98 protein-coding genes and 1 pseudogene (2 of these 99 cut by a window edge) are annotated in these 115,343 nt (G+C 71.3%); 56 read left to right on the top strand and 43 right to left on the bottom strand.

The window, feature by feature from the left end; translation table 11 throughout:
• A protein-coding gene (locus F4558_RS16325; protein WP_053653444.1) for a phytoene desaturase family protein crosses the window boundary here: on the top strand, positions 1-1,207 show its 3' portion. 401 nt of this gene lie to the left of the window's left edge; only the last 1,207 of its 1,608 coding nucleotides appear in the window; its start codon lies off the left edge, out of view; it ends in the stop codon at positions 1,205-1,207.
• A 125-nt stretch (positions 1,208-1,332) separates the two neighbouring features.
• Here the strand turns inward: F4558_RS16325 and F4558_RS16320 are convergent, their stop codons facing one another.
• Complete coding sequence (locus tag F4558_RS16320) at positions 1,333-2,100, bottom strand: polyprenol monophosphomannose synthase (protein ID WP_053653488.1); 768 nt, start codon at positions 2,098-2,100, stop codon at positions 1,333-1,335.
• 142 nt (positions 2,101-2,242) lie between these two features.
• The gene (locus F4558_RS16315) at positions 2,243-2,692 is read right to left on the bottom strand and encodes an SRPBCC family protein (protein ID WP_053653445.1); all 450 of its coding nucleotides are present in this window, start codon (positions 2,690-2,692) and stop codon (positions 2,243-2,245) included.
• 156 nt (positions 2,693-2,848) lie between these two features.
• Here F4558_RS16315 and F4558_RS16310 point away from each other — a divergent pair, with 156 nt between their 5' ends.
• From F4558_RS16310 to F4558_RS16275, 8 genes are read left to right on the top strand one after another with little or no spacing between them, the layout of a single operon-like run.
• Positions 2,849-4,543 carry an HAD-IIIA family hydrolase gene (locus F4558_RS16310; RefSeq protein ID WP_167944997.1) on the top strand — a complete coding sequence of 565 codons (1,695 nt, stop codon included), beginning with the start codon at positions 2,849-2,851 and terminating at the stop codon, positions 4,541-4,543.
• Positions 4,540-5,514, top strand: coding sequence for a glycosyltransferase family protein (locus F4558_RS16305; RefSeq protein ID WP_167944995.1), 975 nt, complete (start codon positions 4,540-4,542; stop codon positions 5,512-5,514). The genes F4558_RS16310 and F4558_RS16305 overlap by 4 nt, the downstream gene beginning before the upstream one ends.
• Positions 5,499-6,716 carry a glycosyltransferase gene (locus F4558_RS16300; protein WP_053653448.1) on the top strand — a complete coding sequence of 406 codons (1,218 nt, stop codon included), beginning with the start codon at positions 5,499-5,501 and terminating at the stop codon, positions 6,714-6,716. Before F4558_RS16305 ends, F4558_RS16300 begins: the two co-directional genes overlap by 16 nt.
• Positions 6,713-7,423: a D-sedoheptulose-7-phosphate isomerase gene (locus F4558_RS16295; protein WP_167947521.1), complete on the top strand. Its 711-nt coding sequence runs from the start codon at positions 6,713-6,715 to the stop codon at positions 7,421-7,423. Before F4558_RS16300 ends, F4558_RS16295 begins: the two co-directional genes overlap by 4 nt.
• 16 nt (positions 7,424-7,439) lie before the next feature.
• Positions 7,440-8,948 carry a PfkB family carbohydrate kinase gene (locus tag F4558_RS16290; RefSeq protein WP_167944993.1) on the top strand — a complete coding sequence of 503 codons (1,509 nt, stop codon included), beginning with the start codon at positions 7,440-7,442 and terminating at the stop codon, positions 8,946-8,948.
• Positions 8,945-9,646: an SDR family oxidoreductase gene (locus F4558_RS16285; protein WP_167944991.1), complete on the top strand. Its 702-nt coding sequence runs from the start codon at positions 8,945-8,947 to the stop codon at positions 9,644-9,646. Before F4558_RS16290 ends, F4558_RS16285 begins: the two co-directional genes overlap by 4 nt.
• Positions 9,643-10,596: a glycosyltransferase family 9 protein gene (locus F4558_RS16280; protein ID WP_053653451.1), complete on the top strand. Its 954-nt coding sequence runs from the start codon at positions 9,643-9,645 to the stop codon at positions 10,594-10,596. Before F4558_RS16285 ends, F4558_RS16280 begins: the two co-directional genes overlap by 4 nt.
• Positions 10,580-11,563 carry a DNA topoisomerase IB gene (locus tag F4558_RS16275; RefSeq protein ID WP_053653452.1) on the top strand — a complete coding sequence of 328 codons (984 nt, stop codon included), beginning with the start codon at positions 10,580-10,582 and terminating at the stop codon, positions 11,561-11,563. The genes F4558_RS16280 and F4558_RS16275 overlap by 17 nt, the downstream gene beginning before the upstream one ends.
• 164 nt (positions 11,564-11,727) lie before the next feature.
• On the opposite strand, the gene F4558_RS16270 is transcribed toward F4558_RS16275, so the two are convergent.
• The 5 genes from F4558_RS16270 to F4558_RS31960 form a co-directional block, all read right to left on the bottom strand.
• Complete coding sequence (locus F4558_RS16270) at positions 11,728-12,798, bottom strand: AraC-like ligand-binding domain-containing protein (RefSeq protein ID WP_053653453.1); 1,071 nt, start codon at positions 12,796-12,798, stop codon at positions 11,728-11,730.
• A 97-nt stretch (positions 12,799-12,895) separates the two neighbouring features.
• A complete protein-coding gene (locus tag F4558_RS16265; RefSeq protein ID WP_053653454.1) occupies positions 12,896-13,399 on the bottom strand; it encodes a hypothetical protein in 504 nt (167 codons plus the stop codon).
• A gap of 54 nt (positions 13,400-13,453) precedes the next feature.
• Positions 13,454-15,085, bottom strand: a complete 1,632-nt coding sequence (locus F4558_RS16260) for a RecQ family ATP-dependent DNA helicase (protein ID WP_053653490.1) — start codon at positions 15,083-15,085, stop codon at positions 13,454-13,456.
• A gap of 73 nt (positions 15,086-15,158) precedes the next feature.
• Positions 15,159-16,109: a TIGR03557 family F420-dependent LLM class oxidoreductase gene (locus tag F4558_RS16255; protein ID WP_167944989.1), complete on the bottom strand. Its 951-nt coding sequence runs from the start codon at positions 16,107-16,109 to the stop codon at positions 15,159-15,161.
• A gap of 86 nt (positions 16,110-16,195) precedes the next feature.
• Positions 16,196-16,321 carry a hypothetical protein gene (locus tag F4558_RS31960; protein ID WP_255353024.1) on the bottom strand — a complete coding sequence of 42 codons (126 nt, stop codon included), beginning with the start codon at positions 16,319-16,321 and terminating at the stop codon, positions 16,196-16,198.
• A 217-nt stretch (positions 16,322-16,538) separates the two neighbouring features.
• Between F4558_RS31960 and F4558_RS16250 the strand changes: the two genes are divergently transcribed.
• The gene (locus tag F4558_RS16250; protein WP_053653456.1) at positions 16,539-18,032 is read left to right on the top strand and encodes a glycoside hydrolase family 3 protein; all 1,494 of its coding nucleotides are present in this window, start codon (positions 16,539-16,541) and stop codon (positions 18,030-18,032) included.
• 49 nt (positions 18,033-18,081) lie between these two features.
• On the opposite strand, the gene F4558_RS16245 is transcribed toward F4558_RS16250, so the two are convergent.
• Together F4558_RS16245 and F4558_RS16240 are read right to left on the bottom strand one after the other, a co-directional pair.
• Positions 18,082-18,369, bottom strand: coding sequence for a GNAT family N-acetyltransferase (locus tag F4558_RS16245; protein ID WP_053653457.1), 288 nt, complete (start codon positions 18,367-18,369; stop codon positions 18,082-18,084).
• Positions 18,366-19,595, bottom strand: a complete 1,230-nt coding sequence (locus F4558_RS16240; protein ID WP_167944987.1) for a cysteine desulfurase-like protein — start codon at positions 19,593-19,595, stop codon at positions 18,366-18,368. The genes F4558_RS16245 and F4558_RS16240 overlap by 4 nt, the downstream gene beginning before the upstream one ends.
• Before the next feature lie 95 nt (positions 19,596-19,690).
• Between F4558_RS16240 and F4558_RS16235 the strand changes: the two genes are divergently transcribed.
• The 7 genes from F4558_RS16235 to F4558_RS16205 all read left to right on the top strand — a co-directional run bounded on the left by F4558_RS16235 (position 19,691) and on the right by F4558_RS16205 (position 24,047).
• Entirely contained in the window at positions 19,691-20,056 is a 366-nt protein-coding gene (locus F4558_RS16235; RefSeq protein ID WP_053653491.1) for a hypothetical protein, read from the top strand.
• 60 nt (positions 20,057-20,116) lie between these two features.
• Positions 20,117-20,938: a DUF1206 domain-containing protein gene (locus F4558_RS16230; protein WP_053653459.1), complete on the top strand. Its 822-nt coding sequence runs from the start codon at positions 20,117-20,119 to the stop codon at positions 20,936-20,938.
• Between the two features lie 82 nt (positions 20,939-21,020).
• Positions 21,021-22,208, top strand: coding sequence for a mechanosensitive ion channel family protein (locus F4558_RS16225; protein ID WP_167944985.1), 1,188 nt, complete (start codon positions 21,021-21,023; stop codon positions 22,206-22,208).
• Positions 22,209-22,458: 250 nt separating this feature from the next.
• A complete protein-coding gene (locus F4558_RS16220) occupies positions 22,459-22,914 on the top strand; it encodes a phage holin family protein (RefSeq protein ID WP_053653461.1) in 456 nt (151 codons plus the stop codon).
• On the top strand, positions 22,911-23,285 hold the full coding sequence (locus tag F4558_RS16215) for a DUF3618 domain-containing protein (protein WP_053653462.1): 375 nt from the start codon (positions 22,911-22,913) through the stop codon (positions 23,283-23,285). Before F4558_RS16220 ends, F4558_RS16215 begins: the two co-directional genes overlap by 4 nt.
• Complete coding sequence (locus F4558_RS16210; protein ID WP_053653463.1) at positions 23,282-23,554, top strand: DUF4235 domain-containing protein; 273 nt, start codon at positions 23,282-23,284, stop codon at positions 23,552-23,554. Before F4558_RS16215 ends, F4558_RS16210 begins: the two co-directional genes overlap by 4 nt.
• A 289-nt stretch (positions 23,555-23,843) precedes the next feature.
• Positions 23,844-24,047 carry a cold-shock protein gene (locus F4558_RS16205; RefSeq protein ID WP_011905669.1) on the top strand — a complete coding sequence of 68 codons (204 nt, stop codon included), beginning with the start codon at positions 23,844-23,846 and terminating at the stop codon, positions 24,045-24,047.
• 152 nt (positions 24,048-24,199) lie between these two features.
• Here F4558_RS16205 and F4558_RS16200 read toward each other — a convergent pair whose 3' ends face one another.
• Together F4558_RS16200 and F4558_RS16195 are read right to left on the bottom strand one after the other, a co-directional pair.
• Positions 24,200-24,391, bottom strand: a complete 192-nt coding sequence (locus tag F4558_RS16200; protein ID WP_053653464.1) for a hypothetical protein — start codon at positions 24,389-24,391, stop codon at positions 24,200-24,202.
• Positions 24,392-24,485: 94 nt separating this feature from the next.
• Positions 24,486-25,469: an aldo/keto reductase gene (locus F4558_RS16195; RefSeq protein WP_053653465.1), complete on the bottom strand. Its 984-nt coding sequence runs from the start codon at positions 25,467-25,469 to the stop codon at positions 24,486-24,488.
• Positions 25,470-25,553: 84 nt separating this feature from the next.
• Between F4558_RS16195 and F4558_RS16190 the strand changes: the two genes are divergently transcribed.
• Positions 25,554-26,348 carry a trans-aconitate 2-methyltransferase gene (locus F4558_RS16190; protein ID WP_053653466.1) on the top strand — a complete coding sequence of 265 codons (795 nt, stop codon included), beginning with the start codon at positions 25,554-25,556 and terminating at the stop codon, positions 26,346-26,348.
• Entirely contained in the window at positions 26,345-27,367 is a 1,023-nt protein-coding gene (locus F4558_RS16185; protein WP_053653467.1) for an adenosine deaminase, read from the top strand. The genes F4558_RS16190 and F4558_RS16185 overlap by 4 nt, the downstream gene beginning before the upstream one ends.
• A gap of 266 nt (positions 27,368-27,633) precedes the next feature.
• Here the strand turns inward: F4558_RS16185 and F4558_RS16180 are convergent, their stop codons facing one another.
• Both F4558_RS16180 and F4558_RS16175 read right to left on the bottom strand, forming a co-directional pair.
• Positions 27,634-29,037 (bottom strand): HAMP domain-containing sensor histidine kinase, encoded by a 1,404-nt coding sequence (locus F4558_RS16180; protein ID WP_197281465.1) that lies wholly within the window; start codon positions 29,035-29,037, stop codon positions 27,634-27,636.
• Positions 29,038-29,066: 29 nt separating this feature from the next.
• Complete coding sequence (locus F4558_RS16175; RefSeq protein WP_053653468.1) at positions 29,067-29,756, bottom strand: response regulator transcription factor; 690 nt, start codon at positions 29,754-29,756, stop codon at positions 29,067-29,069.
• 73 nt (positions 29,757-29,829) lie between these two features.
• On the opposite strand from F4558_RS16175, the gene F4558_RS16170 reads away from it, so the two are divergent.
• Positions 29,830-30,750: an ADP-ribosylglycohydrolase family protein gene (locus tag F4558_RS16170; protein WP_053653469.1), complete on the top strand. Its 921-nt coding sequence runs from the start codon at positions 29,830-29,832 to the stop codon at positions 30,748-30,750.
• 168 nt (positions 30,751-30,918) lie between these two features.
• Here the strand turns inward: F4558_RS16170 and F4558_RS16165 are convergent, their stop codons facing one another.
• Positions 30,919-31,926 carry a DUF1775 domain-containing protein gene (locus F4558_RS16165; protein WP_053653470.1) on the bottom strand — a complete coding sequence of 336 codons (1,008 nt, stop codon included), beginning with the start codon at positions 31,924-31,926 and terminating at the stop codon, positions 30,919-30,921.
• A 187-nt stretch (positions 31,927-32,113) separates the two neighbouring features.
• Here F4558_RS16165 and thrS point away from each other — a divergent pair, with 187 nt between their 5' ends.
• Positions 32,114-34,123 carry a threonine--tRNA ligase gene (gene thrS / locus F4558_RS16160; protein WP_167944983.1) on the top strand — a complete coding sequence of 670 codons (2,010 nt, stop codon included), beginning with the start codon at positions 32,114-32,116 and terminating at the stop codon, positions 34,121-34,123.
• Between the two features lie 31 nt (positions 34,124-34,154).
• On the opposite strand, the gene F4558_RS16155 is transcribed toward thrS, so the two are convergent.
• Positions 34,155-34,883 carry a D-Ala-D-Ala carboxypeptidase family metallohydrolase gene (locus F4558_RS16155; RefSeq protein ID WP_167944981.1) on the bottom strand — a complete coding sequence of 243 codons (729 nt, stop codon included), beginning with the start codon at positions 34,881-34,883 and terminating at the stop codon, positions 34,155-34,157.
• Between the two features lie 178 nt (positions 34,884-35,061).
• On the opposite strand from F4558_RS16155, the gene F4558_RS16150 reads away from it, so the two are divergent.
• Positions 35,062-35,574, top strand: a complete 513-nt coding sequence (locus tag F4558_RS16150; protein ID WP_197281466.1) for an HIT family protein — start codon at positions 35,062-35,064, stop codon at positions 35,572-35,574.
• Between the two features lie 61 nt (positions 35,575-35,635).
• Here the strand turns inward: F4558_RS16150 and F4558_RS16145 are convergent, their stop codons facing one another.
• Positions 35,636-36,118: a hypothetical protein gene (locus tag F4558_RS16145; RefSeq protein WP_245241336.1), complete on the bottom strand. Its 483-nt coding sequence runs from the start codon at positions 36,116-36,118 to the stop codon at positions 35,636-35,638.
• Between the two features lie 98 nt (positions 36,119-36,216).
• Here F4558_RS16145 and F4558_RS16140 point away from each other — a divergent pair, with 98 nt between their 5' ends.
• The gene (locus F4558_RS16140; protein WP_167944977.1) at positions 36,217-37,275 is read left to right on the top strand and encodes an aldo/keto reductase; all 1,059 of its coding nucleotides are present in this window, start codon (positions 36,217-36,219) and stop codon (positions 37,273-37,275) included.
• 639 nt (positions 37,276-37,914) lie between these two features.
• Here F4558_RS16140 and F4558_RS16135 read toward each other — a convergent pair.
• Entirely contained in the window at positions 37,915-40,071 is a 2,157-nt protein-coding gene (locus F4558_RS16135) for an elongation factor G-like protein EF-G2 (RefSeq protein WP_167944975.1), read from the bottom strand.
• A 249-nt stretch (positions 40,072-40,320) separates the two neighbouring features.
• Between F4558_RS16135 and pgsA the strand changes: the two genes are divergently transcribed.
• From pgsA to F4558_RS16095, 8 genes are all read left to right on the top strand, one after another.
• Positions 40,321-40,950, top strand: coding sequence for a phosphatidylinositol phosphate synthase (gene pgsA / locus F4558_RS16130; RefSeq protein ID WP_053657537.1), 630 nt, complete (start codon positions 40,321-40,323; stop codon positions 40,948-40,950).
• Between the two features lie 64 nt (positions 40,951-41,014).
• Complete coding sequence (locus F4558_RS16125) at positions 41,015-41,944, top strand: phosphatidylinositol mannoside acyltransferase (RefSeq protein WP_167944973.1); 930 nt, start codon at positions 41,015-41,017, stop codon at positions 41,942-41,944.
• Positions 41,945-42,018: 74 nt separating this feature from the next.
• Positions 42,019-43,179 (top strand): glycosyltransferase family 4 protein, encoded by a 1,161-nt coding sequence (locus F4558_RS16120; RefSeq protein ID WP_167944971.1) that lies wholly within the window; start codon positions 42,019-42,021, stop codon positions 43,177-43,179.
• Between the two features lie 81 nt (positions 43,180-43,260).
• Positions 43,261-43,764 (top strand): hypothetical protein, encoded by a 504-nt coding sequence (locus F4558_RS16115; RefSeq protein ID WP_167944969.1) that lies wholly within the window; start codon positions 43,261-43,263, stop codon positions 43,762-43,764.
• A 143-nt stretch (positions 43,765-43,907) separates the two neighbouring features.
• On the top strand, positions 43,908-44,825 hold the full coding sequence (gene pdxS, locus F4558_RS16110; RefSeq protein WP_167944967.1) for a pyridoxal 5'-phosphate synthase lyase subunit PdxS: 918 nt from the start codon (positions 43,908-43,910) through the stop codon (positions 44,823-44,825).
• Between the two features lie 83 nt (positions 44,826-44,908).
• Positions 44,909-45,517: a pyridoxal 5'-phosphate synthase glutaminase subunit PdxT gene (gene pdxT / locus F4558_RS16105; RefSeq protein ID WP_053657546.1), complete on the top strand. Its 609-nt coding sequence runs from the start codon at positions 44,909-44,911 to the stop codon at positions 45,515-45,517.
• A gap of 254 nt (positions 45,518-45,771) precedes the next feature.
• Complete coding sequence (locus tag F4558_RS16100) at positions 45,772-46,521, top strand: YebC/PmpR family DNA-binding transcriptional regulator (protein ID WP_167944965.1); 750 nt, start codon at positions 45,772-45,774, stop codon at positions 46,519-46,521.
• Between the two features lie 31 nt (positions 46,522-46,552).
• Positions 46,553-48,481, top strand: a complete 1,929-nt coding sequence (locus tag F4558_RS16095) for a TOMM precursor leader peptide-binding protein (RefSeq protein WP_167944963.1) — start codon at positions 46,553-46,555, stop codon at positions 48,479-48,481.
• An 86-nt stretch (positions 48,482-48,567) separates the two neighbouring features.
• Here F4558_RS16095 and F4558_RS16090 read toward each other — a convergent pair whose 3' ends face one another.
• From F4558_RS16090 to F4558_RS16040, 11 genes are all read right to left on the bottom strand, one after another.
• On the bottom strand, positions 48,568-50,424 hold the full coding sequence (locus F4558_RS16090; protein ID WP_053657552.1) for a TOMM precursor leader peptide-binding protein: 1,857 nt from the start codon (positions 50,422-50,424) through the stop codon (positions 48,568-48,570).
• Positions 50,421-52,286 (bottom strand): hypothetical protein, encoded by a 1,866-nt coding sequence (locus F4558_RS16085; protein WP_053657555.1) that lies wholly within the window; start codon positions 52,284-52,286, stop codon positions 50,421-50,423. Before F4558_RS16085 ends, F4558_RS16090 begins: the two co-directional genes overlap by 4 nt.
• A complete protein-coding gene (locus tag F4558_RS16080) occupies positions 52,283-53,191 on the bottom strand; it encodes a TauD/TfdA family dioxygenase (RefSeq protein ID WP_167944962.1) in 909 nt (302 codons plus the stop codon). Before F4558_RS16080 ends, F4558_RS16085 begins: the two co-directional genes overlap by 4 nt.
• Positions 53,181-54,755 (bottom strand): nitroreductase family protein, encoded by a 1,575-nt coding sequence (locus tag F4558_RS16075; RefSeq protein WP_167944960.1) that lies wholly within the window; start codon positions 54,753-54,755, stop codon positions 53,181-53,183. Before F4558_RS16075 ends, F4558_RS16080 begins: the two co-directional genes overlap by 11 nt.
• Position 54,756: 1 nt before the next feature.
• On the bottom strand, positions 54,757-55,554 hold the full coding sequence (locus F4558_RS16070; protein WP_053657561.1) for an ABC transporter permease: 798 nt from the start codon (positions 55,552-55,554) through the stop codon (positions 54,757-54,759).
• A 1-nt stretch (position 55,555) separates the two neighbouring features.
• Entirely contained in the window at positions 55,556-56,347 is a 792-nt protein-coding gene (locus tag F4558_RS16065; protein ID WP_053657563.1) for an ABC transporter permease, read from the bottom strand.
• A complete protein-coding gene (locus F4558_RS16060) occupies positions 56,344-57,363 on the bottom strand; it encodes an ABC transporter ATP-binding protein (protein ID WP_053657565.1) in 1,020 nt (339 codons plus the stop codon). The genes F4558_RS16065 and F4558_RS16060 overlap by 4 nt, the downstream gene beginning before the upstream one ends.
• The gene (locus F4558_RS16055) at positions 57,360-58,790 is read right to left on the bottom strand and encodes a glycosyltransferase family 2 protein (RefSeq protein WP_167944959.1); all 1,431 of its coding nucleotides are present in this window, start codon (positions 58,788-58,790) and stop codon (positions 57,360-57,362) included. Before F4558_RS16055 ends, F4558_RS16060 begins: the two co-directional genes overlap by 4 nt.
• Before the next feature lie 101 nt (positions 58,791-58,891).
• On the bottom strand, positions 58,892-59,104 hold the full coding sequence (locus tag F4558_RS16050; RefSeq protein WP_053657569.1) for a hypothetical protein: 213 nt from the start codon (positions 59,102-59,104) through the stop codon (positions 58,892-58,894).
• Positions 59,105-59,415: 311 nt separating this feature from the next.
• Positions 59,416-60,000: a sigma-70 family RNA polymerase sigma factor gene (locus F4558_RS16045; RefSeq protein ID WP_082377566.1), complete on the bottom strand. Its 585-nt coding sequence runs from the start codon at positions 59,998-60,000 to the stop codon at positions 59,416-59,418.
• Positions 59,997-62,738, bottom strand: a complete 2,742-nt coding sequence (locus F4558_RS16040; RefSeq protein WP_209273313.1) for an ATP-binding protein — start codon at positions 62,736-62,738, stop codon at positions 59,997-59,999. Before F4558_RS16040 ends, F4558_RS16045 begins: the two co-directional genes overlap by 4 nt.
• Positions 62,739-62,937: 199 nt before the next feature.
• Here F4558_RS16040 and F4558_RS16035 point away from each other — a divergent pair, with 199 nt between their 5' ends.
• Positions 62,938-63,231, top strand: a complete 294-nt coding sequence (locus tag F4558_RS16035) for a hypothetical protein (RefSeq protein ID WP_167944955.1) — start codon at positions 62,938-62,940, stop codon at positions 63,229-63,231.
• Between the two features lie 427 nt (positions 63,232-63,658).
• On the opposite strand, the gene F4558_RS16030 is transcribed toward F4558_RS16035, so the two are convergent.
• The 7 genes and pseudogenes from F4558_RS16030 to F4558_RS16000 all read right to left on the bottom strand — a co-directional run bounded on the left by F4558_RS16030 (position 63,659) and on the right by F4558_RS16000 (position 70,282).
• Positions 63,659-64,720: an ABC transporter permease gene (locus F4558_RS16030; RefSeq protein ID WP_167944954.1), complete on the bottom strand. Its 1,062-nt coding sequence runs from the start codon at positions 64,718-64,720 to the stop codon at positions 63,659-63,661.
• The gene (locus tag F4558_RS16025; protein WP_167944952.1) at positions 64,717-65,610 is read right to left on the bottom strand and encodes an ABC transporter ATP-binding protein; all 894 of its coding nucleotides are present in this window, start codon (positions 65,608-65,610) and stop codon (positions 64,717-64,719) included. The genes F4558_RS16030 and F4558_RS16025 overlap by 4 nt, the downstream gene beginning before the upstream one ends.
• Positions 65,611-65,691: 81 nt before the next feature.
• Positions 65,692-66,414, bottom strand: a complete 723-nt coding sequence (locus tag F4558_RS16020; protein WP_376767525.1) for a response regulator — start codon at positions 66,412-66,414, stop codon at positions 65,692-65,694.
• A 227-nt stretch (positions 66,415-66,641) separates the two neighbouring features.
• A pseudogene (locus F4558_RS16015) lies at positions 66,642-67,895 on the bottom strand (sensor histidine kinase); the annotation flags it as partial.
• Positions 67,896-68,071: 176 nt separating this feature from the next.
• A complete protein-coding gene (locus F4558_RS16010) occupies positions 68,072-69,019 on the bottom strand; it encodes a permease prefix domain 1-containing protein (RefSeq protein WP_167944950.1) in 948 nt (315 codons plus the stop codon).
• A complete protein-coding gene (locus F4558_RS16005; RefSeq protein ID WP_053657579.1) occupies positions 69,016-69,357 on the bottom strand; it encodes a PadR family transcriptional regulator in 342 nt (113 codons plus the stop codon). The genes F4558_RS16010 and F4558_RS16005 overlap by 4 nt, the downstream gene beginning before the upstream one ends.
• Positions 69,358-69,661: 304 nt before the next feature.
• On the bottom strand, positions 69,662-70,282 hold the full coding sequence (locus F4558_RS16000) for an L-threonylcarbamoyladenylate synthase (protein WP_053657581.1): 621 nt from the start codon (positions 70,280-70,282) through the stop codon (positions 69,662-69,664).
• Between the two features lie 132 nt (positions 70,283-70,414).
• On the opposite strand from F4558_RS16000, the gene dnaE reads away from it, so the two are divergent.
• From dnaE to F4558_RS15980, 4 genes are all read left to right on the top strand, one after another.
• Positions 70,415-73,945: a DNA polymerase III subunit alpha gene (dnaE, locus tag F4558_RS15995; RefSeq protein ID WP_167944948.1), complete on the top strand. Its 3,531-nt coding sequence runs from the start codon at positions 70,415-70,417 to the stop codon at positions 73,943-73,945.
• 215 nt (positions 73,946-74,160) lie between these two features.
• The gene (locus tag F4558_RS15990; protein ID WP_167944946.1) at positions 74,161-76,209 is read left to right on the top strand and encodes an AfsR/SARP family transcriptional regulator; all 2,049 of its coding nucleotides are present in this window, start codon (positions 74,161-74,163) and stop codon (positions 76,207-76,209) included.
• Positions 76,210-76,518: 309 nt separating this feature from the next.
• Positions 76,519-78,126, top strand: coding sequence for an FG-GAP repeat domain-containing protein (locus F4558_RS15985; protein ID WP_167944944.1), 1,608 nt, complete (start codon positions 76,519-76,521; stop codon positions 78,124-78,126).
• Positions 78,127-78,532: 406 nt separating this feature from the next.
• Positions 78,533-80,053: a VCBS repeat domain-containing M23 family metallopeptidase gene (locus F4558_RS15980; protein WP_167944942.1), complete on the top strand. Its 1,521-nt coding sequence runs from the start codon at positions 78,533-78,535 to the stop codon at positions 80,051-80,053.
• A 140-nt stretch (positions 80,054-80,193) separates the two neighbouring features.
• Here F4558_RS15980 and abc-f read toward each other — a convergent pair whose 3' ends face one another.
• Positions 80,194-81,831, bottom strand: a complete 1,638-nt coding sequence (abc-f, locus tag F4558_RS15975; RefSeq protein ID WP_167944941.1) for a ribosomal protection-like ABC-F family protein — start codon at positions 81,829-81,831, stop codon at positions 80,194-80,196.
• A 474-nt stretch (positions 81,832-82,305) separates the two neighbouring features.
• On the opposite strand from abc-f, the gene F4558_RS15970 reads away from it, so the two are divergent.
• Positions 82,306-83,397: an IS630 family transposase gene (locus F4558_RS15970; protein WP_312877276.1), complete on the top strand. Its 1,092-nt coding sequence runs from the start codon at positions 82,306-82,308 to the stop codon at positions 83,395-83,397.
• Between the two features lie 7 nt (positions 83,398-83,404).
• On the opposite strand, the gene F4558_RS15965 is transcribed toward F4558_RS15970, so the two are convergent.
• Both F4558_RS15965 and F4558_RS15960 read right to left on the bottom strand, forming a co-directional pair.
• Positions 83,405-84,097, bottom strand: a complete 693-nt coding sequence (locus F4558_RS15965) for a response regulator (protein WP_053657718.1) — start codon at positions 84,095-84,097, stop codon at positions 83,405-83,407.
• Positions 84,094-85,680, bottom strand: a complete 1,587-nt coding sequence (locus tag F4558_RS15960; protein ID WP_167944939.1) for an ATP-binding protein — start codon at positions 85,678-85,680, stop codon at positions 84,094-84,096. Before F4558_RS15960 ends, F4558_RS15965 begins: the two co-directional genes overlap by 4 nt.
• A gap of 81 nt (positions 85,681-85,761) precedes the next feature.
• Here F4558_RS15960 and F4558_RS15955 point away from each other — a divergent pair, with 81 nt between their 5' ends.
• The 5 genes from F4558_RS15955 to F4558_RS15935 all read left to right on the top strand — a co-directional run bounded on the left by F4558_RS15955 (position 85,762) and on the right by F4558_RS15935 (position 93,800).
• Positions 85,762-87,153: a cation:dicarboxylate symporter family transporter gene (locus F4558_RS15955; RefSeq protein WP_053657716.1), complete on the top strand. Its 1,392-nt coding sequence runs from the start codon at positions 85,762-85,764 to the stop codon at positions 87,151-87,153.
• A gap of 188 nt (positions 87,154-87,341) precedes the next feature.
• The gene (locus F4558_RS15950; protein ID WP_157552718.1) at positions 87,342-87,737 is read left to right on the top strand and encodes a hypothetical protein; all 396 of its coding nucleotides are present in this window, start codon (positions 87,342-87,344) and stop codon (positions 87,735-87,737) included.
• A 430-nt stretch (positions 87,738-88,167) separates the two neighbouring features.
• Complete coding sequence (locus F4558_RS15945; RefSeq protein ID WP_209273312.1) at positions 88,168-90,396, top strand: protein kinase domain-containing protein; 2,229 nt, start codon at positions 88,168-88,170, stop codon at positions 90,394-90,396.
• A gap of 135 nt (positions 90,397-90,531) precedes the next feature.
• Positions 90,532-92,694 carry an FUSC family protein gene (locus tag F4558_RS32195; protein ID WP_167944937.1) on the top strand — a complete coding sequence of 721 codons (2,163 nt, stop codon included), beginning with the start codon at positions 90,532-90,534 and terminating at the stop codon, positions 92,692-92,694.
• 68 nt (positions 92,695-92,762) lie between these two features.
• Positions 92,763-93,800 carry an aminotransferase class V-fold PLP-dependent enzyme gene (locus F4558_RS15935; RefSeq protein ID WP_167944935.1) on the top strand — a complete coding sequence of 346 codons (1,038 nt, stop codon included), beginning with the start codon at positions 92,763-92,765 and terminating at the stop codon, positions 93,798-93,800.
• Between the two features lie 6 nt (positions 93,801-93,806).
• Here F4558_RS15935 and F4558_RS15930 read toward each other — a convergent pair whose 3' ends face one another.
• On the bottom strand, positions 93,807-94,979 hold the full coding sequence (locus tag F4558_RS15930; RefSeq protein ID WP_053657708.1) for an acyl-CoA dehydrogenase family protein: 1,173 nt from the start codon (positions 94,977-94,979) through the stop codon (positions 93,807-93,809).
• A gap of 99 nt (positions 94,980-95,078) precedes the next feature.
• Here F4558_RS15930 and F4558_RS15925 point away from each other — a divergent pair, with 99 nt between their 5' ends.
• Genes F4558_RS15925 through F4558_RS15915 form a run of 3 tightly spaced genes read left to right on the top strand, consistent with a single transcriptional unit; the run spans position 95,079 to position 98,393 of the window.
• Positions 95,079-95,744 (top strand): TetR/AcrR family transcriptional regulator, encoded by a 666-nt coding sequence (locus F4558_RS15925; RefSeq protein ID WP_167944934.1) that lies wholly within the window; start codon positions 95,079-95,081, stop codon positions 95,742-95,744.
• Between the two features lie 55 nt (positions 95,745-95,799).
• Entirely contained in the window at positions 95,800-97,254 is a 1,455-nt protein-coding gene (locus F4558_RS15920) for an aldehyde dehydrogenase family protein (protein WP_167944932.1), read from the top strand.
• Positions 97,251-98,393 carry an alcohol dehydrogenase catalytic domain-containing protein gene (locus tag F4558_RS15915; protein WP_167944931.1) on the top strand — a complete coding sequence of 381 codons (1,143 nt, stop codon included), beginning with the start codon at positions 97,251-97,253 and terminating at the stop codon, positions 98,391-98,393. The genes F4558_RS15920 and F4558_RS15915 overlap by 4 nt, the downstream gene beginning before the upstream one ends.
• A gap of 15 nt (positions 98,394-98,408) precedes the next feature.
• Here the strand turns inward: F4558_RS15915 and F4558_RS15910 are convergent, their stop codons facing one another.
• Complete coding sequence (locus F4558_RS15910) at positions 98,409-99,266, bottom strand: SPFH domain-containing protein (RefSeq protein ID WP_053657700.1); 858 nt, start codon at positions 99,264-99,266, stop codon at positions 98,409-98,411.
• A 150-nt stretch (positions 99,267-99,416) separates the two neighbouring features.
• On the opposite strand from F4558_RS15910, the gene F4558_RS15905 reads away from it, so the two are divergent.
• The 3 genes from F4558_RS15905 to F4558_RS15895 all read left to right on the top strand — a co-directional run bounded on the left by F4558_RS15905 (position 99,417) and on the right by F4558_RS15895 (position 102,662).
• The gene (locus F4558_RS15905) at positions 99,417-100,079 is read left to right on the top strand and encodes a transcriptional regulator (RefSeq protein WP_167944929.1); all 663 of its coding nucleotides are present in this window, start codon (positions 99,417-99,419) and stop codon (positions 100,077-100,079) included.
• A 394-nt stretch (positions 100,080-100,473) separates the two neighbouring features.
• Entirely contained in the window at positions 100,474-102,042 is a 1,569-nt protein-coding gene (locus F4558_RS15900) for an MFS transporter (RefSeq protein WP_053657697.1), read from the top strand.
• Positions 102,043-102,053: 11 nt separating this feature from the next.
• Positions 102,054-102,662 carry a TetR/AcrR family transcriptional regulator gene (locus F4558_RS15895; protein ID WP_053657695.1) on the top strand — a complete coding sequence of 203 codons (609 nt, stop codon included), beginning with the start codon at positions 102,054-102,056 and terminating at the stop codon, positions 102,660-102,662.
• Here F4558_RS15895 and F4558_RS15890 read toward each other — a convergent pair whose 3' ends face one another.
• Together F4558_RS15890 and F4558_RS15885 are read right to left on the bottom strand one after the other, a co-directional pair.
• Positions 102,663-104,579 (bottom strand): helix-turn-helix domain-containing protein, encoded by a 1,917-nt coding sequence (locus F4558_RS15890; protein WP_053657720.1) that lies wholly within the window; start codon positions 104,577-104,579, stop codon positions 102,663-102,665.
• 14 nt (positions 104,580-104,593) lie between these two features.
• Positions 104,594-105,376, bottom strand: a complete 783-nt coding sequence (locus tag F4558_RS15885; RefSeq protein WP_053657693.1) for a 3-hydroxybutyrate dehydrogenase — start codon at positions 105,374-105,376, stop codon at positions 104,594-104,596.
• A 418-nt stretch (positions 105,377-105,794) separates the two neighbouring features.
• On the opposite strand from F4558_RS15885, the gene ruvC reads away from it, so the two are divergent.
• The 8 genes from ruvC (at position 105,795) to F4558_RS15845 (ending at position 115,276) form a co-directional block, all read left to right on the top strand.
• Positions 105,795-106,322, top strand: coding sequence for a crossover junction endodeoxyribonuclease RuvC (gene ruvC, locus F4558_RS15880; protein WP_053657691.1), 528 nt, complete (start codon positions 105,795-105,797; stop codon positions 106,320-106,322).
• Positions 106,319-106,921 (top strand): Holliday junction branch migration protein RuvA, encoded by a 603-nt coding sequence (ruvA, locus tag F4558_RS15875; RefSeq protein WP_053657689.1) that lies wholly within the window; start codon positions 106,319-106,321, stop codon positions 106,919-106,921. The genes ruvC and ruvA overlap by 4 nt, the downstream gene beginning before the upstream one ends.
• Positions 106,918-107,985 (top strand): Holliday junction branch migration DNA helicase RuvB, encoded by a 1,068-nt coding sequence (ruvB, locus tag F4558_RS15870; protein ID WP_053657687.1) that lies wholly within the window; start codon positions 106,918-106,920, stop codon positions 107,983-107,985. Before ruvA ends, ruvB begins: the two co-directional genes overlap by 4 nt.
• 139 nt (positions 107,986-108,124) lie before the next feature.
• Positions 108,125-108,463: a preprotein translocase subunit YajC gene (gene yajC / locus F4558_RS15865; protein WP_082377570.1), complete on the top strand. Its 339-nt coding sequence runs from the start codon at positions 108,125-108,127 to the stop codon at positions 108,461-108,463.
• 276 nt (positions 108,464-108,739) lie between these two features.
• Positions 108,740-110,635: a protein translocase subunit SecD gene (secD, locus tag F4558_RS15860; RefSeq protein WP_312877346.1), complete on the top strand. Its 1,896-nt coding sequence runs from the start codon at positions 108,740-108,742 to the stop codon at positions 110,633-110,635.
• A gap of 1 nt (position 110,636) precedes the next feature.
• Positions 110,637-111,830 carry a protein translocase subunit SecF gene (gene secF, locus F4558_RS15855; RefSeq protein ID WP_167944927.1) on the top strand — a complete coding sequence of 398 codons (1,194 nt, stop codon included), beginning with the start codon at positions 110,637-110,639 and terminating at the stop codon, positions 111,828-111,830.
• Between the two features lie 171 nt (positions 111,831-112,001).
• On the top strand, positions 112,002-112,568 hold the full coding sequence (locus tag F4558_RS15850; protein WP_053657681.1) for an adenine phosphoribosyltransferase: 567 nt from the start codon (positions 112,002-112,004) through the stop codon (positions 112,566-112,568).
• Between the two features lie 170 nt (positions 112,569-112,738).
• On the top strand, positions 112,739-115,276 hold the full coding sequence (locus F4558_RS15845) for a RelA/SpoT family protein (protein WP_053657679.1): 2,538 nt from the start codon (positions 112,739-112,741) through the stop codon (positions 115,274-115,276).
• 57 nt (positions 115,277-115,333) lie between these two features.
• On the opposite strand, the gene F4558_RS15840 is transcribed toward F4558_RS15845, so the two are convergent.
• Positions 115,334-115,343: the end of a peptidylprolyl isomerase gene (locus F4558_RS15840; protein WP_053657677.1), read on the bottom strand. 830 nt of this gene lie beyond the right edge of the window; only the last 10 of its 840 coding nucleotides appear in the window; its start codon lies beyond the right edge, outside the window — the gene reads right to left on this strand; it ends in the stop codon at positions 115,334-115,336.

Here is a 115,343-nt window from a genome sequence, read left to right as displayed (position 1 = left end):
CTGGCTCGACGTGGCCGACCCGATGCTCACGACCATCACCACCCCGTTCCCGCCCGTGCGCGGTGGGCTCGGCCTGCTGCGCCAACTGCGGATCGCGGGCGCCCTGCGGCTGGGCCGGCGCCTTGTGGTGCCGGTCCGCAAGCTCGGCGACGAACTCTTCGACGGCCCCGGCGGGCCCGCGCTGCTCGCCGGCTGCGCCCTGCACACCGACCTGTCGCCCGAGGAGGCCGGCTCCGGCGTGTACGGCTGGCTGCTGGCCATGCTCGGGCAGCAGGTCGGCTGGCCGGTGCCCGACGGCGGCGCACGGCGCATCACCGACGCGCTCGTGGCCCGGTTGCAGGAGCGCGGCGGCCGCATCCTCTACGGCGCCCGCGTCGACCGGGTTCTCACCGCCCGGGGTCGGGCCATGGGCGTACGCACCGACGGCGGCTCGCTCTGGCGTGCCCGCCGGGCCGTCCTCGCCGACGTGCCGGCACCGGCGCTCTACCTCGACCTCGTCGGGGCGGCAGTGCTGCCGAGCCGGCTGGTGGAGGACCTGGCGCACTTCCGGTGGGACGGCTCGACACTGAAGGTGGACTGGGCGCTCTCCGCGCCGGTGCCGTGGACCAACCGGCAGGTCGCCGGCGCGGGCACCGTGCACCTCGGCGCGGACCTGAACGGGTTGACCTCCTACGCCGGTGAGCTGGCCCGCGGCGAGCTGCCCCGGGACCCGTTCCTGCTGGTCGGGCAGATGTCGGTGGCCGACCCCAGTCACTCCCCGCCGGGCACCGAGTCGCTGTGGGCGTACACCCATCTGCCGTTCCGGCGGGACTGGCGGGCCGAGGACATCGCCGGGCACGTGGGCCGGATGGAGGACGTGCTGGAGGCGGCGGCGCCGGGCTTCCGGCAGCTCGTCGTCGGCCGGCACGTGGCCGGGCCCGCCGACCTGGAGAAGGGCAACCCGAGCCTTGTCGGCGGCGCGCTCGGTGGCGGCACCGCCGCCGCGTACCAGCAGCTGTTCCTGCGCCCGATCCCCGGCCTGGGCCGCGCGGACACCCCGGTGGACAGGCTCTTCCTGGCCAGCGCGTCGGCGCACCCCGGCGGCGGGGTGCACGGCGCTCCGGGCGCGAACGCGGCCCGTGCCGCGCTGGCCCGCGACCGCGCCCTCACCGGGCGGGCGTACGCGGCGGCCATCGCCACCGCCCATCGCGCCGTCTACGCAGACTGAACAACCCGGCCGGCCCGCCTCGCGGTGGTGCCGGTCGGGCGTGGTGCCGGTCGGGCGTGGTGCCGGTCGGGCGTGGTGCCGGTCGGGCGTGGTGCCGGTCGGGCGTGGTGCCGGTCGGGCGTGGGTCAGCCGGTGATGTTGCGGTGCTTGCTGCGCAGCCGGAACGGCATCAACGCGCTCTCGACCTTTGTCGCGGTGGTCATCTTGGAGACGCCGTCGCGCCGCTCCTCGAAGCGGATCGGCACCTCAAGGATGGTGTGCCCGAGCTTGGTGGCCAGGTAGTGCATCTCCACCTGGAAGCTGTAGCCGTTCGACTGCACCCGGTGCAGGCCGATGTCCTTGAGCGCGTCGGCCCGCCAGATCTTGAAGCCGGCCGTGAGGTCCCGGATCCGCACCCGCAGCAGCGTGTGCACGTAGAGGTTCGCCCAACCGCTGAGCGCCCGGCGGTACAGCGGCCAGTTCTCGTCCAGTTCGCCACCGGGCACGTACCGGGAGCCGATCACCACGCCCGCCTGGGTGGAGAGCAGCGCGCCGAGCATTCCCGGCAGCGCCTCCGGCGGGTGCGACAGGTCGGCGTCCATCTGCGCCACGAACTCCGCGCCGCCCTCCAACGCCCTGGTCATCCCGTCCACGTACGCCCGGCCCAGGCCCTCCTTGCCGGCCCGGTGCATCACCTCGATCCGCTCCGGGTGCTCGATGGCCAGCTTGTCGGCCACGTCGCCGGTGCCGTCGGGGGAGTTGTCGTCGGCGACGAGGATGCGCAGACCCGGCAGCGGCAGTGCGAGCAGCCGCTCGACCAGCGCCGGGAGGTTGCCCGCCTCGTTGTAGGTCGGCACCACGACGGTCAGGTGTGCGTCTCGCCACGGCGACGGCAGCTGGACGGGTTCGATCATGTCGGACATCCTCGGTTTGCGGACACGGCTACCCCAGAGGGTAGCCAGTTACCCGATCCGGATTGAAAAGGCTCCCCGCCCGGACACCGTCGCGCTGGCCGCGGGGCGTGGCGCGGGTACGCCCCTCGTCACCACGACCGCGTCACTGCGGCCCCTTCTGCCGGGTGGCGATGTCGGAGAGCCGGTCCAGCGTCTCCCGGTTACGCAGGTGCAGCACGAGGTCGTTGACCTTCGTACGGACCCAGCGCAGCGGGCCGGCGGCGAAATCCTCCCCGAGACGGACCCGGGTGGTGGCGCCACCGTCGACCGGTTCCAGGGTGAACGCCACGATCGCCTCGCCGGCGGGCCAGAGCCCGGCCCGCAGCACCAGGCGGTGCGGGGGCTCGCAGACAAGCACCGTCGAGGCGTCCTGCAACGAGAACGGCCACGGCCCCGCCCGGTGGTGCAGTTGGCTGCCCACCCGCGGCCAGGCGTCGTCCACGTCGCGGACGTGTGCCGTCCCGACCACCCAGTCGCTGTACGTCCACCCGTCGGCAAGTACGTCGAACACCTGCTGCGGGGGAGCGTCGATCACTTTCTCCACTATCGCCACTGGATTCCCATACCCGCGCCGCGACAGGGGCTAACGGGCAGGTCGGGTTAGCTTCTCCGGGGCTGCGGGTAAGGCCGACGCGGGGCACCGCGCAGTCGCCGCCCCACCGTGCCGGCGACGACGTTTACTCCTGAAGGCGTCGGGAACCCGCCGGCTGTGCGACAGGACCAGGATGATCCGTATCAGCGCAGGTCAGCCCGGGTTTATGCGGGTGCTGGCCGGGTCGCTTCCGGGTCTGTCTGGTCCCCCTCAGGCACTGTCGGGTCCTTTCCGGGCGTCCTGTACGACGCGGTGCTGCTGGACCGCGACGGCACCCTGATCGAGGACGTGCCGTACAACGGCGACCCGGAGAAGGTGCGGCCGGTGCCCGGAGCGCGGGCGGCGCTGGACCGATTGCGGGCCGCCGGGCTGCGCCTGGCCGTGGTGACCAACCAGTCGGGCCTGGCCAGGGGCTTTTTCAGCGAGGAGCAGATGCGGGCGGTGCACGCCCGCGTCGAGGAGTTGCTGGGCCGCTTCGACGCCTGGCTGGTCTGCCCGCACGACGACGCGGACGGGTGCGACTGCCGCAAGCCGGCGCCCGGTCTGGTGCACGCCGCCGCCCAGGAGTTGGGCACGAGCGCGTCGCGGTGCGTGCTGGTGGGCGACATCGGCCGCGACGTGGCCGCCGCGCTGGCAGCCGGCGCGGCAGGTGTGCTGGTGCCGACGCCGGTGACCCGACCCGAGGAGATCGCTGCCGCCGGGTGGGTGGCCGGCGACCTGCCGTCGGCCGTGGAGGAGATCCTGCGCCGCCAGGAGGCGGTGCGGCCCGTCCAGGTCGGTGAGCGGGTGGGCACGGCGCTCGTGGTGCGCTCGGACTCGGCCGGCGACGTGCTGGTGACCGGGCCGGCGATCCGCGCCGTCGCGGCCGGCGCGCAGCGGGTGGTGCTGCTGTGCGGGCCACGCGGGCGGGCGGCCGCCGACCTGCTGCCCGGCGTCGACGAGATCATCGAGCATCCGTTGCCGTGGATCGACCCCGCGCCGGGGCCCGTAGATCCGGCCGCCATGCGGACCCTGACCGACCGCCTCGCCGCCGTCGGCGCCGACCAGGCGGTGGTGTTCACCTCGTTCCACCAGTCCGCGCTGCCGCTGGCGCTGCTGCTGCGGATGGCCGGGATCGCACGGATCGCCGCGATCAGCGACGACTACCCGGGATCCCTCGTGGACATCCGTCACCGGGTGCCGGTGGGCGTACCCGAACCCGAACGCGCGCTCTCCCTCGCCGCCGCCGCCGGATTCCGACTGCCTGCCGGCGACGAACCAGTGCTCCGGCTCCGCTCCGACTCGGTGCCACCACGCCCGGCCGACACCGGCGAACCCGGCTACGTGGTGCTGCACCCGGGGTCCGCCGCGTCGAGCCGGGCGTGCCCGACCGAGCTGGCGACCCGGATCGCCGGGGCGCTTACCGCCGCCGGGCACCGGGTGCTGGTCACCGGCGGCCCCGACGAGCAGGCCGTCACCGCGCGCGTCGCGGCGACCGGCGGCATCGACCTGGGCGGTCGGACCGACCTCGCCGGGCTGGCCGCGATCGTGGCCGACGCCGGGGCGGTGGTGGTCGGCAACACCGGCCCCGCGCACCTGGCGGCAGCCGCCGGGGTGCCGGTCGTGAGCCTCTTCGCGCCGACTGTCCCCTTCGGGCAGTGGGGGCCCTACCGGGTGCCCACAGTCCGGCTCGGCGACGCCGGCGCGCCCTGCCGCGACACCCGAGCGGCCACCTGCCCGGTCCCCGGGCACCCCTGCCTCAGCGGCGTCGACCCGGCCGAGGTGGTCGACGCGGTCCGGACGCTCACCGTCAGCGGTGGTGGCGGCCGATGAACATCCTGCTCTGGCACGTGCACGGCTCCTGGACCACGTCGTTCGTGCACGGCGCCCACCGCTACCTGATCCCCACGACACCCGACCGCGGCCCGTACGGCCTCGGCCGGGCCCGCACCTATCCCTGGCCGGACAGCGCCGTCGAGGTCGCCCCCGAGGACCTGCCGGACACCGACGTCGACCTTGTCATCCTGCAACGCCCGGAAGAGGTCGACCTGGCCGAACAGTGGCTCGGTCGCCGCCCCGGCCGCGACGTCCCCGCCATCTACGTGGAGCACAACACGCCGAAGGGCGACGTGCCCAACACCCGCCACCCGATGGCCGACCGCACCGACCTGCTCATCGCCCACGTCACCGGGTTCAACCAGATCTTCTGGGACACCGGCACCGCCCGCACCAGCGTCGTGGACCACGGCATCGTCGCGCCGGCCGTGTCGTACACCGGGGAACTGGACCGGCTCGCCGTGGTCATCAACGAGCCGGTACGGCGGGGACGGGTCACCGGCACCGACCTGCTGCCCCGCTTCGCCGAGATCGCGCCGCTTGACGTGTACGGCATGGGCGTCGCCGGCCTCGCCGACCACCTCGGGCTGCCCGCCGACCGGATCACCAGCCACGACGACGTGCCCCAGGACCGGATGCACGCCGAATTGGCACAGCGGCGCGCGTACCTGCACCTGTGCCGCTGGACGTCACTCGGGCTGAGCCTCATCGAGGCGATGGCGATCGGCATGCCTGTCGTCGCGCTCGCCACCACCGAGGCGGTGACAGCGGTGCCCCCGGAGGCGGGGGCCCTCGCCACCCGGATGGACACCCTGCTCGACGCCGCCAGCCGGTTCATCGCCGAACCGGCCGCCGCACGTCAGGCGGGCGCGGCGGCGCGGACCGCCGCGCGCGACAGGTACGGCCTCGACCGTTTCCTCGCTGACTGGGACCGGCTGCTGGAGGAGGAAGTATGCGGATCGCGATGATCTCGGAGCACGCCAGCCCGCTCGCCATCCTCGGAGGCGAGGATGCCGGCGGCCAGAACACGCACGTCGCGGAACTGTCCGCCGCGCTCGCCGCAGCAGGGCACGAGGTGCGGGTCTACACCCGCCGCGACGCCCCCGACCTGCCGGTGACCGTCCGCACCCCGGACGGGTACGACGTGGTGCACGTACCCGCAGGCCCGGCCGAGCCGGTCGTCAAGGACGCGCTGTTGCCGCACATGCGGGAGTTCAGCCGCTGGCTCGTCGAGCGGTGGCGAGGTGGCGACTGGGTCCCCGAGGTGATCCACGCCCACTTCTGGATGAGCGGCCTGGCGGCACTGACGGCCGGCCGCCAGACCGGGGTGCCTGTCGTGCAGACGTACCACGCGCTGGGCACCGTCAAGCGCCGCTACCAGGGCGTGCAGGACACCAGCCCGGCCCGGCGCATCTCCTACGAACGGGAGCTGGGTCGTTCGGTGGACCGGGTCGTGGCCCAGTGCCGCGACGAGGTCGGGGAGCTGGTCCGGATGGGCGTACCCCGGTCGCGGATGACAGTCGTCCCCTCCGGGGTCAACCTCACCTCGTTCACCCCGCTCGGGCCGGCCGCCGACCGCGAGCCCGGCCGGGCCCGGATCCTGACGGTGGGCCGGCTTGTCGAACGCAAGGGCTTCCAGACCGTGGTACGCGCCATGGCGCTGGTCCCGGACGCCGAATGCGTGGTGGTCGGCGGGCCGCCCGAAGGGCTGCTGGAGACCGACCCGTACGCCCGGCGGCTGCGGGCGCTCGCCGACTCGTGCGGGGTCGCCGACCGCGTCCACCTCGTCGGGGCGGTGCCTCGGGAGGAGATGGGCCGTTGGTACCGCTCGGCGGACCTGCTGGTCGCCGCACCCTGGTACGAGCCGTTCGGGTTGACCCCGCTGGAGGCGATGGCCTGCGGCGTACCTGTCGTCGGCACCGCCGTGGGTGGCATCCGGGACACGGTGGCCGACGGGACGACAGGTGACCTCGTGCCGGCCCGCGACCCGCACGCCCTGGCCACCGCCATCCAGCGGCTGCTCGACGATCGGATCCGGCGCTTCCGGTACGCCACGGCGGCGAGCGAGCGCGCCAGGTCGCGGTACGCGTGGGCGGCCACCGCGGAACGCCTTGCCGAGATCTACGGCGAGGTGGCGGCGGTACACCGGCCGACGAGGGTGGTGGCCTGATGCCGGCGGGCAGTCTGCTCGACACCCACCTGGACAACCTCGCCGCGGCGCTGACGCCGTACCGGCGGTGTGAGCCGCAACTGGCGCGCTGGGGCGCGGACCTGGCGCACAGGCTTGCCGGCGGCGGCCGGTTGCTGGTGGCCGGCAACGGTGGCAGCGCCGCCGAGGCCCAGCACCTCACCGCCGAGCTGGTGGGAAGGCTGCACGACGACCGTCAGCCGCTGTCGGCCATCGCCCTGCACGCCGAGACCAGCGCCGTGACCGCCATCGCCAACGACTACGGCTACGACGCCGTCTACGCGCGCCAGGTGCGCGCCCACGGCCGTCCGGGCGACGTCCTGCTGCTGCTCAGCACGAGCGGTGCCAGCCCCAACCTGCTCGCCGCCGCGCGCGCAGCCCGCGAGGTCGGCCTCACCACCTGGGCGCTCACCGGCCCCGTGCCCAATCCCCTCGCGGACGTGTGCGACGAGGCGCTCGCCGTGCCGTCGGCCGACACCCAGGTCGTGCAGGAACTGCACCTGGTCACCAGCCACCTGCTGTGCGAGTACCTCGAACAGGAGCTGCCGGCCGCGCTCGCCGCCGTCGTACCCGCCGGTCCGGTGTCGGTCGAGCCCGCGCCGGCCGGTCGGCTTCCGTCCGGGGGGCCGGTGCGCACCGGTGTCGAGGTGGTACTCGACGGCGGTACGAGACGGCAGGTCGACGCGTGAGGATGAGGAGGAAAGCGTGAGGGGACCCGTGGTGGTGGTCGGGGACACCCTGCTCGACCGGGACGTGGAAGGGGTGGTGAACCGCCTCTGCCCGGACTCCCCGGTGCCGGTGCTGGACGAGACCTCGGCTGTAGACAGGCCGGGCGGCGCCGGCCTGGCGGCGGTGTTCGCCGCCGCGCAGGGCGCCGACGTGGTGCTGGTGACAGCGCTCGCCGACGACGCCGGCGGCGCGCGGCTCAGCGCGCTGCTCGCCGCCGCCGGGGTACGGGTGTATCCGCTGGCGCTGCGCGGCGCGACACCGGAGAAGATCCGTCTGCGGGTGCGGGGCCGGGTGCTGCTGCGCCACGACCGTGGCGGCGCCTCCGGTGAGCCGGGCCAGCCCTCCGACGAGGTGCTGCGGGTGATCGCTGCGGCTTCGGCGGTGCTGGTCAGCGACTACGGCCGAGGTGTGGCACGGCAACCCGCGCTGCGGGCCGCGCTGGCGGCCACCCGTGCGCCGGTGGTGTGGGACCCGCACCCGCGCGGCCCGGCCGCCGTACCCGGTGTGCATCTGGCCACCCCGAACGAGGCGGAGGTACGCGACCTGGTCCCCGCGCTGCCCGGAGCGTCGCGCCTGGCCACCGCGTCCCGGGGCGCCCAGGGCCTGCGGCGGCGCTGGCGGGCCGGCGCGGTGGCGGTGACCCTGGGCGGCGACGGCGCGCTGCTCTGCCACGCCGGCTCGACGCCGCTTGTGGTGCCCACGCCGGGCAGCGCCGAGGGGGACACGTGCGGGGCCGGCGACCGGTTCGCCGCCGCCGCCAGCCTGGCCCTGGCCGAGGGTGCGCTGGTCTCCGAGGCGGTGCAGGCGGCTGTCGCCGAGGCGTCCGCGTACGTGGCCGGTGGGGGAGTGGCGGCCGTCCTGCCGCCGGTGCGACCGGCCGGCGAGACGGCATCGCGGGCACCGAGATCGGCAACGAGCCTGCCCGGCGGCGGTGACCGGGTGGGCGTCGCGGCGGTCGCGGCGCTGCTCGCCGAGGTGCGGGCCGCCGGCGGCACGGTGGTGGCCACCGGAGGGTGCTTCGACCTGCTGCACGCCGGGCATGTGGCCACCCTCCAGGCCGCCCGGCAGTTGGGCGACTGCTTGATCGTGTGCGTGAACTCCGACGCCAGTGTGTCCGGGCTCAAGGGCCCGGACCGGCCGGTGATGGCCGAGGGTGACCGAGCGCGGCTGCTGGCCGCACTGGGCTGCGTGGACGCCGTCCTGATCTTCGACGAGCCGACCCCGGACGCGGTGCTGTCCTGGGTGCGACCCGACGTCTGGGTCAAGGGCGGGGACTACGCCACCGGCGGCGGGGACTCCACAGCGCTGCCCGAGGCGGAGGTCCTGCGCCGCTGGGGTGGCAACACGGTGGTGGTGCCCTACCTGGACGGTCGGTCCACCACCGACATGATCGCCCGCTCCACGGGGCAGACCACCGAGGCCGCGCCCGCATTCGGGCAGCCGGCCGCGGTGTCGGTGTCGATGACGCGGGAGGGGACCCGATGACCGCCACGAACCCTGGGGCTGGCCGCACCGTCCTGGTCACCGGCGGGTCCAGCGGTCTCGGCGCGGCGGTGGTCGCCGCTGTGGCCGCGTCCGGTGGCCGTCCGCTGGTGCTGGACCGGCGGCCGCCGGCCGACGGAGTGTCCTGGACGGAGTGCGACCTGGCCGACACCCGGGCCGCCGAGGAGGCCACCCGGCACCTCGCCGAGCAGGCCGGCGGCCTCGACGCGGTGGTCACCGCAGCCGGCATGGACGTGCCGGGTCGCCTCGCCGACGTGCCGGGGGAGACCTGGGACCGGATCGTCGCCGTGGACCTGCTGGCCACCGCCGCCGTGATCCGGGCCGCCCTGCCGTTCCTGCAGACCTCCGGGGGCCGCATCGTCACGGTCGCGTCCACCCTGGGTGTCAAGGCCGTCAGCGACGCCACCGCGTACTGCGCGGCGAAGTTCGGCGTGGTCGGCTTCACCCGTGCTCTCGCCGCCGAGCTGGCCGGTCAGGTCGGGGTCACCCTGCTCATTCCCGGAGGGATGCGGACCGCGTTCTTCGACGAGCGCGACCCGCAGTACAAACCGGGACCGGATGCCAACCTCAACGACCCCGTGGACACGGCGGCGGCGATCATGTTCGCGCTCAACCAGCCGCCCGGCTGCGCGGTCCGCGAGCTGGTGGTCTGCGCCGAGCAGGAGACGTCGTACCCGTGATCCTCGTGCTGCGCGCCCTCGGCGTCGGCGACCTGGTCACGGCGGTGCCCGCGCTGCGCGCGCTGCGGGCGGCGTACCCCGGCCGGGAGGTGGTGCTCGCCGCGCCCGCCGCGCTGGCACCGCTCGTCGACCTGGTCGGCGGCGTCGACAGGCTTGTGGACACGTCCGGGCTGGACGGGCCGGCCCGGCCGGGCCCGGCTCCCGGGGTCGCTGTCAACCTGCACGGACGCGGCCCGCAGTCGCACCGGCTGCTGGCCGCCGCAGGTCCCGCGCGGCTGCTGGCCTTCGCCAACGCCGACGCCGGGTTCGCCGACGGCCCGCGCTGGGTCGACGACGAGCACGAGGTGGACCGGTGGTGCCGGCTGCTGTCCTGGTACGGGATACCTGCCGACCGCACTGACCTCGCGCTGCGCCGGCCCGCGCCGACCGGGCTGCCCGCCGGGGCCACGGTGCTGCATCCCGGCAGCAACGTCCCCGCGAAGCGGTGGCCCGCCGAGCGGTTCGCCGCGTTGGCGCGGGCGCTCACCGACCGGGGGCACCGGGTGCTGCTCACCGGGTCGGCCGACGAGGGGGCGTTGGCAGCCCGGGTGGCCGACGGGGCAGGCCTGGCACCCGACGCGGTGCTTGCCGGCCGTACCGACCTCGGCGCGCTGGCCGGGCTTGTCGCCGATGCCCGGCTGGTGGTCAGCGGGGACACCGGCGTGGCGCATCTGGCCACCGGCTACGGCACACCGTCGGTGGTGCTGTTCGGGCCGGTGCCGCCGGCCCGCTGGGGTCCGCCGCCGGACCGGCCCCGGCACCGTGTCCTCTGGGCCGGCGACCGGGATTGGCCCAGGTGGGACGGGGTAGGAAGCCACCCGACGTTGGCGGCCGTGCACCTCGACGAGGTGCTGGCAGCGGTGGCTGAGGTGGAACGGGTGGTGCGGGTCTCCGGTGCGGTTGCGGCGTAGCGATCCGGGTCGGCCGGGGTACGGCCGTCGGCGGCGTGGCAAGGGCTGGCTCTTCGTCGATCCGACCGGCGCTCCGGTCAAGGACGCCGACGTCCTGGCCCGGCTGCGCGAGCTGGTCATCCCACCGGCCTGGCAGGACGTCTGGATCTCGCCGTACCCGAACGGGCACATCCAGGCGACGGGCGTCGACGCGGCCGGCCGCAAGCAGTACGTGTACCACCCGCAGTGGCGGGAGAAGCAGGACGAGGCGAAGTTCGACCACATGCTGGAGGTGGCCCGCAGGTTGCCGGTGCTGCGCGAGCGGGTGGGGCGCGACCTGGACGGTCGAGGGCTCGGACGCGATCGGGTGTTGGCCACAGTGGCCCGGCTGCTCGACATGGGGATGTTCCGGGTCGGCAGCGACCAGTACGCGGCCGGCGACGAGCCGACGTTCGGTGTGTCCACCCTGCGGCCCGAGCACGCCCGGTCCCGGGGCGGCTGCGTGGTCTTCGAGTTTCCCGCCAAGGGCGGCATCGAGCAGGTACGCCGTATCGAGGACCCGGAGCTGTGCCAGGTGCTCACCAACCTGCGCCGCCGCCGGCGTAAGGCGGACCGGCTGTTCGGTTACTGGGACGGCAGGGAGTGGCGCGACGTGCGCAGTGACGAGGTGAACGGCTACCTGCGTGACGCCAGCGGCGGGGAGATGACGGCCAAGGACTTCCGCACCTGGCACGCCACGGTGCTGGCCGCCACCGAGCTGGCGACCGTCGGCCCGGCGCGTTCGGTGACCGCCCGGCGCAGGGCCGTCGTGGCGGTGATGCGCGAGGTCGCCGAACTGCTCGGCAACACCGCCACCGTGGCACGGACCTCCTACGTGGACCCCCGGGTGGTCGACCTCTACCACGACGGGGTGGTGGCGTCACTTGACCCGGGGGCGCCGCGTGAGGAGGCCGAACGGGTCGTGTTGGAGTTGCTGGAGAAGGTTTGACCGGCCCTGCCGGCGATCCTGGGGAGAAGGCGACAGGGCCGGAGCGCCGGTTCGTGCCGCCGGGGGCCACACCGGGCGGCCGCCCGCCGCCGATTGGCGGCGGGCGCCTCGCCGCGGCCCCCGTTGGCGGTCGACCGTAGGCCCTCCGCTGGGCGGTGTGGGCGTCAGGTCGGCTGCCGTGATTGCCAGTCTGCCAGGGGTACGTTGTCAGTGGATGCCTGCCGATTGACGATCCGCGCCGGATCGGAGTGGGCCTCGCGGTACGCCTGCGGGCTGAGCCCGTGGGCGGCCCGGAACACCCGGCTGAAGTGGGCCTTGTCGGAGAACCCCCAGCGTGCGGCGATGGCCTGCACGGGCTGGGTGCGCAGCGTCGGGTCGGCGAGGTCACGCCGGCACCGCGCCAGCCGCAGGTCCCTGATGTACGACGCGACCGTGGATTCCTCACCCTCGAAGAGCCTGTGCAGTGAGCGCAGCGAGATGTGGTGGGCGTCAGCGACGACCTGCGGGGTGAGCGCCGGGCTGCCGAGGTGCCTGTGGACGTACGCCTGCACCTGGGTGACGAGAGCGCGTCGGCGGACCTCGGTGGGCACCGCGTCCTCGGCGACCAGGTGCCGCCCGAGCATTGTGGTGGCAAGGTCCAGGCCCACAGCGCCGAGCCGGTTGGCGTCGGCGGCGTGGTACTGCTCGGGACGCCCGGTGATCTGGAGCAGGAACTGCGCCAGCAGCGCCCCGATGCCCTCGCTGCCGGACATCCGGCCGCCGTACAGGGTGGCCATCCGCTGCGGCGACAGCGGCAGCGCGGCGTGCGGGATCAGCATGATGGTCGAGCTGGCCCGGTCCCGTTCCGGTTCGGTCGCGTGGTGGCAGACGTCGTGCGGGCGGGACGCGTCGTAGAAGGTGAACTCACCGGTCCGGATCTCGCTGTGGCGACCGTCCTGGCTGGAGGTGCCGACGCCCTCGGTGGTGAGGGCGAGGATGTGCATCTCCGGGTCGGAGCGCCGGATCAGCCGGCGGGTGCGGGTGGCGTCCAGCGACGGGTACTCGTAGTCGATCAGTTGGATCGGGCCGAGGTCGATGAAGGCGGCGCGGGCGGCGAAGTCGGCGCTGTGCGCGGACTGGATCCGCAGCGGCGCCGATGTGCGCGCGACCAGGTCCAGCCACATCCCGAACCGCTCGCCCGGCGGCAGGACTGTGGTGTCGACGGTGTCCCGGTGCAGCATCTGGCCCTCCCTCATACCCGGCATCATCTCGCCCGGCGCGAAGCGGATCCAGAGGCGGTGCCCGACGACGTGCCGGTCGGCGCGGCCGGCACGTCGTCGGATGCGTCGTCGGTCAGTCGTTGAGCACGTGCGCGAGCCGGTCGCGGAAGCGCCGCTCCGAGTCGCTCACCGCCTCGCCGCCGAGGCCGAGCAGCCCGCCGCTGGACGCGGCGCCCACCACCTGCTCGGCGATCTTGACCAGCCAGTGCTTGTACGCACCGGCCTCACCCTCGTCGACCCGGGCGGCCAGCAGCGTGGACGCCTCGCCTGCGCGCGCCAGCACGTCGTCGATCATCGCGCGCGGGTCGGCGGGCGCGATGACCGGCAGTTCCTCGCCGCTCTCCGGGTCGCCGACCCGGGTCACGATCTCGCCGGCCACGGCGGCGACCAGCGGGCTGGCCGACTCCCGGCCGGCGGCGATGGTCTCCAGCCCTGCCGCGTTCTCCGCCATGGTCCGGCGGGTGCCGTCGGACTCGGCGGCGCTCGCCGCGGTCAGCACCGACTGGGGCAGGCCGACAAGCAGCCCCCACTCCCCGTCGGAGAAACCGAAACCGGTGTACGCCGGCTGCTCGATCACGGCAACGCCCCTTCCGCCCTGCTCTGCTCTGGTCAATCGGTTGGCCGGGTCAGGCTAGTCCAGCGTCAGCAGACCCTGCTCGGACACCACGCGCACCGACAGCGTCTTGTACCCGACCTCGTCGAAGAGAACCGTCATCTTGTCGTCCTCGTACGAGAGCACCATGCCGTTCCCCCACTCCGGGTGACGCACCTGACTGTGCACAGGGAAGGGCCCCACCGCGCCCTGGTCGGCCGTGCTGGTGCCGTTGTGGCAGTTGTCGCAGTGCGCACAGACCTTGGTCATCTGCTCGCCGAAGTAGGCGAGCAGTGTCTGTCCCCGGCAGGCGGTGGTCTCGGCGAAGGCCCGCATCATGTCGGTACGGGACCGGGTGACGGTCTGCTGGCGCTCCGCTTCGGCAAGCGCCGCCGCCGCCGCGTCCACCGGAGTGGGGGCGTAGCGGGGTGCGCCGATGCGCTGGCGGGCGCGCGGCTCGGCGGCGCCGACCTGCTCCAACAGGGAGACGTACTGGCCTAGCTTGCGCGGCCCGAGGCCGGTGACCTCGCGCAGTTCGGTCTTGGTGGCCGGCTTGCGGCGCAGCAGCGCGGCCAGGTCCCGCAGCTCGTTCTCGTCCGGCAGGCCGCCGCTGAAGAACCGTTGCAGACCGACGTCCTCGGCCTGCCAGAGCAGCAGCACCCGGGCCGGCTGCCCGTCACGCCCGGCACGGCCGATCTCCTGGAAGTAGCTGTCCGGTGAGTCGGGCAGCGCCATGTGCACCACCCAGGCGATGTTCGGCTTGTCGATGCCCATGCCGAACGCCGAGGTGGCCACCATGATCGGCACCTCGTCGGCGAGGAACGCCTCGTGCAGCTCGTTGCGGGCGCCGGACGCCATTCCACCGTGGTAGAACTGCGCCGGGAAGCCGGCGTCGGTCAACCGGGTGGCCAGCTCCTCGGCCGAGCGGCGCGTCGGCACGTAGATGATCCCGGGCCGCTCGTCGTCCTGGAGCAGCGCGATCAACCGCCGCCACCGGTAGTCCTCGGTGGGGCAGTGCGCCACCTCCAGGAACAGGTTGGGCCGGTCCAACCCGGACACCACGACCTCCGGCTCGCGCAGCCGCAGTCGGGCGATGATGTCGTCGCGTACCGGCGGGGAGGCGGTGGCGGTCAACGCGACAACCGGCGGACGGCCGATGCCCTCGATGAGGTGACCGAGGGCCAGGTAGTCGGGGCGGAAGTCGTGCCCCCACGCCGAGATGCAGTGTGCCTCGTCGATCGCCACCAGCGCCGGCTTGAGGGCGGCGACCTCGGCCATCCGGTCCGGGTTGCTCAGCTGTTCCGGGGTGATGAACAGGAACTCCGCCCGGCCCTCGCGGATCTCGGTGATCGCCTCGGCCTGCTGGGTGGCCGACTCGTTCGAGCTGATCCGCACCGCCCGCAGTTCGGGACGCTGGCGCTCGTTGAGGGCCGCGATCTGGTCCTGTTGCAGCGCCAGCAGCGGGGAGATCACCACTGTCGGCCCGGGGATCAGGCTCGCCGGGATCTGGTAGATGGCCGACTTGCCGGCGCCGGTGGGCAGCACCACCAGAGCGTCACGTCGCTTCATGACCGCGCGCATGGCGGCCAACTGGTTGGGCCGTAGCGCGGTCCAGCCGAAGAGGCTCCGCGCCGCGCGGCGCAACGTCATCGAGTGCGTGGACAGTTTCATCGAGGGCCGGAGGTACCCGAGCCCATGACCGCCGAAACCCTGTTCGACGATCATGGGCTTGCTGGTGCGGGACTCAGCGCAGGCGGGGCAGGACCTCGCGCTGGTACAGGTCGAACAGCCCCTGGAAGTGCGGGCCGGTGTTTGCCACGTACACCTCGTCGAAGCCGGCCTTGGCGTACTGGTCGATCATCTCCAGGTGCGTCTCGGCCTTGTTGCCGCAGACGAACGCGTCCTTGACCATCTCCGGAGTGACAAGCTCCGAGGCCTGCTCGAAGTGGCGGGGCGACGGCAGCACCTGGGACAGCTCACCGGGCACCCCCGCGTTGGGCCACCGCTCGTACGCGATGCGCAGGCCCTCCTCCTCGCTGGCCGCGTACGCCGCCTTGAAGCCGCCCTGGCACGGCTTGTCGCCGCCGCCGTTCTCGCGGAAGCGCCGGACCATGTCGCCGTCGGGCATGGTGCTCACGTAGCCGTCGCCGATGCGGGCGGCCAGGTCGATGGCCTTCGGGCCGAACCCGGAGATGTAGATCGGCGGGGGAGTGTCGGGCAGCGTGTAGATGCGGGCGTGCTCGACGGTGTAGTGCTTGCCGCGGTGGTTGACGAAGCCGCCCTCCCACAGCTTGCGCAGTACCTCGACGGACTCCTCCAACATCTCCAGCCGGACGTCGGCCTGCGGCCAGGCGTCGCCGAAGATGTGCTCGTTGAGCGCCTCGCCGGTGCCGACGCCGAGCACGAACCGCCCGCCGTGCAGCACCGCGCTGGTCGCCGCCGCCTGGGCGATCACGGCCGGGTGGATCCGCACCGTCGGGCAGGTCACCGCCGTGGTGACGGGCAGCGAGCAGACCTGGCTGAGCGCGCCGATCATCGACCAGACGAACGGGCTCTGACCCTGGGCGTCCACCCACGGGTGGTAGTGGTCGGAAATCCACAACGCCTCGAAGCCGGCCTCCTCGGCGCCGCGCGCCTGCGCCAGCAACTCGGCAGGCGTGTAGTCCTCACTGGACAAAAAGTAACCGATCTTCATGGCTTCCCCTCCGGCACGCGAGCCTGCTGATGGGAAAGCCGTACCCCGGTCGCGGTCGGTCACACCGGCGGTGGTCGGCGGGCCGCTCAGCGCTTACCGAACATCGCCCGGATCGCGGCGAGCAGCAGCAGGGCGCCGACCACCAGGCCGAGCAGGCGTACGCCGGGGATGTCGGCAGGGCTCGTCGCATCGGCCAGGAGAGCGGGTTCCATCCCCGCACTCTCCCCGGGGGACCTGCCGCGGGGCAACTGTAAGGTTTATTGACTATTCCATCGCTCGGTGTGACCATGGCAGCACCGCCTGCCCGTGGCGGTGCGCCGACGGCGCGCGAAGAGATGGGGTACGGGGCCGCATGAGCGAGCGCAACCAGCGGGTCGACGCAACCGCGCCGGCACCGGCGACCGACGCCGACCGCCACGAGGGGGCGGCGTGACCGCGCCGACCGGGCACCTGTCGGAACTCGCCGCAGCCGTCCTGCAACCAGGGTTCGTCGGCACCACCCCGCCACCGTGGGTGTGCCGTTGGCTCGGCGAGGGGCTCGGCTCGGTGGTGCTGTTCGCCCGCAACGTCGTGGACACCGCCCAGGTGGCGGCCCTGACCGCGACGCTGCGCGCCGAGCGGCCGGACGTCATCGTGGCGATCGACGAGGAGGCCGGCGACGTCACCCGGATCGAGTCGGCGCGGGGCAGCTCCCGGCCTGGCAACTTCGCCCTCGGCGCTGTGGACGACCCGGAGTTGACCGAGGCGGTCGCCCGGGACCTCGGCATCGAACTGGCGGCAGCCGGCATCACCCTCGACTACGCCCCGGACGCCGACGTCAACTCCAACCCGGAAAATCCGGTGATCGGCGTCCGCTCGTTCGGGGCCGACCCGCGGTTGGTGGCCCGGCACACCGCCGCCTGGGTTCGCGGCCTCCAGGCCGGTGGCGTCGCCGGGTGCGCCAAGCACTTCCCCGGGCACGGCGACACCCGTGTCGACTCCCACCACGACCTGCCCCGCATCACCGCCGACCGGGAACGGCTGGACGCCTGCGAGCTGGCACCCTTCCGGGCCGCCATCGCCGCCGGAGTACAGGCGGTGATGACCGGCCACCTGCTGGTGCCCGCACTCGACGAGGAGCTTCCGGCCACGCTGAGCCACCGCATCCTGGGCGGCCTGCTCCGCGACGAGCTGGGCTTCTCCGGCGTGGTGGTGACCGACGCGGTGGAGATGCGCGCCGTCGCCGACCGCTATGGCTTCGCCGGGGCCGCGGTCCGGGCACTCGCCGCCGGGGCCGACGCGATCTGCATCGGCGGTGAACGGGCCGACGAGCAGGCCGCCCGCGAGTTGCGCGACGCCATCGTGGCAGCGGTCGTCTCCGGCGAACTGCCCGAGGAGCGCCTCGCCGAAGCCGCCAAACGGGTCGGGCAGCTCGCGGCCTGGACCGTCGCCGCCCGCAACGCCCGCCCCGGCGCACCGCGCGGCGGCAGCGACGTCGGGCTGGTCGCCGCCCGCCGAGCCGTACGCCTCACCACCGCGCCGGCCGGCCGGGAAACACTGCCGCTGACCCGCGCGGCGTACGTTGTCGAGTTCGAGGCACCTCGCAACATCGCCATCGGCGCGGAGACACCGTGGGGCATCGGCGAGCCGCTCGGCGACCTGCTGCCCGGCACGACGACGGTCCGCTACGGCGAGCCCGACGTACCTGCCGACCCGGGCGTCACGGCCGGCGACCGCCCGCTGGTCCTCGTGGTCCGCGACCTGCACCGGCACGAGTGGATGCGCGCCGCCGTGCACCGGGCGCTCGCCGCCCGGCCGGACGGGATCGTTGTCGAGCTGGGCGTACCCGAGCTGGTCACCGGGGCGGTGCACCTGGCCACCCACAGCGGCACCCAGGCCAGCGGGCAGGCCGCCGCAGAGACACTGACCGGCCGCCTCCGCTGACCCCATCCACGCGCCCCCGGCCGTCAGCTCACGGCTGACGGCCCGGGGGTCACGGCGCTTCGGCGACCAGGTCGGCGTACTCGGGGTGCTTGTCGATGAACGCGGCCACGAACGGGCACTGCGGCACCAACCGGCCGCCCCGGGCGCGGACCTGGTCCAGGGTGCCCCGGATCAGCGCGCCACCGACGCCCTTGCCCTGGAAGGCCCGGTCCACCTGGGTGTGCGTGAAGACCAGCACCTCCCCGCGCGGTACGTACGCTGTGAAACCGGCCAGCGCGTCGTCGACCAGGATCTCGAAACGGTTCTTGGCGGGGTTGTCCTCGACGAGGGTGCTCACCTGGCCATTCTCTCCCCGCCGGCGACCACCACGTCCAGTTCGGTGAGCAGCCGGTCCACCTCGTCGCCAGTGTTGTAGTGGTAGATGCTGGCCCGCACCGCGCCACCGCTGTCACGCAGCCCCATCGTCTGGAAGTACTCGTAGGCGTAGTAGTCACCCGACGAGAGGCAGAACCCGGCCGCTCCCAGCGCCTCCTGGATGGCCAGCGGCGACATCCCGGCGACCCGGAAGGAGATCGTCGGGCAGCGCCGGGCCGGTGAGCCGTACACGGTGATGGCCGGCCGTTCGGCGAGCCCGGCCAGCAGGCGGTCCAGCAACGCAGCCTCGTGTGCCTGCGCGGCGGTCAGCCCGGCACGCAGCCGCGCCCGTCGGTCACCGACCGCGTCCGGGTCCAGCCCGGCCAGGTGATCCACCGCTGCGGCCACGCCGGCCAGCAGCGCGAAGCTCGGAGTGCCGTACTCGAAGCGGTCCGGCACCGCGTCGGGCGACGGGATCAGCTTCGCCGGACGCAGCGCCGCCAGCCGGGCCGGGTCGGCCGCCACCATCGCCGCCAGGTGCGGCCCGGACCACTTGTAGGCGCTGGTGACAAGCACGTCGGCGCCGAGCGACGCCAGGTCGGTCGGCCCGTGCGGCACCGCGTGCACCCCGTCGACGTAGACAAGCGCGCCGACCGCGTGCGCCACCTTGGCGATCGCCGGCACGTCCGGCACGGTGCCGATGGCGTTGCTGCCCCCGGTCACCGCCACCACCCGCGTCCGCTCACCCACGAGATCGGCGTACTGGCCGACGGGCAGCTCACCGGTGGTCCTGTCGAACTCGGCCCACCGCACCGTCGCACCGGCCGCCTCGGCGGCCTGCACCCACGGGCGCACGTTCGCGTCGTGGTCGAGCCGGGAGACCACCACCTCGTCACCCGGCCGCCAGCCCGCGCCGAGCGTCCGGGCCAGGGTGTACGTCAGCGCGGTAGCGCTCGGGCCGAGCACCACCCCTGCCGGGTCGGCGCCGAGCAGGTCGGCCACCGCCGAGCGGGCGGAGGCCACCACCTCCAGGGAACGGCGGCCCGGTACGAACGCCGCGCTGCGGTTGCCGAGAGCCGTACGCATGGCGTCGGTGACCGCGTCGATCACGCCGGCCGCTGTCTGCGTGCCTCCGGCGCCATCGAAGTGGACGAAGCCCTCGGCCAGGGCGGGATATGCGGCCCGGGTGCGGGCGATGTCGAAGGCCATGCCGGGACCCTAGCCGGTGCCCTCGCGTCGCCGGTCGGCCACCGTGTTGATCGACGGAGGTGGTGGCCTCGCGGCGGTCTCGTACGCTTGGCGGCGTGACGAACAGAGCCGCCACCAAACCGATTCCGCCCATCCGCCGCGCCGCCGGCCTGTTCGCCGGTCTGGCGCTCGGCCTCGCCGTGCTGGCCGGCTGCAGTTCCCAGGGCGCCTCCACCGACTGCGGGCTCGACGCCTGCACCGTCACCTTCGAGCGGGGTGTCGAGGCGAGCGCCACGATCCTCGGCGTCGAGGCCAAACTGATCGGCGCCGAAGGAGACCAGGTGACCATCGAGGTCGCCGGCGAGCAGCTCACCCTCACCACCGGCCAGCAGGCCACCGAGGCCGGTGGCTTCGCGGTCACCCTGGACAGCGTCACCGACCAGCAGGTCAAGATTCGCGTTTCGCGTAACCCGGGCAACTGACCTGGGGCGGGCGGCGGTGGCCGACGTTTGAGAATCTTCGGAATCGGAGATTGTGGCGCCATGTCACTTACTCGTAACGCCGAAGCCACCGCCTCCCGCACGGCGGACAGCAGGTGGCTGGAACTCCTCGCCCGGGCCGGCTTCATCGGCTACGGCATCGTGCACCTGCTCTTCGCCTGGCTGGCGTTGCAGATCGCGTTCGGCTCGCCGTCCGAGGACGGCGACCAGTCCGGTGCGCTGCGAACGCTCTCCGAGCAGCCGCTGGGCAAGTTCCTGGTCATCGCCATCGCTGTCGGTCTGCTCGCCATGGCGATCTGGCAGGGGCTTGAGGCGGCGGTCGGGCACCGCGCCGAGCGGGACAAGGAACGGGTCATGGAGCGGGTCGCCTCGGCCGGCCGGACCATCGTCTACCTCTACTTCGCCTGGACCGCGTTCAAGGTCTTCTCCGACGCCGACTCGAACAGCGCCGACAAGCAGGAGGCGCTCACCGGCCAGCTGATGACCTCCACCGGTGGCCGCTGGCTGGTCGGCATCGCCGGGCTGGGGCTCGCCGCGCTCGGTGTCGGCCTCGTGATCTACGGCGCCCTCAAGAAGTTCGAGAAGCGCCTGAAGACCGGCGAGATGAGCCCGAAGACCCGCCAGTTGGCCCGTCGCCTCGGCATGGCCGGCTACGTCGCCAAGGGCGTCGCGTTCGGGATCTCCGGTCTGCTGATCATCGTGGCGGCGGTCAACTACGACCCGGAGAAGGCCCGCGGACTGGACGCTGCGCTGCACACGCTGCGCGAGCAGTCTTACGGCACGTTCCTGCTGACCCTTGTCGCACTCGGCATCGCCGCGTTCGGCTTCTTCTGCTTCCTGCAGTCCCGGTACCGCAAGGTCTGAACTGGTCGATCCCGGGGGAACCGGGCACTATTGGGCTTTTGCCCGAGATCCGTCCCCCTGGTCGAAGGGAAGCACCACACCCGTGCAGAGCTATCTCGTTACGGCCGTCGTCGCGCTCGCCGCGGCGGCGGTCGCTCTCTTCCTGGCCGCGATCACCCACCGCCTCATCCGGCGGTTCGGTCGCCGGTCGCTGCTGCTGACCGAGCTGACCGACCACGCGCACCGCCCGTTCCAGGTCGCGGTGACCGTCCTGGCCGTGCAACTCGGCGTCCGGTTCAGCACCGGGTACGCGATCGGCACCCCCTGGCGCAAGGTGCTGCTGCACTTTCTGGTGCTCTGCGCCATCGCCACCGCGGCCTGGCTCGTGGCGTCGCTGCTGGTGGTCGTGGAGGACACCGCGCTGGCCCGGTTCCGGGTCGACGTACCCGACAACCGGCACGCCCGACGGGTGCGTACCCAGGTGGTGATGCTGCGCCGGCTGACCATCGCGGTGATCGTCATCCTGACCGTCGGCGTCATGCTGATGACCTTCCCCAGCGTGCGCGGCATCGGCGCCGGTGTGCTGACGTCCGCAGGTGTGGTCGGTGTCGTCGCCGCGCTTGCCGCGCAGAGCCTGCTCGGCAACGTCTTCGCCGGCCTGCAACTCGCCTTCAGCGACGCGGTCCGCCTCGACGACGTGGTGGTCGTCGAGGGGGAGTGGGGGCGGATCGAGGAGCTGACCCTCAGCTACGTCGTCGTGCAGATCTGGGACGACAGGCGGCTGATCCTGCCCACCTCGTACTTCACGAGCAAGCCCTTCCAGAACTGGACCCGGACCGAGGCGGCGGTGCTCGGCACCGCCGAGTTCGACGTGGACTGGGCGGTGCCGGTGCAGATCATGCGGGAGGAGCTGCGTCGCCTGGTCGAGGGCACCGAGCTGTGGGACGGCCGGGTCTGCGTCCTTCAGGTCACCGACGCCACCGGCGGAACGGTGCGGCTACGCGCCCTGGTCAGCGCCGCCGACGCGGGCAGCCTGTGGGACCTGCGCTGCCTGGTCCGCGAACACATGGTGGCCTGGGTCCGCGACAACCGCCCCACCGCGCTGCCCCGGATGCGCACCGAACTCGGCGACGCCGACAGCAACCTGCCCTGGCAGTGGGTGCAGCCGCGCCGCCCGACCCGCCGTACCACCGACGCCGAGGTGCCCGACGACGCCCGCGTCTTCGGCGGGAGCGACGACGGCGACGCCCGAAGCGAAGCCTTCGTCGGCCCAGAGGAGACCCGCCCCTGAAGCCCCGCGACCCGATCCCGCCCGTCCCGCCCCGGTTCCTCCCGGAGCTGAGGGCCGGGCCGGGTTGGGAGGTTTGGTTGGGCTTGGGTTGGGGATGTGCTGCCGGGTGTCTCTTGCGCCCTCGGGCGACTGCCGTCGGAATGGCGGCGCGCCGTCCGGACAACGCGGACAGCCACTCGCTCGGTGCGCTCTAGGATTGACGAGCGGCAACTCCGGGCATACAGCGCGGTGATGAGGAAAGGAGGACAGCATGGCTGACGTGACGAATTCCCGCACGTCCCGCAATGGGAGTGAGCCCTCCACCGCCGAGTTGGTGCAGCGGGCCACCGAGCAGGTTTCCCGCCTGGTACGGGACGAACTGGCGCTGGCCCGGGCGGAGTTGACCCAGAAGGGCAAGCACGCCGGCATCGGGATCGGCCTGTTCGGCGGCGGGGGCGCACTGGCGTTCTACGGGCTTGGCGCGTTGGTCGTCACGGCGATCCTGCTGCTCGACCTGGTGCTGCCCGCCTGGGCTGCCGCGCTGATCGTGGCGGTGGCGCTCTTCCTGGTGGCCGGCATCCTTGCCCTGGTGGGCAAGAAGCAGGTCAGCCGTGCGGTCCCGCCGATGCCGGCGGCAACGGTCCGCAGCCTCCGGGCTGACGTGGACACCGTCGCCGCCGCCGTGAAGGACGGACGAGCCGCGGTGCGGGACAGGGGACGGGCATGACGGGCAACGGGACAGGTGACACGGAGGCGCTCCGTGAGGAGATCCGCCGCACCCGGGTCGAGCTGGGCGAGACGGTGGAGGCGCTGGCCGCCAAGGCGGACGTCAAGGCCCGCCTGAAGGAGTCCGCCGACCAGGCTCGGGCGCGCATGCGGGAGCAGGCGGCGCAGACCGTGGCCCGGGTCCGCGGGCAGGCCGCGCGCGGCGCCGAGGTGGCCCGCGCGCAGGCGCACGACAAGGGTGAGTTGGTGCGCGCACAGGCGCACGAGAAGGGCGAGTTGGTTCGACGCAACCCGGCGCCGTGGGCGGCGATCGCCGCCGGCGCGGTGGTCACCGTGGTGGTGCTGATGATCGTGCGGGGGAGGCGTAGGTGAGCAAGAGCATCGGCAGGACCGCGTACCGGCCGGTCGGCGTGCTACTGGGAATCGCGGCGGGAACGGTGGCCGGCGCGATCTTCCGACAGGTCTGGAAGGTCACGGCGGGCGACGGTGAGGCGCCCAACGCGACCGACGAGGACCGCCGCTGGGGCGAGATCCTGGCCGCCGCCGCGTTGCAGGGGGCCATCTTCGCTGTCGTCCGGGCCGCAGTGGACCGGGGCGGGGCGGTGGGCGTCCGCCGGATGACCGGCCACTGGCCGGACTGATCGGCGCATGACTCGAAAGGCCCCCTTTCCGCAACAGCGGGAAGGGGGCCTTTCGCATACCTTGGCGGACCGCCCAGCGATGTCAGGCATCCGTCAGGTCACATGTCGGAGAAATTCGTCGGACAGGTCGTGCAGACTTTTTGCGTACGTGATTTGCTGTTCCACGCTGTTGCGAGATGGCGTGGGTTGAGAGAAGTCTCCTTCGTGGGGCCGCCTCAGACGCCGCTGCTCGAAAACGGCCAATCGGCCGCACGGCGTGCACGGCCGCCAGTTTTAGAAGGAGATACACATGGCGCAGGGAACCGTGAAGTGGTTCAACGCTGACAAGGGCTTCGGCTTCATCACCGTCGACGGCGGGGGTGCTGACGTGTTCGTCCACTTCTCGGCCATCCAGACCAGCGGGTACCGCACGCTGGAGGAGAACCAGCGGGTGGAGTTCGAGATCGCTCAGGGTCAGAAGGGCCCGCAGGCCGAGCAGGTCCGTCCGCTCTGACAGAGCTGGCCGGCCCCCACCGGCCAGTAAGACGATCCGACCAGGGGTCTTGTGAAGCCCCGCATCCCGCCCGGGATGCGGGGCTTCCACTCCAGAGGCGACCGGGTCGACCGATGGCCGCGACGCTCGACACTGTGGACGGCGGCGCGGAATCAGCGGCGCCGGGAGCGCAGACCCCACCAGAGCGTCGCCAGCCCGAGCACGGCCACGATCGGGCCGAGTACGGCCCAGAGCGGCTCGTCGGTCATCACGCTGCCGCTGACGTACCCGAGGCCCTGCACCGTCCACAGGGCACCGACCACAAGCGCGAGCAGGCCGAGGGTGAGCGTCAACCAGCCCCTCATCGTGCTCCCTCCACACCGGATCCGGCCGTACGTGGTCGGGACGCCCCAGCCTGGCCGTTCGAGCCGGACGGCGCGAGCATCCCCGGTGCGCGGGTCACCACCGGTCGTGCACCTGCGGGCGGATCAGTTCGTCGTAGACCTCGCGTACCCCGGTCAGTTGTGCGGCCGTGAGGGGCGGCAGGTCGGCGGCGGCAGCGTTGCGCCGGGCCTGCTCGGCGTCGCGGGCGCCGGGGATGACGACTGTGACGCCGGCCTGGTCGAGCACCCAGCGCAGCGCGAACTGCGCCATCGTGCGGTCGGAGTCGACCAGTGGCGCGAGCCGACGTACCGCGGCCAGGCCCTGCTCATAGTCGACCCCGGAGAACGTCTCGCCGACGTCGAACGCCGCGCCGTGCCTGTTGAAGTTGCGGTGGTCGTCGGCCGGGAACTCGGTGTTCTCGTCGTACCGCCCGGAGAGCAGGCCGCTGGCCAGTGGCACCCGGGCGATGATGCCGACCCCGGCCTGCGCCGCCGCCGGAAGCACCTGCTCCAGTGGCTTGTGCCGGACCGCGTTGAGGATGATCTGGACGCTCGCCACACCGGGCCGGGCGATGGCCGTGAGCGCCTGGTCGCAGGTCTCCACGCTGACGCCGTACCCGGCGATGGCCTTCTCGGCGACGAGGGTGTCCAGGGCGTCGAAGACCGCATCGTCGGCGAAGACGGCGGTGGGCGGGCAGTGCAGCTGGACCAGGTCCAGGGTGTCCATGCCGAGGTTGGCCCGGGACCGGTCCGTCCACTGCCGGAAGTTGGCAAGGGTGTACGCCTCCGGGCGCTGCTCGACCCGCCGGCCCATCTTGGTGGCAACGGTCAGACCGGCGTCGGGACGGGAGCGCAGGAAGCGGCCGATGAGCTGCTCGCTGCGGCCGTCGCCGTACACGTCGGCGGTGTCCAGGAAGGTGACCCCGGCGTCGACGGCGGCCGTCAGCACCGCCATGGCGTCGGCCTCGCTGACGGTGCCCCAGTCGGCACCGAGTTGCCAGGCACCCAGGCCGACCACTCCGACGGTCCGGCCGAGCCGGTTGAAGCTGCGCTGTTCCATGCCCTGAGCCTAGTGATCGGGTTGCCGGCCTGCCACGGGAGCCATATTGTCAAACAAGACGGACGTACGGTTTGGGAGGCTGCGATGTGGGATCCGACGACGTACCTGCGCTACGGCGACGAGCGCTCACGCCCGTTCCACGACCTGGTGGCCCGGGTCGGGGCGACCCGCCCCCGCGCGGTAGTGGACCTCGGCTGCGGCCCCGGCCAGCTCACCGCGACCCTCGCCGAGCGGTGGCCCGCCGCCCGGGTCCTCGGGCTCGACTCCGCACCCGAGATGATCGACCAGGCCAGGGCCCTGCCGACGCCCGTCGAGTTCGCCGTCGCCGACCTGTGCGACTGGCGGCCGACAGGCGACGAGGACGTGGTCGTCACCAACGCGGCGTTGCAGTGGGTGCCCGGCCACCAGGAACTGCTGCGACGGTGGGCCGCCGACCTGCCGGCCGGCGCCTGGCTCGCCATGCAGGTCCCCGGCAACTTCGACGCGCCATCGCACCGGGCGCTGCGCGAGGTCGCCAACCGGCAGGCGTGGCAGGCCGAGCTGGCCCCGCTGCTGCGCGCCGACCCGGTCGACGACCCTGCCGACTACGCGCAACTGCTGACCGCCGCGGGCTGCTCTGTGGACGCCTGGGAAACTACCTATGTGCATCTGTTGCCGGCCGCGCCCGCCAACGACCATCCGGTGCTGGCCTGGATGGAGGGCACCGCGCTGCGCCCCGTCAGGGCCGCGCTGGACGCCGCCGGCTGGTCGGCCTTCCGGGCCGAGTTGGGGGTACGGCTAGCCGCCGCGTACCCGGTGCGGCAGGGTCAGGTGTACTTCCCGTTCCGTCGTGTCTTCGTCGTCGCCCGCACCGGCGACCGTGCCCAGGAGAATCCGTGACCGACCTGTCCACCTTCATCGCCGGCCTGCCCAAGGTGGAGCTGCACGTGCACCACGTCGGCTCCGCCTCGCCCCGGATCGTCGCCGAGCTGGCCGCCCGGCACGAGGGACGCACGCCGGTGCCGGCCGACCCCGAGGCGCTCGCCGACTACTTCGAGTTCCGCGACTTCGCGCACTTCATCGAGGTCTACCTGAGCGTCGTCGACCTCATCCGTGACCCGGAGGACGTCTGGATCCTCACCCACGAGGTGGCCCGGGAACTGGCCCGCCAGCACGTCCGCTACGCCGAGCTGACCATCACCCCCTACTCGCACGTGAGCAGGGGCATCCCCGCGCCGGCGTTCTGCGAGGCGATCGAGGACGCCCGCAAGCGCGCCGCCGCCGACTTCGGCCTCGACCTGCGCTGGTGCTTCGACATCCCCGGTGAGGCAGGCCTGCCGGCGGCCGAGGAGACGCTGCGCGTCGCACTCGACGAGCGCCCCGACGGGCTGATCAGCTTCGGGCTGGGCGGCCCGGAGATCGGCGTACCCCGGCCGCAGTTCCGGCCCTTCTTCGACCAGGCCCGCGCGGCCGGCCTCCGCTCGGTGCCGCACGCCGGGGAGACCACAGGCCCGCAGACCGTCTGGGACGCGCTGCGCGAGCTGGGCGCCGAGCGGATCGGGCACGGCATCTCCGCCGCACAGGACCCGGAACTGCTCACGTACCTGGCCGAGCGGCAGATCGGGATGGAGATCTGCCCGACGTCGAACGTACGGACCCGGGCCGTGGCGAGCCTCGACGAGCACCCGCTGCCCCGGCTCGTCGAAGCCGGGCTGCTTGTCACAATCAACTCCGACGACCCGCCGATGTTCGGCACCACCCTCAACGACGAGTACGCGGTGGCGGCCCGACTGCTCGGGGCAGGTCCGCGGGAGCTGGCCGGGCTGGCCCGCAACGCGGTGACCGCGTCGTTCCTCGACCCCGCCGGCAAGCAGCGGATCATCGCCGAGATCGACGCCCACCTCGCCACCGCGAGCTGAGCCCATTGCGCGGGCCGGACGGGCTCGCGTGGCGGGGGAGCAGGGCGCGCGGCGGGAGCGTGGGGTGTGGGGGGACCTGGACTCCCGCCGCGCGCGCGGCTCCACCGGCCCGTGGGTGCGCGATGCGCTGACCGGTGGAACTGGTGGGTTCGTTTACTGATCCTGGCAGCCCGCGACCGCTTCATCACGCTCGTTAATTGCGATCTAAGGAAGACTTGCGCCAGCGCACAGCCCGCGCCCGTCAGCCGCCCTCGGGAGGGCGCCGATCAGGTGTCGGTGGGGCGCTGCCGGGGCCAGCGCCGGCCGCTCGTCTTCGGGTCCCGGGCGTCCCGCGCCATCCGACCGACCAGGCCGAACCGGCTGACCTGACGGGGCGTAGCCTCCGGGTCGGCGAGCAACATCACCACGCTGGCACCACCGAGCCGCGCCCGGTCGATGCTCACCGATCCGTTGGCCTGCAACGACACCCGCTTGGCGATGTCCAGGCCGAGCCCTGTCGAGCCCTGGTCGCTGGTGCCCCGGCGCAGCGCCCGGTCCGGGTCGGGGATGCCGGGGCCCGCGTCGTCCACCCGGATCGCCACGTACCCGTCGCGGCGGGACACGGCCACCTCGAACGCCGTCCCCTGCGGGGTGTAGCGGAAGACGTTGCCGATCACCGCGTCGAGCGCGGCGGCCAGTTCGGCACGCGGCACCGGAGCGGGGATGCGCAGCTGCGCCCCGATCACTCGATGCGGCCGGTTCTGGTCGCCGGCCAGCGCGGCCCAGAAGACCATCCGGTCCCGCACCACCTCGCTGACGTCACACATCGCCGGCCCGGCCTCGTGCGCCACCGCCTTGCGGGTGGTCTTGATCAGCACGTCGATCTCACCTTCAAGGGTGACGATCGCCTGCCGGATCCGCCGGATGCCCCGCAGCCGGTCCAGCTCCGCCTGACTGAACGAACCCACGCTCGTGTCGTCGGACTCCAACGCCTCAGCGTCCAGCCGGAGCACTGTCAACGGGGTACGCAGCCGGTGTGACAGGTCCGCCACCAACTCCCGCTCGTCGGTGCGGGCGGCGTCCAGCCGATCGGCCATCCGGTTGAACGCGTACCCGGCCTCGGCCAGCTCGCGGGGGCCGGTCGGCTCCACGCGTACGCCAAGGTCGCCGTCGCCGATCGAGAGCGCCGCCTTGACCAGACCCCGCGTCGAGTCCACCGCGCGGGCGGCGACCCGGTCGACCACGATCACCGCCGCGCCGACCATCGCCGCGCCGACGGCGAACAGCAGCAACCACGTGCCGCCGGCGCCCTCGCCCAGCCGCGAGTCCGGTACGAAAACCTCGACCACCGCCGTCTGGTCGCCCAGGACCACAGGGTCCAGTCGGACCACCCCGCCGTCGACGTCGGCGACAAGCGAGCGCAGGTCGGCGCGGGCCCGCGCCAGGTCGCTGTCGCTTGCCCGGCCGGCGGACTCGTCCAACCCGAGCCCGTGCACCACCGGCCGGGTCGGGGCGCCCTCGGCGCTGGCCACCACGGCCCGCTCGACCACCGCCGGGTCGGTGCTCACCGCCAGCGCCCCGGTCACCAGCGCGCTGCGGCGGGCCGCGTCGGCGATCGCCTCCTCGCGGGTCTGCTCACGCAGACTCAACCCCAGTGGAACCAGGAAGACGAGCGCGACGAGGCTGCACATGCCGGCCGTGAGAAGGGCCAGCGCTGTCCTCAGTCCGGTGCCACCAGCCGGAACCCGACCCCCCGCACGGTGCGCAGGTAGCGCGGCTTCGCCGCGGACTCGCCCATCTTTCGGCGAAGCCAGTACAGGTGAACGTCGATGGTCTGATCCTCGCCGACCGATGGCTGCCGCCATACCTCCTCCAAGAGTTCGCGGCGGGACACTACCCGCCCGGGTCGTGCGGCGAGATAGGCCAGTAGGTCGAATTCCTTGCGGGTCAGCGCCAGCGGCTCCCCGTCGAGGACCGCGCTGCGCTCACCGACGTCCACCCGCAGCCCGCCCACGACGTGCACCGCCGGCTGCACCGTCCGGCTGGCCCGCCCGGCCCGACGCAGCACCGTGGTGATCCGGGCATCCAGGTGGGCACCGGTGAACGGCTTCACCATGTAGTCGTCGGCACCGGCGCGCAGCAGCTTGACCACGGACTGCTCGTCGTCGCGAGCGGTGGCGATGATGATCGGGATGTCGGTGATGCCACGCAGCATCCGCAATGCGTCCGAGCCGTCCAGGTCGGGCAGGCCCAGGTCCAGGACGACCAGGTCAGGTGTCTCCGCGGCGACCCGGCGCAGCGCGTCCAGCGCTGTGCCCACGGCGTGCACCGCGTGCCCCCGGTCGGCGAGGGACCGCAGCATCGCGCCGCGTACGACGTGATCGTCTTCGACCAGGAGCACGGAGGCCACGACAAGACCGTACTTTGCCTGGCAAGTTGATCGCGTTGCGACGTACCTGGGAACGGGGCAAGCTGGTACAGCGATGTCCTTCACCCTGTTTGCCGACGCCCGCCTGGCGCTCGCCCGGGACAGCCTCGCCGGCCTCTCCACCGGCGACGCGCTCGGCGCGCAGTTCTTCCTGTCGGGGCCGGCACCGGAGCAGCTCACCGAGGCGACCCTGCCGCCGCCGCCCTGGGAGTGGACCGACGACACCGAGATGGCCTGCTCGGTGGTCGCCGAGCTGGCCGCGTCCGGCAGCATCGACAGGGACCGGCTGGCACTGGCGTTCGCCGAGCGTTGCGCCGCGCAGCGGGGCTACGGCCCCGGCGCGATGTTGATCCTGCGGCTGATCCGCACCGGCACCCCGTGGCCGGTGGCCGCCGCGTCCGCCTTCGACGGGCAGGGCTCCTGCGGCAATGGCGCGGCGATGCGGGTCGGCCCGCTCGGCGCGTACTTCGCCGACTCCACGGCCCGTGCCGCAGCGCAGGCCCGCGCCTCGGCCGAGGTGACCCACGCGCATTCCGAGGGGATCGCCGGCGCGGTCGCCGTGGCCGTCGCCGCCGCGCTCGCCGCCCGGGCCCGCCTCGACGGCCACCGGCCCGCACCGGACCGGCTGCTCGCCGGCATCGCCGCCGCCATCGACCCGGGCACCGAGGTGCACCGCTGTGTGCAGCGGGCCATCGGGCTGCTCGGCCGGCCGCTGCCCCGGGTGGTGGCGGCGCTCGGCAACGGCTCGCGCGTGACCGCCCAGGACACCGTCGCGTTCACCCTCTGGGTCGCGGCCACGTACCTCGACGACTACCCGGCGGCGATCCGGGTCTGCGTTCAGGCCGGCGGGGACGTGGACACCACGGCCGCCATCGCCGGCGCGGTAGTGGCCGCGTACACCGGCGTCGGCACGCCCGGGGGAGTGCCCGAGGCATGGCTGGCGGCCCGCGAGCCGCTGCCATCCTGGCTGCCCTGACCGCCGGGCCGCGGGGTGCTCTTACTGACCGGCGTCCTGCCCGCGTGGCGGCCCGGCCTCACCGGCTGCGCGCGACAGCCCGCCCTCCCGGGGGTGGGTCACGTCACGCACGGAGGGCGCCTCGCTCGGGCAGGGGGAAAGGTCCGTCGGTGGAGGGCGCGGTGGGCCTCAGCCGCTGCGGGCAGGAGTCGCTGCCGAGGCCAGTTCTGCGGCGGCGGTCGGCAGCGTCGACGCGGCCGGGCTCTCCGGCAGCGCAACTGCCGCCTCCGTGGATGCTGCCGGGCTGTCGGGCGGCGTAGCTGCCGACACCGATTCGGCCTCCGTAGCGCCGGTCACCTCGGCCAGCGCCGTGCGTTCGGCCGGGTCGCGGCGGCGCAACCGGCTGACCAGCCAGCCGATCGCCGCGCCGCCGCCCAGCCCTGCCACCAGGCCGGCGGCCAGCATGGCGTCGGCGTTGCCGGACTCCTCGCCCGCGCTGTTGGTCCCGGCCACCGCCGCACCGTCGGCGCCGGCCCCGCCATTGGTGCCGGCCCCGCCATTGGTGCCAGCGCCGTCGTCCGCACCGGCTCCTGGGCCGGCCGCCGCGCCGGCTGCCGGGGCGCCGTGACCACCATGCCCGGCGGGTCCGGCCGCGCCCGCCGCCGCGGGCAGGAGGGTGAGCACCGGGGCCGGATGCGCGCCGTCGGCGCCGGCCCAGCGGACCACCGTCCCGTCGGCGTACGTCTGGACGACCTCGAAGGTGAGCCGCTCGGTCTGCGGCAGCGGGCCCATGGACAGCGCCAGGCGGGCCGGGCCGGGCGTGCTCGCGCCGACACGAACCCAGGTCACCGCGGAGGTCACGGTGCTCACGCCGCCGGAGTGGATGCCGGCGACCGGCTTGTCGAGCGTACGGGAGCTGATCTTGGGAGCCCAGCCGTCGACCGACATCGGGTAGACCTCCGCCACCGGTGCGTCGGCCGGCAACCGGACCTCCACCTGGCGGGTGGTGGTGCCGGCCCGCTCCTCGGGCACGCTGAACTCCAGCCGTACCGCGTCACCCTGCCGGGCCTGGGTCGGAGTGGTCGTCACATCCGCCGCGTACGCCGCCGTGCCGGACCAGAGCAGCAGCCCGGTGGCGGACAGCGCGGTCACCGCCGCGATCCGCCGCAGGCGGCCACCGCCGTACGTGCTCGCCATCTCGTGCCCCCATCCGTGTCGACGCGACCGGCACCGGTTCCGGCCACACCTGATAGTTCGGCTGCCGGGCGCGAAAGGTTCAATGCCGGCCGTTCACACGGTGCCCTTCCCTGCCGGGGATGGGTCGACCGATAGCATCGGCAGGAGCCGAGGACGGCCCCGTTTCGTACCACTTGAAGGAGTCACCGTGTCCGCACCCCGTACCCCCGCCGTGGCCGACCCTGTCGTCGTCGCCGCCGGGACGACGGCGGCCGACGCGGTGGCCGCGGCCGGACTGCCCGCGAACGGCCCCAAGGCGATCGTCGTGGTCCGCGACCCGCAGGGCCAGCTCCGTGACCTGGACTGGGTGCCGGCCGAGGAGACCGTCGTCGAGCCGGTCAGCCTGGACTCGCCCGACGGGCTCAACGTGCTGCGCCACTCCACCGCCCACGTGCTCGCCCAGGCTGTGCAGGACGTCTTCCCCGAGGCCAAACTCGGCATCGGCCCGCCGATCGAGAACGGCTTCTACTACGACTTCGACGTCGACAAGCCGTTCCAGCCCGACGACCTCAGCAAGCTCGAAAAGCGCATGCAGGAGATCATCAAGTCCGGGCAGCGGTTCCGCCGTCGTCGCTTCGGCAGCCTCGACGAGGCTCGCGCCGAGCTGGCCGAGGAGCCGTTCAAGCTGGAGTTGATCGACGTCAAGGGCGAGGGTCTGGACACGGCCGAGGTGATGGAGGTCGGCGGCGGCGAGCTGACCATCTACGACAACCTCGACGCCAAGGAGGACAAGGTCTGCTGGTCGGACCTGTGCCGCGGGCCGCACCTGCCCACCACCCGACTGATCGGCGCGTTCAAGCTGATGCGCTCCGCCGCCGCGTACTGGCGCGGCTCGGAGAAGAACCCCCAACTGCAACGGGTGTACGGCACCGCGTGGCCGACCCGCGACGAGCTGAAGGCGTACCTGAAGCTGTTGGAGGAGGCCGCGCGGCGCGACCACCGGAAGCTCGGCGCGGACCTGGACCTGTTCAGCTTCCCCGACGAGATCGGGTCCGGCCTGGCGGTCTTCCACCCCAAGGGCGGGATCATCCGCCGCGAGATGGAGCAGTACTCGCGGCGGCGGCACGAGGAGGCGGGGTACGAGTTCGTCAACACCCCACACATCTCCAAGGCGCAGCTGTTCCAGACCTCCGGGCACCTGCCGTACTACGCGGACACGATGTTCCCGCCCATGCAACTGGAGGGCGCGGACTACTACCTCAAGGCCATGAACTGCCCTATGCACAACCTGATCTTCAGGTCGCGTGGGCGTTCGTACCGTGAGCTGCCGCTGCGCATGTTCGAGTTCGGCACCGTCTACCGGTACGAGAAGTCCGGCGTCGTGCACGGCCTGACCCGGGTCCGTGGCCTGACCCAGGACGACTCGCACATCTACTGCACCCGCGAGCAGATGGCCGGTGAGCTGTCCACGCTGCTCAGCTTCGTGCTGGACCTGCTGCGCGACTACGGCCTCGACGACTTCTACCTGGAGCTGTCGACCCGGGACGACTCGCCCAAGTTCATCGGCGCCGACGAGGACTGGGCGGAGGCGACCGAGGCGCTGCGGACCGCCGCCGAGACCTCCGGTCTGGAGTTGGTGCCCGACCCGGGCGGCGCGGCGTTCTACGGGCCGAAGATCTCCGTGCAGGCGCGGGACGCGATCGGCCGGACGTGGCAGATGTCCACGATCCAGGTCGACTTCAACCAGCCGGAGCGGTTCGGGCTGGAGTACCAGGCCGCCGACGGCACCCGGCAGCGGCCCGTGATGATCCACCGTGCGCTGTTCGGCTCGATCGAGCGGTTCTTCGGTGTGCTCACCGAGCACTACGCGGGGGCGTTCCCGGCCTGGCTGGCGCCCGTGCAGGTGGTCGGCATCCCGATCCGTGAGGACCACACCGACTACCTGCACGGCTTCGTCGCCGCCCTGCGCGCGGAGGGCATCCGGGCGCAGGTGGACGCGGGTGACGACCGGATGCAGAAGAAGATCCGCACCGCGCAGCAGCAGAAGATCCCGTTCATGGTCATCGCCGGTGACGACGACGTGGCCGCCGGGACGGTGTCGTTCCGCTACCGCGACGGCTCCCAGCGCAACGGGGTGCCGATCGCCGAGGCGGTGACCCACGTCCTGGACGTGGTGAGCTCCCGCACGAACGTCGGCCCGTCCGCCGCCGCGGAGTAACGCACCGCGGCGGCGCGGGCCGGGGTGGCTGTCAGATGCCGCAGTTCGGCGCTGACCAGCCGCCTACCGCCGCCACGTGGGTGTGGTCGTTGTGGGCCGGGTAGCCGGGGCCGAGGATCTGCCCGAACCCGTGGTAGCGGGCCTGCTGGGCCAGCCGGCAGAACGAGGGCGACCCCACCAGGTCCACTCCGTCGCCGTACATGTGCCTGCTGTTCGATGCCCCACCGACCGCGTTGTTGCAGGCGGCGCTGCGGAAGCCGCTGCTGATCACGATGTTCACGTCCCCGAGGGCGTGCCGTAGGGCCTGGAGCTTCCACATCGAGACGAGCGCGTTGAACCGCGCTGTGCTCGCCGCGACCGCGCCGCCGGACCAGGTGCTGTTGCAGTTGTTCAGCTCGGCGTAGCTGAAGTTGGCAGGCGTGCAGTCGTCGTCCTGGAGGGCGTAGAGGCGGTTGAAGGTCTGCGCTCCGGCCACCCCGTCGGCGGAAAGCCCGTACGCCTGCTGGAAGCGGATCACCGCGGAGCGGGTGGCGGCGCCGAACGCGCCGTCGATGGTGAGCACCGCGGCGTAGCCGGGGTAGCCGGCGACCCGGATCTGGAGTTGCCGTACGTCTTCGCCGGACATCCCCTGGGAGAGGGCGCGGCCCCAGGTGTAGCAGCCGTCCGCCTGTGCGGCACCGGCGGTGAGGGTGACGCCGGCCACAGTGGTGGCGGCGGTCAGAGCCAGTGCCGCGAGGATCCTGCCGAGCCTTTGGATCATGTACCCCTCCATCGCTAAATGGAACTGTGTGAATGCATGGAAGTTTCAGGTATTGACGTCGATCCGTCAACAACTTGCAGCAAGTGGGGTTTCCTGGCGATGGGTGTCGCGGCTCGCCCGCACGGCTCCGTAGGATCGGCTCGTGACAGGGGCGGAACGGCACACGGACAGCGGTGGCATGGCGGACGGCCTGGAGCGGCTCTGGACGCCGCACCGGATGACCTACATCTCCGGCGAGGACCGCCCCACCGAGGGCTACGAGAAGCCGACCGGCTGCCCGTTCTGCCTGGCCCCGGGGCTGCCGCCGGAGGAGAGCCTCGTGGTGGCCCGAGGCGAGCGCGTCTTCGTGGTGCTCAACCTCTACCCGTACAACCCGGGGCACCTGTTGATCTGCCCCTACCGGCACGTCGCCGACTACACCGACCTGGACGTGCCGGAGACCATCGAGCTGGCGTCGTACACCCAGACCGCCATGCGGGTGATCCGCAAGGTGAGCAACGCGCACGGCTTCAACCTGGGGATGAACCAGGGCGGCGTGGCCGGCGCCGGCATCGCCGCCCACCTGCACCAGCACGTGGTGCCCCGCTGGGGCGGCGACGCGAACTTCATGCCGGTGATCGGCCGCACGAAGGTTCTGCCGCAACTGCTCAGCGACACCCGCGAGCTGCTCAGCCGCGCCTGGCCGTCCTGACGTACCCCGCGCGGGTTGTGGCGTTCCGCGCCAGACCGGCGCGGCGTCCGCGCCGGTCGCGCTAGTCGGCGCGCAGCAGGGCGGTCAGCTCCGGCCAGCTCCGCACCTGGTGTACGAGGGGGAGCAGCGCCGCGTGGGCGTCGACCTCCGCCGGACGGGGCCGGAACAGGTAGCGGTGCGGCACCGATTCGAGGTAGCCGAGCACCTCCAACCGGTCGTCCACGAAGTGGGTGAGCCCGAGCCGCTGCGCGATCGGCGCCTTGGCCGGCCGGGTCCGGCAGAAGTGCACCCGGTCGACGGGGATCCCGGTGCGGGCCGGGAAGCCATGATGGGCCAGCCAATCGCGGGTCCGCTGCTCGGTGGTAGCGCCGCACTTGGATACCAGGTGCACCTCGTCGAACGTCGGCCCGAGCGCCGCGAGCGCGTCGAACGCCCCGTCCACAGCGGGCGTACGCAGATAGTTCGCGCCGAAGAAGGACGTGTCGGCGTCCTCGTCGGCCGGTTCGATGAGTACGCCGCCGATGTCCACGCCCAGCCGTCGCATTCCGCCGATCATGCCGTACCGCGCCGATCCCCGCCGTCACGCAGGCGTAGCACGGGGAGCGCTACGCCTCGACCCGGCCGAGGTGGCACGATCTGTCGATGGCAGTCACGACACGGACGTTGGGGCGCAGCGGCATCGAGGTCAGCGCCCTCGGCATGGGGTGCTGGGCGATCGGCGGCCCCTGGGCGGAGGGCACCCAGCCGCTGGGCTGGGGCGCGGTCGACGACGACGAGTCCGTGCGGACCGTACGCCGGGCCCTCGACCTGGGCGTGACGCTCTTCGACACCGCCGACACGTACGGGGCCGGGCACAGCGAGCGGATCCTCGGCCGGGCGCTCGCCGGCCGCCGCGACGAAGCCGTGATCGCCACCAAGTGGGGCTACACCTTCGACGAGGCGGCCCGCCAGGCGACCGGGGAGGACGCTTCGCCGACGTACCTGCGGCGGGCGGTGACCGAGTCGCTGCGCCGGCTGGGCACCGATCGGATCGACCTCTACCAGCTGCACCTGGCCGACCTTCCGGTGCCCCGCGCGGAGGCGCTCATCGACACCTGCGAGAGCCTCGTCGCCGAGGGCCTGATCCGGGCGTACGGGTGGAGCACCGACCGACCCGACCGGGCTGCCGCGCTCGGGCACACCGCACCCGGCGCCACAGCGGTGCAACACAACCTGTCGGTGCTGCGCGACGCCCCCGAGCTGCTCGCCGTCTGCGACAAGTACGACCTGGCCAGCATCAACCAGGGGCCACTGGGGATGGGGCTGCTCACCGGCAAGTACACGGCGGCCTCCACGCTGCCCCGCGACGACGTACGTGGGCTGGCCCCCGGCTGGCTGGAGTGGTTCCGTGGGGGACGCCCCGCGCCGGAGTGGCTGCGCCGGGTGGGAGCGGTCCGTGCCGCGCTCACCGCCGACGGGCGCACCCTCGCGCAGGGCGCGCTGGGCTGGATCTGGGCGCGCAGCGGGCGCAGCATTCCGATCCCTGGCTGCCGTACCGTCGCCCAGGTCGAGGAGAACGCCGCCGCGTTGCAGTGTGGTCCACTGGCGCCGGACGTGTTCGTCGAGGTGGAACGGCAGCTCGCCGCCCTACGCACCGCCGCCCTCCGGGACGCCGACCGCCCCCACTGGCCCCGTCCCACCCACCCAGTCACCCACCCGTAAAGCTCCCGCCCTTCACCTGCGCCAAGTCACGGCCCTCCGCCCGGCCCCGCGCGCCGTGCCTGTCCTCCGCGCGCCGTGCCTGTCCTCCGCGCTGCAGTCCCGCCCCGTTGCCCCCGCGCTGCGCTCCTCGCCTGCCGTCCCCGCCCCGTTGTCCTCGCGTTGAGGTGCCCGCGTGTCGCCCCGGCGCGCTGTCCTCCTGAGCCGTCCCCGCTGCCCTCGCGCGATGTCCTCGCCCCGTTGTTCTCGCACCGCCGTCCCCCGCGTGTCGCCACGCTGCCTGGCGCTCAGCGCAACATCTCCCCGCCCGCGTCGATCATGGAGTTGTGGTGCCTCACAAAGCAGGTGGAAATAGCTGTTTCCGCCCACCACAACTCCATGATCGACGGGGTGACGCGAGCCTTCACCCCCGCGCCCCGCTCCCGGGCCGGCGCACTCGCCGATCTTGCACTTCCTGCCGCGACTAATGCCCGCAACAGCGACATTTCCGCGACAGCAACTGCAAGATCGGCGGGGCAGGGCTCGGCAGGGCTCGGCGGGGCGGGGCAGGGCAGGGCGAGGCCGCAGGGCCCGAGTCGGTGGGACCTGCCGGTCAGGGCAGTCGCGGTGGAGTCCAGCCCGGCAGAGGGCTGGACTGGCGTACTACGGGGTTTGCTCTTTGCGGGTTTGGTCGGCCAGGTGGGTTGGCATGGGGTCGTGACGAACGAAGTGGCGGCGGAACGTGCCGGTGCCGGCGGTCAGGGAGCGCAGCTCGACGGCGTACCGGAGCAGTTCGGTGGCGGGCACCTCGGCCCTGATCAGGGTGCGGCCCTCGACCTCGGGGTCCGGTTCGGTGCCGAGCACCCGGCCGCGCCTGCTGGACAGGTCGCCCATGACGGTGCCCACGGAACCGTCGGGCACTCGGATGCGTACCTCGTCGATGGGTTCGAGCAGTGCTGGTTGGCCGCGTTCGGCGGCGTCGCGCAGGGCCAGGGCGCCGGCGGTCTGGAAGGCCGCGTCGGACGAGTCGACGCTGTGGGCCTTGCCGTCGACGAGGGTCACCCGCAGGTCCACGACCGGGTGGCCGGCGACCAGGCCGCGCTCCAGTTGGGTGCGTACGCCCTTCTCCACGGACGGGATGTAGTTGTGCGGCACGGCGCCGCCGACAATCCGGTCGACGAACTCGAAGCCTGCGCCGCGCGGCAGCGGCTCGACCTCGATGTCGCAGACCGCGTACTGGCCGTGGCCGCCGGACTGCTTGACGTGCCGGCCGTGTCCCTTCGCCGGCACGGTGAGCGTCTCGCGCAGCGACACCTTGACGGGTTCGGTGTCCAGTTCGACGCCACCGGCGCGCAGCCGGTCGAGCACCACGTCGGCGTGCGCCTCGCCCATGCACCACAGCACCAGTTGGTGGGTTTCCGGGTTGCGCTCCAGCCGCAGGGTGGGGTCGCCGGCGACGAGCCGGGCCAGGTTGCGGGCCAGCGCGTCCTCGTCGGCGCGGCTGCGGGCGACGATCGCCACCGGCAGCAGTGGTTCGGGCATCTCCCAGGGTGCGATCAGCAGCGGGTCGTCCTTGGCCGAGATGGTGTCGCCGGTTTCGGCGCTTCCCGACTTGGTGATGGCGCAGAGGTCACCGGCGACGCAGAGCGGCACCTCCCGCAGGGTGGCGCCCAGCGGGGTGTAGATGTGTCCGACGCGCTCGTCGGCGTCGTGGTCGGGGTGCCCGCGTTCGGCCATGCCGTGCCCGGAGACGTGCATCGTCAGGTCGGGGCGCAGCGTTCCGGAGAAGACCCGGACCAGGGAGACGCGGCCGACGTGCCGGTCCACGGTGGTCTTGACCACCTCGGCGACGAGCGGCCCGTCCGGGTCGCAGGTCAGCGGCGGGCGGGGTGAGCCGTCCACGCCTGTCACTGCGGGCAGCTCGTGCTCCAGGGGCGACGGAAACGCGGCGGTCAGCACCTCAAGTAGCGCGTCGAGGCCGACGCCGGTCGCGGCGCAGACGGGCACCACCGGGTAGAAGTGGCCCCGGGCGACAGCCTTCTCCAGGTCGTCGATCAGTACCGCGGTGTCGATCTCCTCGCCGTCGAGGTAGCGGTCCATGAGCGTCTCGTCCTCGCTCTCGGCGATGATCCCTTCGATCAGCTCGTTGCGGGACTCGTCGATGGCGGGCTGGTGCTGCGGGTCCGGGTCACGCACGTCAGCGGGGAGCCCGGCGGTGTAGTCGAATACCCGGCGGGTGATCAGACCGAGCAGGCCCTCGGTGGAGACACCGTCGTCGCCGAGCATCGGCAGGTAGAGGGGCATCACGTTGTCGCCGAAGAGACGCTGGCACAGCGCCACGGCCTCGTCGAAGTCGGCGCGCGGCTGGTCCAGCCGGGCCACCGCGACCGCGCGCGGCATGTCGACCGCCGCGCACTCCTCCCACAGCGCCACCGTGGCCGCGTCCATCCCGCCGGCCGCCGAGACGACGAAGATCGCGGCGTCGGCGGCCCGCAGGCCGGCGCGCAGCTCACCGACGAAGTCGGCGTACCCGGGGGTGTCCAGGAGGTTGACCTTGATGCCGTTGTGCAGCAGCGGCGCGCAGGACAGGCTCACCGAGCGCTGCTGGCGTACGGCTGCCGGATCGTGGTCGCCGACGGTGGTGCCGTCGACCACGCTGCCGGCCCGGCCGATCGTGCCGGTCGCTGCGAGCAGGGCCTCGACGAGTGTCGTCTTGCCCGCTCCGGAGTGCCCGACGAGCACCACGTTGCGAACCCGGTCGGGCGCGGTCACCGCCGGCACGCCGCCGGTGGGACCCTTCTCGTGACTCTTCTGCGCCATGGGGGCGCACCTCCCTCAGCCGGTGGTGGGTGGCGACCGCCGCGCGACGGGAAGCGGCCCGGGGCGAGTGCGCGGCGATATCCTCCGGTGGTCTGCTGCACAGCGGGAACGGGACGGGCGGGCGGGTGAGCTGGCTCACCTCCCGGCTCGATCTCACACCTGTCGCCGGACACGCACAAGCCTGCCCCGGCGGGTCGGAGGGGCGGGCCGTATCGCCGGAGATGGACGGACCGTTATCGTGGGACCGCCATGGCGAAGATCTTCCAAGTGTCGGCCCGCGCGGGGATGACCCGCGTCGTAGAGCCGATCGCCCGCGCCCTGCTGCGCGCGGGCGTCACCCCCAATGCCGTCACCGTCGCGGGCACCGTTGGTGTGCTCGTCGGCGCGCTCGGCTTCGGTGCCCGCGGCCACCTGGTCGCGGGCGCGTTGATCGTCACCTTTTTCGCGCTCACCGACCTGCTCGACGGGACGATGGCCCGGATGAGCGGCGGTTCCACCAGGTTCGGGGCGTTCCTCGACTCGAGCATGGACCGGGTCGCTGACAGTGCCGTCTTCGGCGCTGTCGCGTACTGGCTGGCCACCCAGGGCAACCATTCCGGGGTGGCCGCCGCGCTGCTCTGCCTGGCCGCCGGCGCTCTGGTCTCCTACGTGAAGGCCCGCGCCGAAGGGCTCGGGATGACCTGCAACGTGGGCATCGCCGAGCGCACCGAACGGCTGCTCATCGTCGGCGTCGGCGGCATCCTCACCGGCCTGAACGTCAAGCCGGCGCTGGAGATCGCGCTCTGGCTGCTCGCCGCCGTCTCGATCTTCACGGTGGGCCAGCGGGTGGCGCACGTCTACCGGCAGGCCCAGCAGCTCCAGCCGGACGGCCAGGCGTGAGCGCCGTGGCGCGCTCGGGTCGCGCGCTGCCTGCGCCGCGCCACACGACCGGCGGCCGGGCCGCGTGAACCTGACCGAGCTGGGGTACGTCGCCGGCTGGCGGCTGGCCCGCGCGCTGCCCCGGCCGGTGGTGGCCGCGGCGTTCCAGGCGGGCGCGGACCGCGCGTACCGCAGGGCCGGCGGGGGTACGTCCCGACTGCGCGCGAACCTGCGCCGGGTGGTCGGCCCGGAGATGTCCGAGGTCGAGCTGGACGACCTGGTCAAGAGCGGTCTGCGCTCGTACGCCAGGTACTGGATGGAGGCGTTCCGGCTGCCCTCGTTGAGCCGGGAGCAGATCCTGGGTGGCTTCCGCCTCGACGGTGCGGAGCTGCTGGCCGCGGACGTCGCCGCAGGCCGGGGTGCGGTGGTGGCCCTGCCGCACGCCGGCAACTGGGACGCGGCGGGCGCCTGGGTCGCGGCAACCGGTTGGCCGATCACCACCGTCATGGAACGGCTCAAGCCGGAGGGGGTGTACGAGCGGTTCATCGCCTTCCGGAAGGGCCTCGGGATGGAGATCCTGCCGACCCACGGTGGGCCGCGTCCGGCGTTCGACGTGCTGCTGGACCGCGTGCGCGCGGGTGCCGTGGTGCCGCTGCTGGCCGACCGTGACCTGTCGGCCCGGGGCGTGGAGGTGGATTTCTTCGGCGCGAAGACGCGCATGCCGGCGGGGCCGGCGCTGCTCGCGCTGCACACCGGTGCGCCGCTCTACGTGGCCTCGATGTGGTACGAACCGGACGCCGCGTGCGCGTCGCTTGCCGGGCCGCTGCCGGTGCCGGGGCCCGAGGTGGGTCCGCTTGACCAGCGGGTACGGTCGCTGACCCAGATGATCGCCGACCGTCTGGCGGCGGGTATCGCCGACAATCCGCAAGACTGGCACATGTTGCAGCGGATGTGGCTGGACCAGCGAGGGTCGGGCGACGCGGCAACGTCCGCACCGGCCTCGGGTCGGTCCTGAAGGGGGTGGGCTCGGTGCGCGCGAGGAGTGCAGCGCAGCGGAGCCCCGCGGTCGTGGACGAGGGGCGCTGACGTATGCGGATCGGCATCGTCTGCCCGTACTCCTTCGATGTTCCTGGCGGGGTGCAGAACCACGTCGTCGACCTCGCGGAGGCGTTGATCGCCCTGGGGCACGAGGTCAGTGTGCTCGCGCCGGCCGATGAGGATTCTGCGCTGCCGGAGTACGTGGTGTCGGCCGGTCGGGCGGTGCCTCTGCCGTACAACGGGTCGGTGGCCCGGATCGCGTTCGGCCCGGTTTCCACGGCTCGGGTCCGGCGGTGGCTCACCAACGGTGATTTCGACGTGCTGCACGTGCACGAGCCGCTCACGTTGAGCCTCTCGCTGTTGGCGGTGTTGTCCGCCCGTGGCCCGGTGGTGGCCACGTTCCACACGGCGATGACACGTTCGCGGGTGCTGGCCGCCGCGCAGGGCGTGTTGCAGATCGTGTTGGAGCGGATCACCGCCCGGATCGCGGTGAGCGCGTTGGCCCGCAAGGTCCAGGTGGAGCACATGGACGGCGGCGCTGTGGAGATTCCCAACGGGGTGGCGGTGGCGAAGTTCGCCGACGTCGAGCCGCTGCCCGGCTGGCCGGGGGAGTGCGGTGTGGGCTCCGGGGGCACGTTGGGTTTTCTGGGCCGCTTCACCGAGGCGCGCAAGGGGTTCCCGGTGCTGCGGGACGCTTTCGTGTCGTTGGCCGAGTCCCGGCCGGGGTTGCGGCTGCTGGTCGCCGGCCCGGGTGATCCCGATGACCTGTTTGACCAGTTTCCGGCCGCGTTGCATGACCGGGTGACCTTCCTGGGGTTGGTCTCGGAGTCGGACAAGGCGCGGATGCTGCGCAGTGTGCACCTGTATGTGGCGCCGAACACGGGTGGCGAGTCGTTCGGGATGATCCTGACCGAGGCGCTGGCTGCGGGCACCACCGTGGTGGCGAGCGATCTGGACGCGTTCCGCCGGGTGCTCGACGGTGGGCGGGCGGGGCGGCTCTTTCCGACGGGGGACGCGGTGGGGCTGCGCGACGCCCTGGCCGAGTTGCTTGACGATCCGGACGGGCGGGCCGTGCTGAGCGCCTGCGGTGATCAGGTGGTGGCGAATTTCGACTGGCCGGTGGTTGCTCGTCGTGTTCTGGAGGTATACGCAGCGGCGATCGAGGCGACCGACGGGCGGGTCATCGACCAGGAATGGGTGGGGCTGGGCTGAGCCGATGTGACGGACGGCGGCTGCTGGTGACAGGGTGACCGGCGAGGACGCGCACAGTCGGAGAAACGGAGCAGCACTACGATGCCGCACATGTGGTGGGTGGTGGCCGCGAGTGTGGTCGTGGGGCTGGTCGCGGCGTACCTCATCTGGACCGCCGGCCGGGTCGAGCGGCTGCAGGGCCGCGCGGAGCTTGCGGCGCGGGCCCTGGACGCCCACCTGTTGCGGCGGGCGGCGGCGGCCGCCGTGCTGGCGGAGCGGCGTTTCGGCGTGGAGTTGTACGCGGCGGCGCGGATCGCGTTGGACGCGGCGCCCGAGGAGCGGGAGGCCGCGGAGAACGACCTGACCCGGCAGTTGCGGTCGGTGGAGTTGGACCCGGCGGACCCGGACTGCACGGCGGTGATCGCGGCGAGCCGGCGGCTGGCGTTGTCCCGGCAGGTGCACACCGATCTGGTGCGGGACGCGCGGTCGGCGCGCAGCAGGCCGCTGGTGCGGTTGTTGCGGATGGGGCGGGGTCGGGATTGGCCGCGCTACTTCGACATCGATGATCCGACGCTCGTGGTGCCGGCGGACGCCCCCGCGAACTGACCGGCCACGGAGCCGCCGTCCCGGGCCGGTGACGAGGGCCACAGGGCAGGCCACCGGGGGTCGGATTGGCTGTCGGAGCGGCGTTGAACCGGACGTAGCATTTCGCTGCCACCTCCCACAGCCCGTCCAAGGAGCGATCACCCGTGTCCGACACCACCGCCTCGACCACCGGTAGCGCCCCCGTCGTCGGCACGGCCCGCGTGAAGCGCGGCATGGCCGAGATGCTCAAGGGTGGCGTGATCATGGACGTGGTCAACGCCGAGCAGGCCAAGATCGCCGAGGACGCCGGCGCTGTCGCCGTGATGGCACTGGAGCGGGTGCCCGCCGACATCCGCGCGCAGGGCGGGGTGTCCCGGATGAGCGACCCCGACATGATCGACGGGATCATCTCGGCGGTCTCCATCCCGGTGATGGCAAAGGCCCGCATCGGTCACTTCGTGGAGGCGCAGATCCTCCAGTCGCTCGGCGTCGACTACGTCGACGAGTCCGAGGTGCTGACCCCGGCGGACTACGCGAACCACATCGACAAGTGGGCCTTCACGGTCCCGTTCGTCTGCGGTGCGACGAACCTGGGCGAGGCGCTGCGCCGCATCACCGAGGGCGCGGCCATGATCCGTTCCAAGGGTGAGGCCGGCACCGGTGACGTCTCCAACGCCACCACCCACATGCGCAAGATCCGTCAGGAGATCCGGCGGCTGTCGTCGTTGCCCACCGACGAGCTCTTCGTCGCGGCCAAGGAGTTGCAGGCCCCGTACGAGCTGGTCAAGGAGGTCGCCGAGACGGGCAAGCTGCCGGTGGTGTTGTTCACCGCCGGTGGGATCGCCACTCCGGCCGACGCGGCGATGATGATGCAGTTGGGCGCGGAGGGTGTCTTCGTCGGCTCGGGCATCTTCAAGGCCGGCAACCCGGCGCAGCGCGCTGCCGCCATCGTCAAGGCCACCACCTTCCACGACGACCCGGACGTGCTGGCGAAGGTCTCCCGTGGTCTCGGCGAGGCAATGGTCGGCATCAACGTCGACGAGATCCCGCAGCCGCACCGCCTGGCCGAGCGCGGCTGGTGAGTAAGGAAGGGCACCTTTTTAACGCCTGATGCATAGGAAGGGCCCCCTCCTAACAAGCTGACGGCGACGAGAGGAACTGTGACATGAGCGGCGTACCCGTGATCGGTGTGCTCGCCCTCCAGGGTGACGTGCGCGAGCACGTCGCCGCGCTCGTGGCGGCCGGCGCGGACGCACGTCCGGTGCGCCGGGCGAGCGAGCTGGACGAGGTGGACGCGCTGGTGATCCCCGGAGGGGAGTCCACCACGATCAGCAAGCTCGCCGACATCTTCGAGCTGCGCGAGCCCATCGACAAGCGCATCGCGGACGGCATGCCTGTCTACGGCTCCTGCGCGGGGATGATCATGCTTGCCTCCGAGGTCCTCGACGGACGACCCGACCAGCGTGGTTTCGCCGGCATCGACATGACAGTGCGCCGCAACGCCTTCGGCCGGCAGGTCGACTCGTTCGAAGCGCCCGTGGAGATCAGCGGGGTGCCGGGGGAACCGTTCCACGCGGTCTTCATCCGCGCACCCTGGGTGGAGCGGGTCGGCGACGGCGTCCAGGTGCTCGGCACCGTGACCGGGGGGCCGAGCGCCGGCCGGATCGTGGCGGTGCGCCAGGGCAACCTGCTGGCCACCTCGTTCCACCCGGAGCTGACCGGCGACGCGCGGCTGCACGCGTACTTCGTCGACCTGGTCCGCGCCGCCCGCTGACCGCTCGCGTGCCACGCGGGGCAGGGCTCCCCGCCGAGGGCCCGTCGTGCCTGCTCGCGCGGCACGGGGTGGACCGACGCCGTGCCGCGCGTGACAGCCACCAGCCCGACGCCGGTAGGATTGCCGAGATTCGGCGGGGCCAGCTGCCCGTCACGGCTTTCCCGCAGGGCTGACCGGCACCACCGCGTGCGCCGGCGGGGCCGGGGCGTGCGCGGTCGGTCGATGCAGACGGCGGGTAGCAACGGAGGTAGCAGATGTCCGGCCACTCAAAGTGGGCGACGACCAAGCACAAGAAGGCCGTCATCGACGCCAAGCGCGGCAAGATGTTCGCCAAGCTGATCAAGAACGTCGAGGTCGCCGCGCGGACCGGCGGCGGTGATCCGTCCGGCAACCCGACGCTCTTCGACGCCATCCAGAAGGCGAAGAAGAACTCGGTCCCGAACGACAACATCGACCGCGCCGTCAAGCGCGGCTCCGGCCTGGAGGCCGGCGGCGCCGACTGGCAGACCATCATGTACGAGGGTTACGGGCCCAGCGGCGTGGCGATGCTCATCGAGTGCCTCACCGACAACCGCAACCGGGCGGCGACCGAGGTGCGCACCGCGCTGACCCGCAACGGCGGTTCGCTCGCCGACGCGGGCTCGGTGTCGTACATGTTCTCCCGCAAGGGCGTCGTAATCGTCCCCAAGGGCGGCACGACCGAGGACGACGTGATGATGGCCGTCCTCGACGCCGGCGCCGAGGAGGTCAACGACCTGGGCGAGGCCTTCGAGATCGTCTCCGAGCCGACCGACCTCGTCCCGGTGCGCACCGCGCTCCAGGACGCCGGCATCGAGTACGAGTCGGCCGAGTCGTCGCTGATCCCGAGCGTCAACGTCCCCCTCGACGAGGAGGGCGCCCGCAAGATCTTCAAGCTGATCGACGTCCTGGAGGACTGCGACGACGTGCAGAACGTCTACGCGAACTTCGACGTCTCCGACGAGGTGATGGAGGCCGTCGGCTGACCCTGCGCGACGTCCGCTGAGGAGGCGTTCCATGGGTGTGGCAAGCGATTCCTCGACGTACGGCGTCCGGCTGCTCGGCACCGGCGTCCTGCACCGTGCCGTCGAGACCGCCGTGCGCCCCCTGCCGACGGACGACGGCCGGGGCGTCGACGTCTTTGTCGCGGACGACCGGTCCGACCAGGTGTCGGCCGCCGCGCGCCTTGCCCGGGCGGCGGGACGGGCGTTCCTGCCGGTGTACCCGACGTTGCGCGGGGTGCGGATCGGCCCGTTCACCGTCGCGGGGCGGTCGGGCTGTCACCACTGTGTCCAGGTGCGGTCCTACCGCGCGCGGGTGGGTGCCGCGCCGCACCGGTCGGCGCTCTGGCAGGGGTTGTACGACGGCACCGTCACCGCGCCCGCCCCGACCTTCGGGACGCCTCTGCGGACCGTCATCGCGGCGCTCGTCGCCGACGAACTGGATCGTGTCGCCCAGGGGGCCGCCGTACGGTGCGACCAGGCGGTGCTGGAGGTCGACGCGGCGACGCTGGCGATCTCCCGGCACCGGCTCATCGCCGAGCCGGGATGTGCCCTGTGCGGGGACCTGCCCGACGACGGCCCCTCGGCGGGCGATCTGCGGCTGGTGTCCCGGCCGAAGCGGGCGCCGGACGACTACCGGTCACGCAGCCTGCACCAGGAGTACGAGAGCCTGACAGCGGCGACTGTCGACGCGAGGATCGGGCTGTTCTCGTCGGTGACAGTGCACCACAAGGATTCGATGATCGTGGCGGCGGCGGTCGGCGGCCCGGTCTGCTGCGACGAGCTGTCCGGTTTCGGGAGGGCCTTCACGTACCCGGTAAGCGTGTCGGTGGCCATCGCCGAGGCGCTGGAGCGGTTGGGCGGGGACACGCCGCGAGCGCGCCGCACCTCGGTACGGGGCTCGTTCGCCGAGTTGGGAGCCGACCGCGCGATCGATCCGGCCACGCTCGGCGTGCCGCGTACGCCGCCGGACGACCGCTCGGTGCCGTACCGGCCCGACCAGCCGCTGACCTGGGTGTACGCCTACTCGTTCCGACGCGCGGCACCGGTCCTGGTGCCGGAGACCCTCGCCTACTACGGCTCGCACAGCACGGGCTTCGGCCCGGAGAACTCCAACGGTTGCGCCCTGGGCGCCAACCTGGAGGAGGCGATCCTGCACGGGCTCTTCGAGGTCGCCGAGCGCGATGCCTTCTTGGCGACCTGGTACGCGCGCCTGCCGGCCCCGCGCATCGACCCGATGAGTTCGGCCAGCCCGAGGACCCGCCTGCTGGTCCGCTGGTTGGAGCGGACCAGCGGCTGCGAGCTGCACGCCTTCGACATCACCATGCCGGAGGGACTGCCGGCGGTGTGGTTGATGCTCGTGGACGACGATGCGCGCCCGGGGCTGCCCCGCGTGCGTTGCGGTGCGGGTGCCCACCTCGACCCGGAGCGCGCCCTGTGGTCGGCGCTTGTCGAGATCGCCAGCTTCGCCGACGCCACCCGCGCCATGGTGGCCGCCGACACCACAGCTCCGGACCTGGTTGCCGACTCGGATCTGGTCCGCACGATGGAGGACCACCTGTTCGCCGCCGCCAGCCCGGACAGTTGGCCCCGGTTCGGGTTCCTCTACGAACGCCGGGAGGTCCTGTCGATGGCGGCGGCGTTCCCGCCGGAGGGGCGCTACCAGCCCGCCGACGACCTGCTCGCCGATCTCCGGCACGTGGTGGGGCGTTACCTGGATGCGGGGTTCGACGTGGTGGCGGTCGACCAGACCGGCCGGGAGCAGGAAGCCGTCGGCCTGACCAGCGTCAAGGTGCTGGTTCCCGGTCTGCTGCCGATGTCGTTCGGGCACCGCAACCGGCGTGTCGACCTGCCCCGACTAAGGGAGCTTCCCGTCCGGTTGGGCCACCGGTCCCGGCCGTTGACGCCGGCGGAGGTGAATCCGTACCCCCATCCGTTCCCCTGACCGGTGGCCCCGTACCGGCGGAGGCCGGGTGGCCCCCGCCGGAGCTGGGCCCGGCGTGCCCGCTCACAGGAACGGGTGCGGCCCGCTCACAGGAACGGGTGCGGATACGGGTTGAGTTCGTCGAGGCGCAGGGGCTCGTCACGGTCACCGAGGCGTACCGGAAGGTTCAGCAGCCGGTCGCTGTCGCCCAGCCGGCGGCCGTGGCGGCCGAACGCCATCGGGATGGTGCCCGGGATGACGACCTTGACGGCGTGCAGGCCCACAGCGCGGTGCTCGGTCGCGGTCTGGTCCACCACGATGACGTCGGTGCCGTCGTCCAGGTAGCGTCCGACGACGTGCCGCAGGTCGTCGAGCTGGTCGGTGGAGGCGCGATGGCGTCGTGCCGGCGGAAAGGCCTGCTCCATGGTGGCCGGCTCGCCGTCATGGTCGAGGAACCCGAACCGGTGCCAGCCCCGTGGCGCGGCGGCGGCGAACGCGTGGTCGTCGATCTTAAGGATCTCCTCGGGGTGGTCGACCAGGTGGTCCGCGCGCCGGGCGTCGAACTGGAGCCGTACCCGCTCCGCCTCGCCCGCCAACTCCACAAGGGCCGAGCGCAGGGCGCGTTCCGGATCGAGGTGGGCGCCGGAGGTGCAGAACACCTTCGGCTCGTCCGGCCGGTCGTCCTCGTCGACGAGCATGAGCCAGATCGCGGGTACGCCCTCGGGCATTGTGACGTCGAAGGCGCGTACCCGGCTGCCGGTGGTGCGTTCCAACCAGGCCAGCAGCATCCGGGTGTGCGCGCTGGCGCTGCTGGCGGGGTCGAGGCGGCGAGCGGGCCGCCTGGTGAGCCAGGTGCACAGTGTGGCGTCGCGTTCGGCCACCTCGAAGATGCCGTGCAGGATCGCCTCTTCGAGGGTGCTGCCGATCGCGCAGCCGTTTGAGCATTCCAACCCGCCGAAGGTGGCGTGCGCGCCGAAGTAGGCGACGAACTCGGGCACGAGGACTGGGCCGTCGCGGCGGAAGGAGTAGGCGTGGACCCATTCCATCGGCACGTCCGGCCGGTAGCGCTGACCGGGCGGCGCGTTCGTGGCCAGGCCCAGCGTGTCGGGGTCGACGGCCCGTTCGGACCCCAGGTCGTCGAAGGACGCGCGCACCACTGTGCGTCGGGCCCTGGCCCGCATGCCGCCGAGCCGGTCCAGGGTCTCTGCGATCGACACCGCCACGCTGTCGGGGTAGCTGAGCGTGCGGGCGTAGCCGGTGCAGTCCGTGCAGCACACCGGCCCGCTCAACGCCTCGGTCACCACCATCGGTCCGTGGTGCCGCACCAGCAGCGACGCGATCACACCGGTCTGCGGATCGACCAGGCTACGCGTCAACTCGGCGTGCTCGTCGCCCAGCCGTCGGGCCCGGTAGCTGCCCGGTTCCGCCTTCGGTTGCGACCCCAGCGGCAGCACACCGGCCTGCGGCGAGTCCTCGACCGGGGTGCCGCAGCCCTCGCAGCACGGGTCGGGCAGGAACGCATGCCTGTCGATCGAGGCCGTCGTGGTCGACACGTCCAGCACCGCGCCGGCCGTGCGTGACATCGCGCCCGCGGCCAGCAGCCGTGCCTCGTCGGCGACCAGAGCCTGCACGACGGTACGCACCGGCGACCCCAGCGGCGGACCCGGCTTGCCTTCACGCGCCTTGGCCGTCGCCCGTTCCTGTTCTGACGCGACGGCCTCGTTGCGGGTCTGCCGCGTCGCCACGCACCGCCCGCATCCTCCGACGCCGGGCACCACCAGCGGGCCGACACGTACCCGGTCCCAGCGCACCGTTACTGTCAACCAGGCGCCGTCCGTCGGCGGTTCCGCCCGCCCGGTCCCGTCCTCGACCGGTACGTCCAGCGCCGATCGCAGCGATTCGGCAAGCGTCGGGCTGTCGGCCACCCAGACCCCGGCGAGCACCGGCGGGGCTGCCTGGCTCATGCCGACACCGCCGAGGCGACAGCCACGAAGGGCAACGCGGCCCGGACCGCCGGCCCACCGTCGAGGCGTCGGACGACGATCCGCAGCCCGTCCGCTGCTGCCTCGTCGAGCAGCCGTGTCAAGCATCCGTCCCAGTCGACCGCCGCGCCCGGCTCGACGCCCACGTCACATCCGGGTGGGCAGGGCTGGCCAGCCAGTTGGGCGAGCGCGGCCTGCGCGGCGGCCGTCAGCGCGCTGTGCGCGTCGACCGAGCAGGACCTCGCCAGCCAGGTGCCGCCGCCGCCGACGAAGACCGTCGGCGGTTCCGCGTCGGCGCGCCACGCGTACAGCGGGGTACCCAGGATGGCGGCGTTCTCGGCCAGCGGCCGGGCGGCCGCCGGCCAGACCGACGGGGCCAGCCATCCATCGCCGGTGTCCGCTCCGGCCTGCGGGGCGGGCGGCGCGACGACGCGCGCGAGCGTGTGGTGCAGGCGCAGGATCGCCCGCACCTGCGCCTCGGGCCAGGTGAGGCCGCCGGCCACGGCCACCCGGACGGCGGCGTCGGCGCGGGCGTCGGCGTCCGGGTCCACCGCGGCGGCGATCGTCTCCAGAGCGACGGTCGCGGCGCGTCGCAGCGCCTCGGACCGGGTGTTGCCCACGGTGGTCACGACCTGTGGCTCCTTGCCGGCCGCCAGCGGGTCGGTGATGCTCGCGTCGACAGTGTTCAGCGGCAGTTGGGCGTGGTCGCCCGTGTCGAGCCGCAGGATCGGTCCCAAGCGTTCGTCGACCAACCCGGCGACCGCCGCCGAGAAACCTTCGGGGTCGGTGCTCGTACCGTCGGTCGGCGTGGCTGACGCCGCCGTGCCGCACATCGGGCACCGGGCGTGGGGGGTCACTGCGTGTTCGCTGGTCAGGGTGGTGTCCAGCGCCACCCGGGTGACAAGTGAAGTGTCGTCCTGCGCCCCAAGGGCGTGCCGGAAGTAGGCGAAGGACAGCTTGGCGCCGAGCAGGGAGGCCAGCGGGGCGGAGAGGTACGGCTCGACGCGTACCGGGTCGTCGGCTTCCAACACGGCCCGCAGGCGACTGCCCTCCACGGCCGCGGAGCGCAGATTCCACCACAGACACTCGGCGCAGGCGTCGACACCCGTCGGCCCGAGCCAGGCATCCCCGGTCAGCGGCAGCGAGTGCAGCACAGGCACGGCGGCGGCGCGGCCGGCGCGGGCCAGCGCGCGGGCCCGCGAGGGCATGCAGCGGTCGCTGGCGTGCAGTACGGCGTCGTACCCGTCGACGAGCGCGCGGACCCCGGCGGCGTCGTCCCACCGCTGCGGCTCGTCCACCACTGTGAGGTCCAGGAGCGGGTCGTCGGCCCGGCACCGCTGGAGCACCCGCTGGTACGTGTCGGGGTCCTCGCCTGCCACCTCGGCGGTCCGCAGCAGCGCCGGGGCTCGCAGGCCCAGCTTGTACAGGGACTGCATCAGCGCCGCCATCGTCGCCCCGGCGCCGACGAGCAGCACCCGGCTGGTGCGGAACGCCTCGAACCGACTCACCGGCGCGTTGCCGACGTGCTCGGCGAACGCGATCTCGTCGCGGTACCGGGACAACTCCTCGGCGGACAACGTGTGGGGCGGGTCGGTGTCGACGTCGCGGGCCAGCTTGCGGTGCAGCAGTTGCGTGACCAGGTCGGTGACAGCGCGGCGGTGCGCCTCGGGCAGACCCTCGGTCAGCTCGTCAATGGTCCGTTCGCCTGTGAGGTGCGCGGCGAGCCGGTCCACAAGCGCGTACGCCGAACGGCCGGTGATGTGTGCGGCGCCGGTCGCCGTCTCCAGGTAGACGCCGTCGTCGACCTCGACGTAGGTGCAGTCGTCACGCAGTTTCGGTCTCATCGGTTCGCCTCTCCCACGTTTGCCGAGGGCATCCACCTCGGACGTAGATATCCCATCCGGACCAGCACGTTTCTGGCCGGGTCGTCGAACGCCTGCCGTCCGTGCAGGTACCGGGTGTTGTCCACCACGACGGTGTCGCCGGCCTGCCACGGCACGGCCACCGTCAGCCGCCTGGCGACCTGTCGGACCTCGTCGAGCAGGTCGGGTGGGATCGGGCCGCCCTGGGCCAGTCGCACCCGCAGTTGCCCCTCGACGTAGTCGTCGGCGTCGGGGGCGGTGATGAGCAACGAGTTGCAGAACGCGGGTACGCCCCCGAACAGCGTCGGCGGCGTGCACGGGGTGCCGAACGCGATCGTCAGGACGTCGCCGTCGAATCCGGCGTCGATCGTCTGCCAGGGCAGCAGATGCGCGGCCCAACCGCGCACGTACCGGATCGCCGCCGCCCGGTCGGTCGTGCCGGTCAGCGCCGGCCAGTGCTCGGGGCCCAGCGGCGTCTCCCACACGATGTCCAGCCCCGTCAGGGTGGCCCGGGTCGCGGGCTCCAAGGTGTCCAGCAGCGCCACCCCGTCGCAGAGGGTGGTCGCGCCACCGACCGCCGCGGGTCGTACACAGTGGAAGGTCAGCAGGTCGGGCGCGCCCGGCAGGTAGGAGGCCTCCCGGTGCAGCGGAATGCCCTCGGTGCCGCAGGTCACGGTGGTGGTGGTGGGGTCGTCGGGGACCAGGTCCCGCTCATTGCTGATCCGGTTCTCGTGCCGCAGCGGCTCCATCACCGCGTCACCGAGGGCCTGGAACGCCTCGCGGGGTGCGGGCACCCCCCGGATCAGGGCCGCTCCGTCCGCGATGACCGTGGCCAACACCGCCTCGGGCGCGGCATCCGCGACGATCGTGATCGGGCTATTGTCCATGCCGTCGCTCCTGCCAACTGGCGGCGGCGACCGGGTCGACCGCCGGGACCGACAACAGGCCCGGGCACGGGCCTGCGGTGCCGAGGTGGACCTGCACCATCGTGGTGTGCCCCGGCGGCAGGGTGAGAAGCGTGCGTACCGCTGTCGGCACGAAGCTGAGGGCGGGGCGGGTGGCGGCGCCGACGGCGGCGCCGCTCAGGCAGATCCGCTGCACGACCGCCCCGGTGAGGATGAGAAGCAGGCGGTACGACAAGGGATCCAACCGCTCGGGAGGGCAGCCGGCGACGGCGTAGATCGTCGCGCCGGCGTTGAGCAGCCGACCCGAGAGGCTGTCCGTGGCCTGCGTCATCTGCCCTCCCGTCGCCGCGCTGTTCGTGGCGGTCAGGGTGTGGCTTGCGGGGTCGTAGCGGTACGCACCGGGGGCGATGCCCTGCACGGAGCTGACGGCGCACCACAACAGGGGGCGCAGGTCGGGGTGGACCGGGTCCGTCGCGAGTTCGCGTCCGGCGTGGGCGAGCACGTCGGACAGTTGCGCCAGGATCAGCCCCGGCCGCATGCCTCCGGAGGACCGGCGTCGCGGTAGCGCCGCCCGTAGGTCGAGCGCCGACGGCGCGGGCAGTCGTACCGGCTCGTCGGCCGTGGTGCCGACCGCTGCCGGTGCCGCCGCTGGCCGGTCCGTCGTGCTCGCGCCTCCGGCCCGGCAGGCGTCGTGCAACGCGAGCGCGCTGGTATGGACTGTGGCCAGCACCTCCCGGTCGACGTCCAGCCCGTGTTCGGTAAGCCCTGGTTCGATCGCGCCCAGCGGCGCCGCGGACGGCGCGGCCGGCCCGCCGCACTCCACTACCGCGTAGACGCTCTCGACGGTGCTGTCGAGGGCGAGCAGGTCGTCGAGCCTGGCGCTGTCGAACGAGAGGTGCACCCGGCCGGACGGAAAGACGGTGAGCGCCTGGGCGGCCAGCACCCCGATGTCGGTGGCGGTGATCTGGTAGCTGAAGGTGGTGTATTTGTGGGTGTTCTTCCACGGCCGGCAGGTCAGCAGCAGGGCGTTCGGCTGCCGCACCAGGTGTCGCAGCGCCTCGGCCAGGTGCGGTGCCGGGTCGCCCGTGCGCAGCAACTCCAGGCAGTGGTGCACCTGGTCGTAGTGGTACAGCCCGGCAGCCAGACCCAGCGACCCGTTCCAGGACAGGTAGATCTCGCCGGGATAGAACGCGCCGCCGGACGGCGCGCTGCGGCGCAGGGCATTACTGCCCCCGCCGTAACGGCCGGTGTCGGCGATGTGCGCCGGGTATCCGGTGATGACGGAGACGGCCGCCGGTGACAGGTGGTCGACGCGGGTCGGCGCGAAGGCCAGCAGGGCCGCGTTGAGCCAGTCGAGGTCGCCCTCGCCGTCCCCGGGTGCTCCGGGGCCGGGCCAGTGCAACGGCACCCGACGCGCGCCGGCGTACTGTTTGGTCGGTGGCGGGTCACCCGGTGAGCGGATCATCGTGCGACCGATCACCGCCTCCTGGTACGCCCCGACGAGCGATCCCTCGTGAGCGTCGACGGTGGTGCTGACGTTGGACATGTCAGTTCCCTGCGCTTTCGTAGCGGCGAAGTCCCAGGCGGAAGTAGGCCCAGGCGGCGGCCAGAGAGCCGGCGGCGACAAGCGGCGTGAACGCGCCGATCGTCGCCGAGACGCCCTTGCCCAGCAGGCTCGCGGCCGGGAAATATCCCACGAACGCGAGCGGCACCATCGTCACCACGGTGCGGACACCCACGCCGTACACGGTGATCGGGTAGCGGGCCAGGTCGCCGAGGGTGTGGACGGTGGCGGCCAGCGAGCTGGACGGGCTGAGCAGCCAGAAGGCGGTGCTGTTTGTGGCCAGGTTGATCGCGATCTTCACGAGGATGCCGCTCACCAGCAGGATCAGCGCCCAGGCGACGACCGCCGGACCCCAGTCGACGTCGATGCGGGGCACCGCCAACCCGAGCAGGACCAGCCCGAGCCCCGTCGTGCCGAGGCCGTTCGGGCCGACGGTGGAGCCGGTGACCTGGAGCACCACTGGGTACGGGCGCACCAGCAGGTAGTCGAGCACACCGAGGTTCACGAACGCGGCGAGGTGCCACGTGCCCTCGAACAGGAGCGAGCCGATGCCCTCGGCGAGCACCACCATTGCGTACACGCACATCACCTCCCAGCGCAGCCAGCCACCAAGCGCCGGCACCTGGGCGAAGACGGCCAGGAGGAAGACCACGCCGGCCAGTTGGGTGAGCACTGTCGCGGCGATGAGGATCAGCGCGTCGGTGCGGTACTCCAACACGGCGCGCACGTAGACGCCGAGCATGCGCAGGTAGATCCGGGCGACGGTGGCCAGTTCACGCATGTCAGCCTCCGTGCACCACGAGCCGACCCACCGCGAGCCGCCACACGAGGCGGGCGATGAGCCACAGCGCGACCGTCCAGACGATCTGCCAGAGGACGAGCCGTACGCCCTCGGTGCCGCTCACCCTGCCGAGGAACAGCAGGGCGGGGGTGGAGACGATCCCGGCGAACGGTGAGACCTCGGCCAGCCACCGCAGCGCGCCCGGGTAGAGCGCGATCGGCACCATCGCACCGGACAGGATGTTCGTCACGGCGACCCGCGCCATGCTCACCCCCTGGTGGTTCTCTGTCCAGAAGCAGGCCAATCCGGTGAGGTAGACGAGCCCGAACTTGAGCGGGACGACGATGAGCAGGCTCGCCAGGAACAGCACCGCCTGGGCCCCCGAGGGCACCGGCACTCCGCCGAACGCGATCACCAGCACCGAGCCCATGGCGATGACGGTGATGACCTCGGCCACCAGGTATCCGAGCACCTCCCAGAACCGGGCGAGCTGGTAGTCCACCGGCTTGACCAGGTCCAGCGCCACGTGGCCGCTGAGCACCCGGTCGGCCAACAGCGCGTCGCTGAAGCTGGACAGGATCGTGGTGGTCGCGAACGAGACGAGCAGGTACGCCTTGATCTGCTCCCAACCGAAGCCACCGACGTCACCCGTGCCGCCGGAGAGCACCACCCGCCACACGGCGAGCACGGCAACGGTCTGCACCGCCACACCGAGCAGTTGCAGCAGGAAGTTGCCCCGGTACACAAGAACTGTCGACCAGGCCACGCGGGCCAGTGCGCGGTACGCCTTCATGACGCCGACGCCACCTGACCGGACGTCATCTCACCGGCGTACAGCCTGCGCACGATGTCCTCGATGGACGGCTCGTCGATGTGGACGTCGGTCACCGTGGCGTGGCGGCCCACAGCGGACAGAACGTCCCCGGCGCTGTAGTCGAACCGGTCGAAGCGCACCGACACTCTCCGGTGGTCCTCGCCCACGTCCGACCACGTGCCGGGCAGGGCGGCGGACATGTCCAGGTCGGGGCAGTCGGTGGCCAGCAGGAGGTGCATCGTCCGGTCCCGCGCCAACTCGTTCTTGATCGCGGTGAGTGAGTTGTCGTGGATGATCCGTCCGCCGTCGACGATGACGATGCGGTCGCAGACCTCCTCGATGTCGGCGAGGTCGTGTGTGGTGAGCATCAGGGTGGTGCCGTTGCGGGTCAGTTCGCGCAGGAAGCCGCGTACCGCGTCGCGGGCCGTGATGTCCAGGCCGATGGTCGGCTCGTCGAGGTACACGACCTGCGGGCTGTGCAGCAGGACGGCGGCCAGGTCGGCCCGCATCCGCTGGCCCAGCGACAGCTTGCGGGCCACCACGGGAAGCAGATCGGCAAGGCCGAGTACGGGTTCCAACTCGGCCAGCCGCGCCTCGAAGCGGCGCTGCGGAATTCGGTAGAGATCCCGCAGCAGGCCCAGCGAGTCCCGGACGGGCAGATCCCACCACAGTTGGCTGCGCTGGCCGAAGAGCACACCGATGTTGTGGGCGTTGGCGCGGCGGTCGACGTGAGGGACGAGCCCGCACACCCGGACCTGACCGGCGGTGGGCTGGATGATCCCGGTGAGGAGCTTGACGGTTGTGGACTTGCCCGCTCCGTTCGGCCCCACGTAGGCGACCGCCTCACCGGCCTGGATGTCCAGGTCGATGCCGTCCACAGCCGTGTGCTCGTGATAGCGCGGCCGGATCAGGTGCCGGACCGAACCGCCGAACCCGGGCGGCTTGTTGGCGATCCGGAACACCTTGCGGAGACCGCGCGCTTCGATGACCGTCACCTGGGCGCGTCCGCCGTCGGCGGTGCGGGCTCGACATCGGTCGAGGTGGTACCGGGAACGCTGTCGTCGGCGCTGTGGTGGCGCAGGTGCAGAGCCCACGGGCCGTTCGGCTGCTCGGTGCGCAGCACGGTGACGGTGAAGCTGTGACGCAGGGCGCGTGCCAGATACCGCACCTCCTCCCGGCCGGGTGGCGGCCCGGCCGACAGCTCCGTGTCGGTGCCGACGAGGTAGATCTCCGCGCCGAGGCGGGCCGACGTCGTCAGGAAGGTGCACAGCTCCTGCCAGTACAGGTAACGCCAGAAGTCGACGCTGACGACGGCGTCGAGGCTGCCCGGCTCGATGGGCGGCTCGATACCGACCAGGTGGTAGTTCCGCCCTCCGGCGGGGACGCCGTAGTCGAATGTGAGCGCGTCGTCACCGAGGTCCACCTCGCCGGTGCCGGTGCCGATCCACAACGTCCGTACGCCGGACAACCGGTCGCCCAGCCATCGCCACGCTGGGGCGATCCGGCATGCCTGCCGGCTCAGACAGTCGGCGATCGAGTCCCGGTATCGGGCGAGGATCTCCGCCGAGTGGATCGGGTCGACCAGACCGACGAACTCCCAGTCGATGTTGCGGTACTTCGCCAGGATCACCTCGCGGTTGCCGGTGTACTCCTGGATGTTCTGGTACATGTTCCGGTAGTGCGGCAGGTGGTAGACAAGCGCCTCGGCGTCGTACCGAAAGGCGCGCTTCTGTGGGCCGAGTTCGCGGTCGACCCGGTAGAAGAACTCCAGGTCCTCCCAACCCCACCGGGCGCCGAAGCTCTCGTCGAACCCGCCGACGGCGGTCACGGTCTCCCGGGCTACCGACACGTTGTGCCCGTACGCGAACATCCACATGGCGCCGAGCCATTCGTCGCCGATCGGCATGCCGTTGGTGAAGCGCAGGTCGCCCCCGTCGTCGGCGCGCAGCTCGGCGCTCGGCGTCATGGGGCCGCCACCGAGCACCGCGTCGAGGTGACGGCGGCCCAGTTCGTTGCGCCGTCCGATCAGCACGCGGGAGGTGGTGGACGCGGCGTGGAAGGCGACGTGCCGTTCGAGGAGCCCGGAGCAGGCGTACGAGTCGCTGTCGAGGAAGAGGATGGTGTCGGCGGTGGCGTGCCGGATTCCCTCGTTGCGCGCCCCGGACCGCCCGCGTCGGTCAGGGAGGTCGATGATGCGCAGGTTGAGGCCCTTGCCGTGGTCCGCCACCCCGGCGTAGTCCTCGGCGCCCTCCGGGCCACCGTCGCGTACCACTATCACTTCGAAGCGCTCCGCTGGCAGCGTCTGCCGCGTGAGGGACCGCAGCGTCAACTCCAGACTCGGGGCGTCTCGGAACGTCGGTATGACCACGCTGAGCGATGGTGCGGGCGCACCCGCCCTCCGCTGCGGCACCGTGTCCGGCATGTGCGATTCCCTCCGGGGCGATGGCGGCGTGTCCGACGCCGGACGGTGCCAGCGCCGGACCCGGCCGTTGGCAGGCGTACGCCTACCTGGCTTCTAGTGCGTCAGTGGCCGAGGCTGTAGGTGCCACCGCCGAGCGGCTTGCTGAACCCGGTGGTCCCGCCGCTGCTGCAGCAGGTCCGCCCGCTGGTCGGCCCGTCGGTCACCGAGATCGAGCTGACCGAGGCGATCGACTCGATCCCCGCCAGCGGCTCGTTGCCGTACTCGATGTCGTCGAGTTCCAGCCCGGACAGGTCGAGCCCGTTCGTAGACGCCATGAGACCTCCTTGGAAAGAGCCATCCCTTCTGGGATGGGCGAGGAGATCGTAATCACGCCCGTGACTGAATACATGCGACAGTCAATCCATCTTGCTGAAATCTTGAGAGTCGATGAATGTGGCTCCGAATGCGGTGTCCCATATAAGGGGTACAGCGCTCTGCATAAGGGGTTCGGTGTCCTGTAGAACGGGCACGCTGTCCGACATGGACAGACCGCGGGTAGCGGCGCGACCGCTGACGGCGACGCAGATGTCGTGCGCACGAGGAATGGCCACCCACGCAATGGTGGCGGGTCGGGAAGCTGCCGGTGTCAGCCCGTCAGTAACGCCTTACGCAGCTGCTGGAGGGCATAGTGTGCGCGTGATTTGACGGTGCCGGGCGGAACGCCGAGGCGAGCCGCGGCTTCGTCGACGGTGCGCCCTTTCACGTACAACTCCAGGACCACCGACTTGTGGGCGTCGCTGAGCCGGCCAATGGCGTGCCGCATCGTGAGCGTGGCGACCACCGCCTCGGATGCCTCGTTTCCGAAGCCCGCGGGATCGACGTCGAGAAGGCTCACCTCCGCCGGCCGCGCCCGCCTTCTGCGGTACGCGTCGATCGCCAGTCGGCGGGCCACCTTGAACAGCCAGCGTCGCTGCGGCTCGGGCTCGGTGGGCACCGCGTCGAGGTTTCGCCAGGCACGCAGCATGGTCTCCTGCACCAGGTCCTCTGCGGTGTGGGAGACGCTGTCGGATACCAAACCTCGCAGGAAATGAAGCAACGCATCCCCGTTGTTGCGGTGAATGTCCCGCATCTGGGCTTCGGCCTGGCAGTCCGGGCGTTCATCGGTATCGGTATCGGTAGCGGTACCGGACCGAAAGGGATAAGGCTCGATGAGGCTGGTAGCGGTGGTCATGGTTTCCCTGGCCTAGTCTTCTGTGCCGAGAGGGCGTCGCGCAGTCCGGCCCGCGATGACACGCCAAGCTTGGGAAAGATCCGGTAGAGATGGGCGCCCACAGTGCGGTGCGAGAGGTAAAGGCGCTCGGCGATCTGCTTGTTGCTCAGCCCGCTGGCGGCAAGCTGGGCGATCTCAAGCTCCTGGGCGGTCAGCGCGGCCGGTGGTTGATCGGCGATGACGGGGCGATATCCGGTGGCGCGTAGTTCGACGATGGTGCGGGCCAGCCAGGGCTCGGCTCCCATGGCCGCGAACCCGGTGCGGGCCAGGAGCAGATGGGCGCGCGTAGCGGAGAACTCTTTGCGCCGGCGCAGTCGCTCGGCGAAGGCGAGCCTGATCCGGCACGCCTCGAAGAGCCACCGTTCGGAGGCGGGGTCCTGGAGGGTCCGCTCGAGTTGGGCGTCCGCTTCGTCGTTGTCCAGTACCAGTGCGTCGACACCGTGCTGGATCAGCGTCATGCGGGGGGAGAGCGCGGCAATCCGGGCGGCCCGCATGGCGTCGGCGTGTGCCCGGGCCTCGGCCATACGCCCGGTACGCACCGCCGACTCGACCAAGTCGAACATCACCCAGGTGGAGATCGGCACATACGGTGCGAGGACGCCGGGGCGACTCACCGCCGCCGCGTGCAGGTACGCGGACTCGAAGTCCCCGTCGGCAGCGGCGGCGAGTGCCCGGGGGTGGTGGGCGATGGCAGCTGCCCCCGCGACGCCGCGCGGCAGAGCCCAGTGAGTGATCTCGTCGGCCAGTCTGAATGCCTCTTCGGTTCGGCCGCGGCCGGCCGCGATGATGGCCTGGTTGTAGAGGAAATACCAGGTCAGGAAGGGGAGGCCGCTGCTGGTGCACACCTTCTGGGCTTCCTGGGCCAGGATCTCGGCCTCGTCCCACCGGCCGGTGAGATAGTCGTCCAGGCACAGGTGCATCAGTGCGCCCAGTTGCCGTCGCGGCGCGCCTCCATCGCGCCCCTGGCGGACCAGCCGCCACGAGTACTCGCGATTGTCGCCGAGGCGGTCGAGGTAGACCGAAGCGGTGCCGATCCGCATGACCCGGGTCAGGTCCTCCTCGTCGGCCAGTGTGGACAGCAGCGCCTCCAACTCGGGCAAGGCGGCAGCGCCGGTGCGTACCGGATCGGGAAAGGTCCTGCTCATCACCGAGAGGATGTCGGTGGGCCCGGGAGTGAGGCGGGCCATCGCCCTGTGGAAGACGGCCCAGTGCTCGGAGGTGCCCGCATACCAGGAGAGCAGGACCAGCGTGTGCATGGCCTCGTCGAGGGCCGGGTCGTCGGCCCGCCAGCCGTGGTCGCCCATCTCGATCGCGCCGGCGAGCAGCCGATGGGCGGTGTGCACGTCGCCGTCACCGTTGATCATCAACAGTGCCGCCGCGTTGGCCGCGTGCAGCGACCCTGTCGGGTCCAGTCTCGTCAACCGCGCGTCGGTCAGCAGGGTGCTCGCGTCGCTGGTGCCGCCGGCCTCGGCGCCGATGTACGCCGCCTCGGCCAGCCGCCGCGCACGGTCCTCGGCGGAGGCGCTCAGCTCGGCGGCGCGCACCAGCGCAGCGACCGCGGCCAGCGCGTCACCCCGTTGTATGACGTGGCGGGCGGCCTCCTCGAGGTGCGCCGCGACCGCCTCGTCCGGGCCTGCGGTAGCCGCCGACAGGTGCCAGGCGCGGCGTTCCGGGTCTGCGGGCAGCGCGGCGGCGATGGCGAGGTGGACGCCACGGCGTTCCTCGTGGGTGGACATCGCGACGATCGCCGACTGGATCAGCGGGTGGCGGAAGGCGAGGCGACGTGTGGTGTCGTCGACCCGCACCAGTTGGGCTCGCTCGGCGGGCGCCAGGTCGTCGAGGCTTGTCATACCGCGCAGGACCCGCACGTCGCCGCTGCCCTCGAACGTGGCGAGCAACAGCAGCAGCCGTGTCGCCTCCGGCAGGTCGGCGACCCGCGCGTCGAACACCGCCTGGAGGTGTTCGCTCAGGGGCACCAGGCCGGACTGCTCCGAGCACCGCCCGTCGGAGTCGGTAAGCGTGGCCGGAAGCTCGACAAGGGCGAGCGGGTTGCCCTGGGCGAGATCGAGCAGGCGTTGCCGGGCCGGAGGGGTCAGGTGGGGGGAGCGGGCTTGCAGGAGTTGGGCGCCAGCGTCCCGGGTGAGCGGTCCGACAGTCACCTCGGTCAGCCCGCGCCGGTCGAGAAAGCCCTCCGTGCCCGTCCGGGAGGCCGCCACGACGCCCACCGGTGAACCCGGCACACGCCGCGCGATGAAACCGAGGACCACAGCGCTGGGCCGGTCGACCCATTGCAGGTCGTCGATCACCAGCAGGACGGGCGCCTTCTTGGCGACGGTGTTCACCAGCGACAGCGCGGCATTGCAGATCATCAGCGCGCCAGGTGTCGCGCCCGGCCCGAACCCGAGCGCGACGGTGAGCGCGTCGCGCAGGGCAGGTGGCAGGCGCTGAATGTCGGCGTGCAGAGGCAGTAACAGTTGGTTGAGCAACGAGTAGCTGACGTCCGCCTCGAACTCCGAGCCGGACGCGCGCAGCACCCGCATCCCGGCGTCATCGGCCAGGTCGACCGTGGCGGCTAGCAGCGCCGACTTTCCGATGCCCGGATCGCCGCAGACCAGTCGAACGTCGCCACTGTGTCGCACCGATTGCAGGAAGCGGCCGATGCGCGCCAGTTCCACCTCTCGTCCGAAGAGCTGCTCCATAGCCATACCTCGATCGCGTCGGGGCGGGACCGCTGGCGAGAACGTGCGGCTCCCGGGTCTGCCAGGGGGTGCGAGGAGCGACGACTGTGGCTCCGGCGTCGCTGAGCTCGTACGGGCGGTGAAGCGGTCGTGCTGAGTGGCGGAATCGCGGCCGCTCGGCGACGAGAACCGCAGCCGCTCGAGGCGGCGAGGAGCTGGTGTGCGCTGGCTGGGCGCCCTGCGCGGACCTGTCGATGATCGCGTTCGGGGTGGCCTGAAGGATCCGATCGCGCCGTGGCGCTGGGGCCAGACGTCGGGCGGCGCGAGCATCGACATGCAATATATTGCACATCCCAAGTATGTACTTGTCAAGTCAAGCACTGTTCATCAATATGTGACGGATGTCACGTGGATCGTGGTGGGTTCGGGAGGCCGCCGCGTGATGTCGGCTTCGCCGCACCGGGCTGAGGGTGGTCACTGTGACGACGAGAAGGAGGCGAGTTCGCCACAGTGAGGCACCTGAGCGCGCAGGGCCGGCGGATGCGCTCGCGGTTCGACACGACGATGCACGAGCCGAAGGGGGCGTTCCGGCAGGCGCCGAGCGCAGCGGGCCCCGGCGGGCGGTAAGCCAAGGAACTGTTCACCGACGGAGCCGGCGTCCTGAGGGCCTTCCGGCCGGCGCAACCGCGCGGCGGGGCCCGGATCAAGGAGCACCGGCTGAGGCACCGGCCCCGGCACGGGTAACGGCATCGGCTGGGGCGGGCGCCACCGCGCCGCCGCGGAACCGGCGCGGGCCCTGCGTACCGCCTGGTCGGTGGCGGGTCACCCAATGGGCGGATCAGTTTGCGACCGACGGCCTCCTGGTAGGCCGACGATCGATCCTCGTGAGGGTCGACGGTGATGCTGGCCCGCCCGGCGCCGGGCGGGCCAGCCGCGCTGGGTCAGCCCACCGTGTCGCGGGAGCGCCACGCCGCCAGGATCGAGGTGCGACCGTTGGTACGCATCAGCGATCCCTCGTACACCCGCGCCCCGGCGACCACGAACGCCGCGGCGGCGACCAGCAGCAGGACCAGCGACACCAGCGGCTCCCAGCCGGCCGCGTCCCCGGTGAACAGCCGCAACGGCATCGCTGTCGGTGCGGAGAACGGTAGGTAGGACAGCACCCGCATGGCCGTCGCGTTGTCGTTGAGGAAGATCACCGCGAAGAACGGCAGCATGACGGCGAGCTGCACGGGGGTGGACACCCCGGCGATGTCCTCCTGCCTGTTGACAAGCGCTCCGGCCGCCGCCCACATGGCCGCCACCAGCACGAAGCCGAGCAGGAAGAACGGCAGGAACCAGCCGATCGCTGGGGCCAACAGCGACAGCAACTCGGTGCTGTCGCCGAACTGCACACCGATCATCGCCACCAGGGCGATCAGGACGATCTGCCCGAGGGCCAGGATGGTTCCGGCGATCATCTTGCCGGCCAGCAACGCCCGTACCGGCACTGCCGCGACCAGGATCTCCACGATCCGGGTCTGCTTCTCCTCGGTGACGCTCTGCGCGATCTGCATGCCGAAGATCTGCGAGGTGAAGAAGAAGACGAACGCGAAGACGAACGGCACCAGGAACGCCACCACCGGGTCGACAGCGTCGGGGTCGAGCAGCTGGACCGGCGGCGAGGAGCTCAGTGCCCGCACTACCTCGTCGGGGATCTCGTCCATGGCGAGCACCTTCGGCCCGGCGACCACCGCGGCGTCCACGTCGCCGTCGCGGACGGCCTGCTCGGCAGCACCGTCGTCGGCCACCACGCGGACGTCGAGACCGGCGTCCCGCAGCGGACCGGCGGCCTGCTGCGTGACGGCGACGCTCTCCGGGCCGCCGGAGAGCAGCGACGGCAGGATGGTGCCCGCCGCCGCGATCAGCAGGAACAGGAGCGTCCCGAACAGGAAGGTACGGTCGCGGAGCTTGACCCGGATCTCGCGTTCGGCGACGAGCCGGGTGGCCTGGGGGACGTTCACTGGGTGACCTCTCGGAAGATCTCGGTGAGCGAAGGGCTGACCGGGCGGAAGACGCGGACCGGACCGCGGGCCAGGGCCGCGCGCAGCACCGGCTGCTCGTCGGCGCCGGCCGGCAGGTCGAAGACCGCCCGCGCGCCGTCCAACTCGACAAGCGTGACGCCGGGCTGGTCGCGGACCCAGCCGGCGTCCGTCTCCACCACCAGTTCAAAACGGGGCGAGGTGTACGACTCGCGCAGCTGCTCGCGGCTGCCGGCGGCGCGGATCATCCCGTCCCCGATGATCACCAGGTTGTCGCAGAGCCGCTCCACCACGTCAAGTTGGTGGCTGGAGAAGAGCACTGGCACTCCGGCGGCGGCGCGCTCGCGCAGCACCCCCACGACCGTTTCGACGGCAAGCGGGTCGAGGCCGGAGAACGGCTCGTCGAGCACCAGCACCTCTGGGTCGTGCACCAGCGCGGCGGCGATCTGGGCCCGCTGCTGGTTGCCGAGCGACAGCGTCTCCAGCAGGTCGTCGCCCCGCGCGCCGAGCCCGACCCGCTCCAGCAGCGTGTCGGTGGCACGTCGGGCGGCGGGGGCGTCCAGACCGTGCAACCGTCCCAGGTACGTCACCTGCTCCCGCGTGGTCATCTTGGGATAGAGGCCACGCTCCTCAGGCATGTAACCGAAGCGCGCGCGGTCCTGCCGGGTGAGCTGTGTGCCGCCCCAGCTCACCTCACCGGCGTCCGGCGCGAGCACACCCAGGATGATCCGCATGGTGGTGGTCTTGCCGGCGCCGTTGGCGCCGACGAAACCGGTCATCCGGCCGGCGGTCACCTCGAAGGACACGTTTCTCAGTACCTGCCGGTCGCCGAAGCTGCGGTCGACGCCGTCCAGGCGGAGCGTTTTGGTCACGCACCCACGCTAGATCCGGTACGTCGATCCGCAGTCCGCCCGGCGGCGGAACCGGTCGGTCCCCCTTGCGGCGGATACCGGTCACCCGCCGGGCCGGACCACCCCGCTCTCGTACGCGAACACGACCGCCTGCACCCGGTCGCGCAGGCCGAGTTTGGCAAGTACCCGGCTGACGTGCGTCTTCACCGTCGCCTCGCCCAGTTGCATGCTCGCGGCGATCTCCGCGTTGCTCGATCCGGCGGCGAGCAGCACCAGCACCTCCCGTTCGCGCGGCGTGAGCTCGCCCAGCGCGGCCTCGGCGTGCGGACCGAGGTGGGCGGTGCCCGCCGGATCGCCGGGACGGGCGAACGTCGAGATCACCCGCCGGGTGATCTCGGGGGCGAGCAGGGCGTCGCCCCGGGCGAGCACCCTGATCGCGTCGACCAACTCCTCCGGTGTGCCGTTCTTGAGCAGGAAGCCGCTGGCACCGGCGCGCAGCGCCGCGAAGAGGTAGTCGTCGCGGTCGAACGTGGTGAGGATCAGCACCGCAGGCGCGCCCGGACCGGCGCCGGTGATCTGTCGGGTGGCCTCCAGCCCGTCCATCACTGGCATTTCCACGTCCATGAGCACCACGTCGGGGCGGGTGGCGCGAGCCATGGTGACGGCTCGGCTGCCGTCGGCCGCCTCGCCGACGACCTCGATGTCGTCCTCCACCTCGAGGATGACCCGGAAGCCGGTGCGGACGAGGTGCTGGTCGTCGGCGAGCAGCACCCGGATTCGCTCCTCGGCGCGCGGATTGGTGTCGCCGACGGGTGCCGTGCTCACACCGACCACCCCGTCCCGGCCGTAGCCTCGTCCCGCGCGGCCCCGTCCTGCGCGGCCTCGTCCCGCGCGGCCTCGTCCTGCGCAGCCTCGTCCCGCGCGGCTGCCCTTTCGCGCTGCGTCGGCGTTGCCGCGCCCGTGTCTGCCCGGCTCGCTGTCGGCGTACCGTCGTCGGACGCGGCGTCGGTTCGTGTCGGATTCGGCCGGTTTCCCCTGGGCACTGCCGCGGGCAGCGGCAACCGGGCGCGGACCCGCCAGCCGCCGCCCCGGCGGGGGCCAGCCTCCAGGACGCCGTCCTGGGCGGCGACGCGTTCCCGCATGCCGATCAGGCCGAGCCCGTCAGCGGGGAGTTGGCCCCCGCCGCGCCCGTCGTCGCTCACGTCCACCTCGACCTCCCGCGCCAGGTAGCGGATCCGTACGTCCAGCAGTCCGGCGTCGGCGTGTTTCAGCGTGTTGGTCACCGCCTCCTGCACCACCCGGTACGCCGTCTGCGAGACCGACGCGGGCAACGTCACCGGGGCGCCGTACACCCCGGTGGTGGCCGTGAGCCCGGCGGCGCGCGCCCGTTCGACGAGTTCGCCGACCCTTTCGATCGTCGCGGCGGCCGGCGGTGGGGTTTCGGCGGATCCGTCGGGGGCGCGCAGCACGCCGAGCATCCGACGTAGCTCGTCGACGGCGGTGCGGGCGCTCTGCTCGATGGCGGCGAGTGCCGCGCGGGCCTTGTCCCGGTCGCGGTCGAACACCCGCCGGCACGCGGACGCCTGCACCCCCATCACCGAGACGTGGTGCGCGACCACGTCGTGCAGTTCCCGGGCGATGCGTACCCGTTCGCCGAACACCGCCCGCTCGCGGGACTCCGCCTGCGATCGGCGCAGCTCATCGGCCTGGGCGCGCAGCTCGTGCTCGCGTCGAGCGGACACCCAGGCGGTCTCGCCGAAGAAGTACGCGAAACCGAAGTACAGGCCGTTGATCAGGACGCCGGTGACCATCGCGGCGAGCACCGGGGGCACCGGTCCGACGGCGTCGGCGAAGGCGCCGGGTGGGATGTGCTCGATGCTCACCGCGTAGTAGATACCCAGCCAGGCGAACATCGTGACGATCACACCGATGCGCAGTCTGCGGGCCAGTCGGCGATCCTGTTCCCAGGCGCCGACGGTGTAGAGCGCGCAGAAGAGCGACCACGAGGAGAGCTGCGTCTCCGGTGCCGATCGGGCCTGCGCCGCGACGAACGCCACCGAGATGACCAGCAGGGTGACGGCCGGCCAGCGTCGCCGCCAGATCAGCGGCAGGGTCACCGCGACGGTCCAGAGCAACTGCTCCGGCCCGGACGGCGGTGGGCCCAGCAGGAACGCCCCGGTGCTGCGGGCCAGCGTGAGGCTCACCAGCGCCAGCAGGGTCACGGCCAGCCCGATCCAGAGGTCGATCCGGAGCTGCTCCGGCGTCGGTCCTGGCCGGCGCCACGCGTCCCGCTGTGCCACGTTCATCCGGGAACGATGCCACGCCACCGGCCATCTCCGCTAACCGGACATATCGGAGACGGCCTGCTCAGGCCCAGGTGGGATGGCTCAACCCTCGGCGCGACGGCCTCGTCGCGGTCGGCGCTCATGCCGGTGCGGCGACCTGGCGCAGGTTGCGCGCCGGGCCGCCGCACCGGATCAGCTCAGGTCGTCTGGCGGCGGGTCTTGAGGCCGGTGTCGATCAGGTCCCAGACCAGCACCACCGCCGCGCCTATCGCGATGACAGCTCCGAGGGTGTTCCTGTTCTCCGGCTCGGCCAGCCAGCTCAGGCGGTCGGTCAGGGCTGGGTTGAGCAGCCGGTCGGTGAGTACCAACCAGATCAGCGGCACCGTGAACGCGAGATCGAGCACGGCCTTCACTCCGAACAGGGTCCAGCTCCAGCGGCCGATCCGGTACTTGACGATCTCGAACACCATGCCCGCGACGAGCACCGCGATCAGCGCCGGCAGCCAGAACGACCACAGAGCCGGGTCGAGGATCGGGATGTTCTCGCCGTCGGTGCCGTTAACCCAGGACCGGTAGTGCTGGAAGGGCAGGTAGCCGATGGTCAGCGCGGCCATGGCCACCGACGCGATGGTGTCGGCGAGGGAGATGTCCCTGTGCGCGGGGACGTCGGGCAGTTGGTCGACGGTCCAGTCGGGCAGGCTGGTGGCGGGCTGGGCGCGTTCGAGGATGGCGAAGGTCAGGGTGAGCCAGAAGGCGATCTGCACGGCCACCTGCATGGCGGTGACGATGCCGGTGCCGATGGCCCCGAAGCCCTTGCCGTCCGCCACGTCGACGATGGCGACGATGGTGCCGACGATCGCCGGGATGAAGCTGAGCAGGAGCTTGAGCAGCCGCAGCCAGACGAGGTAGTAGGTCGGGCCGATGAGTTGCAGCCGCCGGTCGGCGTACCGGGCGGCGAGCAGGTCGGGGTTGCCCAGCTCGGTGAGCACCGCCCGCTCGGCGGCGGTGGCGTCCTGGCCGCCGCAGGCCCGGTCCTCGATCATGTCCCGGATCGAGGCGCGCAGTTCGGTGGCGATCTCGTCGCGGCGCTGTAGTGGCACCGATCGCAGGGTCGCGGCGAGGTAGCGCTCGGTCAGGGTGTTCATCGGTCGACTCCTTGGATCAGCCCGGTGATGGAGGTCTGTACGGCGGCGAGGTCGTCCAGGAGTCGGTTCAGCATCGACTCGCCCTCGTCGCTGGTCCGGTAGAACTTGCGCGGTCGGCTCTCCTCGGTGTTCCACTCGCTGGTCAGCAGCCCTTGGTCCTCCAGGCGGCGCAGCAGCGGGTAGAGCGTGTTGGCGTCCACCGGGAAGCCGTGGTCGGTGAGCCGTTGCAGCAGTGCGTAGCCGTAGTCCGGCTGGCGCAACGCCACCAGGCTGGCCACCACGACGGTGCCTCGACGCAACTCCTGTAGGTGCGTCCGTAGAACGTCCTCGCTAACCATGCGTCACACCATACTGTGTGGCACACACTGTTGTCTACGCCAATAACGTTGTGCCGCCTAGGCGGCTTTCGTGGGACCTGCCGGTCGGGTGGGGAGGGTGGTCGGACCCCGCCTTTGCTCTGCTTCAACCCACGCAACAGATAGGGGCCGTCGGTGTTGCGTCGGTTGAAGCAGAGCAATGGGCGCGCGGCGACCACCTCGGGCTGAAGGCGCGCCTGCTCAGGGGTCATGCCCGGCGGTCGGCAACGACCGGCGCCGGGGGCCGCGACGGGCCCAGCTCCGGAGGGCGGATCGTTCGAGGGGGCTACTCGAAGCGGGAGGTGTCTCCCGCACCTCGGCGCAGGATCTCCGGCTCAGGGCCGGACAGGTCGACGACCGTCGTCGGCTCCTTGCCGCACTCGCCGGCGTCGAGGACCGCGTCGAGCTGGTGGTCGAGCCGTTCCTTGATCTCCCACCCCTGGGTCATCGGCTCCTCGTCGCCGGGCAGGGCCAGGGTGCTTGACACCAGCGGCTCACCCAACTCGGCCAGCAACGCCTGGGTCACCGTGTGCCGGGGTACGCGGACACCGACGGTCTTCTTGCGCGGATGCAGCATCCGGCGCGGCACCTCGCGGGTGGCCGGCAGGATGAAGGTGTAGCTGCCCGGGGTGGACGCCTTCACCAGGCGGAAGACCGAGTTGTTGATCCGCACGAACTGGCCGAGCTGCGCGAAGTCCCGGCAGACCAGCGTGAAGTGGTGCCGGTCGTCGAGCTGGCGGACCTCGCGGATCCGGTCCAGCCCGTCCCGGTTGCCCAGTTGGGTGCCGAGCGCGTAGCAGGAGTCCGTCGGATAGGCGATCAGGCCGCCGCCGCGGATCAGGTCGGCAACCTGCCGAATCACCCGCGGCTGCGGGTTCTCCGGGTGTACGTCGTAGTACCTCGCCATGCTCCGAGAATAGTCGTGGGGGAGACGCGGACCACCCTCGGCGCGGACGGTGGAGCCGCAGAGATCACCTCGGTAGGGTAGGTGCCGGTCGGCTCCGACCACCTAGATCCACACCGCCGGGGGGCGCCACGCATGGCTGATTCGTTCGCGCATCTGCACGTGCACACCGAGTACTCGATGCTCGACGGAGCGGCCCGGTTGAAGGACCTGTTCGCCGAGGCCAAGCGGCTCGGCATGCCGGCGGTGGCGATCACCGACCACGGCAACATGCACGGCGCGAACGACTTCTACAACCAGGCGATGGCCGCCGGGATCACCCCGATCCTGGGCGTCGAGGCGTACGTGGCGCCGGAGTCGCGCTACCACAAGGCGCGGGTCAAGTGGGGTCGGCCGGAGCAGAAGAGCGACGACATCTCCGGTAACGGCGCCATCACCCACAAGACCATGTGGGCGAAGAACGCGCAGGGTTTGAAGAACCTGTTCACCCTCAACTCGCGCGCGTCCATGGAGGGGCACTACGTCAAGTGGCCCCGGATGGACATGGAGCTGATCGCCGAGCACGCCGAGGGCATCATGGCCACGACCGGCTGCCCGTCGGGGGCGGTGCAGACCCGGCTGCGGCTGGGCCAGTTCGATGAGGCGCTCAAGGTGGCCGCGAGCTACCAGGACATCTTCGGTAAGGACAACTACTTCCTGGAGATCATGGACCACGGCCTCTCCATCGAGAGCCGGGTCCGCGAGGGGCTCACCGAGATCGCCCGCAAGCTGGACATCCCGCCGGTGGTCACCAACGACTCGCACTACACGCACGAGGCGCAGGCCACCGCCCACGACGTGCTGCTCTGCGTGCAGACCGGCAGCAACATCGACGACCCGAACCGGTTCCGGTTCGAAGGTGGCGGCTACTTCATCAAGAGCGCCGACCAGATGCGCGCGGTGGACTCGTCGGAGCTGTGGCAGGAGGGTTGCCGCAACACCCTGCTGGTGGCCGAGAAGGTCGACCCGAAGGGCATGTTCGAGTTCCACAACCTGATGCCGCGCTTCCCGGTGCCTGAGGGGGAGACCGAGGAGTCCTGGTTCCGTAAGGAGACCTTCGCCGGCCTGGCCCGCCGCTACCCGAACGGCATCCCCGAGGGCCACGTCGTCCAGGCCGAGTACGAGCTGGGCGTCATCAACCAGATGGGCTTCCCGTCGTACTTCCTCGTGGTCGCCGACTTCATCCAGTGGGCCAAGAGCCAGGGCATCTCGGTGGGTCCGGGCCGTGGTTCGGCCGCCGGCTCGCTCGTCGCGTACGCGTTGGGCATCACCGACCTGGACCCGATCCAGCATGGCCTGATCTTCGAGCGGTTCCTCAACCCCGAGCGTGTCTCGATGCCGGATGTCGACATCGACTTCGACGAGCGTCGGCGCGGTGAGGTGATCAAGTACGTCACCGACAAGTGGGGTGAGGACAAGGTCGCCCAGATCGCGACCTTCGGCACGATCAAGGCGAAGGCCGCGATCAAGGACTCGGCCCGGGTCCTCGGTTTCCCGTACGCGGTCGGCGACCGGATCACCAAGGCGATGCCGCCAGCTGTGATGGGCAAGGACATCCCACTCACCGGCATCTTCGACCCGAAGCACCCCCGCTATGCCGAGGCCGGCGAGATCCGCGGCCTGTACGACTCGGACCCGGACGTCCGCAAGGTGATCGACACGGCGAAGGGCATCGAGGGGCTGATCCGCCAGACAGGTGTGCACGCCGCGGGCGTCATCATGTCCGCCGAGCCGATCATCGAGCACATCCCGTTGATGCGTCGCGACGCCGACGGGGCGATCATCACGCAGTTCGACTATCCGACGTGCGAGTCGCTCGGGCTGTTGAAGATGGACTTCCTCGGTCTGCGCAACCTGACGATCATCGACGACGCCGTCAAGAACATCGAGCTCAACCACGGTACGAAGCTCGACCTGCTGGGCCTGCCGCTTGACGACAAGGCCGCGTACGACCTGCTGGCCCGTGGTGACACCCTCGGCGTGTTCCAGCTCGACGGCGGGCCGATGCGGTCACTGCTGCGGCTGATGAAGCCTGACAACTTCGAGGACATCTCCGCCGTCCTGGCCCTGTACCGACCGGGCCCGATGGGCGTCGACTCGCACACCAACTACGCGCTGCGCAAGAACGGCCTCCAGGAGATCACCCCGATCCACCCGGAGCTGGAGGAGCCGCTACGGGAGATCCTGGCGCCCACCCACGGCCTGATCGTCTACCAGGAGCAGGTGCAGCGCGCCGCGCAGATCCTCGCCGGCTACACCCTCGGCCAGGCGGACCTGCTGCGCCGGGCCATGGGTAAGAAGAAGAAGGAGATCCTCGACAAGGAGTTCATCCCGTTCCGGGACGGCTGCCGCGAACGCGGCTACTCCGACGAGGCGATCCAGGCGGTGTGGGACGTCCTGGTGCCGTTCGCCGGGTACGCCTTCAACAAGGCGCACTCCGCCGCGTACGGGCTGGTGTCCTACTGGACGGCGTACCTGAAGGCGCACTACCCGGCCGAGTACATGGCCGGGCTGCTCACCTCCGTGGGCGACGACAAGGACAAGATGGCGCTCTATCTGTCCGAGTGTCGCCGGATGCGGATCCAGGTGCTCCCGCCTGACGTGAACACCTCGGCCGGGCCGTTCACCCCGGTCGGCAAGGACATCCGGTTCGGCCTGGCGGCGGTGCGCAACGTCGGCGCGAACGTCGTCGCCTCGATCATGCGGTGCCGCCAGGAGAAGGGCGACTACACCGACTTCTACGACTTCCTGTCCAAGGTGGACGCGGTGGTCTGCAACAAGAAGACAATCGAATCGCTGATCAAGGCTGGCGCGTTCGACTCGATGCAGCACCCGCGCAAGGGCCTGCTCGCGGTGCACGCCGACGCCATCGACGCGTACGCCGATGTCAAGCGCAAGGAGGCGGTCGGCCAGTACGACCTCTTCGGTGCCGGCTTCGGTGACGCCGACACGGGCAGCACGACGGTGATGCCGGTGATCGGCGACAGTGAGTGGGACAAACGCGACAAGCTTGCCTTCGAGCGCGAAATGCTCGGCCTGTACGTCTCCGACCACCCGCTGTTCGGCCTGGAGCACATCCTCAACGCGGCGGCCGACACCACGATCGCGTCCCTGGCCGAGGACGGCGCTGTGCCCGACGGGGCGGTGGTCACACTCGCCGGCATCCTCTCCGGCGTGCAGCGTCGGGTCACCAAGCAGGGCCGCGCCTGGGCCTCGGCGACACTGGAGGATCTGGCCGGTGGGGTGGAGACGCTGTTCTTCCCCAACACCTACGAGGTGGTAGGACAGTACATCGCCGAGGACGCCATCGTCGTGGTCAAAGGTCGGGTGGACCGCCGCGACGACACTCCACGAATCATGGCGATGGACATGTCCATGCCGGACGTCAGCACCAGCGCCACCAACAAGCCCGTCACCCTCACCATCCCGGTGCACAGGTGCACGCCGCCGCTCGTGGAACGACTCAAGGAAACCCTTGTGCTGCACCCTGGCGACACCGAGGTGCACGTCAAGCTTCTCAACGGCGGTCGGACCACCACCCTGCGGCTGGGGCCGTTCCGGGTGGCGGCGACGACCGCGCTGATGGGTGACCTGAAGAGCGTCCTCGGCCCGGCCAACGTGACCTGACCAGTCTCGTTTCCCCGCACCGGGCTGCGCTCGCCTGCTATTGACTCCGCAGGGCCCCGACTCTTCCCATTGCGCCAGCGCCTCTCCGAGGCCCGTCCGGTGGCGACGAAGAACGGGGTCGAATGCTGCGGCTTGATCGTGTATGCATAGCCGCGACATCGATTCAAGCTGCTTCAACGGGGGAGATGGGCTTGGAGTTTCGAATGCTGGGGCCGGTGGAGGTATCGATCGCCGGCCGAGTCGTACCACTCGGTGGACAGAAGCCAAAGGCGTTGTTCGCCGCGCTGTTGGTCGACAGCGGTAAGAACCTATCGGTAGCACGCCTGATCGAGGCGATCTGGGGGGAGCAGCCGCCGGAAACGGCGCGGGCGGTGGTGCAGACGTACGTGTCCACCCTGCGCCAGACGTTCGCCCGGGTGGGCGCTCCGGCCCTGATCGTCCGGCAACCACCTGGATACCTGTTGCAGACCAATGGCGCCAGGGTAGACCGGGACGCCTTCGAGGCACTGTTCGCAGAGGGCCGGCAGGCACTGGCCGACCACCGGTATCACGAGGCCGTCGATCTGCTGCGGGACGCCACCCGCCTGTGGCGGGGAGGCGCGCTGGAAGGTCTTGACAGCGAGTTGCTGTCGTCGGCGGCGACACGACTGGACGAGATGCGACTCGTCGCCGTCGAGGAACGGGTCGGTGCGGAGATCCAACTCGGCCGGCTGGACTCGGCCTGTCTGGAGCTGACCGAGCTGGTCCACCGGCACCCGTACCGGGAGCGGTTCCGGGCGCAGTTGATGGTGGCGCTCAACGGCCTCGGCCGGCGCTCGGACGCCCTCGCGGTGTATCGCCAGGGGCGGCGGCTCCTGGTCGAGGAGATGGGCATCGAACCCAACGCGCACCTGCGCGCGGTGCACGAGATGGTGCTCCGCGACGACGGGAGGAACCGGCCAGTCGACCTGGCCCGGCCCGTGACCCCGGGCCGCCGCCCGGTGGCCTGGCCCGGCAGCGCCGACAGCATTCGCCCGGCGCTGCTGCCACCGGTGGCCGCAGACTTCACCGGACGCGCTGACGAACGCTCGGCGCTGGTCGTCGCCCTGGGTCCGGTTACCACCGGCGCGGCGGCGCAGGTGCAGGCGATCGTCGGACCGCCGGGGGTCGGAAAATCCGTCCTGGCGGTTCGGGTGGCGCACGACATCGCGAGGGACTATCCGGACGGCCAGCTCTACGCCGACCTGGGCGGGGCGGTGGGGAAACCGGCCGATCCGGGCGACATCCTCGGTCGGTTCCTGTCGATCCTCGGCTGGGCCACGAGCCTCACGCCCGACACCGTCGAGGCACGCATGGAGCGTTACCGCACTCTGCTCGACGGGCGCCGGATGCTGATCGTGCTTGACGACGCTGACAGCTCCCACCAGATCCAGGCGCTGTTACCCGGTTCCGACAGCTGCGCGGTCGTGGTTACCTCCCGGCGTCGTCTCGGTGGCCTGCCCGGGGCCCGGTTCACCGAACTCGGCGCCATCGGGCCGGGCGATGCCCGGGCACTGCTGCGCCGGATCGTCGGCAGCGATCGGGTGGAGGCCGAGCAGGGCGCGGCGGAACGGATCCTGCACTACTGCGCGGGCCTCCCGCTGGCCGTCCGCGTTGCGGGGACCCGACTGGTCCATCGCCAGGGGTGGCCGTTGGAAATCATGGCGGACCGACTGGCCAACGAAGCCCGCCGGCTTGACGAACTAAGTGTCGACGGCGATTCGGTCCGAGGGCGACTCGACTCGAACTGTCGCGCGCTCGGGCCCGAGGCACGACGCGTTCTGCTCGCGCTCGGCGCGCTTCGGCTCACCGACTTTCCCTCGTGGGTGGTGCAGGCGACTCTGCCGTCGTCTGCCGTGGCAGCCGAACAGGCGGTCGAAGAGTTGGCCGACGCGCAGGTGGTCGGCTTCACCCGGGTCGACCCTCGGGGCCAGCTCTGGTACCGGATGAACGAATTCTTCCGCCTCTACGCCCGGGGCTGGGCCGAGCGGGAGATTCGACTCTCCGGTCGACGCGACATCGTGTGCCGGGTGATGCGCGCCTGGCCGCGGGACACGGCGGTGCCCAGGCCGGTTGGCGAATCTTCAGGGACGGGATGCGCTGTGCACCAGGCCGACGACGAGGAGCTCGACCGGATCATCCGCACGGTGCGGATGGTCCTCAGCGCCCTGGCCCACGGCGGGCTACCAACCCCACTCGCGCGGACGGTTCCCCGGGCAGCTCGGAGGCTTTCGATCATGCTCTGATCGGGCTGAACAGAGCCATCAGTGGCGGCAGTGTAAAAGCACCCCCAACGAGCTGTGCGATCGTGCGGTGCGTTGTATCGGGAGCCGCGCGAGGGAGCATGGTCGCTTCAACACGTTCTGCAGCGTAATTGATGAGGTTCTCCAGGACACGGCGGAATGCTGTCGCCCAGCGGGAAGGGCTCGGCCGGTGCTGTCGCAGCGGCCTCAGTTCGCAATGGTCAGGACGTGACGCCCGGACGGGCGTCGACGACCGTCCTGACCCGCCTATCCCCCGACAGTCGACGTGGAGGAGCAATCTTGCAAAGAAGAATGTCCACTGTGCTTGGTCGCAGTGCGGCCGCTTTCGTCGGCGCCACTATGGCGCTGGCCGCGATGCCGTTTGTGGCGTCGGCTGACCCCGGGGGAACCCCGCTGCCGTCGAAGCCGGTGCCCGCGCTGGCCTCGCCGGCTTTGGCGTATCAGACGGTTGCCTGCGATCCGAGGGGGACGACCAGCCTCGATGCGGCACTGGCCACGAGCCTGAACAGCCAGCTCAGGTCTGACATGCGCGGTTACATGAACGCCTACCGCACATCCTGCGCACGGATGATCATCAACGCGGCAAAGGCCCGGGGGTTGGCGCAGCGCGCCGCGGTGATCGCCGTCACGACAGCCATCGTGGAGACGCACCTGCAGAACATCAGCGAAGAGGTGGACCACACCAGCCTGGGGCTGTTCCAGCAGCAGGAGTGGTGGGGCAGCCGGGCGCAGCGGCTGAACGCTACCTGGGCGACCAACAAGTTCCTCAGCGTGATGGAGAGCAAGTATCCCAACAAGTCCTGGATGACCGCCCCGATCGGCGAGGTGTGCCAAGCGGTGCAGGTGTCGGCGTATCCGGACCGGTACCAGGTCCAGGCCGGCGACGCTCAGATTATCGTCAACGCCCTGTGGAACGGAGCGGGTAGTGCGGCGCCGGCGTTGATGCGTGATGACGGTGACGGGACGATGACGTTGTGGCGGTGGTCGTCGTCGGGTTCGTCGTTCTCGTTGGAGGGGGATCTGTTCGAGTCTGGTGGTTGGACGATGTCGCGGGTCGGTGATCGGGTGGCGGCCGGTGATGTCGATGGTGATGGTCGCGATGATGTGGTGGCGACGTATCAGGAGTCGGATGGTTCGTTCAGTTTCCGGGTGTGGAAGGGGGGTGTGTCGCACGAGCGGTGGTATTCGTCGGGTCCGTTTAATTTGGATCCGGTGGGTGGCCGGTTGGTGGTGGGTGACTTTAATGGTGATGGTAAGGCTGAGCCGGCGTTGATGCGTGATGACGGTGATGGGACGATGACGATTTGGCGGTGGTTGTCGTCGGGTTCGTCGTTTGAGCGTGCTAGTGATTATGAGTCCGGTGGTTGGACGATGTCGCGGGTCGGTGATCGGGTGGCGGCCGGTGATGTGAACGGTGATGGTAAGGACGATATCGTCGCGACGTATCAGGAGTCGGATGGTTCGTTCAGTTACCGGGTGTGGAAGGGTGGCCTGTCGCACGAGCGGTGGTATTCGTCGGGTCCGTTCAATCTGGATCCGGTGGGTGGCCGGTTGGTGGTGGGTGACTTTAATGGTGATGGTAAGGCTGAGCCGGCGATGATGCGTGATGACGGTGATCGGACGATGACGATTTGGCGGTGGGTGTCGTCGGGTTCGTCGTTTGAGCGTGCCAGTGATTATGAGTCCGGTGGTTGGACGATGTCGCAGGTGGAGGATCGGGTCGCGGCTGGTGACGTGAACGGTGATGGTAAGGACGACATCGTGGCGGCGTATCAGAACGCGGCTGGTGATTTCACGTACCACGTGTGGAAGAACGCTTGGACCCATGGGGAGTGGTACACCTCGGGTCAGTACTCACTCGGACCGGTCGATAGCCGCATGATCCTCGGCCGCTGGTAACGCCGACGAGGAGGTTGGTACGCGGCCCTGAGTCAGGGCTCGATACGCAGGGGGCGGCCGAACGGTCGCCCCCTGCGCCGTGTGCGGAGAGTGGGCCGTGACCGGCCGCGGACCCACCCGCGCACGTTCCGACCCGAGTCTGGGGATTTCTTGAATCGTCCTACAGCGCCGCTGGCGAAAATCTGCAGCTCGCACTGCGAGCTTGTGTGCCGAGTGGCATGCGGGGCCGCCGGTCACGTGGCGACCGGGACGTCGCCGGCCAGAAGACGAGAGGAAAAGGTTGCACATGGGAGAGAGACGGATGAGCGGTGCTGGACGGCGGCTGTGGCGGTTCCCCGCAGGCGCTGTCCGCCGACTCGCGCTCGTCATGCTGTGCTCGGCAGTGGCACTTTCCGGGACCACACTCATGGCCGAACTGTCCGGAACCGGGACGGCGCGAGCCGCCGGTCCGCGACCGATGTTCCAGCTGCCCGCCCCGTGTGGCGAGACGTGGCGACTGTCAACCTATGCCGGGCATGACGACTACGACATCGACATGATTCCCACCTCGGGTAGCGCATGGGGGCGTCCGATTCTGGCATCCTTCGGCGGCACTGTGGTGCGAGCGGGCATCGACGGGACGCTCGGCGGCCGCACTCCGTCCAACCCCTCCGGTCCGATGGGGACCGGCGGCGGCTACTACGTGCGGATCGACCACGGCAACGGGTGGGAGAGCCTGTACCTGCACATGCTGCAATCACCGATGGTCCGTGTCGGCCAGCAGGTGAGGATCGGGCAGCAGTTGGGCAAGGTCGGCAGCACCGGCAGCTCCAGCGGCCCGCACCTGCACTTCGAACAGACCCGGGACGGCGCCAAGGTGGAGTCGTACTTCAACGGCGTGCCCTCGGGCATCACCCACGACAACTACTCGTACAGCGTCAACAGGACGAGCTACAACTGCGGTCCGGTGGGTAGTGCGGCGCCGGCGTTGATGCGTGATGACGGTGACGGGACGATGACGTTGTGGCGGTGGTCGTCGTCGGGTTCGTCGTTCTCGTTGGAGGGGGATCTGTTCGAGTCTGGTGGTTGGACGATGTCGCGGGTCGGTGATCGGGTGGCGGCCGGTGATGTCGATGGTGATGGTCGCGATGATGTGGTGGCGACGTATCAGGAGTCGGATGGTTCGTTCAGTTTCCGGGTGTGGAAGGGGGGTGTGTCGCACGAGCGGTGGTATTCGTCGGGTCCGTTTAATTTGGATCCGGTGGGTGGCCGGTTGGTGGTGGGTGACTTTAATGGTGATGGTAAGGCTGAGCCGGCGTTGATGCGTGATGACGGTGATGGGACGATGACGATTTGGCGGTGGTTGTCGTCGGGTTCGTCGTTTGAGCGTGCTAGTGATTATGAGTCCGGTGGTTGGACGATGTCGCGGGTCGGTGATCGGGTGGCGGCCGGTGATGTGAACGGTGATGGTAAGGACGATATCGTCGCGACGTATCAGGAGTCGGATGGTTCGTTCAGTTACCGGGTGTGGAAGGGTGGCCTGTCGCACGAGCGGTGGTATTCGTCGGGTCCGTTCAATCTGGATCCGGTGGGTGGCCGGTTGGTGGTGGGTGACTTTAATGGTGATGGTAAGGCTGAGCCGGCGATGATGCGTGATGACGGTGATCGGACGATGACGATTTGGCGGTGGGTGTCGTCGGGTTCGTCGTTTGAGCGTGCCAGTGATTATGAGTCCGGTGGTTGGACGATGTCGCAGGTGGAGGATCGGGTCGCGGCTGGTGACGTGAACGGTGATGGTAAGGACGACATCGTGGTGGCGTATCAGAACGCGGCTGGTGATTTCACGTACCACGTGTGGAAGAACGCTTGGACCCATGGGGAGTGGTACACCTCGGGTCAGTACTCACTCGGACCGGTCGATAGCCGCATGATCCTCGGCCGCTGGTAACACCTTCAGCGGCACCGGATAAATCGGCCCGGACGGGCCGGACGCCGCTGGCGTCCGGCCCGTCCGGCGTTTCACGCCGTCGCCGGTGCTGCGAGAGGAGTCCGGCGGATCCCGTCCGACCCGACGATCCGGGAGCCGGATCAGTCCCGGTCCGGGGCCGCGGTCTCCCGCAGCCGGCCGTCGGCCAGCCGCAGCCAGCGCTGCACGCCGATCTCGGCGAGGAACCGTTCGTCGTGGCTGACCACGACGAACGCCCCTTGGTACGCGGACAGCGCGCTCTCCAACTGCCCGACGCTCACGAGGTCCAGGTTGTTGGTGGGCTCGTCGAGCAGCAGTAGTTGCGGTGCCGGCTCGGCGCAGAGCACGCAGGCGAGCGTGGCGCGCAGGCGCTCGCCGCCGGAGAGCACCCCGACGGGCAGGTTCACCCGAGAGCCCCGGAACAGGAACCGGGCGAGCAGGTTCATCCGCTTGGCGTCGGGCAGGCTCGGCGCGTACGCGGCGAAGTTCTCCGCCACCGTACGGTCGAGGTCCAGCAGGTCCAGCCGCTGCGACAGGTACGCGATCCGCCCGTCGGCCCGGCGGATGTCGCCTCCGGCCGGTGCGAGGTCACCGCTGATCAGGCGCAGCAAGGTCGACTTGCCGACGCCGTTCGCGCCGGTCAGCGCGATCCGCTCGGGCCCTCGGATCACCAGGTCGGCGCCGTCGCCTCCGAACAGTTCCCGGTCGTCGAAGCGTGCCCGCACGCCCCGGCCGGAGAAGACCGTGCGACCGGCCGGGACGGTGGTGTCCGGCAGGTCCACGACGATCCGGTCGTCCTCGCGTACCGCCCAACCGGCCTCATCCAGGCGGGCCTTGGCCTGGCCGAGTCGGGCCGAGTGCGTCTCCTGCGCCCTGCCCGCCGACTCCTGCGCGCTGCGCTTGAGCCCGCCGGCCACGATCCGGGCCAGCCCGGCGTTCTTCAGGTTCTTGGAGGCGTTGCTGGCCCGCCGATCGGCGCGTTCGCGGGCCTGCTGCATCTCGCGCTTCTCCCGCTTGACCTCCTGCTCGGCGTTGCGCAGGTTGCTCTCGGCCACCTCCCGCGCCGCCTGCACCGCCTCCGTGTACGCGGTGAAGTTGCCCCCGTACCAATTGATCTCGCCACGGTCCAGTTCGGCGATGCGGTCCATGCGGTCCAGCAGCTCCCGGTCGTGGCTGACAAGCAGCAGGCACCCGGACCAGTCGGTGAGCACGTCGTACAGCTTGTGCCGGGCCTCCAGGTCGAGGTTGTTCGTGGGCTCGTCGAGCAGCAGCACGTCCGGGCGGCGCAGCAGTTGCGCCGCCAGGCCGAGGGAGACGACCTGACCGCCGCTGAGGGTGTCCAGCCGACGGTCGAGCGACAGGTCGCCGAGGCCGAGGCGGTCCAGTTCGGCGCGGGTGCGCTCCTCGATGTCCCAGTCGTCGCCGATGGTGGCGAAGTGTTCCTCGCTGGCATCGCCGGCCTCGATGGCGTGCAGGGCGGCGATCCGCTCGGCCACACCGAGCACCTGCGCGACGGCGAGGTCACCGGCCAGCGGCAGGGTCTGCGGCAGGTAGCCGAGCAGGCCGTCGACGGTGACGCTGCCGTCGCTGGGCCGCAACTCCCCGGCAATCAGCCGCAGCAGCGTGCTCTTGCCGGCGCCGTTGGGCGCGACCAGGCCGGTACGGCCGCCGGGCACGGTGAAGGACAGCTCCGAGAAGACCGGGGTGTCGTCCGGCCAGGAGAAGGACAGGTTCGAGCAGACGATGAAGGCATCAGACATGCGAGTGACCTCAGAGGGTGGGTTGGGCGCGCCAGAGCCGCCCGACGACGGGGACCAGTGGAACGACGACATGGCCACGGCAGCTGCGCGGACGCGCGCCGAATGGTGGCCGAACACATCCGGCCTCACCCGGAGATGTCGTCGTCACCCGCCATGTCTGGTCTCCCCGACAGTTCGCCAAACCCAACGCGCAAGAGTCTAACAACGCATCCCCGCCCCGCCACCAAGTTCCCCGCCCTGGCCGCCCCACCCCCCACCGCCCGCCGCCCGCCACCGCCCACCCCGTCGATCATGGAGTTGTGGTGGCCGGTAAGTAAGCTGATGCCCCTTTTGTGAAGCACCACAACTCCATGATCGACGGGGGCGGTGGGGCAACTAGTGCCTCGTCTTTGAACGTTGATCGTGTAATCCGTGGGTTCTGAGGATGTGTCGGGCAGGCTGTCTCCCATCGTTTCTGGTCTGGGAGGTGGTGGCGTGGGTAGGCGCCCGGAGGTGTTCGTCCGGCAGGTGTCGATGGTCGAGGGTCAACGGTTGCAGCGGATCACTCGGACGGCGAAGGACCCGGTGAAGCTGCGGCGGGCGATCGTGGTGCTGATGTCCGCCCAGGGACAGCCGGCCCCGGACATCGCTCATCTGCTCAAGGCCAGCGAGGACTACGTCCGCGACGTGATCCACGCGTTCAACGATCGGGGGTTCGACGCCCTGGACCCAAAATGGAGCGGGGGCGCACCGAGACGGATCGATGAGCAGACCCGCGACTGGATCTGCGTCATCGCCCGGTGCGACCCCCGTTTCCTCGGCCGACCCTTCTCCTGCTGGTCCCTGACCAAGCTGCGCGACTACCTCATCGCCGCCGGCCACGTCACGACCATCAGCGTCGAGACCGTCCGCCGGATCCTGCACGAACGCGGCGTGACGTGGCAGGCCACCAAGACGTGGAAGGCCAGCACCGACCCCGACTTCACCACGAAGATGCGCCGGATCCTGGACCTCTACGACCACCCACCAGCAGATGGTCGGGTGTTGTCCGTCGACGAGTTCGGGCCGCTGAACCTGCAACCCCGACCCGGACGGGCCTGGCGGCCCGTCGCACACCCGGTGCGACTGCGGGCCACCTACACCCGCGACCAGGGCGTACGACACATGATCGCCGCCCTGGACCTGACCACCGGCAAGCTGCACTACCGCATCCGCGACCGGAAACGATGGCGGGAATTCCTCAGCTTCCTCAAGACACTGCGCGCCCGGTGGCCCGATGACCGGCTCTACCTGATCCTGGACAACTTCTCCCCACACAAGCACCCCGAGGTCCGCGCCTGGTGCACCGCCAACCAGATCGACCTGGTGTTCCTACCGACCTACGCCTCCTGGCTGAACTGGATCGAGGCCGAATTCGCCGCCGTACGCTACTTCGCCCTCAACGGCACCGACCACCGCACCCACGCCGAGCAAGACACCGCCATCGGCGCCTACATCCGCTGGCGCAACCAACACGCCCAACCCAAAACCGGATACGCGATCAACTCCAAGATCCGCCATCCCGATTACCCGTTCAAGGCCGCATGACGAGGCACTAGCGGGGTCGGTATTCGACCTCGGGGCGGCCGGGGGTGCCGTAGCGGGGGCTGCGTGCCACTCGGTCGATTGTCGCCAGGTATTCCAGGTAACGGCGTGCTGTCACCCGGGAGATGCCGGTCAGCGCGCTGACCTCGGTGGCCGACAGCCCCACGCCGGGGGTCACGTCGGCCAGCGCGGCGCGTACCCGATCGAGGGTCTGCGCGTCGAGCCCCTTGGGCAGGCTGTGCCCGGCGGTGCCGCGCAGGGTGGCCAACATCTGGTCCACCTCGTGCTGGGCGACCACCTCGCCCTCGGCGAGCGCCTGGGCGCGGTAGTCGGCGTAGCGTTCCAGCTTGTCGCGGAACGCGGCGAACGTGAACGGCTTGAGCAGGTAGTGGGTCACCCCGAGGGACACCGCCGTGCGCACCACAGCGAGGTCCCGCGCGGACGTCACCGCCAGCACGTCGACACTGCTGCCCGCCGCCCGCAGCGCCCGGCAGACGTCCAGGCCGTGCAGGTCGGGCAGCCGGAAATCGAGGAGTACGAGGTCCACGTCGCCGCCGTCGCCCGCGCGCAGCGCCGCCATCGCCGCCTGCGCGGTGTGCGCCACCCCGACGACCACAAAACCGGGAACCCGTTCGGTGTACGCGCTGTGCGCCTCGGCCAGCAGTGGCTCGTCCTCGACGACAAGCACCCGGATGGCGGTCATCGCCGTGCCCCGACGATCGGCATCCGGACGGTGAAGAGGCTGCCGCCGTCGTCCGAGCGGCCCACGTCGTAGCGGCCACCGTGTCGGCGTACCACCTGACCGACAAGCGCCAGACCGAGGCCCCGGCCGGTGCTCTTCGTGGACCAGCCGCGGCGGAACGCGTCGGCCACCCGGTCCGGGGCCAGCCCGGGGCCGCTGTCGGCGACCCGTACCACAAGTTCGTCGTCGACCTCGCCGACGAAGACCCGCACCCGGCGCGGCGCGGGTGTGCCGGCCACCGCCTCCAGGGCGTTGTCGACAAGGTTGCCGACAACCGTCAGCAGGTCACCGGTGGGTAGGGGACTGTCGTCGAGATGGCACTCCGGCTCGATCACCAGGTCCACCCCGCGCTCGCCTGCCTGCGCCGACTTGCCGAGCAGCAGCGCGGCCAGCGCCGGCTCGGTCACCGCGCCGACCACCCGGTCGGTCAGTTGCTGGGCGAGGGCCAGGTCCCGGGTGCCGAGCCGTACGGCCTCCTCGGTGCGGCCCAGCTCCACAAGGGTCAGTACGGTGTGCAGCCGGTTCGCCGACTCGTGGGTCTGCGCCTGCAACGCCTCGGTCAGCGCCCGTACCGAATCCAGCTCGCTGGCCAGCGTGCGCAGCTCGGTCTGGTCGCGCAGTGTCAGCACGGTGCCGAGCGCCGCACCCTCGAAGCGGGTGGTCCGCTGGTTGGCCACGAGCACCCGGTCACCGGCGAGAATCGGCTCGTCGCGGGCATCCCGCCCGGAGGCGAGCAGCTCGGCCACCGCGGGCGGCAGGTCGATCCCGGCGACCGGCTGGTCGGTCACCGGCGCGTCGGCGTCGAGCCCCAGCAGCCGGCGCCCCTCGTCGTTGACCAGGGCCACCCGCCGGTCGGTGGTCAGCACCACGAGACCCTCGCGTACCGAGTGCAGGACAGCGTCGTAGTACTCGTACATCCGGGTCATCTGCGCCGGGCCGAGGCCGTGCGTCTGGCGGCGCAGCCGGCGACTGAGCAGCCAGGAACCGGTCGCGGCGAGCGCGAGGGCCGGCGCCGCCACACCGAACAGCACCGGCAGTTGGGCGAGCAGCTTGCGGTCGATCGCGCGGGTGGTGATGCCCACCGAGACGAGGCCGACGATGCGCCGCTTGTCGTCGTACACCGGAACGACAGCGCGCACCGACTCGCCGAGCGTGCCGACGTTTGTGACGGTGAAGGGGTGGCCCGCGAGGGCGGGCTCGATCTCCCCGACGAACGGCTGGCCGATCAACTCCCGGGTCGGGTGTGAGAAGCGGGTCCGGTCGGGGGCCATCACGACCACGAAGTCGGTGCCCGTCGCCAGTCGCGTCGATTCGGCGTACGGCTGGAGGATGGTTGCCGGGTCGGCGGTCGTGAGGGCCGCGCGGACGTCGGGGGAGCGCGCCACGGTCTGCGCCACCGACAGCACCTCCTCCTGCGCGGCCTGGCGGGAGTCGCTGCGGGCCAGCCAGACGGCACCCGCCGCGCCGGCCAGCACGAGCAGCGTCACCACCACCGCCTGGAGGGCGAAGAGTTGCCCCGCGATGCTCCACTGCCGTCGGGCCACCTCACCACCTCCTCGGTGTTTCGCGGTGAACAGAATGACCGCAAGGCTGTCAACGGGTGAGACGCGCTTCACATTGTCGGCATGGACACCACCGACTCCGCCACCGCACCGGCGCCCCCGGTCCGTCGGGACCGTACCCGCTACCTCTACCTGGCCGTCATCGTGGCCGTGCTGGCCGGCATCGTGGTCGGCCTCGTCGCCCCCGAGTTCGGCAAGGAGCTCAAGCCGATCGGCACCGGCTTCGTCAACCTGATCAAGATGATGATCAGCCCGGTCATCTTCTGCACCATCGTGCTCGGCGTGGGCTCCGTCCGTCAGGCCGCGAAGGTCGGCAAGGTCGGCGGCCTCGCCCTCGGCTACTTCCTGACCATGTCGACTGTCGCGCTCGCCATCGGCCTGGTCGTCGGCAACCTCATCCACCCCGGCTCCGGCCTGGACCTGGGACCGGACCTCGCCGGCGCGGGCAAGGCCGCCGCCGGTGACGAAGCCGGGAGTACGGCGGACTTCCTGCTCGGGATCATCCCGACCACGCTGCTGTCCGCGCTCACCGAGGGCGAGGTGCTCCAGACCCTGCTGGTCGCCCTGCTTGTCGGTTTCGCCGTGCAGGCCATGGGCCGGCGCGGTGAGCCGGTGCTCGGCGCCATCACCGTCATCCAGCGGGTCGTCTTCAAGGTGCTCGCCATGATCATGTGGTTGGCGCCGATCGGCGCGTTCGGTGCCATGGCGGCAGTGGTCGGCGCCACCGGCGTGGACGCACTCAAGAGCCTCGCGCAGATCATGCTGGGCTTCTACGCGACCTGCCTGATCTTCGTGCTGGTGGTCCTCGGCGCGCTGCTCTGGTTCATCGCCCGGATCTCGATCTTCTCGCTGCTGCGCTACCTGGGCCGGGAGTTCCTGCTGATCCTGTCGACCTCCTCGTCGGAGTCCGCGCTGCCCCGGCTCATCGCGAAGATGGAGCACTTCGGGGTGAGCAAGCCCGTCGTCGGCATCACGGTGCCCACCGGGTACTCGTTCAACCTGGACGGCACGGCCATCTACCTGACCATGGCGTCGCTGTTCATCGCCGACGCGCTGGGCAAGCCGCTGTCGGTCGGCGAGCAGATCTCGCTGCTGCTCTTCATGATCATCGCTTCGAAGGGTGCCGCAGGGGTCACCGGCGCCGGGCTGGCGACGCTCGCCGGCGGGTTGCAGTCGCACCGCCCGGACCTCGTCGACGGCGTCGGGCTGATCGTCGGCATCGACCGGTTCATGTCCGAGGCGCGGGCGCTCACCAACTTCGCCGGCAACGCCGTGGCGACCGTGCTGGTGGGGACCTGGACCGGGGAGTTCGACCGGGAACGAGCGGTCGGGGTGCTGCGCGGCGACGACCCGTTCGACGAGGCGACAATGCTCGACGAGCACGACGACGAGGACGAGTCGGCGGCGCGGCGGCCGGACGAGAAGGCGACCGTGCCGGTCGGCTCGCCAGCCTGAGACACGACTCGGGAACCCCGGGGCGTGCGGGCCTACGCGCCAGCGCCCCGGGGTCACGGGCGGCACCGGGCACCGCTGACAGCCTTGTCCAAACGATTCTCAGGCGACAGTACAGCGGAGTGCTTGACTGCTCAAATTCTTGGAGGTAATGTCGTCCATCAATCAAACAAACCTCCGAGAGGTGTCCCGTGCGATTGAAATCCATTGCCGTCGCGGCAACCATGGCAGGCCTCGTGGCCACCGCCCCCGCCGCTTCGGCAGCAGCTCAAGAAGCCTCCGACGAGGCGTGGCCGCCCGGAAACTGCCAGCCGGGCACATTCTGTGTCTGGCCCAACTGGGCATTTCCCGAGCCCGCTCCCGTGGAAACCCCGTCCCTTGTGACCAGCAAGGAATGGTCAGGCAGCGTCCCGGCGCTGACGTACTACAACTACACGTCCCGAAACGTCGACATGGAATTCGTCTACACGTGGCCCGACGGCTCGACCACCACCCGTACGACCTGCGTCCCCCGTGGTGGCAACATCTTCTATGTGCCGATGGCGGTCACAAAGTTGACGTGGCACGAGGGCGCCTGCTCGGCCTGAGGTGCGCGCCCGGCACCTGATCTGTTGCCGACATCAGCGCGACAGTGCTGGGCGTCGGAGGTTCTTCCGCCGGCAGCGAGCGGATCAGATGCGGAAGGCATTGCGAGCCTGGGAACGCTTATCGTGCGGGCGGGTTCGCGCGCCAGATTGGACTGGGGAATCGCAGAGCGCCGCCGTCTACCAGTTGTCGAGCGGGTGGGTGGCAGGGCGGTCAGGGTCTGAGCCCTGCCGTGCTGCCCGACTCGCAGGTCGGCGGCGCGAGATGTACGTGTCGGTAACATTGCGGTGGGCGATTTCGGCAGGTTGATAGGGAAGTTCGGGCGAAATCCCGGAAGTTCATTCCTGAGAGCACTCTGTGACAAACGCAACTGTCGCTTATCTACCGGCTCAAGGAATTGGGTGTGTAAACAACGCCCGGTACCTTCCTGACGTGCCTGATGCTCCTCGACAGTTGATCGCCAATCGTTACCGACTGGTACGTCCACTCGGCCAGGGTGGAATGGGCCGCGTGTGGCAGGCCCGTGACGAGATGCTCGAGCGGGACGTGGCCATCAAGGAGCTGGTGGCCCCGCCCGGCCTGCCAGACGGCGAGCGCCGGGAGATGCGCGAACGGTCGATGCGCGAGGCGCGGGCCGTCGCCCGGCTGGGCCACGTCAACGTGGTACGCGTCTTCGACGTGCTGCACTCCGGCGACGACCCGTGGATCGTGATGGAGCTTGTGCCCTCCCGGTCCCTGCATCAGGTCCTCGAAGCGGAGGGGCCGATGCCGGTGGCCCGCGCCGCGCAGATCGGGCTGGGCGTGCTCGACGCGCTGCGGGCCGCGCACCAGGCCGGTGTGCTGCACCGGGACGTCAAGCCCGCCAATGTGCTGCTCGCCGACGACGGCCGGGTGGTGCTCACCGACTTCGGGTTGGCCACCCTTCCCGGCGATCCGCGGGTGACCCAGACCGGGATGGTGCTCGGCTCACCTGCGTACCTCGCACCGGAGCGGGCCACCGACGGCGACGTCGGCCCGGCGGCAGACCTGTGGTCGCTCGGCGCCACCCTCTACGCGGCGGTCGAGGGGCGTACCCCGTACCAACGCTCGTCTCCAATGGCCATGCTGGCCGCGCTCGCCACCGAGATGCCCGCGCCGGCTCAGCACGCCGGCCGGCTGGCCCCGCTCCTGGAAGGACTGCTGCGGCGGGAGCCGGATCAGCGGATCAGCGCCGAGGAGGCGGATCGTCTGCTGCGGCAGGCCGCCGACTCCGCCGACCCGACGAGCGGAGACGACCAGGTCGAGCAGGCTGTCCCGGCCGAGCCGGCTGTCCCGGTCGAGCAGGCCGAGCAGGCTGTTCCGGTCGAGCAGGCCGGTCCGGTCGCCGGAGGCGGTCCGGGCGGCCCGCTCGGGCGGCCGGCCATGCCGGTGGCGATGATCGACACCGGCGACCGTACGCCCACAATGATCGTGCCCGAGTTCGTCACCGTCGGGTCCGGTCAGTCGGCCCAGCCGGAGACCGGCAGCCCGGCCCGTCGGCGTCGCGGCTGGCTCGTCGGCTCGATCGCCGCTGCAGTGCTGGCCGTGCTGACGGCGAGCGCGTCGCTGCTAAACCTCGGGTTGCCCGGGGGACCGGACCCGGCGGCGGACCCGCCCGCCGACGCCTCTCCTGTTGCCGAGGCTCCGGTCGCCAGGGTGCTGTCGCCGCCGCCCGCCGGGTGGCACTACCACCGGGACGATCCCCGCTTCCTCGTACCGGTGCCGGACGGCTGGCAGCCACTGCGTGACGGTCAACGGGTCGAGTTCCGCGAGCCGGATGGCAGCCGCTGGCTCGTCCTTGACGAACTCCGGCCGGTCCCCGCCGACCTGGTCGCCCAGCTGCGGGCCCGGGAGAAGTCGGAGCGTCGACGGTACGCCGACTACCGGCGGGTCACGCTCGCCGCGCTCGACTATCAGGTGCGGGCCGCCCAGTGGGAGTGGACGTACACCGATGCCGACGGCACGCCCCTGCGCGCCACGAGCCGGGCCTTCGTCGACCGCAACGGGCACGCGTACACAATCGGATGGACCACCTCGGACGCCGAATGGGCGGCCAGCCGGGGGATCTTCGCGCTGGTCACCGACGGCTTCCAGGGTCTGCCGGTGGCGGCCGGTCCGCCGTCCGGGACCGCTGCGGCCCCGCCGGTCGCGGGTACGGCGCAACCGTCGGCAAGACCGGGCGGCGGGTCGACGGCCGCCGCGGGCAAGCCGGGGCAGCAACCCTCGGCGCCGGCGCCGCCGACGCAGACCAGCGCGCCCGCCGGGCGGCAGATCGTCAGTTTCGCCAGCGGCCGGTGCATCGACATCCCGGAGGGCAAGGCCACCGCCGGCGCCCGACTCCATATCTGGGACTGCCACCGGACCGCCAAGCAACTGTGGACGTTCCCCGCCGACGGCACGGTCCGGTCGATGGGCAAGTGCCTGGACGTCGCCGGCCAGTCCACCGCCGACGGGGCTGCCGTCCAACTGGCCGACTGCACGGGCGCCGCGTCCCAGAAGTTCACCCTCAACGGGGCCCATGACCTGGTGAACATCCGGGCGGACAGGTGCGTCGACGTACGCGACGGCAACCTCGACAACGGCGCGCGGTTGCAGATCTGGCAGTGCACCGGAAACGCGAACCAGAAGTGGCGGGCGAGCTGAGCGCCCACCGCCCCACCTGACGCCAGCCGAGGGCGCGATCGGGCTGTTCGTCGGAGAAAGTCGCCGGCCGCCGGGAACCTCGGTGAAGAATGGTGGACCGGGGAGGGGTGCTGCGACGAATCCGGGGGAGCAGGCGTGGTCGGAACCAGCCTCCTGGACCGACTGCGCCACCGGCAGGACAGCAGAGCCGTCCTGGGGCGCGCGGCACGGCTGACCCTCGTGGCGTCGGTCGTCTTCTACGCCTGCCGGTACGGTGCGGGAAGTTCGGTGCTCGCCACGTACGGCCTGTTCGGTGTGGTCGCCACCGGGTCGTTCGCCCGGCTGCCCGGCCCGGCGTCGCAGCGGGCGCGGATCCTGCTTCTGGCACTGCCTGTGGTGTGGGCCCTGATCGTGGCGGGCTCGCTGCTGGCGTGGAGCACCTGGGCGGCTGCCGGTGGGATGCTCGTCGTCGGGTTCGTGGTGGCGTTCGCCGGCGTCGGCAACCCGCGCCTCGTGGGGCTGGCCAGCGCCTTCCAACTCTTCTACATCCTGGCGTCCTTTCCGCCGTACCAGCCGGGCACCCTCCCGCAGCGCCTCGGCGGGGTCACCTTCGCCGTCGTGCTGCTCGCCGCGGCCGAGGTGCTGCTCTGGCCCGACCCGGTGCCCGTGTCGTACCGGCAGCGGCTCACCCGCGCGGCGGACGGCGTCGCGGCGATCCTCGACGACACCGCCGACACGCTTACCGACGGGGCCTGTGGTCGGGACGGCTCGCGCGAGCGGGCGTACGACGCGGTGGCCGCGCTCGACCTGGCCCGCAACCCGCCGGAGTGGGCGCCCACGGCGGCGGGAGCACAGGACCGGGCGTTGCGGACCTGCGCGGCGGCGTTGCGGGAGGTGCTTGCCGAGGCGGACAGGCTGGCGGCGGACGCGCCACCGGAGCCGATCCCGGACCTGGACGCGGCGCGGCTGCTGCGCGCCTGCGCCGCGACGACCCGGGCCGCGGGCCGCGACCTGTCGCCGGGTGCCCCGCCTGTCGACCTCGGTGACCTGGACGCCGCGATCGGGCGGGCCGAGATGGCGTACCCCGGTGGTGTCGGTCGCGCCGCGGCGGACGTGGCCCGGTTGTGTCGGGACGCGACGGCGCTGGCCCTCGCGGACAGCGCGCGGGTCTTCGCCGTCGGCACACGGGTGGCTGTCGGTGCGCGGCCGGACGGTGGGGACGCCTATGCGGGGCTGTTCGAGTACGCGCACCGCCGACCGTGGACGCTGTACCGGCGGCAGTTCCTCTCCCACCTGGCACCTCGGTCCGCTCACCTGCACAGCTCGCTGCGGCTCGCCGTGGCGCTCGCCGTTGCCCGGGTTGCCGCAGGCGTCCTGAACCTCACCCACGGTTTCTGGGTCCTGTTGGCAACCCTCACCGTCCTGCGGACGTCGGCGGTGGACACCCGCGTCGCGTTGCGGCCCGCCGTGCTGGGCACCGTCGTCGGCGCGGTGGTCAGCGGCCTGGTGATGTTCGCCGTGGACGACCCGGTCGTGTACGCCGTCGTCCTGCCGATCACCCTCATCCTGGCGTTCGGCGCCGGAGGCCTGCTGGGTCCGCTCTGGCAGCAGGCGCTGTTCACGGTGCTGCTGACGGTCGTCTTCGCCCAGCTCAGCTCGGAGGGGTGGCGGCTGGCCGAGACCCGCATTGTCGACGTCCTGCTCGGTGCGGTGATCGGCGTGCTCGCCGGCGTCGCGCTGTGGCCGCGCGGGGCGAGCCGCGACCTGCGGCGCAACGCCGCCGGTTACCTGCTGGCCAGCGGGAACGCTGTCGACCGGATCGTCGAGGCGGTACTCGGCGCTGCCGCGCATCCCGGCCCGGCCGTCGAGGACGTCCGTCGACGGATGATCCTCGTCGACTCGTCGTACTGCCAGTTCCGCTCCGAGCGCCACGACCCGGGCAGGCAGCCGGTGAGCTGGGACGTCGTCCTCAGCGCCGGGCACCACGTGGTGCCCGGCGCCGAGTCGCTGCTGCGCCGCAACCCGCCCGGCTGCCTGGCCGGCTGGCCCGAGGCCGCCGCGCTGCTGCGGGACACGGCACGGCACCTGCATTCGGCGTACGGGGACCTGGCCGGCGCGGTGGCAAACGACCGGGCTGCGGCCCCGATGCCCGCCCCGAGCGGCTGTGTGGACGGGCTTAACCGGATCCGTCCGCTGCTCGGGGCAGCCGACCCCGCGTCGGTGCGGCACCTGGTGGAGGTCGACAGGTGGCTCGCCGGCCTCGCCTCCAGTCTGGCCCGGACGCGCCCGAGCGCCCCTGTCGAATCGCACCAGGGGTGAGCGCGCCGAAGGCCGCCCCTCGCCGATTGGCCATGCCCGACCGGCGGCTCCGCACCTAGCGTCAAGGCATGGAGATCGCGAAGGCGCAGCAGTTGTGGAAGCCGGAGCCCGGCTGGTTGAACACCGCCTCCTACGGGCTGCCGCCCGAGCCGGCGTGGACGGACCTCCAGGAGGCCCTCGCCGCGTGGCGCGTCGGCGGCACGTCGTGGGAGGGCTGGGGCGACTCGGTGCAGCGCTCCCGTACCGCGTTCGCCGGTCTCATCGGCGTGCCGGACAGCGACGTGGCCGTCGGCGTCACCGTCTCCCAGCTTCTCGCCCCGGTCGCGGCGGCACTGCCCGCGGGGGCGACGGTGGTGGTGCCCGAGGTCGAGTTCACCTCGAACCTCTTCCCGTGGCTGGTCCAGGAGGAGCGCGGCGTCACGGTCCGCACCGTGCCCGTGGACACTGTTGTCGACGCGATCGACGCCGACACCGACCTGGTCGCGTTCAGCCTCGTGCAGTCGGCCGACGGGTCCATCGCCGCGTACGACGAGATCGTGGCGGCGGCCCGCGCGCACGACGCGCTGGTGGTGGTCGACGCCACCCAGGCGTGCGGATGGCTGCCGTTCGACGGGAGCCGCGCCGACGTGGTGGTGGTGGGCGGCTACAAGTGGCTGATGAACCCGCGCGGCACCGCGTACGCCTATCTGGCCCCTGACCTGCGCGACCGGCTGCGCCCCGACGCCGCGGGCTGGTACGCGGGCCGCGACCCGCACGCCTCCTACTACGGCCCGCCGCTGCGGCTGGCCGACGACGCCCGCCGGTTCGACATCTCGCCGGCCTGGTTCAGCTGGGTGGGCGCGGCACCCGCCCTGGAGCTGGTCGCCGACATCGGCGTGCCGGCGATCCAGGCGCACAACGTGGCGCTGGCCAACCGGTTCCTCACCGGGCTGGGCCGGCCACCGGGTGCCAGCGCCATCGTCAGCGTCGACGTGCCCGGCGCGGAGGAACGCCTGGCCGCGGCCGGCATCCGGGCGGCGGTCCGTGCGGGACGGGTGCGCGCCTCGTTCCACATCTACTCCACGGAGGCCGACGTGGACGCGGCGCTCACCGCGTTGACGGGGTGATCCAGGTCAGGCGAGATGACCGCCGATCTTCGTGTAGCCCCGCAGCAGGTCCCGCGAGATGATCAGGCGCTGCATCTCGTCGGTGCCCTCGAAGATCCGGTACAGCCGGACCTGCCGGTACCAGCGCTCGATGGGCAGCTCCCGGGTGTAGCCCATGCCGCCGTGGATCTGGAGCACCCGGTCGACCACCCGGTTGACCATGCCGGCGCCGTACAGCTTGCCCATCGACGAGGCGTGCCGCGGGTCCAGGCCCTGGTCGACGGTCCACGCCGAGCGCAGCACCAGCCAGCGGGCCGCCTCCAACTCGGTCTCCGAGTCGGCGATCATCCACTGGATGGCCTGGTTGGTGCCGATCTTCGCGCCGAAGGTCTCCCGGGTGTTGGCATAGTCGATGGCCATCTGGAGGACCCGCTCCGCGATGCCGATGGCGTGCGACGGGATGGTGTAGCGGCCCTTGCCGATCCACTCCATGCCCAGCGTGAAACCCTGCCCGATCTCACCGAGGATGTTGCGGTGCGGCACGCGTACGCCGTCGAAGATCAGCGACGCCGGGCCGCCCTCGCCCATCGTCTGGATGAACTCCGATCGCCAGCCCATCGCCCGGTCCACAAGGAACGCGGTGGCACCCCCGTTACGGGCGCCCTTCTCCCTGTCGGTCACCGCGACGACGATCGCGAAGTCGGCGTCGTGGCCACCGGTGATGAAGGTCTTCTCGCCGTCGAGGATCCAGTCGTCGCCGTCGCGGCGGGCGGAGAACCGGATGTTCGCCGCGTCCGAACCGGCCCCCGGCTCGGTGATCGCGAAGCAGGAGCGCCGCTCGCCCTCGATCGTCGGGACGAGGAACTCCTGCTTCTGCTCCTCGGTGGCGTGGAACAGGATGTTGTCGGCCTCGCCGCCGAAGCGGAAGGGCACGAACGTGCGACCCAGTTCGGTCCAGATCAACGACTGGAGCACCGCCGGCAGGTTCATCCCGCCGTACTCCTCGGGGGTGGCCAGGCCCCAGAAGCCGAACTTGCGCGCCTTGAGTTGCAGCTCGCGCACCTCGGAGTGGTCCAGGCCCGGCTGGTGTGCCCGCTCCCGGCGGAGCACCTCCGCCTCCAGCGGCATCACCTCGCGCTGGATGAACGAGCGGACGGTGTCCCGCACCGCCCGCTCCTCGTCGGTGAGCGAAAAGTCCACGGTGGTCCTCCTGGCGTGAGCGCTGGCGGTTTCCTCTAAACTAGCGCTGCAAGTTTTACCGCGTCCAGACCCCCGCGGCCGAGACACCCGAGGAGCGCAGTGCCCCGACCCCGCCAGCCCCGGCTCACCCGGCAGCTGATCGTCGAGACCGCCACCGCGCTCATCGACGCCGACGGGCTGCCGGCGTTCTCCACCCGCAGGCTCGCCGCCGAGCTGGGCGTGCGCGGCCCGTCGCTCTACAACCACTTCGCCACGAAGGACGAGATCCTCGACGCGGTCGCCGACACGGTCATCGGCGTGGTCGACACCAGCGGCTTCACGAGCCGGGACTGGGTCGCCGCGCTGCGTGACTGGGCCTGGTCGTACCGGCGGGCGCTCACCGCGCACCCGAACATCGTGCCGTACCTCGCGCAGGGCCCGGGCCGGCGACCGGCCGCGCTCGCCATGGCCGACGCGGTCTACGGCGGACTGGTACGCGCCGGGTGGCCGCCAGCGCGGGCCACCCACATCGGGGCGGCGGTGCGCTACTTCGTGGCCGGGTCGGCGCTCGGTTCCTTCGCCCGGGGCTTCGTCGAGGACCCCGAGCTGTACGCCGCCCACTACCCCCACCTGAACCAGGCGCACCGGCTCGCCGAGCACCAGCAGAGCGTGGACGAGGGCGCCTTCGCCCTCGGCCTGGACGCACTGCTGCACGGCCTCGCCGCCGAGTACGCCCGCAGCATCGGCCCCCTCGACCCGGTGGAGTCCGCCCGGCCCAGCGGGTAGCGTCCAAACTCCCAGCGCTAGTTTCAGCACCCACCGCCACCCCCGAAGGGACGACATGGACCTCGCCGCCCCGCCCACGCAGCTGCCCGACGCCCTGCGCCTGCGGCGCCACCTGCACATCGGCGGCGAATGGACGTCTTCCGCCGGCACCGACGTGATCGACGTGGAGAACCCGAGCACCGGCGACGTCGTCGGGCAGGTGCCCGCCGGCACGGCCGCCGATGTGGACGCGGCCGTCGCCGCTGCCCGCGCCGCCTTCCCGGGCTGGGCGGCCACCGCGCCCGCCGAACGATCCGCGCACCTCGACCGCCTGCACACCGCGCTCGCCGCCCGCGCCGACGACCTCGCCCGCACCATCGCCGTCGAGCTGGGCGCGCCGCTCAAGCTCGCCACCCGGGTGCAGGTCGCGCTGCCGCTGACAGTCCTGCGCGACCACGTCGCCCTCGCCGCCCGTCCTCCGGTCGAGGAGAGCATCGGCAACTCCCTCGTCGTGCGCGAACCGGTAGGCGTCGTCGGCGCGATCACCCCGTGGAACTACCCGCTGCACCAGGTGATGGCCAAGCTGGCGCCCGCGCTGGCCGCCGGCTGCACCGTGGTTCTCAAACCCAGCGAGCTGACCCCGCTGACCGCGTACCTGCTCTTCGACGCCGTCACCGAGGCAGGGCTCCCACCGGGTGTGCTGAACCTGGTGCCGGGCACCGGCGCGGTGGTGGGCGAGGCGCTCGCCGGGCATCCCGACGTCGACCTGGTGTCGTTCACCGGCTCGACAGTGACCGGCACGCGGATCATGCGACTCGCCGCCGACCGGATCGCCCGGGTCGCGCTGGAGCTGGGCGGCAAGTCCGCCAACGTGATCCTTCCCGACGCCGACCTGACCACCGCCGTCAAGGTCGGGGTCGGAAACGCCCTGCTCAACTCCGGCCAGACCTGCACGGCGTGGACCCGGATGCTCGTGCACCGCGACCGGTACGACGAGGCGTTGGAACTGATCGCCACGGCGGTGGCCGGCTACCGGCTCGGCGATCCGTTCGACCCGTCCACCCGGCTCGGTCCGCTGGTCTCCGCCGCCCAGGCCGAGCGGGTCCGCGGTCACGTCGAGCGGGCTGTCGCCGACGGCGCGCGGCTGGTCGCCGGCGGCCCCGACGCGCCGGTCCCCGCGCAGGGCCACTTCGTCGCACCGACAGTCTTCGCCGACGTCCACCCGGACAGCGCCCTCGCCCAGGAGGAGGTCTTCGGGCCGGTGCTCGCCGTCATCCCGTTCGACGACACCGACGAAGCAGTGGCCATCGCCAACAACTCGAAGTACGGGCTGGCCGGCGCGGTGTGGTCCACCGACCCCGACGCGGCGCTCGCGGTGGCCCGCCGACTGCGTACCGGCGCCGTCGACATCAACGGGGCGTCGTTCAACCCGCTCGCCCCGTTCGGCGGCTACAAGCAGTCCGGCCTGGGCCGGGAGTTGGGCGTGCACGGCCTCGCCGAGTTCTGCGAGCTGAAGGCGATCCAGCGATGACCGGCCCCGAGCTGACCCCGGCCGCGCCGGCGGGCGGCCCTGAGCCGGCGGCCGCGCCGGTCACCGTTCGCGCGCTTGTCGCGCGGGGAGCCGGCGCCGAGCTGCGGGTCGAGCGCGTACGCCTGCCGGCGCCCGGCCCCGGCGAGGTGCGGGTGACGATCCGGGCCGCCGGCGTCTGCCACTCCGACCTGTCCATGGTGAACGGCACACTGGCCGCGAGGTTCCCGCTGGTGCTCGGCCACGAGGCGACCGGTGTGGTGGCCGAGGCCGGGCCGGGCAGCCGGCTGGAGGTCGGTACGCCCGTGGTGCTCAACTGGGCGCCCGCCTGCCGGGTGTGCTGGTGGTGTCAGCACGGCGAGCCGTGGCTCTGCGCCGCCAACACCGCCCCGACGGTGGAGCGCGGCACTACCGACGACGGCGACCCCGTGCACCTCACCCTCGGCCTCGGCGCGCTCGCCGAGGCGGTGGTGGTGCCCGAGAGCGCCGTCATCGCGATCCCCGCCGGGTTGCCTGCGGAGCGGGCCGCCCTGCTCGGCTGTGCGGTACTGACCGGCGTCGGGGCTGTCCGCAACACCGCCCGGGTCGCGCCCGGCGATGCGGTGGCGGTCGTCGGGCTCGGCGGGGTCGGGCTCGCGGTGCTCACCGCCGCCCGGCGGGCAGGCGCCACGACGATCCTCGCGGTCGACGTCGCCGAGTCGAAGCGGGAACTGGCGCTCGCCGCCGGGGCCACCGACTTCCTGCTCTCCGACGACCGGCTCTCCAAGGAGGTACGGGCGCGCACCGAGGGTCGGGGCGTGGACCATTCCTTCGAGTGCGTCGGACGTGCCGCCACCATCCGGGCGGCGTGGCGGCTCACCCGGCGCGGGGGAGCGGTGACCGTGGTCGGCATGGGCGCCAAGGACGACATGGTGAGCCTCGGCGCGCTGGACATCTTCCACTCCGCGCGGACGCTGCGCTCCTCCGTGTACGGCTCGTCCGACCCCGACCGTGAGGTGCCCGAGTTGGCATGCGCGGCGCTCGACGGGACGCTGGATCTGTCCCCGCTGGTCAGCGGGGTGGTCAGCCTCGACGAGGCGCCGGCGGCGTTCGACCGGTTGGCGCGGGGCGAGGGCGCCCGCTGGGTGGTCAGCCTCGACTGACCACCCGGCCGGCTGTCACTTGCCGGTGACGATGCCCGGGTTGATGCACAGACCCGGGTTGGCGCCGTTCTTCTCGGCGATCTCCAGGCAGCGGGTCACCTTGTCGACCTTCGCGTTGGTCTCGGTGATCTGCTTGGAGATGTCGGCGTTCTTGCGGTCCTGCTCCAGGTTGCGGGTCTGCGCCAGCTTGTCCTGGAACGCCTTGATGTTGCCCTCGGTCTTGTCGTCGTGGTTGACCCGCGTGATGGTCACCGAGAGGATGTCGACGTCCTCGGCGAGTCGACCCTCCGCGCTGCTCTTGATGTTCGCGGCGAACGGCTTCAGGTCGACGTTGAGGTTGCCGGTCTGCGCGTCGATCCGCTCCAGCGGGTTGTACGTGGCGAAGGCGTCGTTCACCGCGCTGTCGAGCTGCACTCCCACCCGCTGGCCCTGGAAGCTCACGAAGTCTCCCTTGTAGTCCATGAACTGCTTCGGCGCGTTCTCCGGCTTGACCTGCCACTCCACGAGCACCTCGACGCACGCGTCGGCGAGCGTGCCGGTGCGCACGCGTACGCAGTTGTCGCCGCCGATGTGGTCGTACTTCTGCCGGCCCGCGTCCCACTCGCCGACCTTCTGCCAGGGCGCCACCCACTTCAGGCCCGAACCGGTCACCTCGCCGGTGGGCTTGCCGAAGCTGGTGACGATGCCGACCGAGCGGATGGGCACGGAGTGGGCGCTGGAGGCGACGCCGATCAGCACTGTGACGGCGAGGAAGCCGAGCGCCGCCAGGGCGGCCGTCTGCTTCATCGCGCTCTTGGGCGCGACGAGTGCCAGGATGGCGCTGACCGCCATTGCGATGGCGAAGACGATCGCCATGGTGAAGCCGACAGGCATGGGGTGGGGACCTTTCGTTGGCCGTGTTGATCATCAACATAAGGGGCCCGGTCAAGCCGGCCGTGCCCCCGCTGGCGTGCGTGCTCGCCGCGCGCCGCCGGTAAATTCCGCGACGGCGCATCCACCGCGCGTCGTTTCAGCGAATCCCGGATGGAGAACACCTACCCGGGGGTACGTCTGGTGCTTACCGATCCGATGCCGGCGGATGCCGTGGAGACCACGCGCAAGCGCATCCGGCTGGCCACCGAGGACCTGGACGGCAACCGTGTCGCCACGGTGCTGCTGGAGATGGCCGAAGCCTGGGGTGTGCCGGCGCTCTGGGAGCAGATCTGCCGGCCGCTGCTCGCTCAACTGCCGGGGCGGACGCCCGCCGAGATCGCCATCGAGCACGCCCTGTGCGAGGGCATGCGGGTCGGGTTGGACGTGTACCGCAGGCAGCCCGGCCGGTCGCTTTCCAGCGGCGGGGTGCTGCTGGCCGGTGCCGAACGGGAGGCGCACTGCCTCGGCCTGCACGCGCTAGCTGCCGCGCTGCGCGAGCGCCGGCACGGCTGCCTGCACCTCGGCCCCGCGCTGCCCTGGCCCGCGCTGACCAGCGCGGTGCATCGGGCCAACCCGCACACCGTCGTGCTCTGGTCGCAGACGCCTGTCACCGGCCGCGCGTACCGCCTGGTGCGCTTCGCCCGCGACTTCCCGCGCCTGCGGGTGTACGGCGCCGGGCCGGGCTGGATCGAGCCGCTCGCCGCGCCGGCGACCCACCTGGGTACGTTGCCGGCAGCCCTCGCCGCCTGCCTGGAAACGCCGCGGGCGCGCTGAGGTCGTGCCCGCACGACGGCGAAGGCGTCGCGCGGGTGGACCTTTGCCCGGCCTCGGACGGCCCGGCCTCGGACGGCCCGGCCTCGGACGGTCAGCCGGAGGCCGACCCCGGTCGGCCCATGTCCTTTGCTCTGCTTCAACCCACGCACCGTTTCAGGGGCGTAACTGTTGCGTGGGTTGAAGCAGTGCAAAGGATGCGAAGGACTACCCCCAGGGAGGACGCTGTGCGGAGACGATCCGGGCTTCCCGGGAGACTGACGTGGGTGGCAGGTGACACCGGTCACATACGATACGGATCCGTTCCGTATCGTAAATTCCGCGCCTACGCTGTCCCAGTTACGAGTCTGGCCCGTATCGTATTGCGCGACGGGGCGAACCGGGGGGAGAACCGGGCATGGAGCTGCACAACAACACGGGACATCCGAGGAGGTGGGCGATCCTGGGGGTGCTGGTGATCAGCCTCCTCGTCGTCGTCCTCGACAACACGATCCTCAACGTCGCACTGCGCACCCTGGCTGACCCGGTGCACGGCCTCGGCGCCACCCAGGGCGAGCTGGAGTGGTCCATCAACTCCTACACGCTCGTCTTCGCCGGGCTGCTGTTCACCTTCGGGGTGCTCGGCGACCGCTCCGGCCGCAAGCGCTTCCTGATGATCGGTCTGGTGCTGTTCGGGCTGGCGTCGCTGCTCTCGGCGTACGCCCAGAGCCCCGGTCAGCTGATCGCGGCCCGCGCCCTGATGGGGATCGGCGGCGCGGCCATCATGCCGGTCACGCTGTCGATCATCTCCAACGTCTTCGACCCGCGCGAGCGCGGCCGGGCCATTGGCGTGTGGGCCGGCGCGGTCGGGCTCGCGGTGGCGATCGGCCCGATCCTCGGCGGCGCGCTGCTGGAGCACTTCTGGTGGGGCTCGGTCTTCCTGATCAACGTCCCGGTGGTGGCCGCAGGCGTGGTCCTGGTCGCGCTGCTGGTCCCCGAGTCGCGTGACCCGCGCCCCGGCCGGGTCGACCTGCTCGGCGTCGTGCTCTCGGTGGTCGGCCTTGTCGCCCTCTCCTACGGCATCATCGACGGCGGCGAGCACGGCTTCGGCCGGCCGGTCGCCTGGGGTTCGATCCTTGTGGGCCTCGCCGTGCTGGTCTGGTTCGTGCAACACGAGCGGCGCAGCGACCACCCGTCGCTGGACGTCCGGCTGTTCAAGGTGCCCCGGTTCGCCGCGCCGGTGGCCATCGTCGGCCTGGTGTTCTTCGCCGCCATGGGTGTGATGTTCTTCAGCTCGTTCTACCTGCAGTTGGTGCGCGGCTACAGCCCGCTGCAGACCGGCCTGCTCTTCCTGCCGTTCGCAGGCGCCCAACTGGTCTTCGCGCCGCGCAGCGCAGCCATGGTCCGCCGCTACGGCGGCCGGGCCGTCGCCATCGTCGGGCTGGGGCTGACAGTGGTGGCGCTCGCCGCGTTCGCCTTCATCGGCGCGTCCACCCCGATCTGGGTCGTCCTTGTCGTCTTCTTCCTCCAGGGCGTCGGAATGGCAAACATCATGCCCCCGGCGACCGAGTCGATCATGTCGGCGCTGCCCCGGGAGAAGGCAGGTGTCGGCTCCGCGGTGAGCAACACCGTCCGCCAGGTGGCCGGCGCGCTCGGCGTGGCAGTCCTCGGCTCGGTGCTCTCGGCGGTCTACCGCAGCGACGTCGGCGACGCGCTGACCGGCCTACCGCCACAGGCACGCGACGCGGCCAACGAGTCGATCTCCGGGGCGTACGCCGCAGCCGGGCAGCTCGGCCCGGCGGCGCCGACGCTGATCTCGGCGGCCAACGACGCCTTCGTTACCGCAATGCACTGGGCTGCCGGCCTCTCCGCGGTGGTCGCGGCGCTCGGCATGCTCGTGGTGCTGCGCTGGATGCCGGGCCGCAACGCCATGACCGACGCCACGACGGCACCCGTCGCCGAACCCGAGTTGGCCGGAACGGCGTAGGTCCGGGAACAATGTCCGACATGAGATCCACTGCCGATGCTCCGCGGTCGCCCGGGCGACCGCGGAGCCTCCGCGCCGATGAGGCGATCATTGAGGCCACCCTCGACCTGCTCGCCGAGGGCAGCAACGTCGAGGCGCTCTCGATCGAGGCGATCGCCAGCCGCGCCGGGGTCGGCAAGGCCACCATCTACCGCCGCTGGGCCGGCAAGGACGCCTTGCTGCTCGACGCGCTGCGTCGGCTCAAGGGCGTCCTGCCGCAGCCGGCCGGCCACTCCATCCGGGACGACCTGATCCTGCTCGTCGGCGCGATCGGTAAGAACGTCGACCCGCGGGCGGAGAAGATCATGCCGTGCCTGGTGCCGGCGGTGAACCGCAGCACCGATCAGTACCAGCTCTACCAGAACATCATCGCGCCCCGGCGACAGCTGATGCGCGAGGTGCTCAGGCGCGGCGTCGACGAGGGCGTGCTCCGGGCCGACGTCGACATCGAGGTGACAATGGCGCTGCTCACCGGGCCGATGCTGATCCAGCGGGTGCTGCAGTGGAGCCCGGATCTCAACGACGTCGACCTGCCGGAGCGGGTCGTCGACGCCGTCCTCGAAGGGATCCGCGCGCGCTGATCAGGCAGACGCGCGCAGGCGGTGCAGGCGTAGCGCCAACTGCACCTCCAGCGCCCGCTCGGGCCGCTGCCAGTCCGCGCCGAGCAGCTGCCCCACCCGCTCCAGGCGTTGCGTCACCGTGTTGACGTGCACGTGCAACTGCTCGGCGGCGCGGGCCAGGCTGCCACCGACGCCGAAGTACGCCTCCAACGTCTTCACCAGCGCGGTCCCCCGACGGGCGTCGTAGTCGACCACCGGCCCGACGGTGGCGGTGAGGAACTGGGTCACGTCCTTCTCGCCCCGGTCACCGACAGTGCCCAACAGCAGCCCCACGAAGCCCAGCTCGGCGGTGCTCGCGCCCTGACCGGTGCGACCCAGCGCGCCGAGCGCCGTCAGGCAACGGTCCGCCTCGTGGAACGTCCCCGCCAGCGTCGTCGGCCCGGTCGCGGGACCGCTCGCCCCGGCGGTCACCGGTCGACCCGTCACGCGGGACAGGTCCCGGGCCACCGCCCGGGCGCTGCCACCAGCGTCCTGACCGGGCAGCATCAGGACCACCCGTCCGTCACGCGCCGCCGCCAGGCCACCGCGCGCCGAGGCGTACGTGGTGGCCCAGGAGAGCACCCGCTGCCGGGCCGAGCCGGTGGCCGCGATCGCGTCGTCGTCCACCGCCACCAGCACGTACGGGGCGTCCAGGTCCACCCCGAGCCGGCGAGCCCTGCTGCGCAGGGCGTCGGTGTCCCGCAACGGTCGGGCGATCAGATCGTCCAACAGTTCGCCGCGTACCCGACCCTCCGCCTCGGCCACCGTCCGGCGGAACAGCAGCAGCAGCGCTGTCACCAGCGCGGCCCGCTCCAGGATCCGCTGGTCGGCGTCGACAAGCTCGTCGTCGGGCCGCAGTACCAGAGCACCCAGGTTCTCGGTGCCCGCCACCACCGCCGCGTACCAGAGCGGACCCCGGCGCACGCTGCGGCCCTCGGTGCGGGACGCGGCCACCGCCTCGACGATGTCCTCCCGGTCCGGTTCGTCGATCTCACCGACCCGGGCCAGCAACCGGCCCTGCGCGTCCAACGCCAGCAGCGCCCCGCCCAGCACCTCGGTCACCGCGGCCGCCACGTCCTCCACGCCGCCGCCGCGCAGCACCAGCGCTGTCATCCGGTCATGCGCGGCAGCGGCCCGCTCCACCGAACTGCTGTGCGCCCGGATGGTGGTGTTGGCGGCCGACAGTTCGGCGAGCGCCGAGCGGGTCTCGGCCAGCAGCCGGGCCGTGTCGATCGCCACCGCGGCGTGCGCGGCGAGTGAGACCAGCAGCGCCACCTCCTCCCGCACGAACGGCCGGGCCGAACGGTTGGCCGCGTAGAGCACGCCGATCGATGTGGAACCGAGCCGCAGCGGCACCCCGAGGATCGCCACCAGGCCTTCCTCGCCCACCCCGGCGTCGATCTCCCCGGTGTGGTGGAAGCGCTCGTCCTCGCCGTAGTTGGCGGTCACGTACGGGGCGCCGGACTGGGCCACCAGACCACCGAGGCCGGCGCCCATCGGCAGCCGCAGCCGCTGGAAGCGGGCCGACACGGACCCGTCGGTCACCCGCATGTAGGTGTCGCCGCGCTCGTCGTCGTTGAGCGTCATGTACGCCACGTCGGCGCCCAGCAGGTTGCGCGCCCGGTGCACGATCGCCCGCAGCACGTCGTCAAGGTCGCGCAGGCCGGCCAGGTCGCTCACCGTGTCGTACAGACCGGAGAGCTCGATCTCCCGGCGGCGTCGCCGCTCCAGCAGCGCGCGGACCCGCAACGCCACGGTCCTTGCCTGCTCCAGCTCGGCCAGCCGTTCGGCCGGCGCCCCGGCGGCCCGCGCGGCCACCAACGGACCTTCGAACTCCACCGCCGCGGCCTCACGGGCGAGCAGTTCCAGAAACTCCACAGGCGACGACATGGTCGACATTGTGCGGGGACCCACTAGTTGGCCGTCCAGCCCCCGTCGAGCGCGATCGACGCGCCGGTGATGAAGGCCGCCGGCGGCGAGCACAGGTACGCGAGCAGCTCGGCCACCTCCTCGGGCTCGATCAGCCGCTTGATCGCCGCCCGGGCCAGCATGATCTTTTCGATCACCTCGGGTTCCGGGATGCCGTGGCTGGCCGCCTGGTCGGCGATCTGGCTCTCCACGAGCGCAGTGCGGACGTACGCCGGATTGATGCAGTTGGCGGTGACCCCGTGCGCGGCGCCCTCCAGCGCCACCACCTTCGACAGCCCTTCCAGGGCGTGCTTCGCCGTGACGTACGCCGCCTTGTACGGCGAGGCCCGCAGCCCGTGCACCGACGAGATGTTGACGATCCGGCCCCAACCCTGGGCGTACATGTGCGGCAGCGCGCGGCGGACCAGCAGGAACGGCGCCTCCACCATCACCCGCTGGATGTACTCGAACCGCTCGACGGGGAAGTCCTGCATCGGCGCCACGTGCTGGAGCCCGGCGTTGTTCACGACGATGTCCACGTCCACGTCGAGGCGGTCCACTGCCGCCGCGTCGGCCAGGTCCACCCCCTCGGCGCGCCCGCCCGCCTCGGCGGCGACCGCCCGGGCCGCGTCCAGGTTCCGGTCCACCACGAGTACCGTGGCGCCGGCCGCGCCCAGCCGCAGGGCGCACGCCCGCCCGATGCCGCTGCCGCCGCCGGTGACCAGGGCGGTGCGACCGGTGAGGTCGAGCTGTACGACGTGGGGGACCGCCACGGGTTCTGCCGTCATGGCGCATGAAGTTACGAGCTGAGTGCGCCCCGGCACATGGGCCAGAGCCACATACTCCAGGGCAAAGCTGTGTGCCCACCCCCGCCCACCACTCCATGCGCCCGACCGCCCCTGCCTGTCCGGCTGCGCGTTCTGCGCGCGTGGGGAGTGGTGATCCCACCTGACCCCGCCAATCACCACCGCGATCGATCACCGCCGTCGCCGATCTTGCACTTGCTGCCCAGGTGAAAAAGGCAAAGCGGATTAAGTGGCGACCGAAAGTGCAAGATCGGCGCAGGGCATGTGCGGGCGGGGCAAGGCGAGGCGTGGGGGCGAGCACGATCTTGGCGCGCGGCAGGGTGTGTCCCGTGGGGCTGGTGGGAGGCCGGGCGTTAGGGTGTCGAACACACGTACTGCTGACGGCTGGGGAGGGGGCGGCGTGCGCGTGCTCGGTGTGGACCCGGGGTTGACCCGGTGTGGGGTGGGCGTGGTCGAGGGTGTGCCGGGCCGCCCGTGCACGCTTGTCGCCTACTACGTGGTCTACACCGATCCGGCCGACGACCTGGCGCTGCGCCTGCTGCACCTGGACCGGTCGCTCACCAAGCTGGTCGCCGAGCACCAGCCGGAAAGCGTCGCCGTCGAGCGCGTCTTCAGCCAGCACAATGTGCGTACGGTGATGGGCACCGCGCAGGCCAGCGGCATCGCGGTGCTGGCGGGGGCGCGTGCCGGGCTGCCGGTGCAGACGTACACCCCCAGCGAGGTGAAGGCGGCGGTGACCGGCTCGGGTCAGGCCGACAAGGCGCAGATGACAGCGATGGTGACCCGGCTGCTGCGGCTGGCCGAGCCGCCGAAGCCGGCCGACGCCGCCGACGCCCTCGCCCTGGCCATCTGTCACGTCTGGCGCGGCGGCACCCGCTCGAAGCTGGCCGCAGCGGCCGACCGGGCACGACGAGGAGGAGCACGATGATCGCCAGCGTGCGCGGCACGGTGACCGCGACGGGTCCGGACCTGGCCGTGATCGAGGTCGGTGGGGTCGGCCTGGCCGTGCACTGTGCCCCCGGGACGATCGCGGAGCTGCGGGTCGGCCAGGTCGCCCGGCTCGCCACGAGCCTTGTGGTGCGGGAAGACTCACTGACCCTCTACGGCTTCGCCGACGACGACGCGAAGTCGTTGTTCGAGCTGCTCCAGACGGCAAGTGGGGTCGGCCCTCGGCTGGCCCAGGCGGTGCTGGCCGTGCACACCCCGGACGCGGTGCGCAAGGCCATCGCCAACGCCGACACCGCGGCCCTGACCCGGGTGCCGGGGATCGGCAAGAAGGGCGCCGAGCGTCTGGTGCTGGAACTGCGCGACCGGATCGGCCCGGTGTCCATCGGCGCCGACGGCGTGGGCGGCGTGACCGCAGGCGCCTGGCCCGACCAGGTCCGCCAGGCGCTCGTGGGCCTGGGGTGGACGGCCGGGCAGGCCGACCAGGCGGTGGCCGCTGTCGCGGAGACCATCGACGGGGCCACCCCGCCCGTGCCGGTGCTGCTCAAGCAGGCCATCCGCCTGCTCGGTCGTACCCGATGAGCGAGACCGAAGGGCTCGTCTCGGCGTACGTCAGCGACGCCGAGCGGGACGCGGAGGCCACCGTACGACCGAAGCGGCTGGCCGAGTTCATCGCCCAGGACCGGGTCCGCGACCAACTTGACCTGCTGTTGCAGGGGGCCATGCGGCGTGGTTCGCCGCCGGATCACATCCTGCTCTCCGGGCCGCCGGGGTTGGGTAAGACCAGCCTGGCCAACATCGTGGCCGCCGAGCTGGGCGCGGGCATCCGGGTGACGAGCGGGCCGGCGATCGAGCGTTCCGGTGACCTGGCGGCGATCCTGACAAGCCTGGCCGAGGGCGATGTGCTCTTCATCGACGAGATCCACCGGATCGCCCGGCCCGCCGAGGAGCTGCTCTACAGCGCGATGGAGGACTTCCGGGTCGACGTGGTGGTGGGCAAGGGGCCGGGGGCCACCGCGATCCCGCTCGATGTCGAGCCGTTCACACTTGTCGGTGCGACAACGCGGTCCGGGTTGTTGACAGGCCCGATGCGGGACCGGTTCGGCTTCGTCGCCCACCTTGATTTCTACGCCCCGGCCGATCTGGAGACGCTGCTGCACCGTTCGGCGCGGATCCTCGGTGTGCCGATCACGGCCGAGGGCGCCACGGAGATCGCCGGCCGGTCGCGGGGCACTCCCCGGATCGCCAACCGACTGCTGCGCCGGGTCCGCGACTACGCGGAGGTGCGGGCCGACGGCGTGGTCGATCTCGACACCGCCCGTGCGGCCTTGATCGTGTACGACGTCGACGCGCTGGGTCTTGACCGGCTGGACCGGGCGGTGCTCACCGCGCTCGTGGACTCGTTCCGGGGCGGCCCGGTGGGCCTGTCCACCCTCGCCGTGGCGGTGGGGGAGCAGCCGGACACTGTCGAGGAGGTGTGCGAGCCGTTCCTGGTGCGCGCCGGCCTGCTGGCGCGTACGCCGCGCGGCCGGGTGGCCACCGAGGCTGCCTGGCGGCACCTGGGGCGCACACCGCCGAATGGTACATTTGGGGTAGATGTCCCATCGACGCCCGATCTGTTCTCGGTGGATACCGATCAGCCGTGATGTGAACGTGATCTGTGCCGCATTCGGTGTTCTCAGGTGCAGGGATTAGACTTCGCCGCGGTCTGTACAGGACGTGAGAGTCCGCCTCCGCTCCGGCGCACCCCGCGCCGCGACGGAGGCCAATGGGAAGGTTTTTAACGTGCATTACGCACAATCGGCAGGCGGGGCCGGCAGCTTCACGCCGATCCTGATGATCGCGCTGCTCTTCGGTGTCATGTACTTCATGATGATCCGGCCCCAGCAGAAGCGCCGCCGCGAGGCAGAGGCTATGCAGTCGAACCTCGGCCCCGGCGACGAGGTCGTGACCATCGGCGGGCTCTACGGCACCGTCACCGGCATCGAGGACGACAGCGTCCTGCTCGAGGTCGCTCCGGGCGTGCAGACCCGCTACGCCCGCCCGGCCATCGCCCGGGTGGTCACCCGCGCGGAACTGCCGAGCGAGCCGGTCACCGAGGACGCGGACACCGCCAAGGACTGACGCCCCCATCGGCGGCGGTGCTTCCGGCGTACGGCCGGACGACCGCCTCCCGGGGGTGCCGTGCCCGACGGGGCAGCGGACGTGACGTGAAAACTGGATAGTTGGGTCGACGCCGGACGTCGGCACGTCCCGTGACCGCCAGCGTCCGCGCCGGTGGGTCCGGCTCCGTGTCGGCGTCATGCCGACCCAGTCAGACCCCGTCGGCCGGACCCCCGGCCCGACACTCGCCGCCGCCGCCGCGTGCAGCGGCGCGACCGTACAGGGAGACAGACAACCGTGGCACCACCTCAGGGACAGATGCGCCCCGGCCGGCAGCTCGCCGTGCTCGGGGCCATCTTCGTGGTCCTCTACCTTCTGGTGTTCTTCGCGGGCGGTGCCAGCGGCAGCTTCAAGGATCGGCTTGAGCCTCGGCTCGGCCTGGACCTGATCGGCGGCACCCGGGTGACGCTGGAGGCGACAAACAGCGTCGACGGCAAGCCCCCGACGGCGGACAACCTCGAAGAGGCCCGGCAGATCATCGAGAGCCGGGTCAACGCGTTCGGCGTGGCCGAGGCCGAGGTGGTCACCGAGGGCAACCGGAACATCGTCATCTCCCTGCCCGGTGAAAACCGCGACCTCACCGACGTGGGCAGCGCGGCCGAGCTGCGGTTCCGCAAGGTGCTGAAGGCCGCCGACGGCAGCGGAGCGATCGCCGCACCGCCGGCCGCCGAGCCGAGCCCGTCCGGCAGCCCGGCTCCGTCCGGCAGTGCTGCCCCGACCCCGTCGGGCAGTGGCGCGCCGAAGGCGACCGCGTCGCCGAGCGGCGGTCAGGGCGGGATGGCCCCGGCATCGCCGAGCGCCACGCCGGCCCCGTCGGCCTCGGCGAGTGCCGCGCCGTCGGCGAGCGCCAGCACCGAGCCGGTGCCGGCGAGCATCGAGGAGCAGCGCAAGGCCGTCGAGCAGAAGGTCGGCGCCCCCGCGTGGCAGGCCGCCAACGGTCTGCAGGGCCCGGCCGACCTGACCGCCGACCCGTCGCTCGCCGACAAGCTCAAGCCGTTCGGCACGCTGTCTCCGCAGGAGGTGGCGGTGTTGCCGGCGCAGATGCAGTTCAACGTGCCGACGATCGGCTGCGCGCAGCTCGACAAGCGCCCGCCGGCGTCGATCTCCGACCCGAAGCAGCAGGTCGTCTCCTGCGAGGACGGCGTCTCCAAGTACCTGCTCGACCAGGCCAAGGTGCTCGGCACCGACGTGTCGGACGCCGACGCGGTGCTCGACCAGACCAACGCCTGGGTGGTCAGCCTGGACTTCACCGGCAAGGGCCAGGGCAACTGGACGGCCCTCACCCGTGAGGCGTTCAACAACGAGGGCGGGGCCTGCGACGCGACAGCCCTGGGCCAGGACGGCAAGTGCCGGGTGGCCGTCGTGCTGGACAACGAGATCGTCTCCTCGCCGGAGATCCAGGGCGTGCTGACCGGCAACTCCCAGATCACCGGCAACTTCACCCAGAAGGACGCCAGCACCCTCGCGGGTCAGCTCCGCTACGGCGCGCTGCCGGTGACCTTCGAGCAGCAGGAGGCGCAGAACGTCACCGCCACGCTGGGTGCCAGCCACCTGCGCGCCGGTCTGCTCGCCGCCGGCATCGGCATGCTGCTGGTCATCATCTACGCGTTCTTCTACTACCGGCTGCTCGGCTCGGTCATCTTCCTGAGCCTCATCCTCTCCGCGCTGCTGGTCTTCGGCGCGCTCGTGGTGCTCGGCAGGCAGATCGGCTTTACGCTCACCCTCGCCGGCATCGCCGGCATGATCGTCTCACTCGGTGTGGCGGCGGACTCGTTCGTCATCTACTTCGAACGGTTGAAGGACGAGATCCGGGAGGGACGCAGCCCACGCAGCGCCGTACCCCGGGCCTGGATCCGAGCCCGCCGGACGATCATCTCGGCAAACGCGATCACACTGCTCTCGGCTGTGGTGCTCTACGTGGTATCGGTCGGCACGGTCAAGGGCTTCGCGTTCGCGCTCGGCCTCGCCACAGTGCTCGACCTGGTGGTGGTCTTCCTCTTCCGCCACCCGATCATGACGATGTTCGCCCGGACCCGGGCGTTCCTGTCCCCGCGGGTCAGCGGGCTCGGCCGGGCGCTTCCGGCCCGGACCCAGCAGACTCAGCCCCGCAACCCGCGCGCCAAGGAGGCCTGAGATGGCTGACAACAGTTTGGCGAGTCGCCTCTACAACGGTGAGGCCGGTCTCAACGTCGTCGGCCGGCGCAAGCTCTGGTTCGGCGTCGCCGGGGTCCTCGTCCTGATCGCGATCCTCAGCATCTCGATCCGGGGGTTCAGCCTCGGTATCGAGTTCGCCGGCGGTAACTCGTTCTCGGTACCGGCCAGCGTCGGCACGCTGGAGCAGGCCGAGGAGGAGGTCAACGCCGCCCTCGCCGCCGAGAACACAGGCGTCGAGGTGGCCACCGCGCAGCAGGTCGGCGGCACCGGCGGCGACTCCTACGAGCTGCGTACGCCGCAGCTCAGCGTCGAGCAGACAAACGCGGTCAAGGCCCAGATCGCCGAGGACTTCGGTCTGGAACCCGGTCAGATCAGCAGCAACCAGGTCAGTGAGGCGTGGGGCAGCCAGGTCACCGAGCGGGCCGTGCTCGGTCTGGTGGTCTTCATCGCGCTGGTGATGCTCTACCTGGTCCTGCGCTTCGAGTGGCGGATGGCCGTCGCGGCCGTCACCTCGCTGCTGCTGAACCTGATCCTCACCGCCGGCATCTACTCGCTCGTCGGTTTCGAGGTCACCCCGTCGACGATCATCGGGTTCCTCACGATCCTGGGCTTCGCGCTCTACGACGTGGTGGTGGTCTTCGACAAGGTGGAGGAGAACACACGGGGCATCACCGCCAACAACAACCAGACGTACGGCGAGGCGGCCAACCTGGCCGTCAACCAGAGCCTCATGCGGTCGCTGAACACGTCGGTGGTGGCGCTGCTGCCCGTCGGTGGTCTGCTCTTCATCGGCGCCGGCCTGCTCGGCGCCGGCACGCTGAAGGACCTCGGCCTGGTGCTGTTCGTCGGTATGGCGATGGCCTTCCTGACCTCCATCCTGGTGGCCACCCCGATGCTGGCGCTGCTGAAGAACTACGAGCCGCGTATCCAGGCGCACAACAAGCGGGTGCAGGCCCGCCGCGGTGCGCTGGCGCGTGGCGAGGTCCCCACGAAGGGTGCCGCGAGCCCGGCCCGGACCGAGACGGACGACGCGCCCCTCGACCCGGACAACGCCGCGTTGGCCGGCGCCGCTCCCAAGGTGGGCGCCCGGCCGGCGGGCAAGCGGCCCACCGGTGCCCGGGGAGGTCGCCCGGGTGGCGGCGGCAGCCGGCCGGGTGGCGCCAAGCGGCGCTGACCGGCGGTAGCGCCCAGGTGGCGCTGACCAGCCGTAGCGCTGACCGGCGGTGACGCCGAGCGGCGCTGAACGGCCCGGGTGAGCCCGGGAGGACATGACCGAACGGCGTCCGGCATGCTGTGCGAGCAGCACTGCCGGACGCCGTTGTCGTCGGAAGGGAACGGAACTGCCGTGACGGAGACCCACAGCACCGCACCGCGCGGGGACCTCGGCCCGGAGACCGCCCGGCTGGTCGCCAGTCGGGTGCTGGACGTGCCGGACTTCCCCCAGCCCGGTGTCCTGTTCAAGGACCTGATGCCGCTGTTCGCCGACGCGAAGGTGTTCCGCGACGTGGTCGACGGGATCGTGGCATACCACGGGCGGGATGGCTTCGATGTCGTGGTCGGCATCGAGGCGCGCGGGTTCGTGGTGGCGGCGGCCGTCGCGTACGCGGCAGGGGTGGGCGTGGTGCCCGTCCGCAAGGCCGGCAAACTGCCCCGCCCGGCGCACTCGATCTCCTACGCCCTCGAATACGGCGAGGCCACCCTGGAAGTGCACGAGGACGCCTTCACCGCGGGTCACCGCGTGCTTGTGGTCGACGACGTGCTTGCCACCGGTGGCACTGCCGAGGCGACCCTGGACCTGGTCGAGCGGGCCGGTGGGACCGTCAGCGGCTTCACCGTACTGCTGGAGTTGGGTTTCCTGGGTGGCCGTGAACGGCTGGCGCCGCGTCCGGTCCATGCCCTGCTGACCGTTTGATTCGCGGCCCGTCAAGCGGACCCCGCGCCGACCGTCCGGCGGAGCGGCAGGGGACCGTCCGTGCGGGTAGCATTGCCCTTTGCTGACGCCGGCGGTACCCCGCCCGGCGACGCGAGACCAGGCCGGCCGATCTACGGCCGGTGTTTTCCCGGCGAGCGGTGAGGAGGCCGGTGTCCCACGATGTCGTCCCTCCGGCGGAGGGCACGGTGCACCCGACAGGCGACGCTGACGGCTCGGTGACCGACCGGAACGCTGACGCTCCGGCCCGGGTGACGGGCTCCGGCAAGGGCTCGGGCAACGGCTCCGGCAGGGCTGCGATCGACGGCACGACTGTGACGCCCGCCGCCACGGCGGGCGGCGTCGAGTCGTCCCTCGGCGCTGACGGGGTGGTGGTCCCGTTCCCTACCGACGCCGGTGTCGACCCGTCGCCCAGCGGCGGGTTCGGGCTGTCCAACGCGCCCACCGGTCGGCGGGTCCGGGCCCGGTTGGCCCGGTTCAACGCGCCCTGGCAGACCTCGCAGGTAAGCGAGGTGCTGGAGCCGCTCATCGCCAGCCACCGGGAGAACCACCCCAAGGCCGACGCGCGCTTGTTGCAGCGGGCCTTCGACACGGCGGCGCGGTGGCACTCCGGGCAGTACCGCAAGTCCGGCGACCCGTACATCACCCACCCTCTTGCCGTGGCGACGATCCTCGGCAACCTGGGGATGGACACCACCACGCTTGTCGCCGCCCTGCTGCACGACACCATCGAGGACACCGAATACACGCTCGACCAGATGCGCGTCGACTTCGGCGGTGAGGTCGCCCTGCTTGTCGACGGCGTCACCAAGCTCGACAAGGTAAAGCTCGGCGACGCGGCGAAGGCCGAGACGATCCGCAAGATGGTCGTGGCGATGGCCAAGGACCCGCGGGTGCTGGTGATCAAGCTGGCCGACCGGCTGCACAACATGCGCACCCTGACCTTCCTGCCCCGCCCCAAGCAGGAGCAGAAGGCCAAGGAGACCCTGGAGATCCTGGCGCCCCTGGCCCACCGGCTCGGTATGAACACGATCAAGTGGGAGCTGGAGGATCTGGCGTTCGGCACGCTGTTCCCGAAGCGCTTCGAGGAGATCAACCGTCTGATCGGGGAGCACCAGCCGCAGCGTGAGGCGCTGCTGCGCCAGGTGACGCAGAAGGTGTCGACCGACCTCAAGGCCGCCAAGATCAAGGCGGACACCACCGGGCGGCCGAAGCACCTCTACTCGATCTACCAGAAGATGATCGTGCGGGGTCGCGACTTCAACGACATCTACGACCTGGTGGGCGTACGGATCCTTGTCGACACGGTTCGTGACTGCTACGCGGCGCTGGGTGTGATCCACGCCAACTGGCAGCCGGTGCCGGGCCGGTTCAAGGACTACATCGCCATGCCCAAGTTCAACATGTACCAGTCGTTGCACACGACTGTCATCGGGCCCACCGGCAAGCCGGTGGAGATGCAGATCCGCACGTACGCGATGCACCGCACCGCCGAGTTCGGCATCGCGGCGCACTGGAAGTACAAGGAGCACAAGGGCACGCAGATCGTCGGCCCGCCGGCGCACATCGACGAGATGACCTGGCTGCGACAGTTGCTGGACTGGCAACGCGAGGCGGCCGACCCGAGCGAGTTCCTCGACGCGTTGCGCTTCGACCTGTCCAGCCAGGAGGTGTACGTCTTCACCCCCAAGGGTGACGTCATCCCGCTGCCGACCGGTTCGACGCCTGTGGACTTCGCGTACGCGGTGCACACCGAGGTCGGGCACAAGTGCATCGGCGCGCGGGTCAACGGCAAGCTCGTGCCGCTGGAGTCGACGCTGTCCAACGGCGACGTGATCGAGATCTTCACGTCGAAGTCCGAGACGGCCGGCCCCACCCAGGACTGGCTGGGCTTCGTCAAGAGCCCACGCGCCCGTACCAAGATCCGTCAGTACTTCAACAAGGAGCGGCGCGAGGAGGCGATCGAGGCCGGCAAGGACGCGATCGTCAAGGCCATGCGCAAGCAGGGCATGCCGTTGCAGCGGATGCTCACCTCCGAGGCGCTCATGTCGATCGCACGGGACCTGCACCTGGCCGACGTGGCGTCGCTGTACGCGGCGGTCGGCGACAGCCAGGTCTCGGCGCAGTCGGTGGTGCAGAAGCTGATGGCCGCGTACGGCGGCGAGGAGGGCGCGGCGGAGGACATCGCCGAGACCGCCGTCGCCACCCGGCCGCCGCGCAGCAGGCAGAGCAGCAGCGACCCCGGCGTGGTGGTCCGCGGCGTCAGCGACGTCTGGATCAAGCTGGCCCGCTGCTGCACACCGGTCCCACCGGACTCGGTCTTCGGGTTCGTCACCCGCTCCGGCGGGGTGAGCGTGCACCGCGACGACTGCGCCAACGCCGAGGACCTGCGGGCGCAGAGCGAGCGGGTCGTCGAGGTCAGCTGGAAGCTCACCTCCGCCTCGACCTTCCTGGTGGCCATACAGGTCGAGGCGCTGGACAGGCACAAGCTGCTCGCCGACGTCACGAGGGTGCTCTCCGACGAGCGGGTCAACATCCTCTCGGCCACCGTCACCACCACCCGCGACCGGGTGGCGGTGAGCCGGTTCAGCTTCGAGATGGCCGACCCGAAGCACCTGGGCCACCTCCTGGCCACCGTCCGCAAGGTCGACGGCGTCTTCGACGCGTACCGGGTCACCTCCGGGGCCTGACCCCGACAGCAAAGCGCCCGCCGGCTCAGCCGGCGGGCGCTTTCACGTGCGTGGGCGTCAGCCCTGC

Origin of the sequence: Micromonospora profundi (assembly GCF_011927785.1) — a bacterium.
Classification (GTDB): domain Bacteria; phylum Actinomycetota; class Actinomycetes; order Mycobacteriales; family Micromonosporaceae; genus Micromonospora; species Micromonospora profundi.
Note: the sequence above shows the minus strand (reverse complement) of the source record. Positions and strands in the feature narration are given on the sequence as shown.

What these genes read in the sequence shown, in the direction of transcription:
- F4558_RS16320 (WP_053653488.1), bottom strand. Translation starts at nt 2,100, where the DNA reads ATGATCGAACCCGTCCAGCTGCCGTCGCCGTGGCGAGACGCACACCTG.
- F4558_RS16305 (WP_167944995.1), top strand. Translation starts at nt 4,540, where the DNA reads ATGAACATCCTGCTCTGGCACGTGCACGGCTCCTGGACCACGTCGTTC.
- F4558_RS16300 (WP_053653448.1), top strand. Translation starts at nt 5,499, where the DNA reads ATGCGGATCGCGATGATCTCGGAGCACGCCAGCCCGCTCGCCATCCTC.
- F4558_RS16285 (WP_167944991.1), top strand. Translation starts at nt 8,945, where the DNA reads ATGACCGCCACGAACCCTGGGGCTGGCCGCACCGTCCTGGTCACCGGC.
- F4558_RS16270 (WP_053653453.1), bottom strand. Translation starts at nt 12,798, where the DNA reads ATGAGGGAGGGCCAGATGCTGCACCGGGACACCGTCGACACCACAGTC.
- F4558_RS16260 (WP_053653490.1), bottom strand. Translation starts at nt 15,085, where the DNA reads ATGAAACTGTCCACGCACTCGATGACGTTGCGCCGCGCGGCGCGGAGC.
- F4558_RS16255 (WP_167944989.1), bottom strand. Translation starts at nt 16,109, where the DNA reads ATGAAGATCGGTTACTTTTTGTCCAGTGAGGACTACACGCCTGCCGAG.
- F4558_RS31960 (WP_255353024.1), bottom strand. Translation starts at nt 16,321, where the DNA reads ATGGAACCCGCTCTCCTGGCCGATGCGACGAGCCCTGCCGACATCCCC.
- F4558_RS16240 (WP_167944987.1), bottom strand. Translation starts at nt 19,595, where the DNA reads ATGGCCTTCGACATCGCCCGCACCCGGGCCGCATATCCCGCCCTGGCC.
- F4558_RS16230 (WP_053653459.1), top strand. Translation starts at nt 20,117, where the DNA reads ATGTCACTTACTCGTAACGCCGAAGCCACCGCCTCCCGCACGGCGGAC.
- F4558_RS16220 (WP_053653461.1), top strand. Translation starts at nt 22,459, where the DNA reads ATGGCTGACGTGACGAATTCCCGCACGTCCCGCAATGGGAGTGAGCCC.
- F4558_RS16215 (WP_053653462.1), top strand. Translation starts at nt 22,911, where the DNA reads ATGACGGGCAACGGGACAGGTGACACGGAGGCGCTCCGTGAGGAGATC.
- F4558_RS16205 (WP_011905669.1), top strand. Translation starts at nt 23,844, where the DNA reads ATGGCGCAGGGAACCGTGAAGTGGTTCAACGCTGACAAGGGCTTCGGC.
- F4558_RS16200 (WP_053653464.1), bottom strand. Translation starts at nt 24,391, where the DNA reads ATGAGGGGCTGGTTGACGCTCACCCTCGGCCTGCTCGCGCTTGTGGTC.
- F4558_RS16195 (WP_053653465.1), bottom strand. Translation starts at nt 25,469, where the DNA reads ATGGAACAGCGCAGCTTCAACCGGCTCGGCCGGACCGTCGGAGTGGTC.
- F4558_RS16190 (WP_053653466.1), top strand. Translation starts at nt 25,554, where the DNA reads ATGTGGGATCCGACGACGTACCTGCGCTACGGCGACGAGCGCTCACGC.
- F4558_RS16180 (WP_197281465.1), bottom strand. Translation starts at nt 29,037, where the DNA reads ATGTGCAGCCTCGTCGCGCTCGTCTTCCTGGTTCCACTGGGGTTGAGT.
- F4558_RS16170 (WP_053653469.1), top strand. Translation starts at nt 29,830, where the DNA reads ATGTCCTTCACCCTGTTTGCCGACGCCCGCCTGGCGCTCGCCCGGGAC.
- F4558_RS16165 (WP_053653470.1), bottom strand. Translation starts at nt 31,926, where the DNA reads ATGGCGAGCACGTACGGCGGTGGCCGCCTGCGGCGGATCGCGGCGGTG.
- F4558_RS16155 (WP_167944981.1), bottom strand. Translation starts at nt 34,883, where the DNA reads ATGATCCAAAGGCTCGGCAGGATCCTCGCGGCACTGGCTCTGACCGCC.
- F4558_RS16150 (WP_197281466.1), top strand. Translation starts at nt 35,062, where the DNA reads ATGGCGGACGGCCTGGAGCGGCTCTGGACGCCGCACCGGATGACCTAC.
- F4558_RS16145 (WP_245241336.1), bottom strand. Translation starts at nt 36,118, where the DNA reads ATGCGACGGCTGGGCGTGGACATCGGCGGCGTACTCATCGAACCGGCC.
- F4558_RS16140 (WP_167944977.1), top strand. Translation starts at nt 36,217, where the DNA reads ATGGCAGTCACGACACGGACGTTGGGGCGCAGCGGCATCGAGGTCAGC.
- F4558_RS16135 (WP_167944975.1), bottom strand. Translation starts at nt 40,071, where the DNA reads ATGGCGCAGAAGAGTCACGAGAAGGGTCCCACCGGCGGCGTGCCGGCG.
- pgsA (WP_053657537.1), top strand. Translation starts at nt 40,321, where the DNA reads ATGGCGAAGATCTTCCAAGTGTCGGCCCGCGCGGGGATGACCCGCGTC.
- F4558_RS16120 (WP_167944971.1), top strand. Translation starts at nt 42,019, where the DNA reads ATGCGGATCGGCATCGTCTGCCCGTACTCCTTCGATGTTCCTGGCGGG.
- F4558_RS16115 (WP_167944969.1), top strand. Translation starts at nt 43,261, where the DNA reads ATGCCGCACATGTGGTGGGTGGTGGCCGCGAGTGTGGTCGTGGGGCTG.
- pdxT (WP_053657546.1), top strand. Translation starts at nt 44,909, where the DNA reads ATGAGCGGCGTACCCGTGATCGGTGTGCTCGCCCTCCAGGGTGACGTG.
- F4558_RS16100 (WP_167944965.1), top strand. Translation starts at nt 45,772, where the DNA reads ATGTCCGGCCACTCAAAGTGGGCGACGACCAAGCACAAGAAGGCCGTC.
- F4558_RS16095 (WP_167944963.1), top strand. Translation starts at nt 46,553, where the DNA reads ATGGGTGTGGCAAGCGATTCCTCGACGTACGGCGTCCGGCTGCTCGGC.
- F4558_RS16090 (WP_053657552.1), bottom strand. Translation starts at nt 50,424, where the DNA reads ATGAGCCAGGCAGCCCCGCCGGTGCTCGCCGGGGTCTGGGTGGCCGAC.
- F4558_RS16085 (WP_053657555.1), bottom strand. Translation starts at nt 52,286, where the DNA reads ATGAGACCGAAACTGCGTGACGACTGCACCTACGTCGAGGTCGACGAC.
- F4558_RS16080 (WP_167944962.1), bottom strand. Translation starts at nt 53,191, where the DNA reads ATGGACAATAGCCCGATCACGATCGTCGCGGATGCCGCGCCCGAGGCG.
- F4558_RS16075 (WP_167944960.1), bottom strand. Translation starts at nt 54,755, where the DNA reads ATGTCCAACGTCAGCACCACCGTCGACGCTCACGAGGGATCGCTCGTC.
- F4558_RS16070 (WP_053657561.1), bottom strand. Translation starts at nt 55,554, where the DNA reads ATGCGTGAACTGGCCACCGTCGCCCGGATCTACCTGCGCATGCTCGGC.
- F4558_RS16065 (WP_053657563.1), bottom strand. Translation starts at nt 56,347, where the DNA reads ATGAAGGCGTACCGCGCACTGGCCCGCGTGGCCTGGTCGACAGTTCTT.
- F4558_RS16055 (WP_167944959.1), bottom strand. Translation starts at nt 58,790, where the DNA reads ATGCCGGACACGGTGCCGCAGCGGAGGGCGGGTGCGCCCGCACCATCG.
- F4558_RS16050 (WP_053657569.1), bottom strand. Translation starts at nt 59,104, where the DNA reads ATGGCGTCTACGAACGGGCTCGACCTGTCCGGGCTGGAACTCGACGAC.
- F4558_RS16045 (WP_082377566.1), bottom strand. Translation starts at nt 60,000, where the DNA reads ATGACCACCGCTACCAGCCTCATCGAGCCTTATCCCTTTCGGTCCGGT.
- F4558_RS16040 (WP_209273313.1), bottom strand. Translation starts at nt 62,738, where the DNA reads ATGGAGCAGCTCTTCGGACGAGAGGTGGAACTGGCGCGCATCGGCCGC.
- F4558_RS16010 (WP_167944950.1), bottom strand. Translation starts at nt 69,019, where the DNA reads ATGAACACCCTGACCGAGCGCTACCTCGCCGCGACCCTGCGATCGGTG.
- F4558_RS16005 (WP_053657579.1), bottom strand. Translation starts at nt 69,357, where the DNA reads ATGGTTAGCGAGGACGTTCTACGGACGCACCTACAGGAGTTGCGTCGA.
- F4558_RS16000 (WP_053657581.1), bottom strand. Translation starts at nt 70,282, where the DNA reads ATGGCGAGGTACTACGACGTACACCCGGAGAACCCGCAGCCGCGGGTG.
- dnaE (WP_167944948.1), top strand. Translation starts at nt 70,415, where the DNA reads ATGGCTGATTCGTTCGCGCATCTGCACGTGCACACCGAGTACTCGATG.
- F4558_RS15985 (WP_167944944.1), top strand. Translation starts at nt 76,519, where the DNA reads ATGTCCACTGTGCTTGGTCGCAGTGCGGCCGCTTTCGTCGGCGCCACT.
- F4558_RS15980 (WP_167944942.1), top strand. Translation starts at nt 78,533, where the DNA reads ATGGCCGAACTGTCCGGAACCGGGACGGCGCGAGCCGCCGGTCCGCGA.
- abc-f (WP_167944941.1), bottom strand. Translation starts at nt 81,831, where the DNA reads ATGTCTGATGCCTTCATCGTCTGCTCGAACCTGTCCTTCTCCTGGCCG.
- F4558_RS15965 (WP_053657718.1), bottom strand. Translation starts at nt 84,097, where the DNA reads ATGACCGCCATCCGGGTGCTTGTCGTCGAGGACGAGCCACTGCTGGCC.
- F4558_RS15955 (WP_053657716.1), top strand. Translation starts at nt 85,762, where the DNA reads ATGGACACCACCGACTCCGCCACCGCACCGGCGCCCCCGGTCCGTCGG.
- F4558_RS15935 (WP_167944935.1), top strand. Translation starts at nt 92,763, where the DNA reads ATGGAGATCGCGAAGGCGCAGCAGTTGTGGAAGCCGGAGCCCGGCTGG.
- F4558_RS15920 (WP_167944932.1), top strand. Translation starts at nt 95,800, where the DNA reads ATGGACCTCGCCGCCCCGCCCACGCAGCTGCCCGACGCCCTGCGCCTG.
- F4558_RS15915 (WP_167944931.1), top strand. Translation starts at nt 97,251, where the DNA reads ATGACCGGCCCCGAGCTGACCCCGGCCGCGCCGGCGGGCGGCCCTGAG.
- F4558_RS15910 (WP_053657700.1), bottom strand. Translation starts at nt 99,266, where the DNA reads ATGCCTGTCGGCTTCACCATGGCGATCGTCTTCGCCATCGCAATGGCG.
- F4558_RS15905 (WP_167944929.1), top strand. Translation starts at nt 99,417, where the DNA reads ATGGAGAACACCTACCCGGGGGTACGTCTGGTGCTTACCGATCCGATG.
- F4558_RS15900 (WP_053657697.1), top strand. Translation starts at nt 100,474, where the DNA reads ATGGAGCTGCACAACAACACGGGACATCCGAGGAGGTGGGCGATCCTG.
- F4558_RS15895 (WP_053657695.1), top strand. Translation starts at nt 102,054, where the DNA reads ATGTCCGACATGAGATCCACTGCCGATGCTCCGCGGTCGCCCGGGCGA.
- F4558_RS15890 (WP_053657720.1), bottom strand. Translation starts at nt 104,579, where the DNA reads ATGTCGACCATGTCGTCGCCTGTGGAGTTTCTGGAACTGCTCGCCCGT.
- F4558_RS15885 (WP_053657693.1), bottom strand. Translation starts at nt 105,376, where the DNA reads ATGACGGCAGAACCCGTGGCGGTCCCCCACGTCGTACAGCTCGACCTC.
- ruvA (WP_053657689.1), top strand. Translation starts at nt 106,319, where the DNA reads ATGATCGCCAGCGTGCGCGGCACGGTGACCGCGACGGGTCCGGACCTG.
- ruvB (WP_053657687.1), top strand. Translation starts at nt 106,918, where the DNA reads ATGAGCGAGACCGAAGGGCTCGTCTCGGCGTACGTCAGCGACGCCGAG.
- secF (WP_167944927.1), top strand. Translation starts at nt 110,637, where the DNA reads ATGGCTGACAACAGTTTGGCGAGTCGCCTCTACAACGGTGAGGCCGGT.